Source organism: Leptolyngbya sp. GGD, from assembly GCF_026735145.1.
Lineage (GTDB): Bacteria > Cyanobacteriota > Cyanobacteriia > Leptolyngbyales > Leptolyngbyaceae > Leptolyngbya > Leptolyngbya boryana.
The window spans coordinates 1-115343 of sequence record NZ_JAPQKE010000007.1; the positions used below are offsets into that span (position 1 = coordinate 1).

106 protein-coding genes and 6 pseudogenes (1 of these 112 running past the window's edge) are annotated in these 115343 nt (G+C 46.8%); 53 read left to right on the forward strand and 59 right to left on the reverse strand.

Translation table 11 applies throughout. From position 1 onward, the window contains the following. On the forward strand, positions 1 to 571 hold a 571-nt coding region (locus tag OU814_RS24570), incomplete at its 5' end, for an MOSC domain-containing protein (protein ID WP_326498328.1). Between the two features lie 438 nt (positions 572 to 1009). Here OU814_RS24570 and OU814_RS24575 read toward each other — a convergent pair. From OU814_RS24575 to OU814_RS24585, 3 genes and pseudogenes are all read right to left on the reverse strand, one after another. Further along, positions 1010 to 1786 carry an amino acid ABC transporter ATP-binding protein gene (locus OU814_RS24575; protein ID WP_326498329.1) on the reverse strand — a complete coding sequence of 259 codons (777 nt, stop codon included), beginning with the start codon at positions 1784 to 1786 and terminating at the stop codon, positions 1010 to 1012. After that, the gene (locus OU814_RS24580; protein WP_268242368.1) at positions 1779 to 3275 is read right to left on the reverse strand and encodes an ABC transporter substrate-binding protein/permease; all 1497 of its coding nucleotides are present in this window, start codon (positions 3273 to 3275) and stop codon (positions 1779 to 1781) included. The genes OU814_RS24575 and OU814_RS24580 overlap by 8 nt, the downstream gene beginning before the upstream one ends. 6 nt (positions 3276 to 3281) lie before the next feature. Continuing rightward, a pseudogene (locus tag OU814_RS24585) lies at positions 3282 to 3392 on the reverse strand (carbohydrate porin); the annotation flags it as partial. A 562-nt stretch (positions 3393 to 3954) separates the two neighbouring features. On the opposite strand from OU814_RS24585, the gene OU814_RS24590 reads away from it, so the two are divergent. The 17 genes from OU814_RS24590 (at position 3955) to OU814_RS24670 (ending at position 25186) form a co-directional block, all read left to right on the forward strand. Beyond that, positions 3955 to 5409 (forward strand): IS1182 family transposase, encoded by a 1455-nt coding sequence (locus OU814_RS24590; protein WP_268242369.1) that lies wholly within the window; start codon positions 3955 to 3957, stop codon positions 5407 to 5409. A 912-nt stretch (positions 5410 to 6321) separates the two neighbouring features. Further along, the gene (locus tag OU814_RS24595; protein ID WP_268242370.1) at positions 6322 to 7923 is read left to right on the forward strand and encodes a DUF2586 family protein; all 1602 of its coding nucleotides are present in this window, start codon (positions 6322 to 6324) and stop codon (positions 7921 to 7923) included. Between the two features lie 12 nt (positions 7924 to 7935). Then, the gene (locus OU814_RS24600) at positions 7936 to 8460 is read left to right on the forward strand and encodes a phage tail protein (protein ID WP_268242371.1); all 525 of its coding nucleotides are present in this window, start codon (positions 7936 to 7938) and stop codon (positions 8458 to 8460) included. Positions 8461 to 8481: 21 nt separating this feature from the next. Further along, complete coding sequence (locus OU814_RS24605; protein ID WP_268242372.1) at positions 8482 to 9216, forward strand: T4 family baseplate hub assembly chaperone; 735 nt, start codon at positions 8482 to 8484, stop codon at positions 9214 to 9216. 51 nt (positions 9217 to 9267) lie between these two features. Further along, entirely contained in the window at positions 9268 to 10143 is an 876-nt protein-coding gene (locus tag OU814_RS24610; RefSeq protein WP_268242373.1) for a hypothetical protein, read from the forward strand. Between the two features lie 2 nt (positions 10144 to 10145). Next, positions 10146 to 10415: a hypothetical protein gene (locus tag OU814_RS24615; protein ID WP_268242374.1), complete on the forward strand. Its 270-nt coding sequence runs from the start codon at positions 10146 to 10148 to the stop codon at positions 10413 to 10415. Positions 10416 to 10559: 144 nt separating this feature from the next. Then, positions 10560 to 11219 carry a hypothetical protein gene (locus OU814_RS24620; RefSeq protein ID WP_268242375.1) on the forward strand — a complete coding sequence of 220 codons (660 nt, stop codon included), beginning with the start codon at positions 10560 to 10562 and terminating at the stop codon, positions 11217 to 11219. Positions 11220 to 11431: 212 nt separating this feature from the next. Continuing rightward, positions 11432 to 11722, forward strand: a complete 291-nt coding sequence (locus OU814_RS24625; protein WP_268242376.1) for a LysM domain-containing protein — start codon at positions 11432 to 11434, stop codon at positions 11720 to 11722. A gap of 12 nt (positions 11723 to 11734) precedes the next feature. Beyond that, the gene (locus OU814_RS24630; protein WP_268242377.1) at positions 11735 to 12874 is read left to right on the forward strand and encodes a hypothetical protein; all 1140 of its coding nucleotides are present in this window, start codon (positions 11735 to 11737) and stop codon (positions 12872 to 12874) included. Next, entirely contained in the window at positions 12871 to 13515 is a 645-nt protein-coding gene (locus OU814_RS24635; RefSeq protein ID WP_268242378.1) for a phage baseplate assembly protein V, read from the forward strand. The genes OU814_RS24630 and OU814_RS24635 overlap by 4 nt, the downstream gene beginning before the upstream one ends. After that, a complete protein-coding gene (locus tag OU814_RS24640; RefSeq protein WP_268242379.1) occupies positions 13515 to 13832 on the forward strand; it encodes a hypothetical protein in 318 nt (105 codons plus the stop codon). Before OU814_RS24635 ends, OU814_RS24640 begins: the two co-directional genes overlap by 1 nt. 1 nt (position 13833) lies before the next feature. Then, positions 13834 to 14199 (forward strand): GPW/gp25 family protein, encoded by a 366-nt coding sequence (locus tag OU814_RS24645; protein ID WP_268242380.1) that lies wholly within the window; start codon positions 13834 to 13836, stop codon positions 14197 to 14199. Further along, positions 14196 to 16649 (forward strand): putative baseplate assembly protein, encoded by a 2454-nt coding sequence (locus OU814_RS24650; protein ID WP_268242381.1) that lies wholly within the window; start codon positions 14196 to 14198, stop codon positions 16647 to 16649. The genes OU814_RS24645 and OU814_RS24650 overlap by 4 nt, the downstream gene beginning before the upstream one ends. Next, the gene (locus OU814_RS24655; protein WP_268242382.1) at positions 16646 to 19432 is read left to right on the forward strand and encodes a putative baseplate assembly protein; all 2787 of its coding nucleotides are present in this window, start codon (positions 16646 to 16648) and stop codon (positions 19430 to 19432) included. The genes OU814_RS24650 and OU814_RS24655 overlap by 4 nt, the downstream gene beginning before the upstream one ends. Further along, the gene (locus OU814_RS24660) at positions 19429 to 21480 is read left to right on the forward strand and encodes a phage tail protein (RefSeq protein ID WP_268242383.1); all 2052 of its coding nucleotides are present in this window, start codon (positions 19429 to 19431) and stop codon (positions 21478 to 21480) included. Before OU814_RS24655 ends, OU814_RS24660 begins: the two co-directional genes overlap by 4 nt. A gap of 26 nt (positions 21481 to 21506) precedes the next feature. Further along, positions 21507 to 24884, forward strand: a complete 3378-nt coding sequence (locus OU814_RS24665) for a DUF6519 domain-containing protein (RefSeq protein ID WP_268242384.1) — start codon at positions 21507 to 21509, stop codon at positions 24882 to 24884. 50 nt (positions 24885 to 24934) lie between these two features. After that, a complete protein-coding gene (locus OU814_RS24670) occupies positions 24935 to 25186 on the forward strand; it encodes a hypothetical protein (protein WP_268242385.1) in 252 nt (83 codons plus the stop codon). A gap of 95 nt (positions 25187 to 25281) precedes the next feature. Here OU814_RS24670 and OU814_RS24675 read toward each other — a convergent pair whose 3' ends face one another. The 11 genes and pseudogenes from OU814_RS24675 to OU814_RS24725 form a co-directional block, all read right to left on the reverse strand. After that, positions 25282 to 26673 carry an eCIS core domain-containing protein gene (locus OU814_RS24675; protein WP_268242386.1) on the reverse strand — a complete coding sequence of 464 codons (1392 nt, stop codon included), beginning with the start codon at positions 26671 to 26673 and terminating at the stop codon, positions 25282 to 25284. Positions 26674 to 26959: 286 nt separating this feature from the next. Continuing rightward, the gene (locus tag OU814_RS24680; protein WP_268242387.1) at positions 26960 to 28390 is read right to left on the reverse strand and encodes an eCIS core domain-containing protein; all 1431 of its coding nucleotides are present in this window, start codon (positions 28388 to 28390) and stop codon (positions 26960 to 26962) included. A 488-nt stretch (positions 28391 to 28878) separates the two neighbouring features. Beyond that, positions 28879 to 30177, reverse strand: coding sequence for a hypothetical protein (locus OU814_RS24685; RefSeq protein WP_268242388.1), 1299 nt, complete (start codon positions 30175 to 30177; stop codon positions 28879 to 28881). Between the two features lie 46 nt (positions 30178 to 30223). Continuing rightward, positions 30224 to 32194: an ATP-binding protein gene (locus tag OU814_RS24690; RefSeq protein ID WP_268242389.1), complete on the reverse strand. Its 1971-nt coding sequence runs from the start codon at positions 32192 to 32194 to the stop codon at positions 30224 to 30226. Next, positions 32191 to 33468, reverse strand: a complete 1278-nt coding sequence (locus OU814_RS24695) for a Pvc16 family protein (protein ID WP_268242390.1) — start codon at positions 33466 to 33468, stop codon at positions 32191 to 32193. Before OU814_RS24695 ends, OU814_RS24690 begins: the two co-directional genes overlap by 4 nt. A gap of 704 nt (positions 33469 to 34172) precedes the next feature. Continuing rightward, a pseudogene (locus OU814_RS24700) lies at positions 34173 to 34831 on the reverse strand (IS1 family transposase). Between the two features lie 107 nt (positions 34832 to 34938). Continuing rightward, a complete protein-coding gene (locus OU814_RS24705) occupies positions 34939 to 35259 on the reverse strand; it encodes a hypothetical protein (RefSeq protein ID WP_268242391.1) in 321 nt (106 codons plus the stop codon). 371 nt (positions 35260 to 35630) lie between these two features. Then, the gene (locus tag OU814_RS24710) at positions 35631 to 35852 is read right to left on the reverse strand and encodes a hypothetical protein (RefSeq protein WP_268242392.1); all 222 of its coding nucleotides are present in this window, start codon (positions 35850 to 35852) and stop codon (positions 35631 to 35633) included. Between the two features lie 79 nt (positions 35853 to 35931). Next, complete coding sequence (locus OU814_RS24715; RefSeq protein ID WP_268242393.1) at positions 35932 to 37017, reverse strand: hypothetical protein; 1086 nt, start codon at positions 37015 to 37017, stop codon at positions 35932 to 35934. 132 nt (positions 37018 to 37149) lie between these two features. Further along, positions 37150 to 38739 carry a MobF family relaxase gene (gene mobF / locus OU814_RS24720; protein WP_268242394.1) on the reverse strand — a complete coding sequence of 530 codons (1590 nt, stop codon included), beginning with the start codon at positions 38737 to 38739 and terminating at the stop codon, positions 37150 to 37152. A 2-nt stretch (positions 38740 to 38741) separates the two neighbouring features. Beyond that, on the reverse strand, positions 38742 to 39296 hold the full coding sequence (locus OU814_RS24725) for a hypothetical protein (protein WP_268242395.1): 555 nt from the start codon (positions 39294 to 39296) through the stop codon (positions 38742 to 38744). Positions 39297 to 39909: 613 nt separating this feature from the next. Here OU814_RS24725 and OU814_RS24730 point away from each other — a divergent pair. From OU814_RS24730 to darG, 4 genes are all read left to right on the forward strand, one after another. Continuing rightward, positions 39910 to 41076: a ParM/StbA family protein gene (locus OU814_RS24730; protein ID WP_268242396.1), complete on the forward strand. Its 1167-nt coding sequence runs from the start codon at positions 39910 to 39912 to the stop codon at positions 41074 to 41076. Between the two features lie 10 nt (positions 41077 to 41086). Beyond that, positions 41087 to 41611, forward strand: a complete 525-nt coding sequence (locus OU814_RS24735; protein WP_268242397.1) for a hypothetical protein — start codon at positions 41087 to 41089, stop codon at positions 41609 to 41611. Between the two features lie 127 nt (positions 41612 to 41738). Then, positions 41739 to 42368 (forward strand): type II toxin-antitoxin system toxin DNA ADP-ribosyl transferase DarT, encoded by a 630-nt coding sequence (gene darT / locus OU814_RS24740; RefSeq protein ID WP_268242398.1) that lies wholly within the window; start codon positions 41739 to 41741, stop codon positions 42366 to 42368. 49 nt (positions 42369 to 42417) lie between these two features. Continuing rightward, a complete protein-coding gene (gene darG, locus OU814_RS24745) occupies positions 42418 to 43467 on the forward strand; it encodes a type II toxin-antitoxin system antitoxin DNA ADP-ribosyl glycohydrolase DarG (RefSeq protein ID WP_268242399.1) in 1050 nt (349 codons plus the stop codon). A gap of 24 nt (positions 43468 to 43491) precedes the next feature. Here the strand turns inward: darG and OU814_RS24750 are convergent, their stop codons facing one another. The 4 genes from OU814_RS24750 to OU814_RS24765 form a co-directional block, all read right to left on the reverse strand. Further along, on the reverse strand, positions 43492 to 44238 hold the full coding sequence (locus OU814_RS24750) for a Uma2 family endonuclease (RefSeq protein ID WP_268242400.1): 747 nt from the start codon (positions 44236 to 44238) through the stop codon (positions 43492 to 43494). Positions 44239 to 44333: 95 nt separating this feature from the next. Next, the gene (locus tag OU814_RS24755; RefSeq protein ID WP_268242401.1) at positions 44334 to 44558 is read right to left on the reverse strand and encodes a hypothetical protein; all 225 of its coding nucleotides are present in this window, start codon (positions 44556 to 44558) and stop codon (positions 44334 to 44336) included. A gap of 49 nt (positions 44559 to 44607) precedes the next feature. Then, positions 44608 to 45108: a hypothetical protein gene (locus OU814_RS24760; protein WP_268242402.1), complete on the reverse strand. Its 501-nt coding sequence runs from the start codon at positions 45106 to 45108 to the stop codon at positions 44608 to 44610. Positions 45109 to 45154: 46 nt separating this feature from the next. Further along, entirely contained in the window at positions 45155 to 45484 is a 330-nt protein-coding gene (locus tag OU814_RS24765; RefSeq protein ID WP_268242403.1) for a hypothetical protein, read from the reverse strand. Positions 45485 to 45731: 247 nt separating this feature from the next. On the opposite strand from OU814_RS24765, the gene OU814_RS24770 reads away from it, so the two are divergent. After that, complete coding sequence (locus OU814_RS24770) at positions 45732 to 45959, forward strand: hypothetical protein (RefSeq protein WP_268242404.1); 228 nt, start codon at positions 45732 to 45734, stop codon at positions 45957 to 45959. 81 nt (positions 45960 to 46040) lie between these two features. Here the strand turns inward: OU814_RS24770 and OU814_RS24775 are convergent, their stop codons facing one another. The 4 genes from OU814_RS24775 to OU814_RS24790 are packed head-to-tail and all read right to left on the reverse strand — an operon-like array spanning position 46041 to position 48042. Beyond that, positions 46041 to 46517 carry a hypothetical protein gene (locus OU814_RS24775; RefSeq protein ID WP_268242405.1) on the reverse strand — a complete coding sequence of 159 codons (477 nt, stop codon included), beginning with the start codon at positions 46515 to 46517 and terminating at the stop codon, positions 46041 to 46043. Positions 46518 to 46530: 13 nt separating this feature from the next. Then, positions 46531 to 46995 carry a hypothetical protein gene (locus OU814_RS24780; RefSeq protein WP_268242406.1) on the reverse strand — a complete coding sequence of 155 codons (465 nt, stop codon included), beginning with the start codon at positions 46993 to 46995 and terminating at the stop codon, positions 46531 to 46533. 7 nt (positions 46996 to 47002) lie between these two features. Further along, positions 47003 to 47437, reverse strand: a complete 435-nt coding sequence (locus tag OU814_RS24785) for a hypothetical protein (RefSeq protein WP_268242407.1) — start codon at positions 47435 to 47437, stop codon at positions 47003 to 47005. Further along, entirely contained in the window at positions 47434 to 48042 is a 609-nt protein-coding gene (locus OU814_RS24790; RefSeq protein WP_268242408.1) for a hypothetical protein, read from the reverse strand. Before OU814_RS24790 ends, OU814_RS24785 begins: the two co-directional genes overlap by 4 nt. A 90-nt stretch (positions 48043 to 48132) precedes the next feature. Between OU814_RS24790 and OU814_RS24795 the strand changes: the two genes are divergently transcribed. Further along, complete coding sequence (locus tag OU814_RS24795; protein WP_268242409.1) at positions 48133 to 48936, forward strand: helix-turn-helix domain-containing protein; 804 nt, start codon at positions 48133 to 48135, stop codon at positions 48934 to 48936. Between the two features lie 155 nt (positions 48937 to 49091). Here the strand turns inward: OU814_RS24795 and OU814_RS24800 are convergent, their stop codons facing one another. Then, a complete protein-coding gene (locus OU814_RS24800; RefSeq protein ID WP_268242410.1) occupies positions 49092 to 49340 on the reverse strand; it encodes a hypothetical protein in 249 nt (82 codons plus the stop codon). A 319-nt stretch (positions 49341 to 49659) separates the two neighbouring features. Between OU814_RS24800 and OU814_RS24805 the strand changes: the two genes are divergently transcribed. The 13 genes from OU814_RS24805 to dpdD all read left to right on the forward strand — a co-directional run bounded on the left by OU814_RS24805 (position 49660) and on the right by dpdD (position 71808). Then, positions 49660 to 50049, forward strand: a complete 390-nt coding sequence (locus OU814_RS24805) for a 6-pyruvoyl trahydropterin synthase family protein (protein ID WP_268242411.1) — start codon at positions 49660 to 49662, stop codon at positions 50047 to 50049. 11 nt (positions 50050 to 50060) lie between these two features. After that, positions 50061 to 50699, forward strand: coding sequence for a 7-carboxy-7-deazaguanine synthase QueE (locus OU814_RS24810; protein WP_268242412.1), 639 nt, complete (start codon positions 50061 to 50063; stop codon positions 50697 to 50699). Between the two features lie 11 nt (positions 50700 to 50710). Next, positions 50711 to 50869, forward strand: coding sequence for a hypothetical protein (locus OU814_RS24815; protein WP_268242413.1), 159 nt, complete (start codon positions 50711 to 50713; stop codon positions 50867 to 50869). Between the two features lie 87 nt (positions 50870 to 50956). Beyond that, on the forward strand, positions 50957 to 51679 hold the full coding sequence (gene queC / locus OU814_RS24820; RefSeq protein WP_268242414.1) for a 7-cyano-7-deazaguanine synthase QueC: 723 nt from the start codon (positions 50957 to 50959) through the stop codon (positions 51677 to 51679). Beyond that, positions 51658 to 53730 carry a tRNA-guanine transglycosylase DpdA gene (gene dpdA / locus OU814_RS24825; protein WP_268242415.1) on the forward strand — a complete coding sequence of 691 codons (2073 nt, stop codon included), beginning with the start codon at positions 51658 to 51660 and terminating at the stop codon, positions 53728 to 53730. The genes queC and dpdA overlap by 22 nt, the downstream gene beginning before the upstream one ends. 174 nt (positions 53731 to 53904) lie before the next feature. Beyond that, positions 53905 to 57207, forward strand: a complete 3303-nt coding sequence (gene dpdE, locus OU814_RS24830; RefSeq protein WP_268242416.1) for a protein DpdE — start codon at positions 53905 to 53907, stop codon at positions 57205 to 57207. Then, entirely contained in the window at positions 57204 to 59729 is a 2526-nt protein-coding gene (dpdF, locus tag OU814_RS24835; RefSeq protein WP_268242417.1) for a protein DpdF, read from the forward strand. Before dpdE ends, dpdF begins: the two co-directional genes overlap by 4 nt. Beyond that, entirely contained in the window at positions 59726 to 60625 is a 900-nt protein-coding gene (gene dpdG / locus OU814_RS24840) for a protein DpdG (RefSeq protein ID WP_268242418.1), read from the forward strand. The genes dpdF and dpdG overlap by 4 nt, the downstream gene beginning before the upstream one ends. Positions 60626 to 60637: 12 nt before the next feature. Next, a complete protein-coding gene (gene dpdH / locus OU814_RS24845; protein ID WP_268242419.1) occupies positions 60638 to 63721 on the forward strand; it encodes a protein DpdH in 3084 nt (1027 codons plus the stop codon). Beyond that, positions 63712 to 64413: a hypothetical protein gene (locus tag OU814_RS24850; protein ID WP_268242420.1), complete on the forward strand. Its 702-nt coding sequence runs from the start codon at positions 63712 to 63714 to the stop codon at positions 64411 to 64413. The genes dpdH and OU814_RS24850 overlap by 10 nt, the downstream gene beginning before the upstream one ends. A gap of 20 nt (positions 64414 to 64433) precedes the next feature. Next, complete coding sequence (gene dpdJ / locus OU814_RS24855) at positions 64434 to 69014, forward strand: protein DpdJ (protein ID WP_268242421.1); 4581 nt, start codon at positions 64434 to 64436, stop codon at positions 69012 to 69014. After that, complete coding sequence (dpdK, locus tag OU814_RS24860; protein WP_268242422.1) at positions 69011 to 69523, forward strand: phospholipase D-like domain-containing protein DpdK; 513 nt, start codon at positions 69011 to 69013, stop codon at positions 69521 to 69523. Before dpdJ ends, dpdK begins: the two co-directional genes overlap by 4 nt. Then, positions 69520 to 71808: a protein DpdD gene (dpdD, locus tag OU814_RS24865; protein ID WP_268242423.1), complete on the forward strand. Its 2289-nt coding sequence runs from the start codon at positions 69520 to 69522 to the stop codon at positions 71806 to 71808. The genes dpdK and dpdD overlap by 4 nt, the downstream gene beginning before the upstream one ends. 59 nt (positions 71809 to 71867) lie before the next feature. Here the strand turns inward: dpdD and OU814_RS24870 are convergent, their stop codons facing one another. Continuing rightward, positions 71868 to 73037, reverse strand: a complete 1170-nt coding sequence (locus OU814_RS24870; protein ID WP_268242424.1) for a PD-(D/E)XK nuclease family protein — start codon at positions 73035 to 73037, stop codon at positions 71868 to 71870. 3 nt (positions 73038 to 73040) lie between these two features. Then, positions 73041 to 75419: a UvrD-helicase domain-containing protein gene (locus OU814_RS24875; RefSeq protein ID WP_268242425.1), complete on the reverse strand. Its 2379-nt coding sequence runs from the start codon at positions 75417 to 75419 to the stop codon at positions 73041 to 73043. 264 nt (positions 75420 to 75683) lie between these two features. Here OU814_RS24875 and OU814_RS24880 point away from each other — a divergent pair, with 264 nt between their 5' ends. Next, positions 75684 to 76553 (forward strand): hypothetical protein, encoded by an 870-nt coding sequence (locus OU814_RS24880; protein ID WP_268242426.1) that lies wholly within the window; start codon positions 75684 to 75686, stop codon positions 76551 to 76553. Here OU814_RS24880 and OU814_RS24885 read toward each other — a convergent pair. Beyond that, positions 76509 to 77600, reverse strand: a complete 1092-nt coding sequence (locus OU814_RS24885; protein ID WP_268242427.1) for a DNA sulfur modification protein DndB — start codon at positions 77598 to 77600, stop codon at positions 76509 to 76511. The genes OU814_RS24880 and OU814_RS24885 overlap by 45 nt on opposite strands. Before the next feature lie 255 nt (positions 77601 to 77855). Between OU814_RS24885 and OU814_RS24890 the strand changes: the two genes are divergently transcribed. Next, positions 77856 to 78119 (forward strand): CopG family transcriptional regulator, encoded by a 264-nt coding sequence (locus OU814_RS24890; protein ID WP_268242428.1) that lies wholly within the window; start codon positions 77856 to 77858, stop codon positions 78117 to 78119. A gap of 133 nt (positions 78120 to 78252) precedes the next feature. Here the strand turns inward: OU814_RS24890 and OU814_RS24895 are convergent, their stop codons facing one another. Beyond that, the gene (locus tag OU814_RS24895; RefSeq protein ID WP_268242429.1) at positions 78253 to 78585 is read right to left on the reverse strand and encodes a transposase; all 333 of its coding nucleotides are present in this window, start codon (positions 78583 to 78585) and stop codon (positions 78253 to 78255) included. Positions 78586 to 78885: 300 nt separating this feature from the next. Between OU814_RS24895 and OU814_RS24900 the strand changes: the two genes are divergently transcribed. Then, the gene (locus OU814_RS24900; protein WP_268242430.1) at positions 78886 to 79638 is read left to right on the forward strand and encodes a hypothetical protein; all 753 of its coding nucleotides are present in this window, start codon (positions 78886 to 78888) and stop codon (positions 79636 to 79638) included. A gap of 127 nt (positions 79639 to 79765) precedes the next feature. Here OU814_RS24900 and OU814_RS24905 read toward each other — a convergent pair whose 3' ends face one another. Further along, positions 79766 to 80128 (reverse strand): hypothetical protein, encoded by a 363-nt coding sequence (locus tag OU814_RS24905; protein ID WP_268242431.1) that lies wholly within the window; start codon positions 80126 to 80128, stop codon positions 79766 to 79768. Positions 80129 to 80694: 566 nt separating this feature from the next. Here OU814_RS24905 and OU814_RS24910 point away from each other — a divergent pair. After that, positions 80695 to 80889: pseudogene (locus tag OU814_RS24910) on the forward strand (ISKra4 family transposase); the annotation flags it as partial. Here OU814_RS24910 and OU814_RS24915 read toward each other — a convergent pair. Then, complete coding sequence (locus OU814_RS24915; protein WP_268242432.1) at positions 80845 to 81099, reverse strand: hypothetical protein; 255 nt, start codon at positions 81097 to 81099, stop codon at positions 80845 to 80847. The pseudogene OU814_RS24910 and the gene OU814_RS24915 sit on opposite strands and share 45 nt — an antisense overlap. Positions 81100 to 81466: 367 nt before the next feature. Here OU814_RS24915 and OU814_RS24920 point away from each other — a divergent pair, with 367 nt between their 5' ends. Together OU814_RS24920 and OU814_RS24925 are read left to right on the forward strand one after the other, a co-directional pair. Then, positions 81467 to 82042 carry a helix-turn-helix domain-containing protein gene (locus OU814_RS24920; RefSeq protein WP_268242433.1) on the forward strand — a complete coding sequence of 192 codons (576 nt, stop codon included), beginning with the start codon at positions 81467 to 81469 and terminating at the stop codon, positions 82040 to 82042. Positions 82043 to 82201: 159 nt separating this feature from the next. Further along, positions 82202 to 82774, forward strand: coding sequence for a dihydrofolate reductase family protein (locus OU814_RS24925; RefSeq protein ID WP_268242434.1), 573 nt, complete (start codon positions 82202 to 82204; stop codon positions 82772 to 82774). 43 nt (positions 82775 to 82817) lie between these two features. Here the strand turns inward: OU814_RS24925 and OU814_RS24930 are convergent, their stop codons facing one another. After that, positions 82818 to 83000, reverse strand: coding sequence for a hypothetical protein (locus OU814_RS24930; RefSeq protein WP_268242435.1), 183 nt, complete (start codon positions 82998 to 83000; stop codon positions 82818 to 82820). Between the two features lie 161 nt (positions 83001 to 83161). Between OU814_RS24930 and OU814_RS24935 the strand changes: the two genes are divergently transcribed. The 4 genes from OU814_RS24935 to OU814_RS24950 all read left to right on the forward strand — a co-directional run bounded on the left by OU814_RS24935 (position 83162) and on the right by OU814_RS24950 (position 85349). Beyond that, positions 83162 to 83518, forward strand: a complete 357-nt coding sequence (locus tag OU814_RS24935) for a YciI family protein (RefSeq protein ID WP_268242436.1) — start codon at positions 83162 to 83164, stop codon at positions 83516 to 83518. Positions 83519 to 83601: 83 nt separating this feature from the next. Next, positions 83602 to 84012 carry a VOC family protein gene (locus OU814_RS24940; RefSeq protein ID WP_268242437.1) on the forward strand — a complete coding sequence of 137 codons (411 nt, stop codon included), beginning with the start codon at positions 83602 to 83604 and terminating at the stop codon, positions 84010 to 84012. 27 nt (positions 84013 to 84039) lie between these two features. Further along, positions 84040 to 84768, forward strand: coding sequence for a DUF899 domain-containing protein (locus OU814_RS24945; protein WP_268242438.1), 729 nt, complete (start codon positions 84040 to 84042; stop codon positions 84766 to 84768). Positions 84769 to 84833: 65 nt separating this feature from the next. Then, positions 84834 to 85349: a DUF1579 domain-containing protein gene (locus OU814_RS24950; RefSeq protein WP_190650615.1), complete on the forward strand. Its 516-nt coding sequence runs from the start codon at positions 84834 to 84836 to the stop codon at positions 85347 to 85349. Positions 85350 to 85560: 211 nt separating this feature from the next. Here OU814_RS24950 and OU814_RS24955 read toward each other — a convergent pair whose 3' ends face one another. The 9 genes from OU814_RS24955 to OU814_RS24995 form a co-directional block, all read right to left on the reverse strand. After that, positions 85561 to 85833 carry a hypothetical protein gene (locus OU814_RS24955; RefSeq protein WP_268242439.1) on the reverse strand — a complete coding sequence of 91 codons (273 nt, stop codon included), beginning with the start codon at positions 85831 to 85833 and terminating at the stop codon, positions 85561 to 85563. 74 nt (positions 85834 to 85907) lie between these two features. After that, on the reverse strand, positions 85908 to 87389 hold the full coding sequence (locus OU814_RS24960; RefSeq protein ID WP_268242440.1) for a serine hydrolase domain-containing protein: 1482 nt from the start codon (positions 87387 to 87389) through the stop codon (positions 85908 to 85910). Between the two features lie 87 nt (positions 87390 to 87476). Next, entirely contained in the window at positions 87477 to 88091 is a 615-nt protein-coding gene (locus OU814_RS24965; protein ID WP_017291493.1) for a type 1 glutamine amidotransferase family protein, read from the reverse strand. 105 nt (positions 88092 to 88196) lie between these two features. Further along, positions 88197 to 88763, reverse strand: coding sequence for a GNAT family N-acetyltransferase (locus tag OU814_RS24970; protein WP_268242441.1), 567 nt, complete (start codon positions 88761 to 88763; stop codon positions 88197 to 88199). Positions 88764 to 88784: 21 nt separating this feature from the next. Then, positions 88785 to 89189: a VOC family protein gene (locus OU814_RS24975; RefSeq protein ID WP_017291495.1), complete on the reverse strand. Its 405-nt coding sequence runs from the start codon at positions 89187 to 89189 to the stop codon at positions 88785 to 88787. Positions 89190 to 89380: 191 nt separating this feature from the next. After that, a complete protein-coding gene (locus OU814_RS24980) occupies positions 89381 to 89665 on the reverse strand; it encodes a hypothetical protein (RefSeq protein WP_268242442.1) in 285 nt (94 codons plus the stop codon). An 88-nt stretch (positions 89666 to 89753) separates the two neighbouring features. Continuing rightward, positions 89754 to 90314 carry a putative glycolipid-binding domain-containing protein gene (locus OU814_RS24985; RefSeq protein WP_268242443.1) on the reverse strand — a complete coding sequence of 187 codons (561 nt, stop codon included), beginning with the start codon at positions 90312 to 90314 and terminating at the stop codon, positions 89754 to 89756. Between the two features lie 6 nt (positions 90315 to 90320). Then, entirely contained in the window at positions 90321 to 90818 is a 498-nt protein-coding gene (locus OU814_RS24990; RefSeq protein WP_026149050.1) for an anthrone oxygenase family protein, read from the reverse strand. A gap of 15 nt (positions 90819 to 90833) precedes the next feature. After that, entirely contained in the window at positions 90834 to 91466 is a 633-nt protein-coding gene (locus OU814_RS24995; RefSeq protein WP_268242444.1) for an FMN-dependent NADH-azoreductase, read from the reverse strand. 215 nt (positions 91467 to 91681) lie between these two features. On the opposite strand from OU814_RS24995, the gene OU814_RS25000 reads away from it, so the two are divergent. Further along, the gene (locus OU814_RS25000) at positions 91682 to 92254 is read left to right on the forward strand and encodes a dihydrofolate reductase family protein (protein ID WP_268242445.1); all 573 of its coding nucleotides are present in this window, start codon (positions 91682 to 91684) and stop codon (positions 92252 to 92254) included. Here OU814_RS25000 and OU814_RS25005 read toward each other — a convergent pair. Continuing rightward, the gene (locus tag OU814_RS25005; protein WP_190650627.1) at positions 92251 to 93222 is read right to left on the reverse strand and encodes a helix-turn-helix transcriptional regulator; all 972 of its coding nucleotides are present in this window, start codon (positions 93220 to 93222) and stop codon (positions 92251 to 92253) included. The genes OU814_RS25000 and OU814_RS25005 overlap by 4 nt on opposite strands. A 108-nt stretch (positions 93223 to 93330) precedes the next feature. On the opposite strand from OU814_RS25005, the gene OU814_RS25010 reads away from it, so the two are divergent. Further along, positions 93331 to 93765, forward strand: a complete 435-nt coding sequence (locus OU814_RS25010) for an ester cyclase (protein WP_268242446.1) — start codon at positions 93331 to 93333, stop codon at positions 93763 to 93765. Between the two features lie 65 nt (positions 93766 to 93830). Then, positions 93831 to 94739 (forward strand): SDR family oxidoreductase, encoded by a 909-nt coding sequence (locus OU814_RS25015; protein ID WP_268242447.1) that lies wholly within the window; start codon positions 93831 to 93833, stop codon positions 94737 to 94739. A 22-nt stretch (positions 94740 to 94761) separates the two neighbouring features. Here OU814_RS25015 and OU814_RS25020 read toward each other — a convergent pair whose 3' ends face one another. The 14 genes from OU814_RS25020 to OU814_RS25085 form a co-directional block, all read right to left on the reverse strand. Beyond that, positions 94762 to 94911: a hypothetical protein gene (locus tag OU814_RS25020; protein ID WP_268242448.1), complete on the reverse strand. Its 150-nt coding sequence runs from the start codon at positions 94909 to 94911 to the stop codon at positions 94762 to 94764. A gap of 66 nt (positions 94912 to 94977) precedes the next feature. Then, positions 94978 to 95379 (reverse strand): RidA family protein, encoded by a 402-nt coding sequence (locus OU814_RS25025; protein WP_268242449.1) that lies wholly within the window; start codon positions 95377 to 95379, stop codon positions 94978 to 94980. Between the two features lie 227 nt (positions 95380 to 95606). Continuing rightward, complete coding sequence (locus tag OU814_RS25030) at positions 95607 to 95915, reverse strand: hypothetical protein (protein ID WP_017285487.1); 309 nt, start codon at positions 95913 to 95915, stop codon at positions 95607 to 95609. A gap of 107 nt (positions 95916 to 96022) precedes the next feature. Continuing rightward, complete coding sequence (locus OU814_RS25035; RefSeq protein WP_268242450.1) at positions 96023 to 96718, reverse strand: stage II sporulation protein M; 696 nt, start codon at positions 96716 to 96718, stop codon at positions 96023 to 96025. 53 nt (positions 96719 to 96771) lie between these two features. After that, entirely contained in the window at positions 96772 to 97563 is a 792-nt protein-coding gene (locus OU814_RS25040) for a CPBP family intramembrane glutamic endopeptidase (protein WP_268242451.1), read from the reverse strand. 28 nt (positions 97564 to 97591) lie between these two features. Then, positions 97592 to 98314: a CPBP family intramembrane glutamic endopeptidase gene (locus OU814_RS25045; RefSeq protein ID WP_268242452.1), complete on the reverse strand. Its 723-nt coding sequence runs from the start codon at positions 98312 to 98314 to the stop codon at positions 97592 to 97594. Positions 98315 to 98349: 35 nt separating this feature from the next. Continuing rightward, positions 98350 to 99312, reverse strand: coding sequence for a CPBP family intramembrane glutamic endopeptidase (locus OU814_RS25050; protein ID WP_268242453.1), 963 nt, complete (start codon positions 99310 to 99312; stop codon positions 98350 to 98352). Positions 99313 to 99363: 51 nt separating this feature from the next. Beyond that, complete coding sequence (locus OU814_RS25055) at positions 99364 to 99651, reverse strand: hypothetical protein (RefSeq protein ID WP_026148303.1); 288 nt, start codon at positions 99649 to 99651, stop codon at positions 99364 to 99366. 47 nt (positions 99652 to 99698) lie between these two features. Beyond that, positions 99699 to 100154, reverse strand: coding sequence for a peptidoglycan-binding domain-containing protein (locus OU814_RS25060; protein WP_268242454.1), 456 nt, complete (start codon positions 100152 to 100154; stop codon positions 99699 to 99701). Between the two features lie 68 nt (positions 100155 to 100222). Continuing rightward, positions 100223 to 100780 carry a DsbA family protein gene (locus tag OU814_RS25065; protein WP_268242455.1) on the reverse strand — a complete coding sequence of 186 codons (558 nt, stop codon included), beginning with the start codon at positions 100778 to 100780 and terminating at the stop codon, positions 100223 to 100225. A 102-nt stretch (positions 100781 to 100882) separates the two neighbouring features. After that, on the reverse strand, positions 100883 to 101563 hold the full coding sequence (locus tag OU814_RS25070; protein WP_268242456.1) for a GOLPH3/VPS74 family protein: 681 nt from the start codon (positions 101561 to 101563) through the stop codon (positions 100883 to 100885). Positions 101564 to 101894: 331 nt separating this feature from the next. After that, positions 101895 to 102332, reverse strand: coding sequence for an RDD family protein (locus OU814_RS25075; protein WP_190653393.1), 438 nt, complete (start codon positions 102330 to 102332; stop codon positions 101895 to 101897). A 463-nt stretch (positions 102333 to 102795) separates the two neighbouring features. Beyond that, on the reverse strand, positions 102796 to 103455 hold the full coding sequence (locus OU814_RS25080) for a response regulator (RefSeq protein ID WP_268242457.1): 660 nt from the start codon (positions 103453 to 103455) through the stop codon (positions 102796 to 102798). After that, complete coding sequence (locus OU814_RS25085; protein WP_268242458.1) at positions 103452 to 105743, reverse strand: PAS domain S-box protein; 2292 nt, start codon at positions 105741 to 105743, stop codon at positions 103452 to 103454. The genes OU814_RS25080 and OU814_RS25085 overlap by 4 nt, the downstream gene beginning before the upstream one ends. A 542-nt stretch (positions 105744 to 106285) precedes the next feature. Between OU814_RS25085 and OU814_RS25090 the strand changes: the two genes are divergently transcribed. Beyond that, the gene (locus tag OU814_RS25090; RefSeq protein ID WP_154660816.1) at positions 106286 to 106444 is read left to right on the forward strand and encodes a hypothetical protein; all 159 of its coding nucleotides are present in this window, start codon (positions 106286 to 106288) and stop codon (positions 106442 to 106444) included. Between the two features lie 163 nt (positions 106445 to 106607). Here OU814_RS25090 and OU814_RS25095 read toward each other — a convergent pair whose 3' ends face one another. The 3 genes and pseudogenes from OU814_RS25095 to OU814_RS25105 form a co-directional block, all read right to left on the reverse strand. Next, positions 106608 to 107348, reverse strand: coding sequence for a MerR family transcriptional regulator (locus OU814_RS25095; RefSeq protein WP_268242459.1), 741 nt, complete (start codon positions 107346 to 107348; stop codon positions 106608 to 106610). A 60-nt stretch (positions 107349 to 107408) separates the two neighbouring features. After that, positions 107409 to 107852, reverse strand: a complete 444-nt coding sequence (locus tag OU814_RS25100; protein WP_326498331.1) for a nucleotidyltransferase domain-containing protein — start codon at positions 107850 to 107852, stop codon at positions 107409 to 107411. A gap of 113 nt (positions 107853 to 107965) precedes the next feature. Next, positions 107966 to 108112, reverse strand: a pseudogene (locus tag OU814_RS25105) (transposase); the annotation flags it as partial. 176 nt (positions 108113 to 108288) lie between these two features. Here OU814_RS25105 and OU814_RS25110 point away from each other — a divergent pair. Then, positions 108289 to 108474, forward strand: coding sequence for a hypothetical protein (locus OU814_RS25110; protein ID WP_268242460.1), 186 nt, complete (start codon positions 108289 to 108291; stop codon positions 108472 to 108474). 24 nt (positions 108475 to 108498) lie between these two features. Here OU814_RS25110 and OU814_RS25115 read toward each other — a convergent pair. Further along, positions 108499 to 108642, reverse strand: a pseudogene (locus OU814_RS25115) (IS3-like element ISAcma13 family transposase); the annotation flags it as partial. Positions 108643 to 108800: 158 nt separating this feature from the next. Here OU814_RS25115 and OU814_RS25120 point away from each other — a divergent pair. Further along, positions 108801 to 109473: pseudogene (locus tag OU814_RS25120) on the forward strand (IS6 family transposase). A gap of 80 nt (positions 109474 to 109553) precedes the next feature. Here OU814_RS25120 and OU814_RS25125 read toward each other — a convergent pair. Continuing rightward, a protein-coding gene (locus OU814_RS25125; protein ID WP_268242461.1) for an Ig-like domain-containing protein crosses the window boundary here: on the reverse strand, positions 109554 to 115343 show its end. It continues 12558 nt past the right edge of the window; 5790 of the gene's 18348 nt are visible here — the last part of the coding sequence; its start codon lies beyond the right edge, outside the window; it ends in the stop codon at positions 109554 to 109556.

Sequence of the window (115343 nt, forward strand, 5' to 3'; positions counted from 1 at the left end):
CATTTTTAAGCAGCCAGTGTCAGATCGGATAGCGATGCGATCGCTGAATCTCGATGGCGATCGACAAGCCGACCTGACGGTTCATGGCGGTGTAGAAAAGGCGATCTACGCTTATCCTGCTAAGCATTATGCCTATTGGCGACAGGAACTACCGGATGAAGAGTTCCCTTGGGGAGCATTCGGCGAAAATTTGACGACAGAAGGTTTATCGGAAACGAGCGTGAATATTGGCGATCGCTTTCGGATTGGTACTGCCGAAGTCATGGTGACACAACCCCGCTTCCCTTGCTTCAAACTCAATCTCAAGTTTGGACGCGATGATATGGTCAAACGGTTCTTGAACAGCCATTTAAGCGGGATTTACTTTTCGGTGATGCAAGAAGGTGAAATTGGAGCAGGCGATGCGATCGAACTGGTGAAGCGAGACGAACACAACATTACGGTTGCTGACATCGTCCAAATCTACGTGCGTCAAGCGGATGACGATTTGATTCGTCGTGCCATTCAGGTACCAGCTTTAGCAACCGACTTGAAGACTTACTTTCAGCAGCAAATTGAACAGCGCCATTAAGCTGGGCTTTTGAGATAAACATTAGACGTTTATGGCATTGATGATTATCTCAAGCTTTTAAGTGCTCTTCGGAGATTAGAGCCACAAGCGTTACTGTTTGAAGGATTGAGGGAGAAGCTAGAAAAAATAGGAGATAGTGTACAACTCTCATTTCTTTCCGCTGTTCCTGTAGCTTGCAAAGATGGCTAAAATGTTAAGGCTATTGCGAGATAGCACGGCAAAACAATATAGTTGAAGCGAACGGGTAAAGCCTCTTTGTCTATCGTTTAATTTGGTTGATCCCGCTCAACTCAAACGTTAGCTTGGTTTCCTACACCTCCGAGCAGCGGTACGTTGACGGTAATAGCCTTGCAGGAATAAGTCAGGCCTGGCTAAATGGGTGATGGTTGAAGAAGGCATGATTTTTGAAGCTGACTTCAAAGTCTATCCGATCAATTCCTAGAGCATCTTTTCCAAGAATTGCTTGGCACGATCGCAGCGAGGATTATTAAAAAACTCGCGAGGCGGAGCATCTTCAGCAATATAGCCCTCATTCAGGAACAAAACGCGATTTGCCACCTCTCGCGCAAATCCCATTTCATGAGTCACGACTGCCATCGTAATGCCTGTAAATGCGAGTTCTCGAATTACTTCTAACACCTCTTTCACCATCTCCGGATCAAGCGCAGAAGTCGGTTCATCGAACAAGATGACTTCCGGTTCCATCGCGAGGGCGCGGGCGATCGCAACCCGTTGCTTTTGCCCACCCGAAAGCTGAGAGGGGTAAACATCGGCTTTTTGACCTAGCCCAACTTTTTCTAGCAGCGATCGACCGAGTTCATCCGCTCTTGACTTCGAGATTTTCTTCACTTTGAGTGGCGCATAGGTGACATTCTTTAAAACAGTCATGTGCGGAAAGAGATGGAACAGTTGGAACACCATCGCCATCTTCTGACGCACTTCTAAAACGTTGGTTTTGGGCGCAGTAATATCTTGGTTTTTGAAATAAACTCGACCATCGGTCGGACGCTCTAGCAGATTTAGACAGCGCAGAAACGTCGATTTCCCGCAGCCTGAGGGACCGAGAATCGCAACGACTTCGCCTCGACGAATCTCAGTCGAAATCCCCCGTAACACCTGCACATTACCAAACGACTTCACTAAAGATTCTGTGCGAACGATCGGATCGCTATTGGTTTGTAAATTTGTTTCAGAACTCACATTGGGCTTAGTCACTTTTTCTTAATCTCCGTTCTAGGTTAGATGCTGCAACCGTAAGAGCCATCACCAATACGTAGTAAATCAAGCCTGCAAATAGCAAAGGCTCAAAGTAGATATATTTATTCGCGCCAACGATTTGAGCACTGCGAAGCAGTTCTACCACACCTATTGTTGATACTAGCGAAGAATCCTTAAGCAGTGAGATTGTTTCATTCACCAAAGCTGGAAGAATATTTCGCAAAGCTTGCGGAAAAATTACATCGATCAACATCGTCCAGTAAGGCACACCTAAAGACATCGCTGCTTCTCGCTGTCCTTTGTCCACCGCTAAAATGCCGCCTCGAATCGTTTCAGACATATACGCGCCAGAGTTAAGTGTGAAGGTCAAAATACCCGCCAACAACGCTGGAATATTGTAGCCGATTAACTGAGGCGTTGCGAAGTATACCAAGGACAACTGTAACAATAAGGGTGTCCCTCGGAAAATAGAAGTATAGGCATCTGCCACTGCTGCAAGTGGTTTGACACCAGAAATTTTGAGTAGGGATAAAATTGTTCCCCAAATCAGACCGAAGAAGACGGAACTAATAGTAAACAGCAAGGTTAAGGGAATGCCTTGAAGAACAAAAGGCAAATCAGGAAGAATTCGCCCGAAGTCGAGATTCAGTCCACCTTTAGGCGCGGCGGGTGCTTGAGCGCCTGCTGCTGCTGCGGATGTGCTTGCTGAAAACCACTTCGAGGCGAGGCGCTCGATTTCACCCTTGTCTTTCATCTGCTGAAGGACACGGCTAAAAGGTTCAACCATCGGTGAGCCTTTTGGAAATGCGATAGCTGATCCCGATGGTCCTTCCGGCGGGATTGGGGTGAACTGGAGTTCTGGATTCGCTGAGATAAATCCTTTCGCGATCGTGTCTTCAATGATTGCTGCATCAATCCGTTTGGCTTTGAGTTCCTGGATAAGCTCTGGGACTCGATTCAGTTGTTTTAGCTGAATTCCACTGACTTTTTCCGCAATCTTTTTCGCATTGGTTTCCTGGATTGTCCCCAATTGCACCCCCACTCGCTTACCGCTCAAGTCCGTCGCCTTCTTGATATTGCTGCCTTTGGGCGCGACGATCGTATCTTGTGCTTGATAGTAGATAATTGAGAAATCCACATTTTTTTGACGCTCTGGGGTTGGAGTCATTCCTGCCATGACAAAATCCACGCGATTCGCTTGGAGTGCAGGAATTAAGCCATTAAAGTCGGATTCTGTAACCTTGAGCTTAAACCGCAATTCTTTCGCAATATAGTTCGCAATATCAACATCAAACCCCACAATTTGCCGATTCCCGTCTTTCGTTTCATAGAATTCATAGGGCGGATAGTCGGGAGAGGTCAGCATTGTGAGTTCTTCTTTGCCAACCAGCGATTGAGCACTCGATGGCAAGTAAGAAATGACGATTGTGCTGCTTGCCATTGTGATGGCAAGCAGCACGGTAAATACCCAAGAGTTTCGTTTCATAGCAAATTAAAATGTAAACGTTGTCCGAACCACGCCTAAAACCACATCTGGGTTTCGAGCATCATAATTCGGTGCTGTCAGCCAGATTACACCAGGAGTAATGGAAAAATTGTCGTTAAGTTGATAGCGATGTTCCGTTTGGTAGAGAAACGATCGCCTCTGTCATGTCGTTTTGAGCCAACTAAGTATGGCTGACCACAACTTTTGCCTGCGTCGGACGCAAAAGCATCGCTATCACTCCTTCTGCCTGACTTTACCAAGGTTCATTCAAGACCAACCCCGCTAATTTCACGCACAGAACTTACCGATGTGATGTCCGATTTCGGGAGGCAAGATTCGCTGGTAGCCACCCCAGTCGTCACTGTTGAGGTGCTTGCAGTTTGTTTTTCCTTTGGTGTTCATCACTAACTCCTCAATCAGTTCATCGCTATGTTTGCCCACGCGTGCAGCTAAAAGTAATCCGCTGCTGTTCGCCAAGCTCAGTCCAATCTAGCAATCTCCGGCTTCTCGCTCTTGGCTCAAGCATTGCTTCTGTTTTTTGAGACAAATGACCGCAGTTCATCAGCACTCACCTCAGTTGTTTCAACCGCTTGAACTTCTGCATTATCAGACTGTGTGAAAACTCTAGAAAAAGTACAAATGAGCTACCTTAGAACAGTGGTTTCGACGAGCCAACCCGATGCCTCATATTCAAGGGCAAAATCGGCACAACGAAGTGCAGTTTCCGCCCATGTTAGATGACTACATCGATGCTGAAAATCCCGTGCGCTTTCTCGATGCGTTCGTGGATCAACTGGACTTAGCCGCATTAGGATTTGAACGAGTCACAGCAGCAGTGGAAGGACGACCTGGTTATCATCCTGGCGATCTGCTGAAGCTCTACCTGTATGGCTACCTCAATCGCATTCGCTCCAGTCGAGCCTTGGAGCGAGAAACGCATCGGAACGTGGAACTGATGTGGTTACTCAAGCAATTGCGCCCCGACCACAAGACGATTGCCGATTTTCGCAAGGTTCACAGTGATGCTCTACGAGGAGTGTGTCGGGAGTTCACGCGCCTGTGCAAAGAATTGGAATTGTTCGGGGGTGAGTTGATTGCAATTGATGGCAGCAAGTTTGTGGCAGTCAACAGTCGAGATCGCAACTTCGGGATGGCAAAGCTTCAAGCCATTCTCAAGGGCGTGGATGAAGAGATTGAGCGCTACTTGAAAGACCTGGAGCAACAGGATGCCGAAATGGCAGCTGTACAGCCTGAAAAAACGGAGCGACTCCACCGCAAACTCGAGCGACTCAGAAAACGCAAAGCGACGCACGAAGCGATTCAAGCCGAGATGATGGCTCAAGGCGCGACCCAGATCTCGCTCACCGACCCGGACAGTCGCTACATGGTCGGAGGAACGGGTGCAGTGGTCGGATATAACGTGCAGACCGTCGTGGATGCAAAGCACAAGCTGATTGTGGCGCATGAGGTGACGAATGATGCGACGGATCAATTGTGCCTTGCACCTATGGCATTGCAAGCTCAGGCAGCGATGGATGTTGAGCAGATCGAAGCCGTCGCAGATCGAGGTTACTATGATGCTCAGAACATAAAGCAATGCGTTGATGCTGGAGTAACTCCCTATGTTGCCAAGCCTCCGACCTCGAAGAACGGACCGCTGGGGCGTTTTACCAAAGAAGCTTTTATCTATGATGCTCAAGCAGACGAATATGAATGTCCCGCAGGCGAACGATTGACCTTTCGGTATGAGTCGGTCGAAAAAGGGCGACTGAAGCGACACTACAAGCGGTCGGCTTCAGTGTGTCGAGCCTGTGACCTGAGAGAACACTGCACCGCGAACTTAGCAGGACGCAAGATTTCGCGTTGGGTAGATGAACATTTACTGGAGGAGATGCGGGAGCGATTGAAAGCGAATCCACAACTCATGCGACAGCGACGGGAGATGAGTGAACATCCGTTTGGAACGCTGAAACGAGGAATGAATCAAGGCTACTTCTTGTGTCGTGGGCTAACCAAGGTCAGGGGCGAGATGAGTTTATCAATTTTGAGCTACAACTTGAAACGAGTGTTCAACATTTTAGGAGTTGAAGCGATGCTTGCCGGGTTAGCAGCAAAAAGAACGGTAAATGAGTAGGATTCGTAATGGAAGATCCCTGATCTCAGACCGCTAGGAATAATTGGTGATGCTAGGAAAATGTCATCGGGTTTCACCAAGAAAAGAAAAATTCCGATTGGCGAAGCTTTCTGAGTTTTCACACAGTCTGTTATGGACCAGTTGCGCTCGTTGACTCGCGGCTTGGACAATGCTAGCGACGGTGTTGTAAGCTAACCCAATGATCCGGCTCACTCCATGTAAACGACTGCTTTCACTATGCGCCTGCAGCACTTTGCAAAGACAGGCTTGGAGGGGCAGATTATCGCGTAATGCACTATGCTCAGAGGTGGTGGGAGATCGTCAGTAGTGCCTATCTGATGGTGAGCTTACAGTTCGATGGACTGAATTCGCAGTCTGTTTTTCCTGAAGAACCGTTGCTTGATAAATTTCGCGCTCATATCTGTTGGTACTCATCGAATTGTTGGACGAGTCGCTTTCACAACTTACAACTGCTCATTCAGTTTTACATTTATTTCTGCGTACTCAAGCCTTAGTTATCAGTGTGTGCTGCTCCATCACTGGAGCAGTTTTTTTGTAGTTGATTTGGTTGCTCAATCGATTTCCTGGTTGGCAGTATCGTAGTGATCCGAGCATGAGTTCTTCCTTTTCATCTGCCTAGAGTGATAGAAAAGGATGTCATCTTTCTTAAGGACGAAATTGTTGATAAGGCTCGAATACTTATATTAATTAATGTAAAACATGCCCCTGAATCAGAAATATCTAATGTGAGGTTTGGGCTAAAGCAATAAAGTGTACTCAGTGCATCATGTTCCTCTTTCAAAGTCTCGAAAAGCTAATTTAAGCTAAATTCATGCGCTCAAGTTCCCTCCACTCGTTAGTCATAGTGGTTCATAAAGCACTGGTAAAAAATCAATAGGGAGACCCTTGATAATGCCCATTACCCCTACCTATCCAGGCGTTTATATTGAAGAGATCCCCAGTGGTGTGCGCACTATTACAGGTGTCGCAACATCAATTACTGCCTTTATTGGTCGCGCCTTGCGAGGACCGGTCAATCAGGTAGTTACCATTAATAGCTTTGCAGATTTTGAACGTACGTTTGGCGGCTTGTGGGCTGAGAGTAGCTTGGGTTACGCAGTGCGTGATTTCTACCTAAATGGTGGTAGCCAAGCAGTGATTGTGCGACTTTTACACTCAAAAAATGAAGCCAAGCAAACAAAAAAACAAGGGTCAGGTGGAAGTAATTCTGAACCTACCGAGGAAAATCCAGTCGTGTCTCCAGCAAAAGCGAGATTACGGATTGGTCCTACTGCTTCTACTTTCATCTTAGCCGCTTCTAATGAGGGAGTTTGGGGAAATAGTCTACAAATCAGTATTGATCATAATGTGCCCACCGCTAGTGAGCTGCCTCAAAGCTATAAAGCTTTAGGGTTAGAGTCAGAAGATTTATTTAATTTGGTCGTCAAGGATATGAGCACTGGGGTGACAGAAGTCTTCCGTAATGTCACAGTGAAGCCTAGTCCTCGACGAATTGATAATGTACTCAGTAATGAGTCGAGCTTAGTGCGAGTTGATTCTTTGCCGACCCAGCGCCCTGATGCAACAACTGAATCTACAGTAATCACTCAAGGGTCTGATGGTTCTCAATTAGAGGCTACAGATTTTACAGGAGTAGGAACTGAGAGCAAGAAGCAAGGATTATACGCCTTGGAGCAAGTCGATTTATTTAATTTGCTCTGTCTGCCGTTATATTCTGAGAATATCAGTGGCGATAGCTTGCTAGAAGCTGCTAAAAGCTATTGCGAAAAACGTCGTGCCTTTCTCTTGATCGATCCGCCTAAAAATGTCCGCACAATTGTGGATTTAGATTTAGGAGTACGCAGCAAAAATGCAGCGATTTTCTACCCCAGTCTGCGGCAACCCAATCCATTAAAAGATAACCAGATAGAAGAGTTTGCACCCTGTGGCGCGATCGCAGGTGTAATTGCTCGAACAGATGCCCAGCGAGGAGTTTGGAAAGCGCCAGCCGGATTGGAGGCATCTCTGGTTGGTGTTTCTCAATTGAGCGTATCTTTAACGGATGCTGAAAACGGACAATTGAATCAGCTTGGGATTAACTGCATTCGGACAATGCCAGGGGCCGGACAGGTGCTGTGGGGGGCACGTACATTGCAAGGGAACGATCGGCTGGCATCAGAGTGGAAATATATTCCTGTGCGTCGTTTGGCTTTGCACATTCAAGAAAGTCTGTATCGAGGGACTCAATGGGTTGTATTTGAGCCAAATGATGAGTCATTGTGGGCACAAATTCGATTGAATTTGGGTGCATTTATGCACAATCTATTTCGGCAGGGTGCGTTTCAAGGTAAGTCTCCGCGAGAGGCGTATTTTGTTAAATGTGACAGCGAAACTACGACTCAGAGTGATATCAATCTAGGGATCGTTAACATCAGAGTGGGGTTTGCACCATTGAAACCGGCAGAGTTTGTAATTCTTCAATTACAACAAATGGCTGGGCAAATTCAAGCTTAGAGGAGAGCGGAAATGGCACAATTTAGCGTTAATGCACAGCGATTTGACCCCTACAAAAACTTCAAGTTTCGAGTTAAGTGGGATGGTCGGTATGTTGCTGGGGTCAGTAAGGTCAGTGCTTTAAGGCGAACGACGGAGGTCGTGAAGCATCGAGAAGGGGGAGATCCAAGCAGCGATCGTCTCTCTCCAGGACGCAGCACCTTCGAGGCGATTACCTTAGAACGAGGAGTCACTCATGATACGGAGTTCGAGAAGTGGGCAAATAAAGTCTGGAACTATGGGGCTGGATTGGGGGCAGAAGTGTCCTTGAGGGATTTCCGCAAAGATCTGATCATCGAAGTCTATAACGAAGCCGGACAATTAGCGATCGCTTACAAGGTCTATCGTACTTGGGTTTCTGAGTACCAAGCGTTGCCTGAGCTGGATGCAAATGCAAATGCGATTGCAATCCAAACCCTCAAACTGGAGAACGAAGGGTGGGAGCGGGATTACGAAGTTACTGAACCGAGTGAACCCAGTTTCGTTGAACCCGCTTGATCCGTGCAGAAGGACTAAACTATGCGCCCCTTAAGTGCCAGTGACGTGATTACGGTTTGGGAATTAGGCCAACGGTTACACCCCTGGGAGCGGGCAATATCGCTGTTGTCTGTTGCCTGCCCAAATCAGTCTCAGCAGCAATTAGCAATGCTGAGTGTAGGGCAGCGGGATCGCCATTTGTTAACACTGCGGCAAATGACGATCGGTTCTCAACTGAATTGCATAACAACTTGTCCTAAATGCGGCGATCGCCTTGAATTTGCATTGAATCTCTCTGATATCTGTGTTGCTGAATTAACAGATACTCCCAATGAGTCTCAAATTGTGCAAATTGAGGATTTTGAATGCCAATTTCGGTTACCCAATAGTTACGATTTAACCTTGTTGACAGCCGCTCGAACGGTTGAAGAAGCCTACTACTCTTTAGTAGAATGTTGTGTTTTACGAGTGAGTCAGGCTGACACTCTTGTTTCCTGGAAGGCTCTACCAGTTGAAGTAATGAATCGATTAATTCAGCATATCAGCGACTTTGATCCTCAAGCAGAAATCTTGCTAGATCTCGATTGCCCAAACTGTCAGCATCAGTGGCAATCAATGTTTGATATTGTTTCTTTTTTTTGGACAGAATTAGATGCCTTGGCACGACGCTTACTGCAAGAGGTTCATATACTGGCTAAAGCATATGGTTGGCACGAGGTCGATATCTTATCGATGACTGCTGCACGGCGGCAGTTTTATCTAGACATGGTGATTTAAATGGCAAATTTCTTCTCCCGATTAGTTGATCGTAGCCTAGGCTTAAACTCGGTGGTGCAACCGGCGCTCTCATCTAGATTCAGTCCCGCATCAGAGATCGTGGAAGGAGTCGATTTGCACTGGGATCGTGAAGCTGAACACCCTTTCACGCCAGTAGATACTAATCAATCCCTTGAGATGTCGGCTCCCCAGTCCATGAAACCTGTTCAACAGCTATTCTCTGCACCAGAATCTGACACAGCCTTCAATCCAATTCAAAGACAGACCCAGCAAGAGTCTCTGATTACATCACCATCTAACCAGGTGATACAACCCTCTTCCACTCTGCCTCAACCTAATTTAAAACAGGTCATGTCCCCTACTGCTAATTCGAGATCGACTAGTCAATTCACCATTGAAGAACCCAATCAAACAGCTTCTCTACAACCGTTGCAAGTTTTGCAGCCGAGTCACCTTGTTCCACTCATCAGTCATCTTTCATCATCTACTGGGCAACCGAACCCCGGATCGTCAAACACCTCCAAAAATGAGGCTAACACTTTACTCGATCAACCTCTCTCTGCGCAAAACCATCACGATCGTTCGGTAGCAAGTAAACAACCTGAAACCCTTGATCACACCTTATTTCCCCAACCTATTACGCCACAAGATTACAACGATCGCTCAAATAGGCGTGATCACTCAATAGCAAATGACTCAAATTCACTGGCTCAACTCGCTGCTCCAAAAAACTCGAAGTTAGCCCTGAGAGATTCATACCCGCAAAGTTTAGCTGAATCAGTAGTAGCACCTCCCACGATTCGTGTTGTCATCGGCCGAGTTGAAGTCCGGGCAATGATGCCAGCTCAACCTACTCCCAAAGCAACTCCAGTGCGTTCTCGTCCTGCCGTATCGCTAGATGCTTATTTGAAGCAACGGAGGAGTTAGGTATGAATCATGATCTGGAAATGAAGGTTGAGTTGCACATTAAAGAGCTAGTACTACATGGGTTTGCCCAAAGAGATGGGGCACGAATTCAAAAAGCAATTGAACAAGAATTAACTCGTTTATTCATAAAGCATGGTGTTCCCACTGCATTTTCAGGCAGTTACGAAATCCCAGAATTAAAGGGAGATTCGTTGACTGTGAGAGCAGAAATGGAAGTAGAGGCGATCGGTGCTCAGGTCGCCCAGGTAATTTATGGAGGACTGGAGAAATGAGAATAAATGTTTTGCAAATACAAAAGAATTTACATCATGCCCAAAAATATAAAATTGGTGAATTACATGAGGTGTTAGAGCACTAAAGAGTGGAAATTATTCCTATAGTTCTGAAATTTTTGAAACCTCATCACAGTTAATCAGATGACAAGTTTTCCTGGTTCTCCTCGCTTATTCAAAGGTGCGATTGTTGGCTTTGATCTTACCAATCCCCTGCCTAAGGTGATTTCATTTCAATATAATCCTGAAACATTAACTCGCACCTTAGAACCGCAGATGCAAGGGAATGAGCAATCAGGTTCTAGCGTGGGGTTAAGACTCAGTGGGGCAGCGGCAGAAAGCATCAATATTGAGATTGAGCTAGACGCTACAGATCAGTTAGAAAAAAGTAAGGATATTGCCATCAATATGGGTATTTATCCTCAACTTTCAGCATTGGAAATGTTAGTTTATCCTGCTAGCTCAATGGTGATTGCCAATACGATGCTGCTGGCAGTAGGAACGATTGAAATTATGCCGCCACCACCCAGGTTAACTCTGTTTATTTGGGGACAGCGTCGTATTCTACCCGTAAATATTACCAACTTCAGCATCACAGAAGAAGCTCATGATACAAACCTCAATCCGATTCGAGCCAAAGTATCTCTGGGAATGCGCGTCCTTACCTATTCTGATCTCCCTGTGACCCATCCTGGTTATCATCTATTTTTGGCGCATCAAGTGGTTAAAGAGACGATGGCAGCGTTGGGTACAGGGACTAGCTTGAATAACTTGTTAGGCACAAATATTAAGTTATTAAGCTAATTCCTTTGGAATTTAACTCTATCTTTTATTTTTTAATCAGCACCAGGCTTTTAAAAAGATGATGATAGGAAAAAAACAATTAAAGAATTCACTTTTAGTCAGATTAGTATATGAATCAGCTAACGCTGAATTTTCGCCAAGAGAATAGTATTTAATCGGAATTTGGTCTATTCAAACCTAATCTGAAGGTCTTTTTTGGAGAGGTGTTAATCATGTTTGATCACACTAGTCGTTACTACGAGTTAGACACCATCACTCTGCATACTCCAGGAGGGCGACATCTCTCCTATAAACGTCGGCGCTTTTTGCCTCAAGCAGAAACCCTATCCAGAGTGCTAGAAGTACGGGTAAAAGAAGGCGATCGCCTCGATACCTTAGCCGCAAATTTCTTAGGCGATCCAGAGCAGTACTGGCAAATTTGTGATGCAAACAATGCTATGAATCCCTTTGAACTAACGACGGAAATTGGGCGTACGTTGTACATTGCTCAGACCCAGTGTTAGGGAGATGGTGCTATGTTTTTCCAGGGTGTTCGACTCTCTCTTCTAATTGGCCCCACCGTACCGCTTCCGGCTCCTCCTAGCCTGATCCAATCTGTAGATAGCATCGAAATTACCGAAACTGATTCAGGTCGATCAGGCTTTCAACTGTCCTTCAAAGCTGATCGTAGTGGACTCTTTGCCACGATCGACTATCCCATTCTTAAACTACCCCTACTGCGTCCCTTCAATCGGGTGATTGTGGTCGTTACCATTAACATGATCCCTTACGTGTTAATGGATGGCATCATCACCCATCAACAGTTGTCGCCCTCTACGAATAACTCTGCTTTACTCACAGTCACAGGTGAAGATGTCAGTGTCATGATGGACATGGAGGAAAAGAGCGTACAGCATCCTGCTCAACCGGATATTGCGATCGTTTCTAAAATCATTGCTACTTATGCCCAATACGGATTGATTCCCTTGGTCATTCCCCCTCTCTCCCTCGATGTTCCCAATCCTGTGGAGCGAGTTCCATCACAAGTGGGCACCGATTTGGAATATCTGGAAGACCTGGCAGAGCGTTACGCTTATGTCTTTTACGTTTCTCCGGGTCCTGTCCCTGGTACCAACACTGCCTATTGGGGTCCCCCAACCCGTACAGGTATTCCCCAAGGGGCTCTCTCCGTCAATTTGGGAACTTCTACCAACGTGAATTCTATTAATATTCAGCACAAAGCTCTGACTCCTACTTTTGTCTCCGGGAAAGGAGAAGATAGCCTGACAGGGCGTAGTCTGCCCATCAAAACCTTCTCTAGCCCGCGACTCCCCCTGGCAACCCAATCTGCCATGTTGAAAACGGCTAAAGCCCGTAAAGTGCTGCCTAAACAGGGTGCAGGTTTAACCTACACTCAGATGCTCTCCCGTGCCCAGGCGATTACTGATGCCTCTATGGATCAGGTGGTGGAAGCCACTGGAGAACTTGATGCGGTACGTTACAACGGAGTCTTGAAAGCCCGGAGAATAGTCGGTTTGCGGGGCGTAGGCAGCACTTACGACGGCTTGTATTACGTCAAAAGCGTCACCCATCAATTGCGATTGGGTGAATATAAACAAAGCTTCACCCTCACCCGTGAGGGGGTCGGTACAACAACACCAGTGGTGATTCCATGAGACGCTTTTATGGCAAGTATCGGGGCAAAGTAACTAACAATATCGACCCACTCTATTTGGGTCGAGTGCAAGTTTCTGTCCCTTACATTCTGGGTGAAGGTCGGCTCAGTTGGGCAATGCCTTGCGTACCCTATGCCGGAAAGGGCGTTGGGTTCTACGCGATTCCCAAACTTAACAGCAATATTTGGGTTGAGTTTGAAGCCGGTGACACCGATTACCCCATCTGGACGGGTTGCTTTTGGGGTAAAGGGGATCTGCCACTGCCACCTCCGGCAGCGCCCACAACAAAGATGTTTAAAACTGACACCATGACCCTCACCTTTGAGGATGCACCAGGAGCCGGGGGCATAACAGTTGAGATCAAGCCGCCAGCCGTGCAGGTGCCGATCAAACTGGTGCTGAATTCACAAGGGGTCGTGGTGACATGCAATCCCGCTGCTCTTAAGCTCACCCCAAAGGGCGTTGAAATTGGACTCACCCCTGCTACCGTTAAACTTTCCCCTGAAGCGCTTGAGCTGGCTTTAGCTCAAGCGCTGGTGAAACTAACTCAAGCCAGTCTCGACATCCAGCATGGAGGTGCTACGGTTAAGCTCGCGAATATCAATGTCAACGTCAACAATGGCGCACTGGAGGTGACTTGATGCCTGGTTATCTCATCTGTCTGGGCGATCCAGTCCTCTGTATGCACGGCGGTATTGGTCAAACCATCCCTACTAATCTGAGAGTTAAGGTGAATGGTAAGCCTATTGTGTTGCAAAACAATGTTTATGCGATCGCTGGGTGCTCTTTATTGACCTCAGGTGGACCGTTTTGTGCTACTGCTCAATGGACAAGGACAGCTACAAGGGTTAAATCCAATGGAGTTCCGGTGATATTACAAGACTCTCAAGCGGAATGTCAGACCACGAAAAATGGGGTGTTGTTGCAGCCAACCCAGTTGCGAATCAAGGGGATTTAGCATGACCAATATTGCTTATCCATTTCAAATCGATCGCCACCATCGCGTTGCGCAATCCAATCCTGATGATCATATTCATCAGCTGATTGAACAACTTCTGTTCACAATGCCGGGTGAGCGAGTGAATCGTCCCGCTTTTGGCACTGGATTGATGCAGCTTGTCTTTGCGCCTAATAGTGATGAGCTAGCTGCGGCGGCGCAGTTTTTAGTGCAGGGAGCCTTACAGCAGTGGTTAGGTGATTTGATTTTGGTAGAAGCAATCCAGGTGGAAAGCAAAGGCTCTACAGTGAGGGTAATGGTGCAGTACATTGTGCGCCGCAATCAAGAGCGACAGGTTGCCCAGTTTGAACGGAGCCAGGTGGGATGAATGAGTTTCAACTGGATGAAACATCGCGTAAACAGCGGCGCACTGCCATCAGTCAACACACCAAGCTGACTGGGCTGGATTTTATTGAAGTTGACTTCAATCTGTCACAACTCTTGTTGCACTTTATTCCTGCAGCTCAGGGCATTGAAAAAACAGTTGTCCCTGCTAACATCAAGCCTGAAAATATCAGAATCACGTCGGGCATCAGCACAACTCTCTTAGATTTTAACCTATCTGATGCTGAGCTTCAGGTCAGTGGCAATGTACTTAGGATTAATCTAACCAATCCATCGTCCCGCGATCTCAATGTGGCAGATAGCTCCTCGCTGTATACACTGGAACTGATTAATGTTCCCAACCTCGATCGCTTTTTTGCCCAGGCGACATTTTCTCTGGGCACCGATCGCATCAGCGAATTTGACTCTGTTGCGCTACCTCGCCGATTACCCAAGCCGCCGCTGGAACTCGAAATTGATTACTTGGCGCGAGACTATGGTAGTTTCCGGCAACTGATGCTTGATCGGCTATCGGTGTTGATGCCGGATTGGAGAGAACACCATCCAGCCGATTTAGGTACCGCTCTAGTGGAAGTATTAGCCTATGCAGGCGATCGCCTCAGCTACTACCAGGATGCCGTTGCTACCGAAGCCTATTTAGGCACTGCCCGACAACGCATTTCGGTCAAACGTCACGCTCAATTGATCGATTACCGCATGCACGAAGGGTGCAATGCCCGCGCCTGGGTGCAAATTCAGATTCGGGGTGATCAGAAAGCTTCCTTACCCCCCGGAGTGCTCCTAGCGACTAAAACGGAGTCGACTGAACCAACTCTTCCACGGTCAGTCTATCAGGCGCTCAAACCTCAATTACAAATGTTTGAGACGTTGCACGCGATCGATCTAGTGCAAACTCATAACCAGATGCTTTTTTATGATTGGGGGTTAGAAGAATTTTATTTGCCCAAAGGGACTATCAGCGCAGTCTTACAGAATGGTTTTTCAAATTTGAAAGTGGGCGATGTATTGATTTTAGAGGAAGTACTCAGCCCTACCACAGGCCAAGCTGAAGATGCCAATATCAACTATCGTCATCCCATTCGCCTGACCAATGTTGCTGTTGACGATGAGGATAGAATTGATCCTCTGCGATCTCCCGGACAATTAACTCAGATTGAGTGGAGTACAGCGGATGCGCTTCCCTTTCCCCTCTTCATTTCGCGACGGCAAGGCAATCAGATACTGAGAGCCATCAGTGTTGCCCGTGGAAATATTGTCCTGACTGAACATGGACGGCGAATTGTAGAGGAGCCACTGCCTCCTGTCCCCGAGCGTCAACGGTATCGTCCACGCCTTCAGCAAGCCGAGTTGACTCATGCGGTGCCCTATGACCACGCCCAGGCTCAAACTCAACCCGCTAGCAGTGCGCTGGTACAAGATCCACGGAATGCCATCCCCATGATTAACCTTTACGAAAATGAGGAAACCTGGTGGGCACGGCGCGATCTTTTGAGTAGTGATCGCTTTGCTTGTGACTTTGTGGTAGAAACCGAAAGTGATGGATTTGCCTACCTCCGGTTCGGTGATGGAGTACGGGGTAAGCAACCCAAACAAACTGCTCATTTATCTGCAACCTACCGAGTGGGTAATGGTACGCGTGGAAATGTGGGGCAGGACGCGATCACGCATCTGATTCCAGTCGATGCCGATTCCCTCAACATCCACAAACAAATTATCCAGGTACGAAATCCACTACCCGCACAAGGCGGCACCGACCCAGAGAATATCGAACAGGTGCGCCTTTATGCACCACAGGTCTTTCGCACTGAGCAACAACGTTGCATCACCGCCGATGACTACAAATCGATGGCGGAGCGTCATCCGCAGGTACAACAAGCGTCTGCTGTCCTGCGTTGGACGGGGAGCTGGTATACGGCATTTGTGGCAGTGAAACGACGAGGCAATCAACCGATCGATCCGGCATTTCAACAAACCTTACTGAATTACCTAGAACGCTATCGATTGGCGGGCTATGACTTGAAAATTGTTGCGCCTCAATATGTACCCATTGATATTGCTTTAACGGTAAAAGTGGCAGTCGGATACTTTGCGAGTACCGTTAAACAATCTTTGTTGGAAGCGTTTAGTAACGCCGATTTACCAAATGGTCAGCAGGGCTTTTTCCATCCTGATCGCTTTACCTTTGGTCAATCGGTTTACTTTAGTCAGGTTGTGCAAGCTGCCATGCAAGTTCCGGGAGTTGCGGGAGTTTATCTTCCAAGGCAGGGAGACCCGTCCGTATCACTTAAATTTCAGCGGTGGGGCTCTGCGTCTCAAGGTGAACTTGAAAATGGCAAAATTCCCATCAATTCACTCGAAATTGCCCGTTTAGATAATACGGCAAGTGCACCAAACAATGGCAGAATTACATTTCACTTACAGGGGGGCTTATGATCACCGACCCTCCAGAGTTTAGTTCGGCTGAAGTCCCCGAAGTTCATAACAACGCTCCTGGGAAAAGCGCGATCGCCTATCGCTATGGAACTCATGCCACGATATTGCAGCGTTTACTTTCTCGCCTGCATCAGCAAGAAATTCCGGGATCTGAAACGACTCCTCCAACTCGTCCTCTGCAGGCTCTATTTATTCACGATCGCGATGATCCTGCGATTGCACTACTGGATAGCTGGGCAGTAGTTGCCGATGTGCTGAGTTTTTATCAGGAACGGATTGCGAATGAGGGTTATCTGCGCACGGCGATCGAGGATCGTTCGATCTTGGAATTGTCAAAGGCGATCGGTTATGAACTGCGACCAGGAGTTGCCGCCAGCACTCCACTTGTTTTCACTGTAGAAGATTCCCCCGGAGCAGAACCGGCTATTTTAGTCCCTCAAGGAACGCAGGTACAAAGTATCCCAACCCAACCTGGAGAACAACCTCAGACCTTTGAAACTGTAAGCGATTTCGAGGCGCGAGCAGAGTGGAACTGCCTCATTCCCTATCTACACCAGAAGGAGCCTGCTAAGACAACCATTAAACAAGATACATCTCAGCTAAAGCTACAGGGGACAAATACACTGCTTCAGCCAGGTGACGTCATTCTGATTGTTGGAGATGAACGGAGGAAAACTGCAGCGAACAATAACTGGTATGTGGGGGCAGTCACAGAAGTTGAACCAGATTTGCAAGCCAACTACACGCAAATTACCTGGAATTTGGACTCCCTAACTCCTTCTACTAATCTTCAGGCAGATCCTCCTGCTAATCCTGAAGTGTTTGTATTGCGCCAGAGAGCTTCTCTATTTGGCTACAATGCACCTCAATCAAGTTACATAATGATTCCCGGTGAAGGTACGATTTCCAGTGGAACAGGTTCAGCAGGACGGGGCACCGTTACTGGAAACAATACCCAGTTTAAAGCCCAGCTTAAGGAAGGTGACATTGTTTTTACTGAAAACAATCAAGCGAGAAGAATTGTTGCAGTGAATGATGCAGACCTGATTGTTGACGCTCCCTTTAATCCTGCCTTAGACAAAAAAAAATTTAGTCTCATTCGACCGGAGGATATTAGAACTAATCCCCATGTTGAAGGGACGAAAATCAATCTGAATGCTGTTTATCCAAGAGTTTTATCAGAAAGTTGGCTCCTTCTAAGTCAACCTGAGTTGTCAAATAATACTGATGAGAATTCACCCAGTGATACTACTAAACCTCAATTTAGAACTAAACTTTGTAAAGTCCTTAATAGCTCTATTATTTTTCATTCTGAATTTGGTTTGGAAAGTCAAGTCACTAGACTTGAAGTTGATTCAAGCGTTCAGGAACAAGAGTTTAAAGTGCGCCAAACGACTGTTTTTATACAAAGTGAGAAGTTAGAGCTTTTTCAAGAAGTTGAACTTGAACATCGAATTGAGGAAAAGGACGGAAAAACAACGATCGCGCTTGATCGTGCTAGTCCTCCTCTCAAGCTGGGGCAATTAATTATTATCAGTGGTAGTAATGACTCTGGCATCAAGAATAAAGTTGCAACTGTTGAAGATCTGTATAAAGATACTGATGGTCATACGGTGCTCATTTTGAAAGAACCTCTAGAAGCGGCTGAATATGAGCCTTCCGCCCTAAAAATCTATGCCAATGTTGTTTTTGCAACACATGGAGAAACGATCGCAGATGAAGTGCTCGGGAGTGGTGATGGAACTAAAGCAAACCAGCAGTTTAGATTGAAAAAGCCACCATTGACCTACATTTCGTCTACAACAGGGACAGGAATTCAAAGTACGCTCAAGGTCTACGTCAATCAGGTACTCTGGCAACAAGTTCAATCTCTGCATAATCAGGATGCCCGCAGCCAGTGTTATATCATGCAGACTGATGAGCAAGGACAAACTCAGATCATTTTTGGAGATGGGATTCGGGGTGCCCGCTTACCTAGTGGTCAGGAGAATGTGCGTGCTACCTATCGCAGTGGCATTGGTCATGTAGGTGAAGTCAAAGCTGGATCGCTCATCTTGCTTCAGAATCGTCCTTTAGGCATTCGAGACGTGACAAATCCACTTTCTGCTGGAGGAGCCGCCGATCGCGATTCCTTTGATATGGTTCGCAAGAACGCGCCCCGTACGGTTCTTACCCTGAATCATGTCGTGTCTCTACGCGATTTTGAAAACTTCGCGCGGAGTTTTGCAGGAATTGGTAAAGCTCAGGCTTCCCTAATTTGGACAGGGGAGATGCGACAAATTTACATCACAGTTGCAGATGAGAATGGCAAAGCTGCTCCTGAGGATTTGTGCAATCACTTGCGAGATGCGATCGTGGCTGCGGGTAACGCCCTCCAGTCAGTGCAAGTAACCTCTTACGATCCAGACGACGGAAAGTTTCACTTAAAAGCTAAGGTATTGGTCGGCGATCGCTATCGATTTGAGACTGTAAAGCCTCAAATTCAACAAGCATTAAGTCATGCGTTTAGCTTTCGCCAGCGGGAATTCGGTCAGGGCGTAGCAGCGTCCCAAGTCATTCAAATCATTCAAGCTGTAGAAGGAGTTGTGGCTGTAGATTTGGATGCCCTCTATCTGAGTCCTCCTAATCGAACTAATCAGACGACACAGGCTAGTCAGTCTAATTCACTCGAATCATTCCTTGTAGCCGGGTTAGGGCGTTGGGAAGATGGAAAAGCAAAGCCTGCTCAAATCTTGTTGTTAAACTCCACTGAACAAGGAACTGTGTTGGAGGAGTGGACATGAATCAGCCAAGTGCAGAACGCCTTTATCACCTTCTACCTGCTATTTATCGTCAGCGAGATGCGGCTGAAGGAGAGCCACTGCGCGCGCTGCTTGCGGTGATGGAAACTGAACTGCAAGCGATCGAAGCCGATATTGAAGGACTTTACGAAAATTGGTTTATCGAAACCTGTGAGGAGTGGGTTGTTCCGTACATTGCTGATTTGTTAGGTGTTAGCAATCTCAGTGATCAGGAAAGCACTCGCTTAAGTCATCGATCCTATGTGGCAAATACGATCGCCTATCGTCGCCGTAAGGGAACACCTGCGATTTTAGAGAACATTACGATGGATGTCGCGAATTGGCGCTCTAAAGTTGTGGAAGGGTTTGAAGGCGTGAGTGTGACTCAGCCAGTCAATCATGTTCGCGCTGACAAAGGTAGAACATTGGATATTCGTAACAAATCGGTATTAGACCAGTTAAATTCACCGTTTGATGCTGCATCTCATACAGTTGATGTCCGCCGTATTACCTCGCAATACTCAATTCAAGGTCAGTCGAACGTTTTGAATTTAGGACTGTTTGTTTGGCGACTGCAAAGCTATCCAATTAGAAACAGTCCTGCCGCCTATGTGAGTGAGGGGTGCTACACCGTTCATCCTTTGAAAAGGGATATGCCCCTATTCAACCGTCCCCAAACTAAGACCGATATCACTCAACGAACTGAGGTCATTCATTTGCCCTGTCCCCTTAGCGTTGAAACACTCGCAGCAGACTTAAAGGAGTACACCGCGCGATACAAAGAACTGAACCAACAACCGCCCAACAGCAACTTTTATGGTCCCGATCGCAGTTTCAATATCACTAGAAATGGACGAGCGGTGTTACCTAACCAGTTAGTTAGCTTGCGCTTAGAAGACTGGCAACGACCGGCACTTGAAGCTGGGCAAGTGGCGATCGATGTTGAACGGGGACGTTTAGTGCTTCCAGACTCTGATCAAGACACTGCGCTATCCGTGAGCTACTGCTATGGGTTTAGTAGTGATCTGGGGGGAGGTCCCTATGATCGCCAGCAAACTCTGGCAAACCTGGCTGACTCAGACTGGTTGCAGACAGTCGCAGTGAACAACAGTCTTGAGCGTGTTTTGGCAGACTGGCGAACTTCAGCAAAATCCAAGGGTGTTATTCAGATTTTAGATAACGGTGTTTATGGCAGTAGGACGATAACGCTGCCTGCATCCAGTCAACTGACTCTAGAATCCGCCGATGGAAATCGTCCTGCGATCCAATCCCCTCAGATTGTGATTGAAGCTGCGGAGGCGGGGGCAAGCCTGATCTTGAATGGTTTTTTGCTAAAGGGTAGCCTTATCATTCGCGGGAACCTGAACCTAACCCTAATTCATTGCACAGTGCTTGGAGGCATTGAGGCGGATCAAAATGTCAACTTACAAGCGACCATTGCCTACAGCATTGTGGGACCTTTGCGCTTGCCCGATCAACGAGCTATTCTGACCATTCAAGACAGCATTGTGGATAGCCGTCCTGATGCCACGACGATCGCTGAAAAAGCCAATACTTTTGCTATTGCAGCCGATGAAGCTGGTACTTCGGGACCAGTGACTACATTAGAACGAACAACGGTCTTTGGGCAGGTGAATCTGGGTGAATTGCCGCTCGCCTCAAACGTCATTTTTACAGCCCCTGTCACTGTACAACGCCAATATTCCGGAGGAATTCGCTTCAGTTATATTCCCAGTGATTCTGCTACTCCCCCTCGCTATCGCTGTCAGCCTGATCTGTGGCTGCATCAACCAGCCCAAGAAACCTCGAGCAATGATCGCGATCGCCTCTTACAACCTATTCCCCGCTTTACTTCTGTCACTTATGGAGAACCGGGTTATGCTCAACTCAGCCAGCATTGCGCTCAGGAAATTTCTACGGGAGCCGATGATGGCTCTGAAATGGGTGTTTTTCATCTGCTGCATCAGCCGCAGCGTCGAGCTTATTTACAGCTCAACTTAGAAGAGTATGTTCCGTCTGGTTTAGATATTGGCATTTTTTATATCACTTGATTCACGACTTGCAGCTTGAGGTAATTATGAAAGGCGACTTTTCCCGGTTTACGTTCGACTCTAAAAATCGTTATAGCCGCGTCTTAATGCAGCAGGGGCGGGTACAACTTGATGCTGATTGGAACGAGCAACTCGATATTTCAGCCTATCGCACTGAAACAGAAATTACTGATTTTATCGGGCAAAGCGGTGCCCCCGAAGACAATGCGGGATTTGCAATTTCAGTCATTGATAAAGGGACGAATTTGAAGATTGGTCAAGGCCGCTTCTATATTGAGGGAATGCTGTTTGAGAATCATTCAGCAGAGGTCGATGTTACCTTTACAAACCAACCAGATTTCCCCAATGCCAAAATTGAGGACTTCTTATCTAAAGAAGAAGCAGATGGAAAATACTTAGTTTATTTAGATGTATGGCAACATCACATCACATCTTTGGAAGCCCCTACTATACGAGATATTGCACTGGGAGGAGCAGATACGACCACACGAGTCAAGAATGTTTGGCAGGTTAAATTTTGTAAGTTAGAAGATAAAAATACAAATACAAATAAAAATAAAGATAAAGACACTTTCAACAGAAGTGATTATGTGAGTTCTGATTGCCAACCCGAGGGAGAAGCCGCGATAAGTGAGGGAAAATTAACCGTCAAAGCGACTTCTGGAGCGGTTACAGAAAACCAGCTTTACCGCGTCGAAATTCATCAGGGTAACGAAGGTAGTAAAACTAAATCGACCGCTAAAGTGAGCTTTAAATGGTCACGGGATAATGGGGCGATCGCAGCCCAGGTAGAAGCAAGTACTGACCGAGACTTCATCATTAAGAATGCTGGACGTGACGCTGAGTTAGCGTTTCCATTGGGTGCGTTAGTTGAGTTTAGTAATGCAGATTTGCCGTTGAATGGAAAGCCCGGAATCCTGGCAACAGTAGAGCGAGTGCAGGGCAATCGCTTAACCGTTGGCTGGAAGACTCCTGATACTCAACCTCCTGAAAACTGGAGTGATCTCACGATCGTCCGTCGCTGGGATTGCAGTCAGGAAATCGGAATCGATGAGAGTTTTAATAAACCCTATGAACTAGAACAAAGCATCACTGTCCAGTTTGAATCAGGCAAACTCTATAAAACAGGGGATTATTGGTTGATTCCATCTCGTGCTCTAACAGAAAGCATTGAATGGTCACCTGAAGCCCAATGTGCCCACGGCGTCCAACACTACTACTGTAGTCTGGCATTGTTGGAGCGAAAAGACGGAAAGTTCTCGGTCTTAGCTGATTGGCGATCGCTCTTCAAACCCATCACTTCTGGGCTGCTCAACAAAGCAGGCGACACCATGACTGGGGATTTAACGATCGATCAAAGTCTTTACGTCGCACGTAAGGTTGAAATCGGAGGAACGGCTCCAGAGCAGAAAGTTGTAATGACTAACGGTAAAGTGGCGATCGGTTATAACGACCCTAGTCCAACCGCTGCTTTAACAATCAATGGCAGTGTAGGTATTGGGGAAATTGCTCCCGAACAGAAACTCGTCGTGACTGGTGGTAAAGCGGCGATCGGGTATAACGACAAAGATCAAACTGCTGCTCTAGCAGTAAATGGCGATATAGGTGTTGGACTAACAAAACCAAGTGCAAAGCTCGATGTGAACGGTGTTTTACAAGTTAGAGGTTCCAATTTCAGGACTGCAATGGAGTTTACTGGAACAGCTAATTCTTATATCAGGCTAGATGTAAAGAGTATTCCTACAGGAAATGAAATCACCATTTGCTTTTGGGCCAAAAGTAATAATCCATCAAACAGCCAAGTTACAGTCATTTATGCGCTAAACGCTTCTAGTCAAAGAGTTTTAAACATTCACCTGCCTTATGAGGGTCAAGTCTATTTTGACTGTGGTGTCGGCAGCAATGATTTTGACCGACTAAACTACCCGTATCCATCCGACTGTCGAGGGAAGTGGACTCACTGGGCATTTACTAAACATGCTAAAAATGGAACAATGAAAATCTATAGAGATGGGACCCCTTTAATTTCCTCAGCCACTGGAAATAACAATCCTTTATCAGAGGTTGCAGCGGTAATGCTCGGAGGTAGTTTTGCCTCAGCCTCCTCATTTACGCCTTTGGGTCTCTACGTAGGATTACTAGCCAATTTACGTATCTGGAAAATAGAGTTGAGCGATGCTCAAGTTCGAGCAGAGATGAATGGGATGTTGCCAAATTCTCCTGACTTAGTAGCTTCTTATCTTGATGTAAATAAAGACCGTATTGTTAAGGACTACTCAGGTAATAATCACGATGGCACAGCTCAATCAGAAGTATCAACGTTGCTGAATGAATTAAATCAAGTGATGTTTGGCGCGGGTGATACAGGAATGTGGCGTCATTTAGTTCGAACTCGGCATAGCAGAAAAGATAACACTGAGAATGCACTTGATTTTTACATTTGGAATACAACTCAAGAATCCCAGGATTTGGGCAGACAGCATACTCTAACCTTAAATGGTGATGGTAATGTTGGTATTGGTACAACAAATCCGAAAAGTAGGTTATCAGTGGGGGGGGGAGTGGCGATCGGTGCTGATTATGCCTCCGGCAACGCTTCTCCTACTGATGGGCTGATTGTTAAGGGCAATGTTGGAGTTGGCACAAATACCCCTCAAGCAAAACTAGAAGTGCAAGGTGGGGGGGGGCAAAACATTGATTTGCTTGTCAATGGTCGCTTGCAGTCGGGCAATAATGATGGTGGTCTTATGGTTGGTTCTGATCGATTTGTTGGAGGTCACAGCACCAATAAAATTGGCTTCTATGCTAACAAGGATTGGCGATTAACGGTTCAAAGTGATGGCAATGTCGGTATTGGCACAGCAAATCCACAAGCAAAATTGGATGTTGTAGGAATTATCAAAGCCCAAGGATATGCAACTCAGATTTACACCGAAGCCGGGATTAAAGCAAAAGAAACGAGACTGCGTAATGTACCATCAGATTTTCCAATAAGGCAAGTAACACTCCAATCCGAGCAAGATAAAATTAATGGACGTGGCATCTGGCAGTTATTCCCTGATTTAGAAAAGAATCTTGTTTTATCTGCAGATGCTGCTATTGTTGTCTTTTATCAAATAAGTATGCCTGGGGGAGGAAAGTACATCGTTACCCGACTTAAGGTTAATGATGATGAGGTTTCAAGGACTATATGTGGAGATACCAACTATTGGGGAGTTTCTGATCTTTGGTTTGGTCAACTTACTAAGGGAAGCCATAGAGTCAGAGTGGAATTTCGAACGAGTTTACCTGAAATTGTTAATAATCCTGCATTGGATGATCCTTATGGTGCCGTAGGCGAGTATGCTCCCCAGCAGGGTAACTATCATAATCGACGTTTACAGGTTCTAGTTTTCGGAGCCTAATTGTTTCTAATTATCCATACCGCTTTTTGGTAAAAGAGCTAAAAGACAAGATGCAAGAAAAGCTTCAACATCGACTTCAATTACTCAAATCCGAATTTGAGGAAGGACAAAAGATATTGGCGGAGTTAGAGACCAAACAAACTAATTTACGTCAAACCTTGCTGCGTATTAGTGGGGCAATTCAGGTGTTAGAAGAAGTGTTGAGCGAAACTTCCGAGGGCAATGGGCTTTCGTCGGATATGCCTGCTTCCAATTTGGAGGCGATGTCACCGCAAAACTCTTCAGAGCCACTAGCTTTATAGGTAGCTAATCCCAACGGCATCATCTCTACCCATTGCAAGTTGGATGAGCGGTAGAGCAGGTGTTGATGATGGGTTTTTGCCGATCGCGCGATCGCTCATCTGTTCATTCCCCAAAACTGCCAGTTCTCTCGTAATTCTCCTTCTAAAGCCCCAAATAGGGCATTAATATAATCGACGTATTTCAGATAAGTCTGCCACTCGACTTGAGTAACGTTTTTTGTACGGTGTGCTCGCTCCCATGCGTTAAACAATTGCTGTTCCGTAAATGGGCCACTGCTTAAGTCTGCGCCTAATTGCCCAGTTGCGATAATCTGATCTAACCACTCCTGTAGTTTCCGCAATTCCTTGAGCCGAGTGGGTGTATCTAAGTTTGGTAGTTTCACATTCAAATCTTCAACCGGATGACCAAAATGTGAACCCCTTTGCTGTATGTTTCCATCGTCATCCATATCACAGTCAAACACGGTCATTTTTTCAGCCGGGCTCCACTTTGCCCAGAATGCTTCTGGAATCGGCAGCCATGTGTCGTGGGTCAAACTGAAGTATTGGAATTGGATGTCATTCCCAACCTTTTCACCTATAACCGTTCTCTTGCTGAAGTAGCGGTTAAATCCTACCGCTGCTTCATAACTTCTGAAATACATGAACGTTCTCTTGCCGCTGTGAAACACTTGGCTGGGTAGTCGATACTTGTTGATTGGGGCATACCTTGTATATCCGTGTGGGTCTATCAAATACTCGGAATTGGCGATATTCGGGTCTCCATTATCGGTTCTAAACTTCGCTTCTTCATTGGGAAATGGCGCTCTTTGAATGACTGCTGTGAATGGATTTCCGCTTTTTTGCACCACATGGGTTAGCTCATGCGCAATCAACTCCTGGCCGCTGCGGTTCCCTGGTTGATATTCTCCCTGGCGAAAGAAGATGTCCTGTTGGGTTGTAAAGGCTCTAGCGTGAATTGATCGATTCAACTGATCCGCTCTGGCATCGGTGTGGACTTTCACTCGACTAAAATCTGCCTCAAAAGCCTGTTCCATTGGTTTACGAATCGTTTCAGTCAGAGGCATTCCACCACCCCGCGATCGCCCAATTCCTGCTGCCAACTCCGGTGTTGCGGGTATGCCTGCGGATGGGCTTTGGAATAAAGGCTTCATTTGCAACCTGTCGTCGTCGTCCTCATCGGTGGGTCGGCGTTGAATGGTTTCCCCAGGTTGAGACGCTTGAGGGGCATTGATGTGATTAACGACTTGCGCTGCCACGCGATCGGCTTCTTGCTCATACTTATCTCCCACTGCACCAATCATTAGCTTCGGCTGAATTAACAGATGATGGGTAGAAGGAACCGACAAGTTGAGTGCCTCATGCAATATTGGCGGTCGATCAAAAGCGGTACCGTGTCGAGGTGTTACTCGATGCTGAAGCGATCGGCTTGAAGTGGCAGTCAAGGTGGATTGAGGAGTCGTTTGAGATTTCAAGCGCGATCGCATACTCACCACCTCAATAGTGTTATCTGGATATTAATTCAATTTTCCATTGATTTTCGCTAACGAGGGTGGGGGTGGAGAACAAGACAGTGGAACAGGTGTCGCGGCTTTATGAGCAGAATGTGGACGATGTCCGTGTTGAGACATACCTAAACCATTGGTGGCGGTGGGTGAGAACGGGTGTGGAGGGTGTTTTGAAGGTAGACGCTCGCTTTAATTAGGGGCTGTTCGGCACGTTTCGCTGTCTCTAACACATTCAACAAGAACGAACTGCTTCACTACAGTCGTTTTATTCGTATTCTTCCTCCCTCTCATTTGCGTGAAGCGCGTCCTTGTAAATCTTCAGGAATTTCGCTCTTTTCACACTATCCCATGCCTGGTCAAATGTATACTCACTCACTTTTTTCCCATACTTTTGAATCAGCGCTTCGATTCCGTCGTTGAAGTCGACGTCACTCTTGCCTCTCGCTGCCGCCCTGTATGCTTGAAAAACTGCCATCTCCTCTTTGCTCGCTGCCGACGACCTCATGGGTCCCGTCCCCGTCCCTCCGTAAACCACTCCACTGTGCGTTATGTCAGCTGCACGCCAGTCTGGCCCTGCCGCAACTTGGCTATCATACAGCTTTTTGGTGATGTGATCTCCCCCTGAGCCTGCTTCCTTAGGAGTGGTGAGGTCAACGAATATTATGTCGCTTCCCGGCAAATAGGCCGTATAATCCGGGCGGGATTTTCCTAACGGCACCTGTTTAGACCACTGGTGGCCAACCAAGCTATCCAGTTGTTCCTCGATACAATAGCCCCATTCTTTTGCCCCAGTTTTTCCAGCCTCGGCCTTCGCTTTGAAATTAAACTGGTGGGCTGTCGGCTTTTGTTTACCTTGATAATACAACTGCATACTAATCCTTGCCAAATTCTCTGCCTTCGGTACCAGGCTATGCAATTGGGTCACCAGGGTCTGTGCTGTCGAACTCAATGGCCAGGTAGCACTCTCCACAAGTTTCCTCTGCACCCGCTTGCTTCCCGTCCCCGATACCCGATGTTTGGTTCTCGGTTCACCCAAAAGCTCCCCCCCTCCTCTCTGCTGTACCACATGGGTTAACTCATGCGCTAGCAACTTCAACCCACCCTGTCTCCCCGGCTCATAGGCTCCCTGGCGGAAGAAGACATCCTGCCCAGTAGTAAAGGCACTCGATTGGATAGATGTATTTAACCTGTTTGATTTTGAATCGGTATGGACTCTGACTCCGCTAAAGTCTGCGCCAAAGGCTTGCTCCATTGGTCTCCGAATACTTTCAGCAAGAGGCTGTCCACTTCCACGGATGTGCTCAATCTCTGCTTCTAATTCCAGGGTTGCAGGAATGCCTTCTAATGGGCTGTGCAACAAAGGTTTCATTTGCAACTTGTCATCTTCGTTATTTTCCTGACGCTGAATGGCTTCACCTCGCTGCAAAGATTGAGGTGCGTTAATTTGATTAACTACTTGCGCTGCAATACGATCTGCTTCCTGCTCATACTTGTCGTTAACAGCACCGATCGTCAATTTCGGTTGAATGATTAGATTATTTGTCGATCGAACAGCTAAGCTTAACGCCTCATGCAAAACTGGAGGAGCATCAATGGCTATATTGTGTTGGTGAGTTCCAAGATTCTGGAGCAGTCGATTTTCAGTAGATATAAAAGAAGATTGAGGAGCGGTTTGGGATTTCAGGCGCGATCGCATACTTGCCACCTTACAGTGCTAACCTGATATTATTATCTCCTTGCCTGCCCGGCAATTGGTGTCAATAGCTTTGTTACCTTCATCGCTGAACTACAGTTGAAAGAAATACAGTCATGAGGGCGCTGAGTAATGGCTCAGGAAGTTGATGACTTTAGAAGAGTTTCTGCACTGGTATTCGGATGGTTATGGTCGCTACGCATTATAGAATGAGGCAGCTATTGAAATGCAACCAACGGAACTTCAGGAATAGGTAAGCAGTTTTTCAGAGATGAGCGGTTTTTTGAGATTAGGCGATTACAATTACCCTATCCCATCCCTCGACAGACGACCATCAAACCTATTAAACATAACAAATCAGGCTATAACCCGGATTTGATCATTTTGGACCAAGTTGAGCTAGAGGATGAGCTACTGTGGAAGAAGTGATATTTTTGAGATGAAAGAGATCGTAGCCACTTACCTATAAATTTCTCGCTACTAAATCTATTCTAAAATTCCATATCCTCATGCATATCCTCATCGTCATGAACGAGATCATAGGGATTCAGCTCTTCTCTCCCATCTGCATCATTATCATCATCATGTATAAAATCAGCGAAAGCTAAGTTTCCACTCGTCGCCTCTGACATAATATTTGTTAATACTGCGGTTGCAACATTCCAGATTTTTTCTATCACTGGCTCACTTGTTACATCTCGACCGGGCTGAACGCTTCCAACCGCATAGTGATAACCATTCCATAGATCTAACCCGTATTGTGTTTTCCAGAAATCATTCCTGGCAACTGTATTTCCATATAGTGCAGTATAATTATTTATGACACATAATTGTGCTTTATTCCATTCATCATTCTCCTTCTTGTAATTGCGTCCTAGTGTCCCGTAACGGTCATTATGTGCTTCTTGGATATACCAATTTAATCCTGAAGTTCCTCTCCGTTTACCTTCAACAACCTCCTGAGCGTACTTTTTCTTCCCAGCTTCCCGAAGCTCCAAGAACTTACTTGAATCATTAGCGACACTGAAGGACACTATGACTTTTTCATGTAACCTTAGATTTAAGAAATTGTTGCAGTTGCCAGCAAGACGTCCTTTTCGTGATAAATCTGCATTTGCTTCATTACAAGGCGCTCGCTCCGTATACAACTCGACAATACGCAACTGACCCTGTGCATCCGGTGGGGTCTTTAAATTTAGCGAAGGGTACTTTTTAAGAGCTATCTCGACTAGCTTCTCCTCCGTATGGTGTTGTTTATAATTGCTTTCGGCATGAATGATATCTTCACTACCATCAGATAGCACAATTTTGATCCATCCTTTGTTTACTTCACCAAATCCGGTTCTTCCGTCTTCTGCCTGATCAGCGCGGGCAGCATAAGTTCGTGGTTCCAAGTTTCCTTGCAGATCTTTAGGGACAAAACGTTGAATGGTTGGGGTTCCATTATCGCTAGTATGTTGAGCGATCCTTATGGAAGACTTGTTCATCTCCATTTGATAGGCAGATGTCGGTGTCTGAAGTTGTTGTACAACTTGGTCTGCCACTCTATCTGCCTCTTGCTCATATCTGTCTCCTGTTCGCCCGATCATCAACTTAGGCTGAATCATGAGACGACTGGTTGCGTGAATTGGTAAATTCAGTGCCTCATGTAAGATTAGGGTTGCTGCAGCAAGTTCAGATTGTTGAGGCAGATCGCGATCGCCCCAACTATTTTGCAACAACCGAGATTGGATTGAAGTGGCAACTGGTTTTGATTCTGCCTTGGCTGAAGTTGGTTGTTGCCTGCTCATTCCCCCAATCCTCCATCAATTGATTGTGCGATCTGGTCTGTACTGCTCATACCCAACCTCCAGCTTCGGCATTGGTTAGGGTTTTTTCTAACTTGGTGTATTCACTCTGCGCGGCTCGGAGTAAATGTTTCATCTGTAACGGTTCGCGGCTATCGGCGGCTAAAAATGCCGCATTCAAAGCAATATTGCGAATATTGCCGCCTGCCACACTCAATTGAGCCAGTTTGCCATAATCCAGCCCCTCCGTGGGCAACTTCGCGGGAAACATCCGCTGCCAGATCTCCGCACGTTGCGCCACATCGGGAAACGGAAACTGCACCACAAAGCGAATCCGGCGGAGAAAGGCAGGGTCGATCGCACTTCTCAAATTCGTCGTCAAAATGGCTAATCCTCGATAGGCTTCCATTCTCTGTAATAGATAGCTCACTTCAATATTGGCATAGCGATCGTGGCTATCCTTCACCTCACTCCGCTTGCCAAACAGCGCATCCGCTTCATCAAACAGCAAAATTGCGCCACCCATTTCAGCCGCATCAAATACCCGACGCAGGTTTTTCTCCGTTTCGCCAATGTACTTGCTCACCACCTGGCTCAGGTCAATGCGATACAGGTCTAGCTTTAAATCTTGCGCCAGCACTTCGGCAGCCATAGTTTTCCCCGTTCCACTGGCACCAGCAAATAACGCGCTAATGCCTAACCCATTGGCACTTCGAGTCGCAAATTCCCAGGTCTCATAAACGGTCGTGCGTTGCCGAATTTGAGCTGCAATTTCCCGCAGTGTTTGCTTTTGTGATTCCGGCAACACCAGATCATCCCACCTTGCAGCAGGTGGAATTCGCTGGGCCAGATTGTCTAAACGGGTGCGGGCTTGAGTCCGGCAAACCTCCCAAAGCAGTTTGGAGCCGGGAGTTTTGTGGTTTGCAGTTTGCGTTTTGAACACTTCCGTCATGGATTGGATCGTCAGGGGGCTGAGACTGAAGTGAGAAACGATCGTGTCTAGCTGCCCATTGAGACTGGCAGATGAAGCACCCAGCGCGCCCTGCCAGAGTTCCCGTTGTTCCGCAGTGGTCGGTTTATGCACGTCTAATCGCACACACGAACGCTCTGGCAAGTCTAGCGGCTCATGTCCCGTGACGATCGCCATTCCTTGCAGCGATTCGAGAAAGGGGAGTGTGGCGCGTTGAATCGTCGCATCGAACTCGTGACAATCCACCAGCAGGGCACTCTGACTAAAAAAGGCTTCCCGTTCCCAGAGCCGCGCCAGGGCTTCCCGTTCCGCCGCTGCTGCCGGAATATCCACTGCCCGTATGCGGTGAAGCTGAAGGTCAAGCTGGTGGCAAGCCGAAACCGCGATCGTTGATTTGCCTGCCAGGTCTTCACCACAAAGCTGGATGATGGGCAGTCTGTCCAAGGCTTCAGACCATCCATCCACAATGCGTTCTGCCAACTGTTGATGCGATCGCGGGAGTTCAGCCGAGATCATTAATGGCTGCACCAACCCAGACAGGCGATCGTCCAAATAGGCAATGCCGTTCAGATAATGCAACACCCGCTCATCAATCCGTAAGCGGCTCTGAGTTAAACTTTCGCCATGATTGATATCGATTAACCGCCAGCGGCGCAGTGGACGGGCTGGCGTGAGAGCGCCCCAATTGGCATCTGGTAATGCAGTCAGTGCCAGGCTGAAGGTGGGGTAAGCGTGCTGAGTCCCGGTTGCCGTTCCACACAGTTGAGCAAAAGAAGCACTCAGCTCAACGCCTGCACATAGCACCAACACATCCCGCTCAAATGAAGTTAGCCCAAACGCGCTACATAAGCTCAATAGCGCAGGCGGTGGTGAGAGTTGGGCAGCGATGGCTTCCAGTTCTGCAAGGAAAGTCTTGTCGTCAATGTCTGTCAGTTCCTTGCCCTGCGATCGCGCCACATATTGTTGCAAAGCAACCCGAACTCTCTCCAACGCAGTTGCCAAATACTGCTGGTTCGCGAGTTGCCAATTCTGTGAGGTTGCCACAATCATGTGATTTCAATCTTAGGTCCACTGTATTGGTTAAATGTTGGGCTATTCGGATTTGTATCAACTTCCAGAGCACTTTCTGCCCCATCGACCCGTAAGCGCATGAGAAAAGTGCCTTTCGGGAAATCAATCGGAATGGAGAAACTGAGATCGCTTGTTGTTTCAGATCCGGTGGTGGAACGGGAGGGAATTGCAATGACGCGATCGCCAATCAGTAAAGCCACTTTTTGCTTACGACCAACCGGCGGATCGACTGCAAGTGTGAATGTACTGCCTTGGGAAGCTTGGAGAACAGTGGGGGATGACTCGGAGTTGGTGACAATTTTCGGTGCCAATACGAGCGCCACAATATTGGACTCAACGCCACGGTGAGGTTCAGAGGAGCTTCCCGTGCCAAAATCAAGCGGATGGACAATCTGAACCGTATTGACTCCGGCTCGTAGACCCGCCGGGAGTGGCACCTGAATCTGCGTATTGGTCACATTGGCTGGATTTGGTGTCGTCACGGCTTCCATGCCAAAACTCACTTGAACCTGTTCTGCTTTCAGGTTTTGTCCCTGAATCGTGAGGGATTCCCCTGCCAAAACGACCTGTGGAGAGACTGTTTCAATCACAGGCCGATTAAACGGCAACATAATGAGTTTGCGATCGCGGACTGGCAAAGCAGATTTAGTTGGGCGATGCCCTTCAATCAGCACAACCGATGCCTGATAAACCACCGTCGGACGATACTGAGACTGAAGGGCAGACCAAAGTTTAGAAATTTCCTCTGTGTCCATACTATGTGGACTAATCTTAATCTGCTCAATTTGATCGGCAAGATCTGATGTCGCCAGTGCTTTTTCGGCAGCACTATCACTCGATGCCAAACTTTCTAACGCAGACCGAATTCCACCCCGCGTTAGCACTGGAAATTCATGCAATAGCTGCATCGCATAGCCCAGCATAATTTCAGCATGAAAGGCTTCCCGGCTGTAAGCAGTCAGTAAATAGTGCAGATCGAGTGCCAGTGGTGGACTCGTCATTTCTTCGCCTCGACTATCTCGTGACGGCAGTCCCATGTTTCGCCACCCTAAGTTGGGCGTCGTTTGATAGAGAAAAAGATTCAGCCGATTTTTTGCCAGCGAACCCGCATTTGCCCCGTCTAGCTCTGGTGCCAGCATTGTAATGGTCGGAGAGTCTCCTAAACTACTCGCAATGCCCCGCCGAATTAAACCATTTTCCAGCAAATTTTTGATAACTGCGCTGACCGCTGCGATCGCAAGGGCACTACTCATCGGTTGCCTCCACTGCGAGAGTCTAGATAGACGTGCAAGAAAAGCTTAGGCTCCTGCAGTGCTAAATGATAACGGGCTGGAAAAAATGGCATTACCGATCTCATCTCCATTAATCCGCTGGCATTAATCCGCTGGTGACTTGAATCAGGTGGTGAAGAGGCTCAAATCGGTAAAATTGAGTTTTGCTGCACCCCTTCTCTCACCAGCCTCAAACTATCTATTTATTTCGAAGTCGAACACTATAGGCGATTTAGAATCTTATGGCATCAAATAAAATAACTCTAGGAGTGATGATAAATTGTTGGCTGAACTGAAATAATTTGTAATCTTCCTGCGCAGAATCGCTCCGCTCATTCATTCGAAGAGTTGATTAGGATTTGGTTTAACCTGAGATGGCATTGTCAGCTTAACCCGAATGTAGAATAATCGTACTGGTTCAGCGTTGAGCTTGCCTGCTTGCCCATATACTCCCGTCATCGATTTCCTGGCGAAATTATCAGCTACTGCATCTAGCTGTATTACACTTTTCCCTTGAGCTACCGGGACATTAAGAAGAAGATGCTCTATCGTGGCATTGAAGTCACTTACGAAACAGTTCGGAAATGGTGTCAGAAGTTCGGACAGCAATATGCGAATCAGTTGCAGCGGGCATTGCTAAATAGAGAGATGAATTAGGTTGGAATGGGTACATCCCAGAATTTGAGTTAGTGCAGTAGCAATCGAATCGAATGCCTCAGCATTTCCTCGGATTTTGAGTAGTCCAAGGTCTTGCGATGCAATCGCGCTAGATAGTGTCTCAGTCACGTGTTCTCAGATTCAACGCGCGTCATGTAAGTCTTGCTAACAATCTGATCGCCGTCTGGAATGAAGCTTGGATAGACCCTTCAACCATCTGTGACATAGAAATAACATTGCCATTGAGCAACAATTGCCCCATTGTGGGCAATTGTTGCCGTGCTATGGTCACCCAGCATCCACCCTAAAATCCCGGACGTGAAATGGTCTACTGCTGTCCAGATCCAGATTTTGTTTTTTTAGCTCCGATAAACGTTTCGAGTTCATCGAGTTCGCCGACTTCTGGGGCTTTGTCTGGATCATAGGCATCTGGAAGATTCTGCCCGACTTGCTTCACCCAATGAATCACCGTTGTATGATGCACACCTTTGACTCGTTCGATAGCTCGAAATCCCATACCATTGGTGTACATTAATAAGCATTCGCGTTTGACTGCATCCGAGTAGCCTTTAGCAGGGTCATAGCAGTCAATGAACTGGCGTTTGCAATTGACACAGATGTGATTCTGCTTACCTTTCCTTTTTCCATTTTTACGGATATGAGTAGACTGGCATTCAGAGCACTGCATGGAAAATGACCTCAATTCATCTCTCCATTATGCAACGCCAGAATTTCTTGCAACGGAGTCCTATTTGGTAAGGTTACGATTGCTCCTGTAACGCCGCTTTGAGACATCTACATATGACTTACTATCACTTTTGGCTGTGTTGTCTGCATCAGCATTGTCATGATTCCTTCTGCCTGGTTTTGCCAAGGTGTATTTAGATCTAATCCTGCTAACTTCACCCGCAGCATTTCTCCGGCAGGAGTTTTGATCAACAGTATGCCATTGTGAATGGATTCAACCTTACTAAGAGAAGGATTCTGAGACTGCAATTGCTTCAACCATCCGGCTCGTTCTACTTGATGGAGCAATGTCGGAATACCCAATTTTAACCCCAGAGGAATGCAAATCACGATCGCGAATAAAGCAACGTGCTGAGGCTGCAGGATCAATGTACTAGATTCCAAAGTATTGATGAAATCGGATTGTGCGGATCAGTGTGGTTATCGATCGTTTCCATCGATGAAGGGACTGTGGGCGGAGGTTCTGTTCTAGGGCTTGGCATAAATCACCGACTCCGATCGTCCGTGCTGTTAGCTGCGGATTCCACATGGCGTAGGGCGTTCAGGGCGTGTTGTGTGATAGGGCGCATTGATAGCACTTCGACAACACCACTCGCACTCTCAGCATGATTACCCAAGGCTTGAACCAACGTAGAATCGGATTGTTCATCAAGCGGTCCGTCTGTCGATTGTGTCGATTGCTCACTTGGAAAAACGCCCTAGCTCAGACAGAAAAGCATCTACTTCTGCTGACAAACTCTCTATGTCGGAAGAGGTTGAGCAGTTGATTCATTGGGAGATTGAGGATCTGTATGGAGTTCTGCTTGCACATCTCCAGCTAGAGTTTGAACCATTGTGCGAAGTGTGGCTTTGTCGGCTTCTGTCAGATCTTGAGCGGTTCCTTCGGAGTTGCGCTTCGTGCTAAACGCTGCCTCACCAAGCACAACATTCAGTAAATCCTCGATTGAGGGAGAATGAGTCATATTTGTTTCCCGTTAGGGTTGACAGGGTTAGTGTAAATTCCAGATCTGACATTCGTATGGCGGGGGCATATATTCTTTGTTAGCGATCAAGGTCGTAATTTGCTGACTTCTGGTTGGAATGAAGTGGCTGCTCTTGGGATACATGATGCGTGGGTTGCTGCAATTTCTCTCGGTCTAAATCGTTTTGCATCATTAGCCAAGTCCGCCATTCTCCCAATCGCCGTACATCCTCCTGAGCGATGTTGCCCAGGTCGTGTAATTCGGTCAGATGCCATTGCGATTGAGATCGTCCATGCTCCCGATGTTGCTGATAATGAGCAGCGGAAACCAGCCGCTCATCATTTCGTTCCAACCAGAACACATCGGATAGAGGACTGTAACCAATGGTGTAGTTCTCGATCTCAGTCTTGTAACACTGGCGCACTGGATCGTACTCGACTCTACCTATTTGTTCTTGGGAAGTGAACAAGGCTTGAGCATCCAGTAAGACTTCATTTGCTTGAATGGTTTGCTGTTCCCAGTAAGGGGCGGCAGCATGAGGGACTTGCTGTGGGGGTTGTCCTGCTATCTGCTTGAGCCAGATCTCAATCTGCTGCCAACACTGCACATCCGCCGCGCTCAAAGCAGTTCCATCTTCGCGTTGAAGCGAGTAGAGTCCACTCTCATCATCCCGACTGATCAGATAAATCTCATCCTCAATTTGCACTCGGTAGAAGTGTTCGGTACTGCTGGGTGAGAACTTGAAAGCAGCATCTCCTTGACTGGCATAGTATTCAAACAATTCTGCCGCGTTAGAGAGCAGTGTTTCTGCCTGCGATTGAGATAATTCGGTCTGAGGTTTTTGCGATTGCTCATCTTGAGCTTCGAGCCACTTTGCGAGTTCGTGAAATTGAGTTAGTTGCTCATCGGTAATGCGAGTCTCAGCCGATCGGACAAACAAGCCTTCGTGCCAATCCAGTTGCCAAGAGCTATCGTTTGCCACGATCGACAACTGCTCGGATTCAGGATCATAAATCAAAGTCTGGTCATTCCCCCAGTAGCACCAACCCTGATTTGTTTGCTGGAGCAGATTCTGCGTTTGCGCGATCGCTAACGTTTGTTCCAAGATGGGAAGAATTTCTGCGGCGCGGCGTTCCTGTTCCTGCCAGTATTCAACGTCCTGCATTATTATTTCCCTCCAGCCAACTGTTCCAACCGAGAAATTCGAGTTAGTAGCTTGTCAACTTTTGCATTCAGTGGCATTAGACCGATCTGAATGAATCCAACGGTCAAAGCCACAGTTAATAGAACTGAGCCGCTACTGATAGAGATCGCGCTCCAATTCAAATCTTTCCGCTTCTTGATTGGGCTGTTCCATTCCATCTTCAGTGGTGTGGTCAACTTCTCCTGATATAGTGCGGTCAGATTGCTGACCACCATGTTCACATGGCTGATCGATTGCTGTTGGTTTTCCAGCAATTGCTTTAGTTGAATCAGCGTAACTGGAAGTGGTTTCAGCCACTGTTGCAGGCGTTCCAGTTGTTCCGTTGTCGCTGGAATCGAATGGTTCCACCCCCGCCAATCGGTTTCGTTCAGTAGAGAGACTTGGGCAGGTGGCGGCAAGGGCGCGGAGGTCTTGACGGAATTGTTCGAGGGCGCGGAAGTCGTTGATGGCTTCGGCTGACTGGGAATCGTCTGAGCATAGCCCTGGAGACGAGTGGGTGCAATCTTGCTCGGTAAGTCCCCAAATATCATGCGAGGTTGAGTCATGAGTGATTCCTGTAGGGTGATAAGTACATAACTGTTGTCCTTTCTCGTTCAGACAGAAGGTTAAATTTGGATGTTCGTTGATCGCGATTTGCAACGCGGTAAAGCTGATTTGCCCAATTTGCATCAATGCAACGCGCTCGATTTCCTCTCGTCGAAAAACGGTAGAGTGTTGGGCTAAGTAGTCAATCGTGGCATTGGCGATTGTCTGAGTCAGCTTAAGTCTGACGGTTTCTCTAGGTTCTTGGATCATCGCTGGCTGCAAATCGATCACAGTAGCGTCTTGTATCCATCTTGCCTCTAGTTCCTCTCTCGGTATCTGCTGTTTTTCGTTGCGTCCTGATGAAATGGCAATCCAAGCTTTGCGTTCGCTGCTGGCGTCGTCTCCAGCCTGTTGCTGAATCTGCTGGCTCCGTTTACTGAAGGCTTTGATTTGATCGCTGGAGTAGCCTTTCAATTCCCATAATCCCAAACGATGGTTCGTGACCTGAATCTCATAACCAAGCCCCTGGACTTCTTGCGCTAATTCATTCCGGTAAATTTGCCCTAACAGCATCTTTGCATGATAAATTTCCGCATTATCCAAACTGCGCCATTTTCCGTCCGGGAGTTGTTGCAGGTTCAGGATAATGTTGTGGGTGTGGAGTTGCGGATCGAATTCGCGGCTGGTGTCGTGGTGAAATTGTGCGATCGCGCATTTTCCAGTCAGTACCTTCTGTCGTTTGCCCTGCTGCATTTGCCGAGTGATGGCATAGCGTTCCTCTAAAAAATCCAGCATTCGGACAGTGGCAACTTGATGAGCGATTTCTAGTCTACGATCGCCAAAGACTAAAGCCTGGATCGAGACAGATTTGGGCGCACTGGTTGTCAGGTCAATTCCTGCGCGTTCTTTGATTTTTTTGCTCCCATCATTAGATGTTTGAGAATGCAGTCGTGACTTGTCGATCAGCGTCTCCCCATTGGGAGATCGCCCTCGTAACAGGCAAGCTAGGGGCTGAGATTCTACAGATTCAGTCAGATTCAAAACCTTGGCTAATCTGCCGTACCAATTTGAGCAATCGTCCAGGTTCAGGTAATTTCCCTCTTTCGTGTAGTAATACATTCCGTGTGTTGGAGAAATGTTTTTAATTGAGACAACCATTGTTATTTGTGAATTTCCAGGTGCTGTTCTAATCGCTGTTGCAGTTCTTTGATCCAGGCTTGACGACCTTGCTGAACCTCTTCTGGCTGATGATCCATGAGAAGTGGTTGCAAGATGACGTACACGGCTTCCAGCCAACCTTCGAGGCGTAATTGGTGTTTGATGATTTGCTGCACAACTTGTTGCACTAGATTGCCGATGACTCCGACTTGAGTTTCCACCTGTTGCAAGCGCGTATGAACAGGCTGGAGTGCTGCACGAATCTGTGGATCAGGCTGAGTGGAATTGGGGCGCTCACTTAACTGAGCCACAACTTGTTGAACCTGATGCAATTGCTCGGTTAACTGTTGCAATTGAGTGGTGAACGCTGTGAGGTCAGGGTGTGGCGTGGGAAGTACAGGTTCGCTCGGTTGCTCAGATGAAGGCTGCCATGTCATCAGGCGTTCTCGAATGATTTGTGCCGCAGGTACGCCTCGTTCCGTCGCGATCGTTTCAATCTCGTTCCCCTGTGCAAGTGGAAGCGTAATGTGGAATTTCTTAGAACCATTGCTAGGCATAGCGTTTCAGTCTCAGAAGTAGAGAATGTGAGCAATTGATTATTGGTGTGGCGCGTGTGGAAACCACACCTGGCGTTAGGTGTGACGCGGGAAGCTGTGGCAATCCGAGCAAGTGGGGAACAAGGAACCCGTGGCTGTGTTTAGACGAAGAAGACTCTGCCGGATACGGCGTTCTACAAAGCCTCCTCTGCTTGAGTGTCTGCACCCTACCTCTAGGATTTGACAGAGGTGTGGCGCAGCAGGCGTGAATTGTGGCATTACGGCAGACCAAGACTGTCATAAGCGATCAGAACTTTGCCATATTGTCGTCAGATGGAGTCCCTATGCTGCCTAGCCAGTAGACAGAGCAATCGTTTTAGCGATTTAGCTCCTATCACTCTGACCTGACAGTACTTCTCTTTGGTCTTCCACTACCTACTTTTTGCCTTCAATGACCACCCGAATACCTTTGAACGTGCAATCCAGACGTTGTGGAATCATGGAACCTCAGCGATCTCGCTCCTACATAGGCATCCGTTACCTCCGCTTTACCTTCTAAGGAGCAACATTTAACTTCAAATGCTCAACAAGAAGGCTTGCATCGAATCAACCGTTCACCCAAAGGAAAATACAAATGACTGCTTCAATGCCAGATGTGATTTTGACGATCGATACTGGAACGTCTCAAAGCAAAGTGTTTTGGAAATGCTGGTCGCAAGGCAACACAGAGCTTTTATTAATGGGGTCAGAATTTCTCGAAATCTCGCCCCATGATTTGATCGATACTGGGCTTGCAGGCGGTAGACCGGAGAATGATGCCTTTATCGAACTTGCCAATGGGAAAGTTTACGTTCTGGGCATGAAAGCACAACAAATGCGTGGGAAGCCCCCAACTGGATTGAGCAAGTATGAGTTCGCGGCGTACAAGGCGTTAGCAATTATTGGCGCGATCGCAGAAACGGCGAATTTACCCGAACAATTTACGATCGCACTGGCAGCGTTACTGCCCTACAAGGAGTATCAGGATCGCAAAGCCTTTCATGATCTACTGAGTCAGAATTTGGTCAGCTTTAATTTCCGGGGTCGGCGCTATTCGATTTCTCCGTTGGTGCTAGACGTGAAACCTGAAGGTGCGGGACTCGCTCAGAGTCGGCGGAACGATGCGCCGCAGTCGTTCAATCACAGAAATATTCTTGTCATCATGATTGGGCAACGGGATGCCTCCTTACTACCGTTCAAGCAAGGAACCCCGCAGAGCGGACACGGGACTCGATTGGGATTCGAGCAACTGATTGAGGAGATCGCCAACCGCGCCTCGCTCAATCTCGATACTAAAGATTCAGGACGATTGACCGAGTACATTTTCCAAGCTCAACAGAATCCGATTTTGTTGGAGCGCATTGCTCGTATGGTGGTCACGGAAGCTGAAATCGGGCGCAAGGTGGAACAACTGCAAGACGCGATCTCACAATCATGCAGCCGCTATCTCCGTGACCTCTTCGATTGGATCAATTCCAGCTTGGGGCAAGACCTTTATGAATTTGATGAAGCGATTATTTCGGGTGGCACATCGCTTTACCTGAAAACGGAATTGGAAGACTTCTTCGCGCAATATGCTTTAGAACCATCATGGGCAATGAATCTACAAGACCAAATCTATCGATCGTTGGCGAACCCGATTGATCCAGTCCTAGCTTGCCGAGTTTCGGATGCGTTTGGCGTATTCAAATTGTTAGGCGGCAAAGTCAGTCGATTAGAAGGCGTTGCGAACGCTTCATGGGGCGTTACGATCGCACGTTGAGGAGGGCTGAATGTCTACGAAGAAGTTTGATTACCGCATCAGAATTCAGGTGGCGGCAGACAGCCCGGATGGAATTTTGTTGGACTGCCTCAAAAACGAACGGCATCAATCGTACTCTCACAAAGAAATGCTGCTGTGGGCACTGCGGGCATATTGGATGCCGATCGCGTATCAGCTTCAGCAGGAGCAAGGGCAGCGATCGGTTTCTGAATCACAAATGAAGCGAATGGCTCAAGATGCCATTCATCAATTACGACAGCAGATTGCTTACTTGCAATCAACGTTCGGCGTTGAACAAACATTATCGGCTGAGGGAGTAATCACATTGCATCCCTCTGATCAACTACTTCCTCTCCTCGCCGCCCATCGAATGCCCGGCGCAGCCAGCTCAGCTCAATATGCTGAACAGACATCAGCATTAACGACTGACTCAAGCAATCTGCAACCAGAATCAACTTTGACAACGGAGCCAATAGCTGACAACCAGAAGGATTTGTGGTACGACAGTGAAGATTTGTTTGATTCCCAGATTTAGGTCTTCTCGAATGAATTGTGCCTTTCTAGCCCACCTACGCTTGATTGCTGCTGTATGGCTGAATTGTTTTGACTTTCTTCAGTAGAATAGTGCAAATCTACTTGTCTGATTGCGACGCTCGCGCCTCATGCCAACCCGGATTTTTCACATCACCCATATCAATAATCTTCCACTGATTCTGGAATCGGGTGGTTTAATTGCCAAAAGCCAACTTCTGAAAAGCAGCGCGAGGCATCTTGACATTTCCTATGAAAGTGTTCAGGGTTGGCGTTCTAGAAAAGCTGTTCCTTGTGGTGCTAGAGGAGTGGTACATGATTATGTCCCGTTTTACTTTGCGCCGCGTTCCCCAATGCTCTACACCATTCACAAAGGAAATGTCGCCAACTATCAAGGTGGACAACGCCCGATCCTTCACCTTGTCACCACCATCGAAGAAATCCACGCTCAAGAATTGTCGTTCGTCTTTACAGACGGACACGCCATTATGGACTATTCCGATTTCTACGACGATTTAGGACTGCTCGACGAAGTGATTGATTGGCAGGTGATGAAATCCCAGTACTGGTATGACACCGATGAAGACCCGAATCGAAAATGTAAGCGCCAGGCTGAGTTTTTGGTACATCAGTTTTTTCCGTGGCATCTCATCACCGAAATTGGTGCAATTGATCCAGCAATTCAGACTCAAGTCAACGTAATATTACAAAGTTCGCAATGCGAAACGCCCGTCCGGGTTTACCGTAATTGGTATTACTGATCATGATATGATTAGTAAATCTGAACTATATGGCTAAATGCTTGATCCCATGCTGCAGCTTAAGCAAGGTAACTTACTAGAGGAGAAAACCGAAGCCCTTGTTAACACGGTCAATTGTGTCGGTGTCATGGGTAAGGGGATTGCTTTGCAGTTCAAACAAGCGTTTCCAGAAAATTTTAAACAATACAAAAAAGCCTGTGATGCTAAAGAAGTCAGACCAGGAGAAATGTTTATCGTTCATACAGGCAATTTGCTCAATCCTAAGTACATTATCAACTTCCCAACAAAGCGCCATTGGAAAGGGAAATCAAGGTTAGAGGATATTGAGTCTGGTCTTCAGGCGCTCATTGCTGAAATTCAACGCATCAACATTCAATCGATCTCAATTCCGCCGCTAGGTTGTGGCAATGGTGGACTCGATTGGGCAGTGGTTAAACCTCTGATTATTGCTGCTTTTGAAGCATTACCGGATGTTCAAGTTCTCTTATTTGAACCTGCTGGCGCACCTGCTGTGGATCAGATGCCAGTTGCGACTGAGACTCCTCAGATGACTCGTGCGCGTGCCCTATTTATCGAACTCATGGATCGCTACGGCATTCCAGGATATCGCTTGTCGAAAATTGAAGTGCAAAAGCTGGCTTATTTCCTTCAAGTTGCGGGTGAGCCACTCCGGTTAAATTACACCAAACATCACCAGGGTCCGTATGCTCATAATCTGAATCATGTTCTTCAGCGCATTGAAGGACACTTCATTCGAGGCTATGGCGATGGCAACCAAGAGTCTGCGCTCTACGTTTTAGATCAAGGGAAGCAATCTGCTCGATCGGTTCTAGAAACGGATCTAGAAGCCAAAGAGCGATTGAGTAAAGTGAGCCGTTTGATTGCTGGTTTTGAAACACCGTATGGGATGGAAATGCTGGCAACAATTCATTGGGTGGCAACTCAGGAAGATCCAGAGGCTGCGATCGATCCAGATCGGGCGATCGCAAAGGTTTACGAATGGAGCGATCGTAAGCGCAATCTGTTCAAGCCCAACCATCTTCGCAAAGCGTGGCAGCGTCTCTCTGATCAGGGTTGGCTACTATCTTCTCTTGCATAGGTTACTGTTCTTGAACTCGTAAACTCAAACTTCATTGGGGTCAATCCCCATCGCTCGGAGCCGCTCTGCCAGTCGCTCTGCCCGTTGGCGCTCCAACTCCCTGCCTTCGGCTCCGGTCAGAATAATTTGTCTATCACGATCACACCAACGCAACCAGGTTCCCATTACCCCTTCAAACGCTCCTTCCCACAGCATCAACCCCACTCCAACCGTTCTCAACCAATAGGGTGACGGCAACTCTTCATACTCCCCCTCGACTAATGCCCACACTCGCAGCAACGATCCATTCATCTCGTCTGGCTTCTGAAGCCGCTGTAAGGGGTCAAACACTGCGTAGTAGGGCACACCAATCCGAGCATAAATTTCCTTCTTCGTCGCGGTTTTGCCTTTCTGCTGCGATTTGCGGCTCAGGGTTAATTCGTCGCCTTCTCGATTGGAGACAATTTCGATGCAAACTTCCGGTACTTTGCCAAATTCCCAGACGAAGTATGATCGGCTCTGCTTCTGGCTCCAGTCTGTCGGCATCTCCAGCCCTAAACTCAGCATCGCGTCGGGTACGATCGACTCTTGTTTGAGCGCATAGAATAAACCCACGTTGGCAGCTGCGATGAAGGGGACTCCAGGCGACCAAGAGCTATAAAGTGGTTCCACAAGGAGCCGTTGCTGTTTCTCCGATTGAAAATTGTCCACAGGAGTCTCGTCCTCAGTGACGAGATGGCTAATGTCCAACTCGGTCACGCTGGCTTCGTCATTTAACAGATTTTGAGTCATGGGCAGGTCCAAACCCGATGCCTCATTATTGCTCAGATTTCAAATCAAGTCATTTTAGGTCGCGCTCTGGTGGGGGTGAGCGCTGTGACAACCCCTCACACTCCGTACCGCAGGTCATCCAAAATTTCTTGCAGCACTTGATCTAAGTGAGGATGCTGCCAAATTAAGCGTTGGATCAGGCAATTGACCACGGCTGGAATCTCATCAGGTTGAATCAGCGATCGCTCGGAGTCGATCGTGTTCTGTCCAATGTAAGTGAGCAGTCGATTAATCTCGATCGCTGGGCAAGAAGACTTATAGATATGTGTTTGCTGTGTCATGCCTGTTCTCCTGATTGGGTTTAGTCCGGTAGTTTCGTGGAATGTGGATTTAAGGATTCAACTCGCTGTCAGTTTGCTGTCGTAGGATTTGCAAGTACAACGTGGTTGCTAGTGCTCGAAAATCTCGTTGATCTGCCAGACCTGCAAACTTCTCGTGAGCGACTTCTAAGCAGAATCTCATCAAGTCAGCATGATCACAAATTTGTGCGGATAAGGCTAACTTCTGCTCATCACTCCAAGTTGCCGGAACACGATCTGGACGATGAACCGTTTGTTTAGCCGTAGGAGAAGAATTTGTATCGATTCGCAAAATGTTGTGCTTGTCCTTACCATTTCGATCCTTGCCTGCGGGCACAAGTTGGACGATCGCGCCTTGAGTCAAATCCTTTGCTTCTTCCTCAGAAAGCGATTTCCAGATCTTTGCCGCTTCGCTCCCTGGCGGTTGGGCTTGATCCAAAAACAGCACAGAGCGGTACTTTTCATAATTGCCATTTTTGAGTTTACCGATCGCTTCAACTTTTGCGGTGATCGCTTGAACAACTTTCGCCATGTCAGATTCTCCTACTGTTTGGGGCTAGGGTGAGGGCTGAGACTTTTCAGCCCCCAGACGTGCAATCGTTAGAAATCGTCCTTCCAGCCGTCCCAAGCAGAGTCAGCGGCACGTTCGTAAAGATGGCATTGCGATCGCTGGTACAAGGCGAGGAGTATTTGGCTTCGGGGTAGACTGCCTGATCGCCTTCAAAGTGAACTCGTTTCTGAAGTTCATCAAGCCAGCCTTTCAGATAATTGGGGTCTTTTGGATAACGCGGCATTTTACCAAAGGCAAAATCGGCTGCGCCTTCGTGGTAGTCCACTGCAACACGCTCGGCTACGATCGCAGCTTGCGTGTCCAATTCGGATCGAGCAGAATCAGCAAGAAATGACATGATTAGAGGACTCCTATTTTTAGGGGTGAGTTGGGAGAGTGCCTGAGCCTCAGAAACTTGGGGCGCTCTCCCGCTTTTACATTTGGAGAAGAAAGGCTAGAGTTGTTTCTTCTCCTCTTTATTATATCCCGGTTATTATAGAAGTCAACTATATCCCAAATATTTTTGAAGTGTTATGATCAGTCCAGTCACTTCTTGCGATCGCAAGATGTAGTGATAACCCGTTGTTTTATGCCTAGTTGCAACCGTGCCTAAGAAAAGCCAGTACAAACCCGGTGAACACCCAAACTCTCGTGAAAACCTGACATATCACGAGGGGCGACCCACGGTGTATGAAGAGCGCAAGAAACGGCGTGAAGTGCTGGTGACAGAAGCAGGCTGGGAAGGATTTAAGCAAGCGGCTCAAGCGGCAGGTTGTTCAGCTTCTGAATTCGTGGAGCGCATTGGCAGAGGAATTTTTAAAGTTTCTGAGTAACGATTCTAGTCAATGTATCTCTGCAATCAACCTGTGAGCGCTACAGCGTTTCTTCTTCCAGTCGTTATCTTCGATTGATTTCTACTTTTTACTAGCATTAAACTTCAAGACCGTTTGTGCTTCGATAATGCGCTGAATCCGTGGATCGCTTTTCTCGACCCAACGCTCAGCAATGCCAAAGTAACTGCCAAACATCACGATCGGCATATTGGCAACCTCCACAAACAAGGGGTAAACCATCTCTTCGTCGTCGGAACGATCGTCAACCGAAAGTTCTCCGGTAAGTTCCGCGTACAGTTCCCAGTTCACCCATACACACTCGATACATTGCCCATGCAGCGCATCGAGCATCATCCACTGATCTGGGCGTAACTGCTGACGGTCAACGAGCCAGAAAACATCGCCACTCTTGTCTCGCTTGAATCGGGCTGGATAAATTCTGCCTGTGGTCTGATCCGCCAACATCAATGCTGGAAATCCATCAGGAAATCGCTCTAGCATTGACTCAAAGGGCGAGTGTTGTTCTTCGATTACTTGGATGAAAAAGCCTTCTTCCATCGCTGCCTCGCGTTTAACTGCCTTTCAAGATTTGTTCAAGCATGGATTTGCTTGGCTCGACAAATGCCCAGGTGCCGTTTTGCTGCTTTTGGAAAGTTGCGAACACCAGGAGATTTGCCCTTCCGATCGTCTGTCCTTTTCGTAGCGCACCGAGCTTTGGGGCGTTGATGCCACAGAATCGAAATAGATAAGCGGGTAGCTCGGTGCCAGCAAACAGGACACATCCCGATGGATCGGGCTTCGCTTCTCCGCTCATTGGGGCATAAATGGGTTTGCCTGCCAGATCGATCGTTAGCTCACCCAGCCCACTCACGATGGTTTGATCGTTGATGCGATCGCCCCGTTGAAGTTCCCATTTCTGATAAACCTGAATACTGGTCGGCTTGGTAGGGGTTATGGACTGTATTTTTTCTATCTGACAAGCGGTGAGGCTCACAATCAGCAAGGCTGTGAGCCAATAGGTGTGAATCCTGTTCATACGATGGCTAAAGTAAAGAACTGGAACATTGCTGAGTTTGCGGCACTAATCGAACGCCCACATAGGTATCGTCTTCATAGAGAACGATGACCCAAATCTTGGGGTCAAACTCAAGCGGATATACTTCTCGTTCTGCCGTGGCTCCGGCTCGGACGGTGATCGGCTTCAATCGGCAATAGGGGGCTTTGAGGATGCTTCGGACTCTTGTTTTGGCGGTTCCTTCTGCGATCGTCATCAGTTTCAGAATCCGTTCTCGACTTAGCACAGCATCAGGAGTGATAATTTCTGCACACTGGAGTTCCTCAGTTGAGGTGAAGGATGAGAGTCTCAACAGATTCGGATTGACCTGCCAGAGGAGTTTGGCTGAAGCAGCGATAGTTGCACCCAGTACCAATAGCACCAGGGGAATTCTCAAATATTGATGCATCTGATTCTGTCTCATAGCATTAGCACTGCAAGCAGCAGTCCTCCGAATAGACAACCCAGATTCCAGAGCAGTTTCTGCTTCCAAGGAGTAAAGACGACAACAATCAGAACACTGATGCCGCTGAGTGCGATCGCAACTCCAGAAAGGAGAGCGGCAAACGGCTGAAGGTAGAAAATCAGGATGCAGCGAATCAGCATACCTAGCAAGAACGCAAAGCATCGAATGATGACGATAGCAATCGGGCTTGCAGGTCGAGAAACACCTTTGGAATCATAGGGAGCATTGCTGGGCTGCTCCTGCTGCAATTCCGCTTCTCCTGATTGTGTGACGGGTTGTTCGATCGGGCGAACTGGAGTTGCTGTGTTGGGGGAAATGAAACGAGTCGTTTCGTGCAGTTCCGCAGGACTGTGAAAGTCTGGACGAGGCATGGGATGAGACGGATTTCGAGCAGGTGACTTATCTGAATCTTCGGCTTGATCAGCTAGGTAGAGTGTGACGAGATCAAGCGACAATACTTTTAGGAGCGAGGCTTTGATCGAGCGGCTTCGACGGGCAAGAATAATTTGTCGCTCAGTTGTTGGCTTGCGGTGAGTCGAGGATTGCCGTTTTGGATGAGGCATGAGCAGAATCTCCAGTCGGCTTCAAACGAGAATTTAGCTTAGGACAAGTGTATCACTATTAAGATCTAAAGATTCTAAATCTTAGAATTTATGAGTTTTAGCACTTCTAAAAATGAATCCTTTTGGTTCGGTGCTAGTGTTGGGATGTTCAGTTACTGCCACAAAAATCAGGTGTTACAGGAAAACGATCGCTCTCAACGATTGGCGCGACTTGTCCGGCGCTTACGTCGAGATGCCAGCACATATACTTTTGGCGCTCAACTAGGTGTGACTCACAGTACAATTCGCCGCTGGGAAAGCGGTCGAGGGGGTATTAATGAAGAAGCGATCGAGAAATTAAGCACAGGCACTGGAATTTCGGCAGATACCATCCGAGCTTATTTGAGAGGCGGTATCAGCCTTAGAGCCTGTTTAGGTCTGGAGGAGCCACTTGAATCTCAATCACAGATCGTGATCGAACAGTTACCTAAGCTATCGACGCAAGAATTACTCACTGTTCTGGAAACGACGATCGCACATCTTCTCAGTCGACTGCCTAACATTCGACCGGAGGTGGCACAGATTCTACAGAGTGCGATCAGTCTTCTCAGCATTCCGAGGTCGTCAAGTCGATCAAACATCTCCGAAACACCAGAATCAATTGCAGAACAATTTTTACCGCAAACGCTGCAAGATGCCATCCTGGATGAGATTGAAGCTCGCTATGGAAGTGTGAATTCGATGACGATCACACGATTTGCTGAAGACGTTGGGATTCAGCCGAGCGAGGCGATTGCTCGGCTTCTACAGGGAGAAAGCCCAAAACGACAAGACCTCGATCAATTACAAGGACACCTGTGCAAGTTCCTCTCACAGCCTTGGACGATTGAAGAACTTCTTAACCTTGCTCAATAGAGGCGTTCTCCTACTCGCTTGATTTATGGGAGTGACGGCTACGCAGCCTTTTTGGGGACAACAAATGAACCTGGTGCGTTTGCTTTACAATCAAGTATCTCCAACGAAGAACGAGTTTCTCTAAAATTTAAGGAGTTGCCCGAAAATCTCTAGCCCTACTTCATGGTAAGAAGGTTGGCGATGAACTTGATGGCAATTGTTGACGAACTTCCTGCCATGAGTGCTGTAGCCTGTGCTGAATTGGTAAGTTCTGTACCAGTGCTAAGTAGACTTTTGCAAAGTTCCGTTAGGATACCAGGATTGTTATCTACAGGTTCCTCATCCTCAATAATTCCAGTCAAATCATCAGCAGGTTCTAGAAGCACGTTTTGGTTTTTGCAGACTGCTTGAATGAGTTTCACCATTTCGCTATTCAACTCAGATGGTTGCGATTGAGTTTAAAGGCGAGGAACAAGGGCAAGACTTTTCGGGAGAGACAAAGGCTGTATCATCTCGATTTTTCTAAATTTCAAGCAGAAAAAATCGTAGTTCAAATAAACTAACGTGTAAGAGCCGCTCTCCTATTCGTCAAGCAAATCAGCATTAAGGAAACTTAAGGACACATCTAAAACTCTAATTAATACTGATTCCACATTTAGCGTAAGATGTTATAAGATTTGAGCGATTCTACTATATGTAGAGTTAATTCAAAAATTCCGATTTCACACGCTCGGATGATTCCTCATGCCAACCTGGAAGCTGACTACTGAGTTTACCTTTGATGCCGCCCATTATATCCAGGGCTATGACGGTCCTTGTGGGCGTATGCATGGTCATACATATCGAGTTCGTATGGAGGCGACCTCAAGGCAGCTTCATGCTTCCGAGTATTGCCCTCATCCTGTCATGGTCGCAGACTTCCGCACGCTTCGTTGGGCAAAGCAAGACCTGCTCAAAGGCGGACTTGATCACTCTGTCCTGAACGAAGTTCTTCCTGAGGGTTATGAAACGACTGCTGAGATGATTGCTCAGTACATCTACGACAAGACAAAAAAACAGTTGCCTCCAAATGTGAAACTGAAGGTCGCTGTATCTGAAACGCCCAATTCTTGGGCGGAGTATGAGGATGACTAGGAGCAATTGTCATGACAAGTCTGATCCCTGCTGCCTCAATTTCTAAAACAGCCTCAATGGTTTTGCCATTGGTGGAAACCTTCCACTCAATTCAGGGGGAGGGAGTTTGGACAGGAACGAATGCCTTTTTTATTCGCCTGGCAGGATGTGATGTCGGTTGCTCCTGGTGTGATACCAAACATTCCTGGAACACTCACCGTCATCCACAACGCCAAATTGATAGTTTGATGACCGAAGCTAAAGAAGCAAATCCAGCAATTGTTATCATTACTGGTGGTGAACCTTTAATGCACGACCTCTTTTCTCTTACCGATGGACTGAAAGCCGCAGGTCTCCAGGTGCATCTGGAGACCTCTGGGGCGCATCCTTTTAGTGGTAACTTTGACTGGGTTACGTTCTCTCCCAAGCGTTCTAAACCACCTCACGAAAGCATTTATGCCCATGTAAGTGAACTGAAGATTGTGGTTGCCAATCAGTTTGATCTCTTGTGGGCAGAGGAGCATATCACAAAAATCCCACTTGGTGCAGTCAAACTTCTCCAACCGGAATGGAGCACTCCTGATAGCTATTCGCTCATTTTCGAGTACGTTCTAAGACACCCAGAGTGGCGGGTTAGCTTACAAACTCATAAATTTACTAATATTCAATGAGTGATAAAACTATGTCTCAGGTTGAATTAGCCTCCCGTGAACTGTCCATCAGCTTAGCGTTACTGGAATATTGGTTTGATAACCACGACGACGATTCTTATGACCAGAGAGGACATAGGGCAGGAAACCTTGAAGCAGTCGGACGACCTCGCGGCAATGAAATTAGATAGCTTTGCCGCAAACTCTATCAGCATGAAAGTGCCACACAACCCGCCTGACGATCGCCAAACTAATTACCCTTTACCGTGAGGTGACCTATGAGTGCTTCCAAAGCCATTGTTTTATTATCGGGTGGTCTTGATTCATCGACCTCTGCTGCTCAAGCGATCGCCGATGGATACGAGTTGATTGCTCTTTCTCTCGATTATGGTCAGAGGCATGACCGTGAATTGATTGCTGCCAAGCGAATAGCTGATTACTTGGGGATCAAGGAACACTTTGTAGTGAATGTGAATTTGGCGCAGTGGGGTGGTTCTGCCCTCACTGACCAATCTGTCACTGTACCCACAGATGGCGTTAAACCTGATGTCATTCCCATTACCTACGTGCCAGGACGGAATACGGTCTTTCTAGCGATCGCGCTTTCCTTGGCAGAAGCTAAAGGTGCTGAAGCCATTTACTTGGGGATTAATGCAGTAGATTACTCTGGCTACCCTGACTGCCGACCTGAGTATCTAGAGGCGGTTCAACACCTTGCGACTCTCTCCTCTAAAGCCGGACTAGAAGGAAATACACCAAAGCTAGTTGCTCCACTAGTAATGGATTCCAAGGTAGACATTGTGAATCGGGCGTTGCGACTGGGAGTGCCTATCCATCTCACATGGTCTTGCTACCAGGGAGAAGATGAAGCTTGTGGACTGTGTGATTCTTGTCGGATTCGTGATCGTGCCCTAATTGACGCAGGGAGATCCGATCTGGCAACGTTGGTAGGACAAGATCTATACGATCAGGAGAATCGATGCGCCATCCTCGTGTCTTAATCATTACATCCTGTACTGGAGAGAAGCGTTTTAAGCCAGAGAGCCAACTCGCTCAGGGGGACTTTGTACAGGTTGCTCGACTTCGGAAACGAGAAAAGCAACTCTCCGAATTTATGTCTCCAGCAGGAGAAATGTACACAGGAATGCAGCATATCCAATTAATGGAGGGTGTGCGGACTTTACGTAAAGCTTCAGAGAAGCCTGCAATTGACGTTGTGATCATCTCAGCAGGCTATGGGTTGATTGCTGAAGATCGTGCGATCGTGCCTTACGAGGTCACCTTTAACACGATGAAAGGGCATGAGATAGATGCCTGGGCGAAGCAGTTAAAGATACATCAATCAATCGAAAAAATCATTCCTGACTATGATTTGATTTTTGTTCTGCTAGGAGAGAAATATCTAAGGGCAATTTCATTACCCCTAACGCTTCACGAAAACCAAACTTGGATTTTTTTAGCTCCAGGAAGTTGCTCCAACTTAATCCAGGCATCAAATTCTCAAGCCTTTGTCCTGTCGCTCTCGAATGCCGAGGCAAAGAAGTATGGCTTTGGTTCAGTAGGGTTGAAGGGTTTTTTATTCAAACAATTTTCTTTAGTTGCGGCAGAACAGCCTGAATTGTTTGAACAAATCCATCAAAATCCTCGCCGCTTTCTGGAGATCATTGATACGAATACTCAGCTTGAACTTAATTTGGGTCTGCCTAAGTTAGCAACAAAGAGCAAACCCAAACAAGTTACACCCAAAAAGAGCAGGGATGAATTCGTTCCCATTCCTGATTTGCCACCCGCTCCAAATACCCACTTGGGTATGCAATATTTCATTCCTGAATGGGATGACCGAGTTGACCCGCAGTACAACTTTTTAACGGATTCCTTCAGTCCTGATCGACATGATTCTTATGCGGATGACGTTTATGCCCACGAAATATTCTCTCCGACTCCTAATTATGATGGTGTTTTAGTCTCTAAAGCTGTCATAGATGAGAGCCAGACAAAGAGAAACAGAGTTGAGGAACTGGGCATTCATAAGTTCGTCCGATTTGCTGGAAAAATCATGGGAGATTGTGGGGCATTCAGCTATATCAAGGAGGATGTTCCACCGTATAACACAGATGAAATTTTAGATTACTACGAACGCCTGAACTTCGATTTTGGTGTGAGTATTGACCATCTCATCGTAGGACCCTTTGCGACTGTGGGTGTTCGAGATTGGCGGTATGAATTAACACTAAAAAATGCGGCAGAATTTTTGACAAAACATCGGGAGCGAGGTTACCAGTTTACGCCAATTGGCGTTGCTCAAGGTTGGAGTCCTGAATCTTATGCTTCAGCAGTACAAGAATTAATTAAGATGGGCTACGACTACATTGCTTTGGGTGGTTTAGCTCGTGCCCAAAATCACGAAATTTTACCGATACTGAAAGCAATTCATCCTCACCTAATTCCAACTGTGCGAATGCATTTATTTGGAGTAGCACGGGTAAATGCTGTTTCTGCTTTTCGACATTTAGGTGTAACGAGCTGTGACTCTGCTAGTCCACTACGTCAGGCATGGCTCGGAGCGACTGCTAATTACTACACAGCATCAGACAAAAGATATGCTGCAATTCGAGTTCCACCTGTCGATAACAAAGGTGGTTTACGAGTCAAACGACTGTTAGAAGCTGAGGTGGCAAATGAGAAAACTCTAAAGCGACTCGAAAAAGATGCATTGCGATCGCTACGAGAGTTTGATTCGGGCAAGCTAGATTTGGAGTCGACCTTGCAAGCAGTTCTTGCTTACGATGAACTACTGGAACTGCCAAAAGATGGCAAGGCTGACCTGGAAGCTCAGGCAAAACGCCGGAAGAAACATGAAGTTTTATACCGAGAAGTCTTGGAAACTCAACCTTGGAAGGCTTGCAATTGTCCTATATGTCAAGAGATTGGCATTGAGGTCATTATCTTCCGCAATAACAATCGCAATCGACGACGCGGGTTTCACAACACTTACGTTTTCTACAAAAGGTTCAAGGAATTGTTAGGCGAATCTAAGGAGTTGTCAGTATAAATATGCAGCCAGAACATTTGAATTATGAAAGAATGGCAAAGCTTTTTATTCGCCTATGAAGTATGTGCGAATGATTGACTTTAACTCCCGCCTTAGCGTGTTGAATTGCCGTTCAGTGGGGCAAACTGTAAGAAAGGACGCTGGTCGCCTAGCATACCCTCTGTCAGGCAAATTATGCAATATTCTAGCCCTCAAGTTCATCAGAACCACATTCAATGTGGTTCTTTAGTTCGCTCTTGCCTCAATAATCTGGGGGTTGGAAAAGTTCTGTCTATTTCTGAGTCCAGAGCTGTTGTCGAATATTTTGTTTCGCTCGGAAATCAAATTCAGAAGACGCTATCTCTCAACTCCCTAGAGAAGTCTGTTCTTCAACGGCATACTCGTTGTTATCTCCACTCAGAGGAGCAAGAGTTTTGGCAGATTGGCAGAGTTGCAGCTTGGCATGATGACGATCAGCGCTACGAAGTTCATCTGCCGGATAAGGGACTCCGTTACGCTACAGAGACAGAAGTCTATGTTCGCTGCGATTGCGCCATCGAAGATCCCACCGAAGTCTTGATTATGAAGGGGCAGGAAACACCCTTCTTCCATACTCACCGTTCCGCCTTGGTTCGCTGCCTGATTGAGCAACGCGCTGTCAGTCATGGAATGCCTGGGCTTTTTTCAGCCAATATTGATTTTTACCCTCACCAAGTCGAAGTCGTGCGGCGAGTTTTAGAAGACCCTATTCAGAGGTATCTCTTGGCAGATGAGGTTGGATTGGGCAAAACGATCGAAGCAGGCGTAATTCTACGGCAGTACTTGCTAGATGAACCCGATGGGCAGGGGTTAGTGGTTGTTCCCCGTCCTTTGCTTAAGCAGTGGCAGCAGGAGTTAGAAACAAAGTTTCATCTGCTTGATGAAGTGAAGCTTCTTACCGTTGAAGATCTTGCTACTTATCGCTGTGATACCCTACCTGGAATTTTGATTTTAGATGAAGCCCAGCACATTGCGGCTATGGCAGAGTCTACCGATCCAAAACAGCAAGAGTGCTTTGCTATCTGCCAGAAACTAGCGCACCGAGTTGATCGTCTCTTGCTTCTGTCTGCCACACCCGCACTTAATCACGAGCAAACTTTTCTGGCAATGTTGCATCTCCTTGATCCAGTCACTTATCACTTAGAAGATGTTACAGGATTTAAAGAGCGGATTCGCCTGCGGCAGGAAATCGGTCGAATTCTGCTGTCCTTTAAGGAAAACGCTTCGTCTTTTGTTTTGAAGATGAGTCTGGGGAAGCTACGAAGCCTTTTTGCCCAAGATCTGCGGTTGTTAGCTTTGACTGAGCAACTTGAATCTCTTTTAAAGCTGCCAGAGGCAGATTCCACTAAGCGGGAACAATTGATTCGTGCCATTCGCACCCACATTAGTGATACCTATCGCCTGCATCGTCGGATGTTGCGGAACCGCCGCGATGCAGTCGAAGACATCTTGCTAAGTCAATCTGAGGCAACCCTTCAAGTAGAGTACGATCTGGATGAACGATCGCCCACCGTCCAGGAGTATCTAGATGAATGGCGCATTCGTGCAATTGGAGCGGCTAGCGAAGGTGATCCTTACTACCAGCAACTTCACCAGGTGTTCTTACTCTTATTTAGCGCTAGCGGAACTTGGCTAACCATTTTAGAGTGGATTATTCTGGCTCGACTTAACCACGATGCTCCACCTGTTCTACTGCGTGAATTTGGGGCAGAAGCAGTGGATTTGTTACTGTCAACTCCTCAATTTCCTGGCGAAGTCGAAATCTTGCAAGCTCTGCTCGACACACTTCAACAACCCTCTCAAGAAGGCGATCGTATTGATCATCTTCAGATGGTTCTGGAGAGATGCATTAAAAGTGCTGGTCAAAAATTCTCTAAAGTTGTGGTCTTCACAAGCTCTACTTTTGCCTGTCGAGAAATTGTGCGGCGATTAGTTTCTGCTTTTGGGAAAGGGGCGATCGCGACCTACCAAAATGGGCAATCGATCGATTCAGTGGAAGAAAACACGAGTCAGTTTAGGGATGACCCCCGATGTTGCATCTTGGTATGTGACACTTCAGGTGAAGAAGGGCACAATCTGCAATTTGCCGATTGGATCATCCATTTTGATCTGCCTTTATCACCTAATCGACTAGAACAGCGAAATGGTCGATTGAACCGAATTGGACGGAACCGTTTGCTCCGGTTTGTCATTTTTGCTGGCGCGGATACGAATGATAGCATTCAAGGTGCCTGGTTTGAAGTTCTCAATGACGGCTTCAAAATTTTCCAGGAATCGATCGCTAGCCTCCAGTTCTTCGTCGATAGAAAGTTACCTGAACTAGAAGCCGCCCTATTTCAGTCAGGAGCTTATGGGCTGACTCAGGCAGTGCAATTGATTGGCGATGAAATCACAGTTGAAAAAGTTAGCATTGATGAGCAAAATGCACTCGATGAAATTGATGCCCTAGAAGAAAACGCGGCTCAGTACTTTCAAGCATTGGATGAATATGATGCTCGCCATCAGGACATTCAGCGATCGGTAGAGGGATGGATTTGTCAAACCTTAAAATTCAGAATTGATCAGCATGATGATGTCCCAGAAATTGTTAGCTACAAGCGATCTTCTGAAACGCTAGTACCAGCGAATGACTTGATTAGGTACTTCAGAGGCTATATCAATCAACCCGGAACCTATCAGCGCCGTAAAGCCTTGCAGCACCCAGGAACTACTCTTTACCGCATTGGTACTGGTTTGATTGAGACGCTAAACGAGTACATTCACTGGGACGATCGGGGGCAAGCGTTTGCGCTGTGGCGACACGATGAAACCTGGTCACCCGTAGAAGGTGCAGAATGGGTGGGCTTCCGCTTTGATTATGTAATTGAAACTAATTTATCCCTTGTTGATGAGGTGTTTCAGCGGTACGGTTGGGAGCGTGCAAACCGTTTAGCTTTACGACGGCGGATGGACGCAATTTTTCCGCCTATGGTAGAAACTATTTTTCTCGATGTTCGCATGAATAGTGTGAACGATCAGAATCTTCTAGAGATTCTGCAACGCCCATACTCGAAAAAGCGAAGACCAACCCATGATTACAGCTTGAGCAAGGGCAGGTTGCACATACTGGATGAGTTTGTGAGTCGGGATGACTGGGCAAATCTCTGCCGAGAGGCGCGCAAGCAGTCTGCGACCCTGCTGCGGCAGCACCCTGACTTTTACGATCGCTGCCAACATTATGCAGCGCAAGCAGAGCGTCAGTTAGGTGATCGACTGGATCAGCTTCAACTTCGCTTAGAGCGACAGTCTCAAATAGGCAACAACCTCTCCCTGGCTCAAGAAGTTGAGATTGAACGAGCATTGAAGCAGATTTTAGTGGATGGAATTCAGCAACCTCATATCCGCCTTGACTCGGTCGGATTTTACATTGTCTCTGGACGACCGCTTTCTCAAGAAGCTGAGGAGGAAAATGCATTATGAGTTTTCAGCAAGTTTATGACTATCTCAGCCAAACTTCCAACCTGAATCTGGAAGATTTAACAGATCTTGAGCCTTGTCAAAAGCGTTTGCTTGATGCTCTACAAAACTCTAGCATCGGAATAGGTGCTGGAGATATTGCTGCATTGATTAGACACGTACTAAGGCATCAAGCAGAGTTGCAAGGGGATGTTTCTCCAATAATCAGGGTGCCTCGAACGCCCCCCTTTCCAGCAGATCGAAAAGTCTGGGAACTCAGCAGCATGGATATTTTGACTGAAAAACCTGATTTCTTTCTACTCAGTGCCCGCCCCTGGACTCCGGAGTGGCTTCCAGATTCAGAAACAATTTCTCCTGAACCTCCTCTTTCAAAGCACAAAGCAAAACGCCGCAATTATCCCCCTGTACTGGGTGATCCATTTTTATCGATATTAGGTCACGAAACTTACCAAAGTGTAGGGCAACGCGAAGCCGTTCGAGCACTTTTGGCAGCTCCTCCAAGATCTACCCTAGTTGTCAATTTACCAACTGGTTCTGGAAAAAGTCTTTGTGCCCATCTACCAGCCCAATTAAAGTCAGATCCCGTAGGAGTGACGATCGTGGTTGTTCCAACTGTGGCACTAGCTATTGACCAAGAGCGGGCGTTTCAGGAGAAAACCGGGGTCAATTATGCCACTGCTTACTACAGCGATAATTCCGCAGATGGGCAGGAACGCCGTGACGAAATTCGCGATCGCATTCGTCAAGGAACCCAGTCGATCGTCTTCACCTCACCAGAAGGGCTAATTGAGTCGTTGTCGCACAGCGTTTATCAAGCAGCCCAACAAGGATTCCTCAGATATTTCATTATTGATGAGGCTCACATTGTTGAGCAGTGGGGAGATGAGTTCCGTCCTGAATTTCAGGAACTTGCAGGTCTTCGCAGAGACTTATTGAGGCTAGCATCATTTCCAACGCTGCTATTAACTGCAACAGTTACTGAGTCCTGTTTGGATACATTGGAGACACTATTTGGACAACCAGGACCTTTTCAAGTTGTTTCTTCAGTACAACTGCGACCAGAGCCTTCCTACTGGTTCGCCTGGTGTTCTGGGTGGAAAGAAAGACGGCAGCGTTTGACCGAGGCTTTGCACAACTTACCGCGTCCACTTATCATTTACGGCAGCAAAGTAGCAGATGTGAAACAGTGGCATAGTGAGCTTCAACGTGCAGGCTTTAAACGCATTGCCGAAATAACTGGCAAGTCAAGTCAGCAAGACCGCCAAAGGCTGCTTGAAGCTTGGAGAAAGCGGCAGATTGATGTTGTTGTAGCAACTTCAGCATTTGGATTAGGGGTAGATTTACCGGATATTCGTGCTGTAATCCATGTATGTATTCCTGAAACCATCGATCGCTTCTATCAGGAAGTGGGGCGAGGTGGTCGCGATGGAAAAGCAACGCTTTCCCTAACGCTGTACACGCAAGAAGACTATGAAATCGCTTACAGTTTGAATCAAATTACTTACATCTCGATCGAGCATGGGCGAAGCCGATGGGGAGAAATGTTCTCCCGACATTTTCAATTATCGGATGGTCGATTTCGAGTGCCAGTGAATGTAACACCGCCCTACAATCTCAATCTCGATGCAACCGAACGCAATCGAGATTGGAATATTCGCACGCTGACCCTGATGAGTCGAGCTAACCTGTTGGAGATTGACGCAGAACCGCCTCCCCAGCGAAAGGACTTTGACGAAGTAGGGTTTAAGAAAGTGCTGGAAGACTATCACAACATGCGTACAGTTCGTATCTTGAATGATTCCCATTTAGATGAGAAAACCTGGCATGACTTGGTAGAGCCTACTCGCACTCAACGTCAATACTGGGCAGAACACAGTCTCAAGTTAATGCGAGAGGCGCTGCAACCGAAACGCTGCATTTCTGAGATTCTTGCTGAAGCGTATCGGATTCCATCTCGTCAATTCCCTGCTAGAAATCGAGTGCATGTAGAACGATCGTGCGGCGGTTGTCCAGTTTGTCGAAAACAGGGAATGAAACCCTTTTCAGGAGTAGTACCACAGCCCGCACCTGTTTGGGATACACCCTTTTTTTCGGTAGGGGAAGCACTTCAAACGCATTTAGATGGGGAATCGCTGTTGTTGGTATTTTATAACTCTTTTGAAGATGAAGAGGCAGATTACGCTCGCGCTCGTCTTTTCAAGTGGTTTATCAATCAAGGAATTGCAAACATTGTTGCACCTGTAGAATTACATGAAACTTTTGCCAGACAAGCAGACAAGCTTCCTATTTTTCTATTTGAGGAGTTTCGCCCTCTCCAAATGCTCAACATTCCAACCCTAATTTCCCATTCTCAAGATAAAGATTTACCGCTACGCTATCTTTTGCCACCAAAAAATGCAGTGCCCCGTGTAGTTTTTCTACCAGAAGATACACTCGATCCTGCATCTCAACATCGGCAGCTTAAAAACGTTTTTAATGGACGTAGTTTTCATTTTGATTTTCTTTGTGGAGAACTCGGACTATGAGTGTACTAAAAGAAGGCACCTATACGGTTCCTAGCCGAGTCATTGGAGTCTGCAAATACTTGCTGCAGGTTAGAAATCAGCGTGAGAATCGAGATAAACTTTATCAAATATTATCGCCTGAAACATTGCTTGCAAGAAGAGACAAAACTGCTTCATCTGCGTCTTCCTCAAAACGGGAAGACGCAACTAAAACTTCGCGTCAGATGATTAAGACGGTTGTTCGAGAGTGCATTAATATGGGTCTGCTAGTTGAAGATGGCGAAGATGTTGCAATTAATCCAATTCTGAACTTGAAGAGCATAAAGCAACTACCGACAGTAATCTCAAATCTCTACCTGTCTTCAGAAAACGCCGAGAATCACGACTTCGCCAAAGTTTTAGCTTGGTATCTTGCCCAGGATTTTTATAATGCACCAGGAAACTGGCAATCAGCAGAACCATTACTTCGTCAACAAGTTGGCTCTGATTTATTAGAACTTAACGATATTCGCTATGGACAGTTTGATGATTGGATCTGCTATCTGGGTTTTGGTTGGCAATTTGCACTGTCAAAAAATTCATCTATTACTGTTCCTGACCCAACGACTTATCTGAGAGAAAACTTGAAATATGTCTTCGCTGGTAAAGCAAATGAGCAAATTTCAGTTGCTGACTTTATCGATCGTCTGGGAGAGTATTGTCCAGTTTTCGAGACGGGCTACTTTCGAGATCAGATCGAGCAGCAAATTCCACGGGATCAAAACGTTCTTTCAACAATAACTTCAATGGCGCTCTGTCGCTTGGTTGACGAAGGCGTGTTGAAATTTGAAAGGCTCTCGGATTCTTCTGTTCCATTATTTATTTTATTGGACGGAACAGAAGAAATTCGAGTCACTCACGTCAACTGGATATTATAAAGGGTAAGAGAAATGGTATTCAATCGATATATTTGCTGGAATCCAAACATGATTCGTAGAGTCATGGATGTAGAAGCAACTCATCCAGAAGATCATCTTTTTCTAGCAACTCATCATCCTGCAAAGATGTATCGCCAGAGTTTAAGCGAGACTCAATCACGCATCTCTTATGATGAAGAAAGTTTTCTTGCAGACTTTCTAGGAACACCAGACTTTGCTTTCGTGCCGGTGCTAGGAACTTCCGGTACTGGAAAGTCTCACCTAATTCGTTGGTTATATACCAGAATCAAGTCCATTAAAAACCCAGTTCAATGCCGGGTTCTGCTGATTCCAAAAGTTGGCACAAACCTGCGCGATATTATTGAAAAAATATTAGAAGGGTTAGATGGATCAGAATTTGATAGTTATCGAAGTCGCCTAAAACAGGCAACAAGCAGCCTAACAGAAGGTGAAGTTCGTGAACAGCTTTTAGCGAATTTAGCGATCGCTGTTGGTTTAAGCGGTAAACAAAACGTTGCTGCTTTAACAGAAATTGAGTATGAAATTGCCAGAGGTCTTCCAGATTTACTGCGCGATCCGTTCTTTATTGAAGAATTTTGGCTAAAATCTGGAGGGATCATTGATCGCCTGGTTGTTCACATTTTGGGAAACCAAGGCACTGTCGAAGATGTCGAAGAACGGCGCGGATTTTCAATCGAAGATTTACCAGAAGGCGCTCGACATATATCCAAGGCGAGCGAAAAGGCGCGTGAATTTTACACAACACTCACTAATGACTTCATTCCAAGAGAAAAGGTTGTCGAGTGGCTCAACAAGCATTTGGATGAAGCAATTGCAAAGGTTCTGAATTTAGGTCAGGAGGATTTGCAACGTTTAATGCTAGATGTCCGTCGGGCACTGGCAAAACGTAATATAGAACTGATTCTATTGATTGAAGATTTTGCGAAGTTGCAGGGAATCGATCGCGAGGTTCTAGAGGCAGTTTTGGCACGCCCCCAACAAGGAGCAGGCGAACCTCGTTTATGTGCGATGCGAACGGCTTTAGCCTGCACAACCGGCTATTTTCAAGGCTTAATTGATACTGTTCGTACTCGTGTAGAGTTTAGTGTCAATCTCGATGTTGAGACTGTGGGTGAACAATCTCTAGTGACTCAATTGGATGTGCAGCAGCTAGCCGCTCGTTATCTCAACGCTGTTCGCTTGCAGGATCAAGAAATTCGAGACTGGATGCAAGATGCTGATGAAAAGACTAGACAACCTCACAATCCTGTTCCAATTGCTTGCGAAAGCTGCGAGTATCAAACTGAGTGTCATGCAGGCTTCGGTGAGGTAGATAGTATCGGACTGTACCCCTTTAACGCTATTGCGATTGAACGGATGCGCGATCGTGTCAATCGGGGAGTATTTAACCCTCGAATTCTAATCAAAGAAGTTTTGCGCCATGTCTTGGAGTATCACCGTTCTGACATCGAGAAAGGTCAATTCCCGTCGCGTCTACTTCTCGATCAATTCAGTGGTTATGTTCTTGACCCCATGATATTAAATGAAATCAAAAGTAGGGACACCCTGGAAGATGCCGATCGACGAGAGACTTTACTGAAACTTTGGACAGACAGCAAGCAACTCTGTGATTTGCCTACTCCAGTGCATACCGCTTTTGATCTACCACCTCTAGGCGTTCAGGTTCAACGAAATTCTAGTCCAACTGCCGCTACTGTTGTTCGAGAGCGAACTGCAAGCTTTAGTAGTACGTTTTTCGTTCCACTAAGTCCTTCCGATCAACAGTCCGAAGACATTCCTATATCGCTTGCTGAAAGATTGCAGGCGATCGATCAGTGGAGCAACGGCGAGCAGTTGGATTCAAAAGCACCCGCCGATGATCTAAGATCGCTTATCTTTGCAGCAATTGATGCCAGGATTGACTGGAACTCAGAATTACTACTGCGTAATCATTTCATGGACAGAATCTTCAAATCTAGAAATATTAACTTCAAAAGATCAGCGACTTACTCTCGCATCAAAGATGTTGAATTACTTCTTCCTCTGAAAGAGGATTTTGGAGATACAGCGATCGCCCTAAAAGCAATTCTTCTTTACAAACACTATCAACATTGGAAATTTCCTAACGGTGCAAGCTATTTTCGTATCTATGCCAAGTGTCTAGAAGAATGGAGCCATTTTGTACTTCAAGAGTTCACTAGATGCACAACAAGATCTGGTAGCCCAGGTGATCCTATTCCCGCCACTGTTGAGCTTTTAGCGATCGCGGGACGAATGGCAGGTCGTCGCACTGATTCAATAGAAGATAGAGTCAATGCGGTGTTTACAGATCTGGAGAAGGTTGAGGTCGATAGCCGTGCCTCTAGTTGGCAAAAACTATTCAATGCACTAAAGAAAAATCAGCCTAAGCTTGAGGAAATACTAAAGGCTCGACTGGCTTGTACTAAGGGAAATGCTAGTCAACTACAAATGGTTGATGCTGCTCAATTGGTGGCTCCTCTTAGTGCCGTTGCTAAAGATTGGCAGCCTAAAACTGATGTTTCTGATATCAGTTCAGACCCACCTTTCAACGCTATTCTTAATGCTCGCACCAATGTTGATCTTCTTCTAGAACAAGCAATTCGAGAGGAACGCGATCGTCAACTAGAAATTTATCAGACTGTTTTGGATGAACTGGGTGATGATTTCTCTCAGAAAGAAGTTGTCGAAGCCTTGACTCAGGCAATCAGCAAAGTCAAAAGCGCAGGCATTTCAGGCTCTACTTCGGCTGATCTAGAAGCTGCGATTCAGGATTTTAAGAATGCTCGTCTTGCAGGATATCTAAGTTCCATGCGAAGTATTCAAGGAGAGCAAGATAATGGGAGACTGTTGCAGCAGTTGAGCACGTTATCTCAACGCCCGATTGGAGTTCTCTCTAATTTTTTAAAGCATTCTAGGAATGCTATTAACCGAATGAATGAGTCTGCTCAAAAGAACATTGATGATTTAAAAACTTCTGGGGGGAATGAATTAGAAACTAGCTACACAGGGATTGAGAAGTCTTTAGTAGAACTTCAAGATTTAGCCAAAGAGATTGGAGAAGAACCATGCTTGTAGAAGACTGCAATCAACTGAACCAACTTGCTCAAACTGCCACTGATCTTAGAAAGTATGCTTCTGATCTTGGCAAGTTTCGCGATCGTCAAGCCAAAATTGAAGAGTTGGTTTCGAGCCTAAAGCCGCTTGTCATTGCCTTGCGAGCATTTCGAGATCGAAAACTAGTAAGTAATGATTTTAGTCAACAAGCAAATGTTCTGTTAGCGGAAGTCGGAATTATCTTAGATGAGTTTCAAAAGGATCGTGGATGGTTAATTGAGAAACCTCGATTAAACTCTCTGCAATCAAAAATAAATGAGTGCAAAAGTAAATTAGAGAGTCAATTACGTCGTGCTTGGGGTGAATATAAGAATCGCCGTTTTCCTAACACGAACGATGACTTATTAGGACTATTGGCAAAAATTCAGACCTTTAAGCCAACCGTTCATAGAGTTCGCGCTCTTCTGGCTCAGCTTGCTACAGTTGATTATCCCAGGGACGCAGCTCACTTTCAGGAGATTGAGCAAGCGATCGAGAACCTGACCGAAGCCTGGAACAGCCTCAAGTCTGATGAAGTTCCGCCAGTCGTATTAGAATTTCTAAGAGCCGCTGCTACTCATGGAGCCTCAATCGATCGTCTTACCCCAGAGGTCACTGCCTGGCTGAATGAGCAAGGCATCAGCCGATTTTTCTATATTCGCCTTTCTGACTAGATCTCCTATGTTTTGCCATCATGGATAATTCGCTGCATCTACTCGTTCGTGAATTTCTCAATCGACTGGAAAGTGATGAAGTCAAGTTATTGGTTTGGGGAGTAGTTGACAGTGGCTTTAGCAAAACTGAAATTGAAGAACTCGCCGAAGCAGTCATTCAAGATCAAAATAGCGATGTTAACGCATCACGCCTGATCGCTGCTATGCGGGCGCAAAACCTTTTATTTGACTTTAATTTGAAAGGAAGACGAGTATACCGAACTCGCATGGCTGAGACGGTACGACTGTTTGCACGGCTGCGGCAACTCTTTCCCCAATGTGACTGGCAAACTTCCCCAACGCTAGTAGCTGATTACCGTTTCTCTTTGCGTCAACGAGTCTATCCAGCACGCACGACCAAGCCAGAGACAGTAATTCAACAACTCGAAGCCGATAAGTTATTGACTCCAATTCGACGTGCTGCGCTCGAAGTCATGTTGAAATCGCCGGATCGCACCTTGGATCTATCAGATTTTCAGCATCGCGCGACTGCTCGAATGCTGCGCGACCTAAATAGCAAAAAAAGTCGCGGTATGATTGTTTGTGCTGGAACCGGAACTGGGAAAACCTTGGCATTTTATCTGCCTGCCCTAGCTCACATCGCCGGGCTTGTGAAGAAAACATCATTCTGGACGAAAGCACTCGCAATTTATCCACGTAATGAACTTCTAAAAGATCAATTTTCTGAAACCTATATCGAGGCGCGCCGTTTGGACGCAGTCTTGACCGAGCAAGGGCAACGCAAATTGTTAATTGGAGCCTTCTTTGGTGCAACTCCACGGCAAGCTAATTTAGATGATTATAGGCTAAAGAACAACTGGAAATCAGAAAGACAAGGGTTCACTTGTCCTTATCTACGCTGTCCTCACTGCGATGGAGCTTTAAGTTGGAGGCGAGAAGATCTTGCCAAGCGCAAAGAGCAATTAATTTGTCTGGACGATAAATGTGGTGCTGTGATTCGTGAGGATGAAATCGTTTTGACTCGCGATCGCATGGTTAAAACACCTCCTGATTTACTGTTCACCACAACTGAAATGCTCAATCGCTCGATGGGCGATTCTCAGTACGGTCACATTTTTGGCATCGGAACTGCCAAGCCGCCTCAAATTGTTTTGCTTGATGAAGTTCACACCTACACGGGCATTCATGGGGCGCAGGTAGCATACTTGCTACGACGATGGCAAAAGATGATTGGCGGACGAGTTCAATTCACAGGGCTATCTGCAACCCTGCGAAGCGCAGCAGATTTTTTCACGCACCTCGTTGGTTTGGAACCCGGTTCGGTTGAAGAGATTTCTCCGGGCGATAATGTGAAGCCAGAAGGAATGGAATACTTGCTGGCTTTACGAGGCGATCCGGTTTCTGGGACTAGTCTGCTCTCTACCAGTATTCAAACCGCAATGCTGTTAAGACGGGTGCTTGATCCATCGAACAATGCTATCAGCAACGGTGCCTATGGTTCTCGCGTCTTTGCTTTTACCGATGATCTAGATGTTACCAACCGCCTTTTTCACAACCTGTTGGATGCTGAAGGACGGAACAGTCTGGGTCGCCCTAAGAATGGGCAGCAACCCTTGGCGGCGATACGAAGCCACGATAAAGCTGATTCAGTACAGCGATTAGTGGCAGGACAGTCTTGGCTCTTGTGTGAAGAAATTGGGCATCGCCTTCAAAATCCATTAGAAATCGCTCGCACGAGTTCTCAGGATACCGGGGTGGATGCCGCCGCAGATGTGATTGTCGCGACCGCTGCACTAGAGGTTGGATTCAACGACCCAGAGGTGGGTGCAGTCATCCAGCACAAAGCGCCTAGAGATATGGCATCCTTTCTACAACGTAAAGGGCGAGCTGGACGAAGTCGAGCGATGCGTCCCTGGACGGTCGTGGTGTTGTCTGACTACGGGCGCGATCGCATTGCCTATCAAAACTATGACTTGCTGTTTGATCCCATTCTGGAAGAACGGTTGTTGCCGATCTCCAATCGCTATGTCATTCGCATCCAAGCTGCGTTTGCCTGTATGGACTGGGTTGCCCAACAGCTTCAGCTTACTCAGTTACCAAAAGGCAGTGTATGGAAAGATTTCACAAAACCATTCTTCAGATTTAGAAAAGATGAATCTTCATCAGTTCAGCAGCGTCAGGAAGAAGAAAAACGAATTCTTCAGTCAGTCTTAGAACAGCAGGAACAGCAACAATCTCTAGAAGCGTATCTTCAAGCCGCCATGCAGCTTTCTCCTGAGGAGACGCGAGCGATTCTATGGGAGCCACCTAGAGCATTAATGACCGCTGTATTGCCCACTCTACTGCGTCGATTGGAATCAAAGTGGCATCGCTTACAACTGCCCAGAGAACCAGAACTTGACTATTACACCAGTGATCCTTTACCTGATTTCGTACCTGGAAGTTTATTTAGCGACTTGCTACTTCCAGAAGTTCGCATTGTCACACCGCCGCCAAATCAGCAATCCCCAGAAGGGGAGAACTTTTTACCAATTCTTCAGGCGCTTAAAACTTTCGCTCCTGGACGAGTTTCGCGTCGCTTCGGCGTACAGCGCAGTCAAATTAGTCATTGGATCGCACCGCCCAATCTTGAAAGTGGACACCAGACGCTGCCGGTAGAACAATATTGCAGTGAATTTGAAGAAGCTGGTACATTTCAAATTTGGCAAAACGAAGCAGTTGCCGACATACGCTGCATTCGTCCTTGGACATTGAGAGTAGCTCAAATTCCACCTGAAGTCGTTGACAAGTCCAACGCTCAATTAAAGTGGCGGACGCAAATTGTTCCACCCTCAAACGGCAATCGATTAGATTTACCGCAAGAATCGATTTGGGTGAATATTGTTTCCGACCTTTTTAGCTTTACACACAATCAGCAAAATCCTTTGCAAGTGCGGCGATTTGCACTGGAATCAGAGGCTAACCTACGAATTTCTCAGAATCGAGAAGTTCGGGAATTAGAAACAACGATTCAATTTGTTGAGCAAGTCAGCGGGAACCCAGCAGGGGTTGGATTTGCTCAGAGCGTGGATGGATTGGTGTGCTGTTACCAAATTCCAGAAGATTTCACGGTTAGTGACTACGATGCCAACCGCAATAAAGTTCGTTCGTTCCGCAGTTCCTACTTCAAACACTGTATTCTGAGCGATTTGCGTTTAGACGGGATCGCTAATATTTTTCAACGGGACTGGCTACATCAGATCTATCTATCTATGCTGGTTGCGCGTGCGTTAGAAGATCAATCTAATTTGCTTGAAGCTTTCGAGGCGATCCGTAAACAAGGAATTGGGCAGGCAATGGCTGCCGCTCTAGATGAAATCTTTCAGACTTCGGATGTCGAGGAGGTAGATGAAGATTCTACCAATGAGCTTGCAGACTATCGGGATCAGCAGACACCAAATATGCCGCCTGGTCGTCAGCCCACGCATGCAAAACTGCGAGAACTTTGTAACTCGCCTGTCGTCCAAGAAGTTTTGAATGATTTGGCTCAGATTTTGTGGGGCTCACCAGATGCAGGTTGGCATGAGTGGGCAAAACAGCGCTTCAAAGCAACATTGGGTGGTGCTCTATTGGAGGCTTGTCGTCAACTTTGCCCACAGTTTGACTCTGATGATTTGCTACTTGATCTCGATCCGGGACCACGATCGCCCGATAGTCCTGCTGCACCGGAAGGACTGGAGGAAATATGGTTAACGGAAGCGAGTCCAGGCGGCAGCGGGGTGATTGAAGAGATTTTGCAGCGCTATGCGGCAGATCCGCTAGGCTTCTTTCGCCTCGTGGAGAGTGCTTTGGAACCGTCGGACTTTGAGATTGTAGACTCAGAACTCACAAAGCTGCTGGAGTTAACCGCGACAGAATCCTCTACGAATCGGGCTTTGGCACAAGTGCGAAACGCAAAATCCTATCAGGAATTGTTGAGCGCGAACGAGCAGCTTCGCCGAGTTTTGACCCAGCAAGGCATCTTGGTCACGCCTGCTGTGATGACGGCGATTCACGCCCGCGTTCTCGCGCCCGGTAGCACTGTTGAAACTGATCGCCAACTGCTTGAATTAATTCGCACCTGGCAAACAGAAGAAACTCGTTTGGGTGTTGAAATTGATGCGCGAGTGTTCGCTTATGTTGCTAGCACCCAGGATAGATTTACTGCTGCACTGCCGCTGCAGACAAGACGCAATGGTTGCTGCTTTCAAGTACTCTATGGTCGATTATGGCTGCGGGGCGGATTGATTCGCAATCGAGCGATCTCTTTCTACAACCCGTTTGCGATCGTGCCAGAAGCCGATCGAGAAATTTTATTGGACGTGCTGCAACCCGCTGAAAACGTAGTGAAATTAGAAGAATCGAATTGGCGCGAACAGGTCGAACAGGCGTTGAGAACAAAGGGTGCCGTTTCATTAACGGCTCAACTAACCGCTCGACAAGCCTTAAAGCAAGCAGCACTGCAATTGATGACTGAACCGATCTCGGTTGGTTTCCTCAATGTCTATCCCGTTGTTGAAGGCTTTCGCAGAACGACGCAAGGATACACTATCAGACTACGCATTCGAGAGGCTGTGCAATGACCCGCTATCTTCACTCCCGCCTGACTTCTCGACAGCTACCGGATTTGCTTCAAACGATCCTAGTAGCAGAACTCATCGCTCCTAGCCAATGCTTATGGCTCGTTTCACCCTGGATTTCAGATATTCCAATAATTGACAATACAGCTAACACCTTTCTCTCCTTAGAGCCTGCGTGGTACCGTTCTAAGATTCGATTTTCTCAGGTTCTAGCTACACTCACTCAACAGGGAACTACAGTTTGCATTGCCACTCGGTATGATTTGCACAACAACAGCTTTCTAGAAACTTTGAAGGCTAAGGCAGACTCTAACTATCTAAACTTACATCGGGCGGAAGAACTGCACACAAAAGGAATCTTGTCAGACTCCTTTTTCCTGTCAGGCTCGATGAATTTTACCTTTAATGGCATTACGGTTAATCAAGAAATGCTGAGCTACGAAACTGACCTTGCCACGATTGCAGAGCAAAAAATCAATTTTAGGGAACGTTGGGGAGGAGTTGTCTTATGAGGTTGGAAATTAGCTTGGAAACTCGCGAATTTCTAGAGCGCTTTTTTGGAAATGGCAATCGCTTTGAGCTGAAACAGATAGAAAGGCAACAGGGTATAGCGACTGCATTCCTAGTGCCTTGGATTATGCGATTGAACGATCGACTTCCTACTGTACTTCCTTATATTGGTGAAGCGGATACTAACTGGTATGGTCTTGCGTTTTCTGAACCGCAGCTTCGAGGATTACGAGAAGATTTGACTGCCTTTATTGGTCCTACTTGGTCAACCTTTCGCGGTCAACGAACTCGTTTAAATCTGAGCGACCCAATTGAGGCAGCTGTCTTTGACATTACTCAGGGAAACGCATTTAAGTTTCGAGGCAGCCCGACTGATAAAGGCAATCCGACGCAACTCCGTAATGCCCTGTCAAGAATGCTTCTAGTTCTTGATCGCAAGCCAATCAGCACGTATGAAGTGGCACGGGCAACTGGGCGAGTACTTCGAGATTTTCACATGGCTCTTCGAGCAGGCGAGCGCCCTGCTGCCGAAAAAGAACTGCAATACCTCCGTAGCCAGAATCGTCTTGACACCACTAACTTATTATTTCTCAGGGTGCAAATGCTGGCTGAGCTTCAAGCGTGGCAAGAGATCTTGCAACTGTATGATCTCGGAGAGCTATTGCAAATGCGTCGACCTCCGGCTGTCACCCAAGCCCTTATCCAAGCAGTTTATCAATGCGAATTAAGCAGATTTGAGAGATCCAACGCCGCCCGCAGTGCAGCAAGTTTCTTTCACGAAGCCGTCCTGCCTGAATATGGAGATTTATATGCTAACCGCGCTGGCAGTCGACTTCCGGAGGTCGTCAAATCTTTTATGCTTTTGGCTGTAGGAGGCGAAAAACCAAACCCGACCTTACGTGATGAATTACTGACTATCCCTGGGCTACCAGAAGCAGACCAACTCTACCTCCAAAATTTGGCACGACTGCTACCTCCTACAGTTCCAGACAAACCTTCTGTGGTGGTCGATCCGTTAGAAGCAGCAATTGAAGCACAACAAATTGGAGATTACGATCGCGTAATTGCACTTCTGACCAATTATTCTCCGTCCCCACAATCTGTACGCTTGTTGTTAATGGCAGCCTACGAACTGCAAACTTTAGAAACAGAGCGAATAGCCTTGCAAGCGCTCGATCAACTCACTCTTCAGGAACGCGAGCTTATTCTTGCTAGCCGCAGCAACCAAACGTTTCTTAATTCACTGATTAGCAAGCGAACGATTCCGATTGAAACAACAGCAGATCTTGTGCCAACTAATTGGTTAGACTGGCTTTCGATTCTAGAGCAAAATCCCAACTGGGATCGAGCGCTATACTCAGCAGCGCAAGGAGCACAAGAGTGGAGTGTTGCTGACTTACTAAGTGCATCAGGAGCAATAGATCGATTCGTGTCTTTACAGACTGACGTTGCTTCTAAAGCACCCGAAACACTGCAAAATGCCTTTCCTCACTTTCTAAGTTCTTTTCAAAAAGATCCTGATTTTCCACGTCGTGAATTTCTGCCAATCTACACGGCTCTTTTGGAAAATCTTACGATTGGTATTCTCTTAAGGGGTGCTAGCGAGGCACATTTGGCAATTTTCAACGAGTTGATCACTCTTCTGTTAAAGCTTGGGGTTAGTGCTCGGCAGTACACGGACATGGTTAGTCATGCTCTGGATTTATGGGAAACGAATCAAGCACCAAGCACGATTGATTGGGGGTTAGATTTAATCAACATTTTTGTGGTTTATCCTTGTTCTAATCAAGATAAGCGATCACAACTACTATTCAAGATTGCCGAAACCTTGCGAGGAATCGCCAGTCGAGTTGATGAAGCGCAATGGAGTATTTTTCACTCGCTTGCCAAAGATTTGGGATTAGAAGCTTCGTTCTCAGACCTGCTCATTAAACAAGACTTAGGGCAAGCATCAGCGCAAGGTGAACAAAATATCTTTCAAAAACTTAGAAATAAGGCGATTTTAATCTATACCTTAACGGAACCAGTTGCTCAAAGAGTTAAGAGTTTTCTCGAAGAAGCTTGCGAAGGAATTACTGTTCATCTAAGCCACGACAAAGGGGGCAGCGATCGATTGTGCCAGTGGTCGAGAAACGACGACTTGATTGTGATGGTCACTGCTAGTGCAAAACACGCTGCCACTGGTTTTATTGAGGAGCATTGTCCTCAGGAGCGACTGCTACGAGTAAACAGCAAAGGAAGCGCTAGTCTGTTGCGAGAAATTCAACATCACCTCGAGTTGAGGTAGATACAAATTGTGCTTCATCACAACGATGAAATAGATAAAGTTCAGTCGCCTTAATAGAGCTATGGAGCAGAGGGAGTGTCTGGTTGATATCCTGCTGCCTTGCCAGCAGGTCGAGGACAAAAGTACCGAAAGTCACATGCTGCACAAGTGTCTTCGTCGTCACATTGGGGAAACCAAGCCTGCAAGATACCTCCAACATATGCTTCCTGTACAACGTCTTCCTCTGCTCGGCGAACGACATCATCAAATGAAGACAATGCTTCCTGAGTGCTGTGTTCGCTGATCTCAATAACGCGAATAGCACGTCGAAGCCGAAACTCAAGTGATAATTGCTCAGTAGAGTTACCTGGTCTCCACATTCTTACTAGTTGAGCGTCTGCTGAATCAGGTTCTGGCAAAACATCTGTATCGAAATTTGCAATGCCCCTTTTTAGGCTCTGCATTTCTCTGTCGCCAGGTGTAAGTTCATTGATATAGATCAAAATACCCGCTGCGACGGGTAGAGCATCCGGTTGACGACTTCTAAGCCAAGCATAGGTTTGAACCTGCCAATCGCCTTGCTCCCAGTATGGTTCTGAAAGGTTAGGACGCTTTGATCCCTTATAGTCAACAATGACTTCATATTGACCAGAAATACCCAAGCATGCATCTCTTACGTACTCGCGGATTAAATTGGTATCAGGGGCTTCCCCGAGCGTAACGTGAGTCAAAACATCAATAACACCATGAACCTCATAATTCGAGCATCTTAATGGAACCGTTGAGGGCGGGACTGCTCTTGTGCCTATAACCTTTCTTTCTGCTGAAGCAATTAAAGGAAATAAATGCGGTCCTAATAGGTTTACAGCCATTGCAACACGACGATAGCCAGAGTCGCGGGCATCCTCACTTCGTGCCTCTTTACCTTGTTGTTGTAAGGCAGCTTCAACAGTATTCGCAAAATTACCGATGTCGTTCGGTTCCCAATTCGGTGGGTCAGATCTCCACTCCCGCTTAGTACAAGGCCAAGGGAATGGATAATCAGCGTGGTTGTCCTGCCAAAACCTAAAAGCTAGTTCGAGAGTTCCATGAAGAAACTCCCCAAACCATTGCTGGACGGGACGGGACGGGGGAAGCGCACTTCCATTATGGTATCGATATTGCAATCGGCATCGGAGGTACGAGAGCAAGTCACCCGTCATCGAATAGCTTGGCACAATGTGATCTGGTCGCTTAACTTCTAGTTCCATAGTTCAGATTAATAACAATGGAGACTCAACTCGTATAGGACGCTGTCTCCCTGTATAAGGTTGCCGCCAAGGCCAAGTTTCATCCCGATGCCAGCCAAGCGCGATATTAGGAATTGCCCCAGACAAATTTGCTCCGGTACCATATTTTAGACATGATTCACACCCAACTAGCATAAGCACAGATTGTGCGCGACTATACGCAACGTAATAGAGACGTACTAAGTCATCAAAGGAGCGATCGAGGGGTGTTCTGCTACCTCTAAGAGGAGCGGCTAAGTGTGGCTCAACATGGTCTTCCATAACTACAACATTTGCTGGACTTCGGGGAAATCTGCGAAAAGCCTGTTTGGGATGATTTCTAGTAAAATGACTACCTACATCAACAATTACAAGGGGAAATTCCAATCCTTTAGCTTGGTGAATAGTCATTAATTGCAAGTGATTGCGTGGAACGCTGGGCATAATGTCTTCATCGACCTCTACCTCATCTTCAGCGATGGGCAAAAGCGCATCTCGAATAAGGCTCTGGCGACTTAAATTACAGTGTAGGCTATTTTGCAAAATCTTCATACCATAAGGTGAAGCTATGCCAGCGCTAGAAACCGTTCTTGTAATTGCTTCAAGCCAGACCTGATGTTCTGGATCATTCTGAAAATTGGGCATCCATGCGATTAATTTAAAGATCAGTTCCAATACGGGCCAATCTGGAGGAAAAGCGATATCGTAATTTCCGCGCGATACATTCTGCCATCGCGCAACAAAGTGACGAAGTCCACCCATGTCTGATGGTTGTGGGTTTTGATTGATTAACCTATTAGCCACTATTCTCCATTCGTCCAGGAAGAATCGAGCCTCATTCGTGGGAAATACTTGGTCAACTAGAGTTCCATCCGGATCGAGACATAGTAGTAGAAGTCCGAGCAGTTGTTGAACACTCATAATTGTTCTAAGTGCCCTACCACGAGGGTTGAAAACTTGAAGATTGTGCTGGTGCATTGCACTTCTAAAATGACCAGTAAACCTTGCTTCGGTGTCACCAACTCTCTGTTGTCTGTTGTACTTATACTTAATCTCTTCAACGCTGTGAGCTAGCAAGACACAATCACCCAAATCCCCTGCAGTTGGTACATTAAGTTCATAACTTTCTCCACCGTTACTTAGAATGAGACTTCGATTTGCAAATAACTGCTCTAGCCAAGAAGCCAATGAAACTGCCAAGTCGGTTGGGCTTGGGCGAAATAACCCAAGAACTGGCATTCCTACTAGACTTCTTTGAGAGTCAACTTCTGGTTTAGGGGGTAAAATGCGTGCAGAATTAAAACCTGGATCTCCACTAATATGACTATTGTAGAATCCAACTATTTCGCCGGATGAGCGGTAGTTAGCAATCATATCAATTCGTTGAGTCTGCCGACCTGTTGCAACTCTGCATCTTTCTCCAAACTGAGTGAAGAGTTCCACAGAACCGCCACGAAATCGATACATCGACTGATCGTCGTCACCAACAACTGTTACTAATGGAGATGATCCTGAGATGATTTCAAAGTAGATAGCTTCTTGTAAAGGGTTTGTATCTTGATACTCATCAATTAGAAGAGCAGAGATGCCATTACTCCATTCGTGCAACGTTCTATCCCTAAGCCTCTCTAAAAGCTGAAGTTCCAAAAGGGCAAAATCAAACAGGTTGGTCTCTCGGAGACGGTCGCGATATGTTGTGAGAATATCAACCACATATTGATGAGCAGAACTAACACTGCCAAAGCTCTCCAGGTCAACAAGATCCTGTATGAGCCGCTCGCATATAGTTTTTGCAACAGACAAAGCCTCACCACGATTGCGTGGTGGGTCACCTTCAAAAGTGTATGCAGCGAAAAGTTGATCTAACTCAGCCTGGTGAGCACTATAAACTGTACTGAACGATATTCGCTTTAATAGCAGTTTGGATGCTGCCCCCTCTGCTAAAACTGGTGCAAGTTGTCCAGGAAGTCGGTTTTCTGTAAGGGCTTGTTGTGAAATGCTATCCAAGGTATCAATACGACATCGATTTAGATCAATCTGATTGATTAATTCTTGAAAATCAGGAACGGTAGATAGGTTATTCAGAAGAGTTGTACCCCAATCGAGCCAACGAGTCCGAAGCTCCTTGGCAGCTTTTTTGGTAAATGTAGTAATGAGTATCTGTTCAGGCAGAATGCCATCTACTAGAACGTGGCGTAGTGCACGTAATACGAGAACAGTAGTCTTCCCCGATCCTGGTCCAGATGCTAACATAAGAACATCGTTGCCTTCATGGCTGATTCCATCGCGCTGCGCTGGATTTTGATCTAGATCACGTTTAAGAACCTCACGGACAAGATTTTTGTAAGCTTCAACAGTGATCACAACCAACCTTCCAAATCTCTGTAACCTGCATAAATATAAGTTGAATGAACATCACAATAAAGCCATTCAAATAACTTACCCCACGGGCTTTTAACACTATCCTGATTTCTGCCTAAAAGAGGCTACTCAAGAGAAAAGTTAGTGAAACTTAAATATCCTTAAGCTTAATTTGAGGTGCTAAATCTTTTAATGAGCAGCCTTATCCGAGTGAATTAAAATAATGAAGTGGGTTTGAAAAGTTTCACGACAATCGAGAACTAAGTCATGCTCAAACAGTTTTTACCTGTGTTTGCTGTTAATCGACTTAACCTTCTGAAGAAATTGCAGAGAATTGAGGGCGATTTCGGCGTACTAGCAACTTTCGTTGAGTCGGATAACTTTCTTACATTACTTCGCTCACAAGGCAAGCCATACTTCATCGACAGTGGTGTGTTCGAGGACAAAGGCAAGCCCTGGTATTGCCAAATTGAGTGTACGTTTGTGAATGATCGATGGGTACGAGAACTTAAGCTAGCCGATCGCCAACAACTTCAACATAAGCTCAAAACTTTCTTCGATCGCTGTGATAGATTCAGCCCAGATTATGTTTTTGCCCCTGATGTATTTGGTGAACCCTTGATCTCTTTGCATTTAGCACAAATTGCATGGGAAGAGTATTCATCTAAACCCAGACCTTATTGTCTAATCGGTGTTGTGCAGATGGGGGAAGCGCTGTACAACTGGCAGAATCCTTCCAGTCCCCAAGTAAGTACTGTTCTTCCTCATTACCATTTGCCCAAAAGTTTTCTAACGGCGTTGATAAGTGAATATCGCAATATCGGTTTTCAACGAATTGCGCTCGGAGGACTGTTAAAACCAGAAAGTACTATGCCAATGGGACTGAAGTTTGGGTTGTCAAGTCAAGAGTTAGACGATCTCTTAACTTGGAGCAGACCAGATTTTGTTTTAGGGGGTTTGGCATTGACGCGCTTAGAAGTTCTTAGGAAGCATCAAGTTTGGGCAGATTCTACTAATTGGCTCTGGTGGGATGCACGATACGATCGCCAGAGATTTGGCGATCGTGATGCCTTGCAAGAAATATTTACACCACTAAACAGTGCAAACTTCAGAAATAATTCCTACGAACTCACGTAAAACTCGGTGACAAGCATCAACAGTTGTACGCGTGTTTTGAACAATAGGGGTGCCCTTTGCACCCATCTGTGTCACACTACGTTCTCGCCATATTGGTTCATCTCGTCTCCAGTTAATGTCTTTCAACCTAGAGAGCCGCTTGAGCAAATTCTCACCGGGTACACCCTCAATGTACAAATCGCGCGCCACCAAGCCTAAAGCTTGTATAGCTACGCCTGTTACAATTAGATCTTCTTGTCGTTGACGCTCACGTTCTTGTTTACTCACCATCCTCCAGGGATCATCCGGCAAAGCACAAGCAGCAGCAATCCAAAAAGCCGTAGCCCAGTCGCTTCGAGCCTCTAAGTCTTTTTTCGATCGTAGATTCGGATACATATGCTGTGTCGCTGAGACCAGAGTTGAAAACGTCATCAACTTAGGATTGTGTCTACCGAGTCCATTTTCAACCATCTCAACATTGTCCCGAAATTGTGGAACTTGATCGAGAAGGTTTTTAGCAATCAAGACTAATGGGGAGCGTTGATCAAATGTGTGTGCTAGGGACACGCTAGGACGCTGCACTAGCAAGTTTTGATCTCGGAAAGCCTGCCGCTCTTGCTCTAGGGATAATCCGGCGTAAACCAACGCACCTAGTTCGAGTTGAGCTAAAGCAGCAGCTTTGATTGGATCATTCTCAACTTCCTTGAGTGCTTGACGAATGCCGAAGCATCTGTGCTGTCCATCAGTCAGACGTAGACTAACAGAGGAATATGGAAGAATAATGCTACCGTCTCGGTAGACGGGTCGGGGTTGAACGTTGACACAGATTGCTGGAAAGAAGGTACTTCCATTTTCATAAGTTTCTAGGATGTACTGAGCGATCGATTTAACCCTGACTGGGTTAGGTTTGCGTTGAGCAAAGTCAGGTAATACTGGATCGTTGGGTACATAAAGACAATCTACATCCAGGAGTCGAGCTATGTCGCCAAACAGCAGGCTCGCGACGTAACTTTGATGCTCGCTTAGTAATCCGCGATGCACAGGTACTGCTCGAAGAACGAGTTCCATAAGCAAATTTCTCCAAATGGGAGGACCAAGGATTTGGGCATTCGCTGAATGCTCATCTGCAACTTTCTAAGGCTCTAACAAGAAAATCTCAATTAAATTAAGGCAAATTTAGCTAATACGTATTAGCTAAATTGCAATATATCACAGCCCCATAGCTAATACGTATTAGCTATGGATAAATACATTTGTTTCAATAGAGACAATTAGGAAACAGAGGTAGGATTGAAATAATAGACGAGGAGTAGAAAACCACTCATGCCCACTAAAGGAAAGAAAAATCAGAAGGGACAACCAGAAAAGTACGGTGAAATGAAAAAGCGGACGAATTTTACGCTTACGCCTACTGGTACTGCACAATTGGAAAATTTGGCAGCCCGAAGGGAACTTTCAAAATCAGAGTTTATTGAGCAAGTTGCTAGAGGCGAAATTCCAATTTATCCAGATGCCCTGACTTCTATGGAGAAAGAAGTCGTAAAAAAGCACTCCAGCAGATTATTGCTCTTTCCTATGATGAACTAGCTGGGCAAGGGTTATTCATTAATCAAGAAGCGACGAGCGATCGTCATATTGAACTGCGCCAACAAATCGAGCAATACCAGGCTGTTTTATCAAAACTCAACGGGTCATCTTAGTACAATACATCTACATAACGTCAGTTCCAGTTAAGCAGCAGGGAGTAAACTGCTGTTGAAACCGAAGTTTTACCTCGTGCTGACAAGTTTTCAAACACCCGATGCTGCTTGGTGCGGCAATTGTGACAAACTCTGAGACTAGTGAAGTCAATAAAGCTGTTACCATTACACATACCAAAACGCGAACGCAAATATGCACACGAGGGTAACAAGACCAACGGCATCCAACTGAGAAAGCGCTGATAACTGATTAACCCTGGAAATACTGCTCTCCAGTAGCAACAGACGTACTTGAGATAGTAGTCCTTGAACGTGCGGTAGCCTTGTTGCTGAAACGCAATTAGAATCGTCATGATTTCACTCAGGCACAACTGTCGCAACCGTTGACGAGTTTGCAGTGATGGGTCGAAAGTTCCTGTCACCAACCGGGTTCAAACGCTTGGCAGAAGGTATCGACGTGATAAAAGAGTTCTTCTAAGCTGAACCTAGGACGGGTGATGCTGAATGATTTTGGTAATTCTCAGCGTACTTTCGCCGCCCTTTCTTATCCAGAACTCAGGTTAGTTAGATAGGCGCTGGAGTATTGTCGCGCCATACACAGCAATACAAGCGTTTCCTTCAGGTTAAGCTGTCCATCTTCAGCGAGGATCGTGGTGGTTTTGCTTCTCGTCGCGATCGCAGAAAATAGAAGGGAACATTTGGGGACAAAAGAATCAATGGTTTGGCGAACCAGTTTAGGACTACGATCGCTCCAAAGCACTGAGGCAGAACTTTATCTGACCGCCATGCAAGGTGCAATTGACTACATCGAAGTCATGGGTGACGACCTAGATGTCAAAACGGGCGATCGCATCTTCGATTCTGCAAATCTCCAGCAAAAAGTCATCATTCTTCATCATTGTCTCTCTGCCCTCTTGAAGCCAGAAGTCGAAGCCCCAGAATTGACGAATGTTCTCGAAGCTGGCGCTTACTTCCCTTTCGCTTACCTAAAAATGCGATTGGAGGAAGAGATTTCAGAAGAGGATGAATGGTCAGAGGATGAGGAAGATTTGAAATATGCTTATCGTCGATCGCTCTGGAATGCCTTTGAAGAATTTGTGCGCCCTCGTTGGGAGTCTGCGGTTGAGGAATACGGAGAGCGCGAGGAAGAAGCCGGCTTTAGCGATCGCTCCACTGACCTCGATTTATGGGAAGAAATTGTCGAAGATCTCGCAGACCGAATTTTTTGGGATCGAGATTGGCAAGTCAGTTCGATCGCACCGCAACTTCTCGATGGCATTGAAGAAGATTTTAGCCAACTTACAGGCTTAGATGAAGATTACATTACAAATCGGCTGCCCAGCGTGACAGAAGAGGAGGTTGCAATCGCGTTATCCGAAATCCGAAACTGGGTGATTAATTCTTAGAATTCAGGCAGATGGTATCACGCTAGGATCGAGTAACTTCTTACCGTTAATACATTAGGAGCATTGTTTAGCTGGAGTGTTGCGATCGTGACAACCTCAACAGGAGTATAAAGACAGTTCATATTGCTTATCTCAGGGCAGGGCGCAAATCTCGCTCCACCGCAACCTTCCAAGCCTCCGCTTTTCGCACTAATCCACGGCGATAGCGCTGTAACAACTGATTAAGCTGCTGCATTTCATCTTCATGTAACTGATTCTCACGCTGTCTGCCTAAAAGGTCGCTGAGTTGCGTTTGCTCCTGCGAGGATAATTCTGAATCACAAAGCGCCAACACTTGATCATCGGTCAGAGAGGAGATTTCAGGCTCCGCACTGCCACGGGTTAGCCACTCTAACAGCACTTCCTCCAAGGGGCGTTGGGTCAAGGTTGCAACTTCACGCACCTGCTGCGCTAGGAAATCTGGAAGCGTGATCGTGACTTGCTCTGCCATGATGCGGTTTTCAGATTGACGATTCCCCCTATTTTATGACGATTTCCACTGATGCTCTATTCCCAAGTCCAAGTCGCTTAGTGATTGCTAGGCAGATAATCGCAATCCGATACAGAGGGTTAGTGCCCTAAAAATTGTCAAAAATCCCTAACAATACCCAAAAAAGTAAGAATTGGGGGAAAATTGGGGGAAAAGTCAAAACTGAAAGCTGAAACCCTTGCAGGACGGGCATTGAATCGAGGACTGAAAATCCTCGTGTCACGAGTTCAAGTCTCGTTCCTGGCATAGGTTCTAGGGGTTGGCAAAAAGTAGTCCCCAAAGTTTCCCCAAAAATTGGCTGTTTAACCAGATATCTCTACCCGGGATATTGGTCGATGTCTGGACAGCATTAGATTCTGTTAAAAGCCACAAATACTGAGCTAGGCTTGCCATTTTTAGGTACTTGTCTACTTTTGGTGAAGCGACGTTGCGATCGCGAATTTTCATGACGTGAATATTGACTTTGAAGCAGTTTGAAAATCTGGATCACCAAAAGTGGACAAGTGCCCAATTACATAGTCCAGACTCACCGCAACCGATTGATTGACTATCAGCAGTTTCAAGCTGACCAACTCTGCTCGATTGGTTCAGGTGCGGTAGAGTCGGCAGTCAAACAGATTGACCGTCGATTGAAGCTTTCTGGCGCTCAGTGGAAGCGAGAAAATGTTAATCAGATGTTAAAACTTCGTTGTGCTTATCTCAATCAAACCCTCGCTGCCTAGTACTTTTGCACATTTGGGATGCTCCCGCCCGTCGAAGGGAGGTCCTACCCAAAATTCAGGATACTGTTTGCCGTAGGCGACTGCTCCCGAATGCTCCATCAGTCGCTTACAGCCCAGCGTCTGCAACACAGCGTCATAGAATGCGATCGCTCGTGCAAAATCATTGGTGCCAATCGAAACATGCGAGAGAATGCTGGGATTATTATCCATATCTGAATCCCCTATCAGTTGAGTTGGACGTGGATGTGCAGAAAGTCGATCGGTGCTTTGATGTACCCTAACAAAACTGATGAAACGATTGGATTATGTCAGTATTTATGTACTAAACTAACTTGTCTTTTCTTGCCTTTTGTTTAAGTTTCAAGTTCACCCGATGAGAGGATCTTTCATTTCCTGTTCAACGGCATCATGGATGCTTGACGCTTCAACCTAAACCTGGCACCCAAGAAGCAGAAGCATGATCTTTATCTTTGAGGAAAGACCATCCGAATCATCTTTTGTAGAAACAATCTGGCGGACGCAAAGTGAGAATGCGGATTCTTTTATCTCTCGTGCTGTAAGCCACTGGGAAATCGTCGTGACGAGACAGGATGGTAAGACGGCGCTAACGCTACGAGGACCAGAGACACAGGCAACACTTGCTCCCTGCCCTGCAAATGCCGAGTTTTTTGGTATCCAATTTAAACTGGGCACCTTTATGCCTTATTTGCCTGTCAGTAGCCTGGTAGATAACGCGACAACCCTACCAGCAGCAACGAGTCAATCTTTCTGGCTGAATCACTCGGCGTGGCAATTTCCTAATTTTGATGATGCCGATATCTTTGTGGATAAGCTCGTGCGCGAGGGGCTACTGGTGCGGGAGGCAGTTGTGGATGCCGTCTTACGTGGACAACGGCAAGGGCGATTAGCGCAGAGTACACCTCCGAAGGAATCGCTTCGCTCCATTCAGCGTCATTTTATTCAAGCTACCGGGTTAACGCATCGCACTATCCAGCAAATTGAACGGGCGCAACAGGCAGCAGATTTGCTGGAACAGGGCGTATCGATCCTCGATACGGTTGACCAGATAGGCTATGCAGATCAGTCGCATCTGACGCGATCTCTGAAACGCTTTATCGGACAGACTCCGGCTCAAATTAGTCGTAAACGATAAATTTTGAGCCTCTGTCGCTTTTGTTCAAGACAGTTTCCTGTGGGTGACGGTAGGGTTGGGGAGATGTCAGGCAGTTCCGCTAAAGCAGATCAGTAGAAGTAACAAACTCTCATCACAAAGGCATTCATCGCAAAAGTTATAACAGAGGCAAATATGACCATGAGGAAATTAAAACTACAAGTCCAAATGACCGTTGATGGATACATTGCAGGTCCGAATGGTGAGATGGATTTTATGGTGTGGAATTGGGATGATGCGTTGAAACAGTATGTTGAAACGATCACTGCTCCGGTTGACTGCATTGTGTTGGGACGAAAACTTGCCGAAGGGTTTATTCCTCACTGGGCGGGTGTCGCTGCAAATCCCGATGATGAAGATTTTACTGCCGGAAAGAAATTCACAGACACGCACAAAGTTGTTTTTACCAAAACGCTGAACCAGTCAGAGTGGAACAATACGGTGCTAGCCAAGGGTGAGCTTGCGGACGAAATTACTCAACTTAAAAACCAGGAGGGGAACGACATCATCGCGTATGGTGGTGCGACCTTTGTCTCGGCTCTTATCCGCCATCAACTGATTGATGAGTTTCATTTGTTCATCAATCCAGTTGCAATTGGTGACGGAATGCCCATTTTCAAAGAACTCGACAGCAAACAAGATTTGGCGCTAGTAAAATCAACATCCTTTGAATGCGGTGTTGTTGTTTTGAATTACAAGCCGAAACAGAATTAAGACCGCCGTAATATAAACAGCTTTCGCATCACGCTTGCTCAAGCTAAACGGTTGCAAACCCCCACTGATTGGCGGCGGCAAACGCCTCTTGTGCGGCTTCTTCAGCCAGATCAAAGTCTCCTACCAACCGAATTAGGGTGGCGACAATGCATCCCCATTCAGTGCGATAAACCGAGGCAATTGCCTGAGCAACGTCGGATTTTGGAGTTGAAGCCGTACCTGTCATAAAACGACACAAAAAAGTTTGGGCAAAATGTCGATTTGGGTGATTCCCGTTCGACTGACTAACAAAGAGAGCTAAAGTTCAATTGTACTAAACAAAATTTTTGCTGTCAGGTGTCGATTTGGGCAATTCCCATTCGACTAAATCACAAAGGAGACAACCCAATGAGATATTTGCTGCTGATCTATATGGACGAAAACGCCATGAGTGATACTGAGCGCGAGCATTGCTACGTGGAGTCTGCCCAGGTCGCCCAGGATCTCCATGCAAAGGGACAATTTGTGGCATCTGCTCCCCTTCATCCTGTTGCAACGGCTACCAGTGTTCGCGTCCGTGAGGGCAAATCGCTTGTAACCGATGGACCCTTTGCCGAAACCCGTGAGCAATTGGGCGGGTTCTATCTGGTCAATGCTCAGGATCTGGATGAAGCGATCGCGATCGCCAATCGAATTCCAGGGGCGCGAGTCGGTACGGTCGAAATTCGCCCTGTTCTTGAAATTGCAGGACTTCCACAATCTTGACGTTGAGACTCAATCCATCAGCAATTTGAAGTTCAAACCAAAGGAAAAAAACGCAATCCTTTGAAGGAACCCCAGAAGTAGTCATGAAAATCAATTCTTATCTCATGTTCGACGGAAACTGTGAGGCAGCGTTCAAGTTCTACGAGCAATGTCTGGGTGGCAAAATCACCATGATGATGACTCACAAGGAAGCACCCTCCGCAGAAAATGTTCCAGCTGAATTGCACGACAAAATCATGCACGCCTGCCTTGAACTGGAAGATCGCTTGTTGATGGGATCTGATTGCCCACCGGGATATTTTGAACCCCCTCAAGGCTTCTACGTCCAGGTGAGCGTTCCCGAACCAGACGAGGCAGAAAGAATTTTTCACGCTCTGGCAGAAAACGGCAAAGTAAAAATGGCGATCGCGCAAACGTTCTGGTCCGTTCGCTTCGGCATGTTAGTTGATCAGTTTGGCACACCGTGGATGGTCAACTGCGATCAGGTCGCTTGAGCTTTTTATTATTCATGGAGATTCACAATGGTTCAGAATACAATTTCACATCCAAAAGTTGTTGGAAAAGATGAGTGGTTGACTGCTCGGAAAACATTGCTTGAACACGAAAAAGAGTTGACTAAGCAGCGCGATCGTATCAACGCAGAACGACGTAGGCTACCAATGGTCAAACTTGACAAGGAATACGCTTTTGAAGGATCAAACGGTTCTACCAAACTCGTTGATTTGTTTGAGGGACGAACTCAACTGATCATCTACCACTTCATGTTTGCACCAGAGTGGGAGAAGGGCTGTATGGGTTGCACAGGCTTTGTTCATTCGCTGGGCGATTTATCTATGCTGAATGAACGGGATACGACCTTTGCGTTAGTCGCGCGCGCCCCGTTCCCCAAGTTGGAAGCCTACAAGACGCTGAAGGGATGGACGCTTCCCTGGTATTCGTCCTTTGGTAGTGATTTCAACTACGATTTCCATGTCACGCTGGATGAAACTATTGCACCCACCGAATACAACTATCGAGACAAGGCGGAGTTAGAGCGATTAAACGGACCCAATGTAATACAAGGCGAGAGCCACGGACTCAGCGTTTTCTTCCGTCTAGGCGACGATGTTTTCCACACCTACTCGACCTACGCCCGTGGCGTTGAATCCCTCACTGACTCCTACAGCCTGCTGGATATGACCCCCTACGGACGGCAGGAAGACTTTGAAGACTCACCCCCTGGATATCCGCAAAAGCCGACCTATGGATAGAAACGCGGCACTTCTACGTTAAATCTACTGCGATCTCACTTCTCATTCATCACAAGGAGAACAAAATGGAAACGATTCAAACTGAACAAACTCCATCTATGCCTGCTCAACCGCAGAAAGAACATCAGTGGCTCCAGAAACTCGTTGGTGAGTGGACGTATGAAATCGAAGCGATGATGGAACCTGATCAACCTCCCGTCAAATCAATGGGAACAGAAACGGTGCGCTCTCTGGGTGGACTCTGGATATTGGCAGAAGGACAGGGTGAGATGGGTGGCTGTGGTTCTGCAACAACTCTGATGACCCTTGGCTACGATCCACAGAAACAGCGCTATGTGGGCACCTGGATTGGCTCAATGATGACGTATCTCTGGATATATGACGGTGAACTAGATGCTTCTGAAACTGCACTAACACTCAACTCTGATGGACCTGTCATGACGGGTGAGGAGAAGCTAGGCAAGTACAAAGATGTGATCGAGTTCAAGAGTGACGATCACCGGGTATTAACCTCACATATGTTGAGCGATGATGGGCAGTGGCAGCAGTTCATGACCGCCCATTATCGACGCAAGCAATAAGCCGTATTGTTCCATTGACGAAACCAAGTCCTGCAAAAAAGCTTATTCTCCATGCGATACCCAATAGGGTTTGCCATTTGGGTATCGCATGAATCTTTCATTTCCACGATAGTCATCTGAATGCTGGGTAATCAGGGAGAGAAGGCGTACCTCTCCAACGCTGCTGCAACAGATCCAACAACCGACTAGCAGTGCCGCGTAAACCAGGAAGTTAATTGAATTCTTGCGTTGTTGTAATGAATGCTTCTAAGCGAGCCAAAATCCGTTGGCGGGTAGTAGAAATTCCCCAATTCAGATCTTTTCGTAAAGCAGATTCAAAATGTCGCGTTAATGTATCCAACATCCAGTAGCCACAAGCTCTGACTAAAGCTGTTTCAAAGATGGAATCACTCTCTACAATTGGACGCTGCTTGGTTAGGATCGTGCGATAGGTATTTTCCATCTGTTGCACCCAGCGGATCGACTCTTCTAGGTACCTGGGCATAGACAAAGTTAATTAATTGAAGCGGCAAAGCTTTTAATGGGAACTGAAAAACTTTCGTACCACATTAGGCTTGCTCATCTTCCGCTTTCCTTCGACTGCCTATCATTAGCACAAGCGATCAGACGGATCGTTCCGTTGATGGAACCCAACCCTGCACACAGACCCAGCCAAAGCATAACATCGGGCATCGCTCGGAAGAGTTGTTGGTAGTTGAAAATGCGATCGCTCATCATCCCTACTAGCCAAGGCATCGCTAGTGTGACAACTAACGGGAAAAACATCCATGCAATACCCAATAGAATTTGCCATCTAGATGTTGCGCGGGTCTTTCGTTTCCACTGAGGAAAATACAGTAGACTACGAATCGCTAATGCTACACCAATAGTTGTCAAGATTGCGAGACTGATACCCCAGAGATTAATGTTAAAACTATCTGGAGGAAGCATTCCATCTGTCAGTAATTGAATTAATCCCGCTTTAATTTGCGGTAGTGCAAACGCAATGAGCGACGTTGCACTAATGGTGTAGAGCAGAGCAATACCGTACTTTTCGTCCGGTGATACCGCAACATCGGTGTAGAACGTAGACAAAATACCATTATGTTGGAGAATCTTTCTGCCATTTTCCGTTGTGACAAACCATCCCATTGCATAAGGACTTTTAATTTGCGGTGGTGGCGTATGCATGAGAGCCATGCTGTCTAAAGTTAGAAATTGCTTGTCTTCAAACCGTCCCTCATTCGTGTGCAAAATCAGATACTTCGCCATATCCTCTGCCGTAGAAATAACGCCAGCATTGCCGCCCAGATAGCCCGATAGTTCTTGAGCCGCAAACGGGATTGCGAACGCCATTAGATGTCCCGTTGCCATATGATCACCGCGCTGAAGTGCCTCAGCCATTGTTGTGGCATGAAATGTCTGGGACATCTGAAGCGGGATGAAAATGTGCGATCGCAAATACTCTCCAAAAGATTGACCGCTGACCACTTCCACAACTTGTGCCAAGACATCATAGTTAGGATTGAAATAGTGAAATTGGGTTCCAGGAACCGCAACAGGACGAGCTTTTTGCAAACTCTGTATTCGCTCTGCATGTGTAGTGGGTTGGGGTAGAAATGCTTCTGAAAAGCTCAGGTCAGATAACCCACTGGTGTGATTCAGTAAGTGACGAATCGTGATTAGATCAGCCGTTTTAGTATCAGCCAGAGTGAAGTTTGGCAGGTGTTGTTTCACAGGGGCATCCAAATCAATTTTCCCAGCTTCTACTAATTGCAGCACAGCGATCGCTGTAAAGGATTTGCTCAGTGAGGCGATCGGAAATGGGGTTTGTGGCGTGACAGGTTGCTGAGCGATCGCTTTACCATAGCCTTTGACATACATCACCTGATTTTCGTGGGTAATTGCTAAAGCTAGACCAGGAATGTGTTGAGTGGTCATCTGGTGAGTAATGAAGCGATCGATTTTCATCTCAAGGCTTGGCTGAACCGCGTTTGCTCTGAGTTGGAACACCAGCACAATCAACGTCCCTAGCAGAAGTAATCTGTAGCGCAACCTCATTCTGTCTTTCATCATCGCTAGTCAACTTACGCGATCGCGTCTCTTTTTCCAGAATAGATCGTTTAGATCGCCTCACTTGAAAATAGGTCAAGTGGTTAGCTGTTCCAGCGTGAAGTAGTACGAGGCATCCCCCGTTTTGAATAGCCTATACCAGGCTTCTAAGACGGGAGGCTCGTAAAGGTCGAGTTTCTTGAAGATGTGGTAGGCAAACTCAAGGGGTGCAGTGGAGTTCGCTGTAATGACATTACCGGAAGTAACAACGGGCTGATTTTGATACAGGGCTGCCCCTCGATAATTTGTTACTTGCAGATACTCTGGGGCATTGCTGGTGTGAGGAATATCATCCAGAATGCCAGCACGTGCCAATCCTGCGGTTGCACCACAGATAGCAGCAACCGGAATATTCGCTGCCAACAATGCTTTCGTAGACTCCAGAATTTTCGAGTTTTCACCTCTATCCCAAGCTTCACCACCTGGCAAAATCAGCATAGCTCCCGGTTCCAATTCATCGAGGGTGATATCAGGAAGAATTGTGAGTCCGCCGATTGTGGCGACAGGTTCAGCGTCTAAACCAACCGTTTGGATCTGATACTGTCCCGGCTGTTTTTGCATATCTGGATTATTGATTCCAGCGACAGCATATCCTGTTTCCCAGTCAGCAAGCGTGTTAAATACAAACAGATGAACAATTTGTTTTTCCATAAAACATCTCCTAATCTCTAAACCTGCACGTGGGGAGGAAATAGCCCAAAACCAATCATCCGAGGTAGAATATCTTGAATTACGTTGCTTCCTCTTCCAACAAGCTCAATTAACCGAACGGGGCAAAGGAAATAAATGCTCCCATGATTCTCTGGTAAGCTGCCACTTAATCTGGCTCCACCCCTGCATCTGCATCCAGTCAGAACCCGGTTGTGCATCGAGCACCTGGAATCCGTAACGTTCTGCTAGCCGGGATACTCTCAGGTTAGCACTCACAGAAATACCGATAATTTCCTCCAGTCCCAAATTGCGGAACCCAAAATCAATCAGTGCTTTCCCGATTTCGATCGCATAGGCATAACGCCCCCAGTACAGAGGTGCTAGCTCAATGCCAAGTTCTGCCTGCCCAGTAGCATCATTATCCTGCCGCAATCCACCACAGCCAATTAATTCCAGATTGCGGCGATCGATGACTGCTAACTGGTAATTGCATCGCGGAACGTCGGTTGCCCACTGCACAAACCGTTGAAACAGTTGATCAGTAAAGTCAGGTGTCACTTCTTCCGGTGAACAGAACTCGGCATAACGAGGGTCAGCATGATAGGCAAGGAATGCAGGCTCATCCTCCTGAACAAAATCACGTAGAAGAAATCGTTTGGTGATAATCTCCACAGCTTCCTACCCAATGAACAGCTATCTATTGGTCAAATCAAAATGAGGGTTCCAAGCGACTTCCCACAGGTAACCATCTGGATCGGCGAAGTAGCCAGAATATCCACCCCAATCAGTATCTTGTGCAGGTTTGAGCATGGTAGCTCCTGCCGCTCTTGCTTGTTCAAGGACGGCATCGACCGCTTCCTTCGACTTCACATTGTGTGCCAGAGTAAACCCTGAAAAACCACTTCCTGCTGCTGAAATGTGAGCATCGGCTGCAAGTGCCTCACGCGCATAAAGAGCCAACCAGGTTCCTCTAAGATTCAAAAAAGTCACACCCTCAAACTCTTCTTTCGCAGGTAAACCCAACCCCTGCTTGTAAAAGGCAGTGGAGCGAACAAGGTCAGAAACTCCGAGCGTAATCAAGCTGATGTAGGGTTCCATAAGTTAGATGGTTCGTCATGTACTCCTTAAGTTCTATCGCTTTCCTGTTGGTTTGTGAGAGAGGCGGGCTGGGGAAGCGTGAATTGATTTACGTGCTGAAATAAACAGGAAGAGAGGAATTCTCATACGTCGCTCATATTCCTCCTGGCTTGAGAAATTTTGAGCTTGCGGGCGTGATTCTCGGATATGTTCTAGCGATTGGGTTGTTTGAATAGTCCGGCAGCTAGCAAAACAATACCCGTTAAGAGGAGATAAGCGTTTTGAAGAAGATAACTGTCAGCAATGATTTTTCTTAAGGCAATGATCTCTGGACTATCCGTTAAGACGCTACCGCGTTGATTAACCAGTGACGAGATTAATAGATTAAGACGAAGGCTAACAAGTGACGGTAGAAAAAATAGAATAATGAAGGCGATCGCAATCATTTTGATGCCGATCAGGACTAAGTTGGAACTGGAAGAAAAACGTCGCAACATGGTTGAGTTATCGGAGAATGAGAATCTGCGAGAGTCATCCTTGATTGGTCATCCTGTCCCTTTATCTTCTGCTAAGCGAGTTTGATGTTCATATCTCCTGCGCCCAAAGTTGAGGATAACGAGTGATTGCCCCATAATCATCTACTTCTAAAACATTGGCATAGCCTGCATCGGGCGATGTGTACTTGTAGCTATCGTGGGATAATCGGTGGTAGTGTTGTTCCAATCGTTTCAGCATGAAGTCTGGAAAATCTAGCCATGCAGCAGGGGCTGGCGATCGCGCTCCAACCGCCAACGCCAACCGACGAATGGCAATCAAATTAGTGGCTGGAGTAAATCCTAGATCTAAATCAATGCAGTCTGCTGCGTTCTGTAATTCTTTGTCATTGATACTCCAACGATTATTTGGAGTACGAGCAATTGTCAGAGCAATGATTGATTTACCGATATAACCTGAAATGTTTGCGGTGCGGGTTTCCCAGTTGCTATCAGTATTCACTTCATAGGATAAAAGACAAGGCTGTTGCTCAAACAAGAAGATGGCTGTTCCAGATAATTGCCAACCATCACCAGACTTCCAGAGACAACAACTATCGTGTCCAGGACAATCTAATCTGCGCCAAAGAATCGTATATTCCAGTGAATTCATCGGACTCTACGGTTTTGGTGAAGCATTGAGTGCCATTGTGAATAAGGCGGCTGCGATGAATGCGGCGATCGCCCGCACATGATTCCAAAACGTCCAATTCGTCAGGTATCTAGCCCAGAGATTTGCACCTTCTGGACTGTTGGGATTGGCAGCAGCTAACGCATCATTCAGCGGAACGTTAAACACCATTGTCACTCCAAAACAACCGATCAGGTAGAACAAAGCACTGACCAGCAAATAAGCAGTACCGGGTTGTTGCCATCGGAGGAGTGAAAAGGCAATTAAAATCAGACAAACAAGACTCGTCCCCAGAAAGGCAGCCATAAACCAGGGATTAATCACCGTAATGTTGATGGATTGCATCGTGGCAATTCCCTGAGCGGGAGGTTGTTGAGCCAGAGCGTTCATAACAAAGGTTGAGAAGGCGAAGAATACTCCAGCGATCACCCCACACCCAAGGGCTGCAAATAGTTTCAGAATATACAGATATGTAATTCCTACCATAACCAGCATTTACTCCTATGCAGCAACTAGCTCAGCGATTTTGTGACGAGCATTGGCAATTGATTCTGCTAACGTTTGTCCACCAGACTCATCATTTTCGACGTGAACAGAGGTAATATCTGTGATACCCATAAACCCGAAAACGGTTGCGAGGTAAGGGGCATGATGGTTCATGGCTTCGTAGCGTCCACCTGGTTGAAAGCCAGAATCCCCCCGTGCTTCAATGATACACATTTTCTTGTCGAGGACGAGCGGTGTATACACATTACCAGACTCATTGGATTCAATATCAACGGTGCGCCCGATGCGAACAATTTGGTCGATATACGCCTTGAATCCGCTGGGAACGCTAAAGTTATACATGGGAACACCGATGACATAAATATCTGCTGCCAGAAATTCGTCTACCAGTTGATCACTGAGGCGAATCGCTTCCTGGAGTCGGGGGGGGTATTGTTCGGGCGATGAAAAAGCTGCTGCAATCCAGGCTTCATAGACATGGGGAATGGGATTGCGACCCACATCTCGATAAGCGATCGCATCATTGGAATGGCTCTGTTGCCACTGTTGGACAAACTCACGAGTCATACGACGAGAATGAGAACGCTCTCCACGGGGACTTGCATCAATGTGTAGCAACTGTGCCATTTGTTTCTCCTAATTCACAGATTGATTTCTTCAGACCCTTTATAAATTAGGAAAATGCTCTATCGTCTCGCTATCTTATTCTTGCAGCACTATCACCTTCCTGAGATGAGTTGCTGAACAAGCAGTGATCAACGATCTATCCAAAGACAGATAAATTTTGCTCTCACCTGGTTGGGTGAAGTGAGTTAAGACGGTGATTTGAGAGGGTACTGTGTATGTCTAAACTCATTTATCTAATTTCTTGTACGGTCGATCGCTTTATTGCCCGTAAAGATGGTTCGTTTGATTTCTTTCTAATGGAGGGAGAACACGTTGCGGATTTGCTTTCTACTTTTCCTGAAACGATTCCAGATCATTTGCGAGGAATGTTAGGCATTACGGTTGAGAATCAGCACTTTGATAGCGTTTTGATGGGACGCAGAACTTACGAAGTTGGCGTTAAAGAGGGAATTACAAATCCCTACCCGCACATGAAGCAGTATCTTTTTTCCCGTACTCTTCAGCAAAGCCCCGATCCTGCCGTTGAACTGGTTTCATCTGATCCAGCTACCTTTGTTCAAGCACTCAAGCAGCGATCGGGTAAAGATATTTGGTTGTGTGGGGGTGGAGATTTAGCCACTGTTCTGTTTCCAGCGATCGATGAGGTGGTTTTGAAAGTACATCCCTTTCTCCTTGGTTCAGGGATTCCACTCTTCTCTGGAAAGATTCCACTCACTTCTCTGGAATTCACCGACAGCAAAATTTATAAGAACGGTTTCATGTTGTTGCACTATCAAGTGAATCATTAAGCCATGCCTTTGGTATAAAGTGAGATCGCCTCCTTTGCCGCTTGCAACACGCGATCGCGTAACTCTAGGGGTTCAATTACTTCCATCTGTCCACCAAACCCCAATACATAGGCGCAAGCTGCTTTCTCAATATCAAACCGAAGTGAGATATGAACCCACCTATCAGCATCGGGGGCATCAATCATCTGTTCGATACGAGCAAAGTACCCCGCATAACGTAGCCAGGGCATTGCCTCGGGAGCAACTCGCACCGTTACGCCATAGTAAGGGAGATTTGCTTTGAACTCCATCATCGATCGCTGCCAATAGTTAGCTAAATTGAACCCAACTGGACGAATACAATGAGAATCCAGCAGCACGGCATTCTGCACTCGTGAAATGCGGTAAGAGCGCACGTCTTCATCCACTGCCGCGACCAGATACCAGACACTTCCTTTGGCAACTAATCCCAACGGGTTGACCAATCGTTCAATTCGCTGACCGTTTCCGCGTTCGTAGCTCAACAAAACTTGCCGTTCCTGCCAAATGGCGGCTTGCAAAACCGGAAATGCTGACATTTCTTCATCCCAGTGCTGCCATCCAGTTGGGTCAACGTGGATGCGCTGGCTCACTATTTCTGCTTGCTGACGATTGGCGGCGGGTAAGGCGGCTAGAAGCTTGAGTAACGCAGCTTCAAACGCCTGACCCCACCCTAAATCTGCAAGTAGATGAGGCGACTTTGGCACAAATAACGCCTGAATTTCTGCCAGGTTGAGTCCGGTCAGCGTGGTTTGATACTGCTCCAACAACCCCCATCCACCACCCTTACCCCGTTCTGCCACTACTGGAACTCCTGCACTGCTGAGAGCATCCATATCTCGATGAATGGTACGCTCAGACACTTCCAGTCGCTCTGCCAGTTCTCGTGTGGTTAAGCGAGTATGAACCTGCAACAGCATTAGGATAGAGAGGAGACGATCGGCACGCATAACGATTTCTGGAACCCTGGCAACTTCTTCTACACTAACGCCGAAATATGACAGGGGGTGTCATGAAGTCGCCCTTATGCTGTGAGCATGACCGTTGGGGGAAAGCTAATGACGACCAATGACACGCTTGAACGCAACAAAGCCATCTATCGACGTTATATCCAACAGGTATTTAACAAAGGGAGAGTGGATCTGTTGGATGAGCTTCTGTCTCCGTCTTATGTTTATCATGAAGCACCACCCGGAACGTTACCAGGGGCTGAGGGGATTAGGCAAGTCGTGTCTATGTTTCGTGCCGCGTTTCCTGACCTAGAGATTACGATCGACGACCAAATTGCTGAAGGCGATCAAGTTTGCTCACGCGCCACTACGTGCGGAACGCATCAGGGAGAAATCTTTGGGATACCTGCAACAGGCAACGTCGTAGCAATGACGGGGATGACGATCGTGCGAATTGTTGACGGTCGGATCACCGATAGCTGGGTAAAAAATGATGTGATGGGACTGATAAACCAACTCAATGCTGGCTCTGCATCTCGATAAGCAAATGAACTATCCCAAGAACAGTGAATTGAATTTACTTTTTAGAACAATTTTGAGAGGTCATTATGCAACCACTAAAAGATAAAGTAGCGATCGTGGCGGGAGGCACTCGTGGAGCAGGGCGAGGCATTGCAACCGAACTGGGTGCAGCCGGAGCGATCGTGTATGTGACAGGACGAAGCACCCATACCCAACGATCAGATTACGATCGCCCAGAAACCATCGAGGAAACCGCAGAGTTAGTGACTCAAGCTGGTGGAAAGGGCATTGCCGTTCAAGTGGATCATTTAGACCCAGAACAGGTGCGATCTCTTATCGTTCGTGTGGAGCAAGAGCAAGGGCGGTTAGATATTGTGGTAAATGATATTGGAGCAGAACATTTTGCCGAGTTTGATAAACCCATTTGGGAAGTTGATTTAGACCGGGGATTACGCCTGTTACGATCGGCGATTGAGACTCATCTCATTACCAGTCACTTTGCCCTGCCACTGCTGATCCAGAAGCCAGGAGGATTCGTCGTTGAACTCACCGATGGAACAGCAGATTACAACAATCAGCACTATCGGCAAGCCTTAATTTATGATGTCGCAAAGAATGCAATTATTCGGATGGCGTGGGCATTAGCGCAAGAGCTTCAACCGCATGGCTGCACAGCAGTGTGCCTGACTCCCGGTTGGTTGCGATCGGAAATGATGCTGGATAGTTTTGGTGTGAGTGAAGCGAACTGGCAGGATGCGGCAGTCAAGGAACCGCACTTCATCGTTTCCGAAACACCCCACTTTGTTGGACGTGCCGTTGCTCATCTGGCGGTTGATCCGGAGGTCGCCCGTTGGAATGGTCAATCGCTTTCCAGTGGTCAACTTGCTAAAGTGTATGGTTTTACTGATTTGGATGGTTCTCAACCGGATGCTTGGCGTTACATTCAGGAGGTAACAGAAATGGGCAAACCTGCTGATGCAACTGGATACCGATGAGATCAGCACTTACTCTGATTCTCTAAGGTGGGCGATCGCCCGAACACGGTTCCAGAACGTCTAGTGCATCAGGATCGTTGTCGTCGGTGCAGAACGACAAAAATCTTTCATAGTTGCTTTGGGCGATCGCCGCGTTTGCCGCTTCTAAGATGGCTTTACTGTTGTCTGACATCTAAATTTCTCCTCTGTTCAAGTGGATACTTTAACGGAGCCGCCTCTGCTGCCACTGATACGAAACTCATGGAACAATTGCAGTAACGCGGATTTCAATTCGCATCGTTGGAAGTCCAAGAGCCGCGACTCCTACCTGTGTCCAAATTGGGGCATGGTTGGGCATGTAATGGCGATATAGTCTGACCATCACATCGTTAACCTCTGGGGGCAACCCGCCAACATGGTAAGAATTGACGTGGACAACGTGCTCCCAACCCGCCCCGGCAGTTGCCAGGGTTTGCTCCACGTTCCGAAACGCCTGAGCAATCTCGTCCGCGAGCGATTCAGGAATTTGTAGGTTGTCATTCCAGCCACCTTGACCGGATGTCTCTACGCGATCGCCAATCTTTACCGCTTGCGAGTAATGCAAGTTATGCATCATGTATTCCCCATAGCCGGAGGTAACAAAAAACTCGGGCTTATTCATGGTGTTCCTTGTTCTGATTTAGATACTAATGTTCAGGATTCACTTGCCATGTAATCACAATGATTTCTGCAAGTATTAAGACGGCTAATAGCCACGAAAACGCTTGTAACATGGCTTCCATCGTCCAGTTCTGACTCTCAAGCGCGATCGCCGTCAGGCAAACTCCGAGCGCTAGATACAGGTAAAGTAAACCAGGTAGATCATTTCATTACTTTCTCCGATGAAGCTTATTCTCTGTACCAGACACGCACACATTGAAAGCAATTGATTGCAAGACCCTGGCTGATCATCACTGGGTGGAAAGCATTACTGGTCGTCACTCCGTAGACATCATCACTGGTGCCTTCGATGCGATCGGGTAAAACAACGGTTTCAACATTGATTACCTGTATCGTTGTACTTTCGATCCACTGATTTACAGTACTAACAACATCAGAGAAGGATTCATAATCGGAAGCTCCGCCGAAGGGTCCCCGTTCAGTAATTCGAGGCGCAAAATCTTTGTACTTAATCAAAGCCACTTCATCTTGTCTCATTCTGCTTCTCCTGTTTTAATCAAGACCGACTTTCAGCCCAAAATCAAACTGCGAACAGTCTGTAAAACCCTTCACAGTAAAGTTTTGTGGGCAGTATCACCTACTGGCTACAACAACCATTGGGTCAGCGGAGGAACCAGGTAGCGCAGCGAGAACGCCTCCCAGATCGCACCGACGATGAACAGTGGGAGCGTGGATAGACTTAGCCAACCGAACTGTTGCAGCCCACGGACGTAACCCTGACGATGGTTCCGAGTGCCGATGGTGGTGGGGCGAACCCAAGACTGACCAAGGATGTATGCGCCAAACATCAGGAGGGCGTAAGCTTGGAATTCGATGAGTATTGTCAGCGAGTGCGGGATCAGTGCCACCGCCATAATCTTGGTAGTCGGAGCCATCGCTAAACCCAGAGTGAACGTCTTATACGCAAACATGGCGATACCAGCAAAGGGAACGATCAGCGAAGGGAGCACGATCCACAGCGCGCCGGTCGTGAGGTTGACTCCCAGGATAGTCAGCGAGAACAGCCAGGGGTTATTGAATAGCGATCGGACAAGAGCCGCCGTTCCGTTGTCTTCCAGGATGGCTGCCTGAGTTGCGCTCAGGTTGGGGAAGACCATCGCCACTACCAACCCGATGATGACTAAGCCATACACAATGGCGTTGATAGTGAGGTAGGCGCGAAAATTAGTGCCAATGATCTGAAAGGGTTTGCGAAGAAATCGCCGAAGCGGGTATTTGGCACTAGGAGTAAGCGATCGTTGTGGAGACTGGTCTTTGGTGGCGATCGTTTTGCGTGACATGTTTTAGCTCCAATATTGGGTGATGGCTACAGTGATGCTTGCCAGCAAAAAGCTTAGGCAGATCTTGCCAGCAAAAGGCTAAGAGCAAAGGAAAAGGCATGAAAGCTGACATGGGCTAACATCGCAGCCTCAAGCGAGTATTGCCAAAAGAGCCAACCAAACGCGATTCCCACAATCCCATTCAGTAACAGCGCCCGAATAATCACAACTGGAGTGAGGGGAGCGATCGCGGCAGTCGCTGGCAGGTGTAGCAGTCCAAATACCAACGCGGCTAGAACGATCGCACCTTGATAAATTCCTTGACTTGGCAGCGTAACGCCTTGTTTTAGACCTTTCCATGCGATCCAAACAAGCAGCGACATTAAACCCCAACGCATCAAAATTTCCTCAGTGATGCCGCCATAGAACATTGCTGTGAGCAAATTCAACCAACTTCGTTCTGTATTATTGGCTGCCCGTAGTGCTTCAGGTAGGGCAGGTTGCATCAACCGATCGAGCAAAAAGAGAACGAGCGCTGCCGCTGCGCCCACACCCAAACTCCACTTCATCTCAACAGCAAAAGATAGAGACTTAGTGGTATGAAACACCCAATGATCAACCAAATGGGAGCGTAATCCAACACGGTAGGCACAACCAATGCCGATCAGAATGCTGATTGCCAGTAGAACTGAATACTGTAGTCCTTGCAGAAGCATTAAAATCCACAATGGAGGCACTTTTTCCATTGTTTCTGGAGACAGTTTCGCTAACTGTTGCTCGATTAAAGGAATAGACGTGACCGTAAACATCACAATTCCCACACTGCCCAATACAAATAAAATCCCGAATTGTTTCAGAATTGCCATTGGTTTAATCTTCAGATGCTCTGTCCTATTAGCTCATGCCAGCAATTATCATCACCGGGATTGTAGGCAAATTGAAAACGACGTGAACAACGACAGCAGTCCAAATTGATCCGCTATGGCGGAAGATCTCGGCAGTAGCGAGACCAGCCACTATAGCTGCGGGAAAGACAATATTGATGCCATGAACGAGGGCAAAGATCAGGGTGCTACCCACAACCCCAATGAAAGGACCATAGCGCAGCAGCGCGTTGGTGACGACCCCCCGAAAGAGCAACTCCTCGCCGAGGGGCGTGACGATTCCAAGGAAAAATGTTGCTAAAACCAAAGATAGTACTCCGCCGCTACCGCCCTCTGCGTACACACTCTGGACACTGTTAGTGTTCCCGGTGATCTGAATCCAACCCAGAACAGCCAGCCCTTTGAGTACGAAGGCAACCAGTCCGACTCCGATCGCGATGAGGAACCAGCGCTTAGAGACCGGACGCAAACCAAAGGCGTTCAGGGAACGAATCCGCAGTAGCACTGCTGCTGCAAATCCGGCAATTCCAGCGATACCAGAGAGCGCGGTGAAGACCAGTCCGTAAACCACGGGGTTAAGACCGAGCCGCTTGAGTTGCGAGCCAACCCCGATTCCCACGATCGCGAAGACGACAAGACCGACGGCGATTTCAGACCAACCCGGACGGGAGGCACGGTTTGGTGCGATCGCGGCAGGGGTCTTTTGTGGGTGGTTAGAAGACACTTTGGACATGGTGATGAACTCCTTTGATCGAGTTGCTGATGGGTTCAGGAATCGACGGGTTCGGCTGCCTTGTCACGCTTGAACACCTTGTAAGCGATCGCCAGGAAGACGGGAATCAGCACGAGAGAGGTGATGTCGTAGAATCTTGCGTGGTACTCATTGATGCTGAATAGGGCTGGCGCGGAGAAGAAGCTTCCAGACCAGTTGAACAGGAGAAAATACGCGATGTTGTTGGCAAAGTGTGCGCCGATCGCAAGCTCGGTCGTGCCGTCGATCAATGAAACGATCGCATACAGCAGACCCGTGCCGACGAAGATTCCGACGAACATCCCGATCCAGCCACCCTCCTGTGACTCTGGGTTAGTGGCGTGCGGCAGGGTGAAGATCACGGCTGAGACGATCGCCAGAAACACACGGTTCGACCAGATTAGGCTTGCACCCTGCACAATGTACCCGCGAAAGAAAAGCTCCTCGGTGGTCGTCTGGATCGCAGTGAGGATTAGCGCGATCGGTACAAAGAGCGCGAACGTCTTGAGGTCGGAGTTGAAAGAGAAGCTATCGGGGTAGAGGAGGTACTGCCCCAACCCGCCGAGCAGTACCCAGGGCACAAATCCAGCCACGAAGCCGTGACCGACGCGCCGCCAACTGATCTGCTCCCGCGCCGTGATCAGCGTCCGGGGATGGCGCTGGTGGATGAGGGTGACGGCGATGAGAATTCCTGCGAGGAACGCCGGAAAACCTGCCATGGACACGACGAAGCCCCCCACAGGACCAAACGCCGCGAAATCCAGCCGACCAAACGCAGCGGCACCCTCTTTGCCGCCGAGCGCCAGCGCGACGATCGCACTGGCAAAGTTGGCGACGACCATCCATGCAAAGAGGATAATCATCAGCCCCAGAACATACCGCCACCACCGATACTTACCCCACCCAGCAGCCTCGACGTAAGTCGCGTCTTTCACTTCCGTTCCGATTCTCGGCGTTCCTTTGGTTGCTTTGAATCTCATCTTTGTCTCCTTAACTTTTGTGTGGATGTAGTGCCTGGATCTGACCGCTAGTTACGTGGGAGAACGCTTACACTGAATTGCTTTCACATTTCGTAGATAGCTCAACTCAGGCTCAAAATCCGTAGGACAGAAAGCATACACAATGTCCTGAGGTTGGCTAATGACTAAACGGTAAGCGGGTGGAATTCCTTCAGAACTTTCAATCACTTCAATTCTGGGAATCACCTGTGGACTAATTTGAGCCAGAGATGGGAAACTGAACAGCAACAATAGGCTGACCAGTATTGTTGCTGAAATAACTCGCGGGGATTGTTGAAGCCTGGACAGAATCTTATTCATTAGAAGTGTCCTTATGAGTTTTTTCGGAAGTTTTTCTGAATGATTAATTAGGATTTCCAGGGAAGCGGCGATCGATAGGGATTCTCCCGCATATCCAGCACTTCCCAAGTCATAGGGTTGACCTGTCCTGTGACGGAGATGTCGTAGCGTTGTTGTAAATCTCTCACCGCAGACTCTGTAATCGCACCAAATACACCATCAACAGCAGCACCATTGGGAGTTCCTAACCTGACTCCGGCAGCATGCAAAAAACCATTATCCGAGAGAATTTGCTGCAACATTTGTACCTCTCTACCGCGATCGCCCCGTCTTAGGGTTGGCAATGACAGATCCGTGTAGGCGGTTGCAACGAGAATAGGAGATTGTTGCGGTGGAGCGGTGGCGATCGCTGGGTGCGTTCGTGAACTCCCAATCACTCCTGTCACCGTGATGATTGATAGAGTAGTTTTAGCAAATATCGCAGTGATTCTAGAAGTTAATCGTCGTATTGTGGTTAATTGCATCATCTTTCTCCTATTTGTCGCTATGAATGATTTGCATCGTGTAAGCGAACCTGTTTTGAGGGTATTCCTTAATAACTTGCAGCAATCATAGCTGTCGTCAATTCTGTTATTTTCCAGCGTCTGGTATAGCGAATGTTGTTGATAAATAGGGCTGGAGCCGTTTTTACTCCACTGTGTATTCCACCTTCGATATCTTCATTGATGCGATCGATATGGACATGTTTAGACAAGTCTTTGAGAAACTGCGGAATATCAAGCTCCAAATCGTTGGCGTATTCTAGAAGGTAGCCGTTCTCTAACTTCTGTTGATGAACAAATAAAGTATCGTGCATTGACCAAAACTGTCCCTGGGCAGCGGCGGCTTCAGCAACTTCGGCGGCTCGTTGAGCATGAGGATGAATCTGTGTTTGCGGAAAATGACGGAAGACAAAGCATAAATAATCTTCTCCAAGAGAAGCACTATGCTCTTGTTTGAGCCGTTTAATCAGCTTGTAAGCGTCCGCACTTTTAGGGTCTTGATAGTCTCCATACATCACCAACACAACCTTTGCACTCAGCACACCTTGCATCCAATCTTGGGTTGAAGGAGGGACAAGTAAGGGACTGTGACTACTATCGTCGTTCATTTTTCTACGTTTGCATCAAGCAGAACACTCTGGACAAGTCTGACAGAAAAGCTTTCCTGTCAAATTTTCCCGGGCTATCGTTCTATAAAACTCCTAACGATTTCATCTGACATTGACTGCACCCAGAGTCGCGGCTGTTTGAACGGTGAAAATTGCTTTTGAAACTGCTTTGCCGACCAACTCCCCTTCTGCGATCGCCTTAATTCGCGATCGTGCTTCAGGACGTTCTTCAGGCGTGAACATCGCATCGGTCAGGTGAGAGGCTTGCATCAAACTAATCAATGCTGCCATTCGAGAATTCAGTCCAATGCCTTCTAATACGGCTGCACGAACTTGCTGGACAATCTCGCGTTGAATGGATTCATCGGTGAGAAAATATCGCTGCGTTGGGAACAGTCCAAGAATGCGTTGCTCTTGTCGTTCTAAAACACCTAAATCAACTAAGTTCTGCAACACAATCGTTTGAATGCCCAGGTATCTTCGTCTCCAGCGAGTCACCCAGAACCTTGCAGTTCGAGGACGAGACGATGCTAGAACCTCACTGAGGCGTTGGTCTAAGAATTCATTGCCTGTGTTGCCTGTGATTCCTGCGGAGTTGCGCAAAGCGCTAATCGCACCGATCACATGATTGTCGTTGTCGATCTCAAGTTTGCCTTGCAGTACTAAGTCTAGTAATAAAGAACCGACCAAGCCATAGTCGAGTGCAGAGTACCAAGAAAAGCGAGTTTTCCCAGTTTGGGGATTGAGTGCAAGAAGGATTAAGTCCTGTGAAAGATATTGCATGATGAATTCATGATTGAGGTGTGCTGCGGTTCCTTCGGAGTTGCGCCTCGGCACTAATCCCAAGTTGGATGCCGAAAGGTGAGGATCTTAAACGGCTTCTGTCTATATGCCTGTGCGATCAAAAAAGGAACATAGTCAGGGGCCGAGCATTGAAGCAGGGAACCTTGCTATAAAAGCTGGGAAAAACCTGATGATTTAGGACATGCCTAGCGTAAGCAACTTGAACATTAGCTGAATCACTTTGAGTCGGTGACTGATGCGTTAGCGTAACGCGAGGAACTTTTGTCAGCAGTCAGAGTTTAATACTCACCGTTATCTCCTGGTTCAACGTTTATCCTTTCAGCACGACCGTATTAAAAATCTTGTCGTGCCAAGTTTGCTGCTGTTCATCGACAAAGAACCAGAGGTAACCTAAACAAAAGATCAGACTACTCAGATAGTATCCGATCGAACCGCGCAAACCCGCTACTACAAAAGACAAAGAACTGTAATTAACTTTAACAACTCGGATATTCATCATTCCCATTCCAATAGATCGTTCTCGACGACTCCAAAAGTAACCAAAGTACAAAAAATGCCCAAGCCAGAGAACAAGCAAAAATCCGATCAAGCCCAGAGACAGTAATAAGTCGGGAATTTGTATCTGACTCCGGTTATAGACTCCAGCAGCTAATCCAATCGCAAACATCGCTAGCGAATAGAGAATTATAAGAATCGCTTGATCAATCAACCAAGCCAAAAAACGTTGCAAAAAGTTTGCCTGAGGCACCTTTATACTCCTATTTCAATAGTTCCCAAAGTCTATCTAAGGCGAGTTCGGGATAAGAAATCACTCAATACGCTTTGGCGAATTCCAACCGCCGAGCGCTCAGGAATTATCTCGAACTTACATTAGCGTAGGTTCTGCTAGCAGCGAGCAAATTCATCTAGCACTAAACGAGAGAGTTGCGATTGCAATCATTCAAACGCCCCTTCTTGATAGGAATAGTCCGACGGCTCGTAGTAGATGGCTACATCAGTCAGTTGAATTAGCGCATTGCCACTCCGGTCATAAATTTATTTTCTGACTGTATAACTGTTTGCATAAATTCAATATAGGAAATTGCCTTCAGTCCGTCGCCTACAGTGGGTTGAATTTTTTACAGTACAAATTGATAGAGTGCCCCTGCGATCGCAAAGTAGAAGACTGGTTATAACTTAAGTTAGAATCCGAATTCGATCGAAAGTACACTCTACAAACTGACAATGCCGCGTTTAACGGCAACAATCACAGCTTGAGTGCGATCGCCCACATCTAACTTATTCAAAATCCGATTCACATGAGATTTAACCGTACCTTCCCCAATACTCAAAGCAGTGGCAATCTCAGCATTACTCATTCCCTGGGACAGTGAGCGGAGTACTTCTAGTTCTCGTTCACTCAGTTCTGGATTGCTGAGGCGCTGTGCTAACTTTGCTCCCACATCTGGCGGAATATACTGCTGACCCCGATGGACGGTGCGAATCGCATTCAGAAGCTCGTCCGGTTCAGTTTCTTTCAACAGATACCCTTTGGCTCCTGCCTGCAATCCCCGATAAATATCTTCGTCACTATCATACGTGGTCAGCACAATAATCCGAGCCGATTTAGCGATCGCACAAATTGCAGCAATGGCGGCAACGCCTTCCACTTCCGGCATTCGCAGATCCATCAGCGTGACATCCGGTTGGTGTTCCTCAAATAGCGCGATCGCCTGTTCCCCATTTTCAGCTTGGGCAATCACGTTCATCTCTGGATCACGGTTAATAATCGTGGCTAATCCTTGCCGAAAAATAGCATGATCGTCTGCAATTAGAACTCGAATTGGGGGTATGGGGTGTGAGGTGTGGGGTGTGGGGTGTGGAGTAGTCACTGGTTATACACTCCAACTACCACAACAATCTCTGTTCCTTGTCCAGGCTGACTCCGAATCGTGAGTTGTGCGCTGATGCGCTCTGCTCGTTCGCTCATGCCGAGTAAGCCAAATCCCTCAGAAGATGGAATACTGCCCACTCCAAAGCCCTGTCCATTGTCTTTCACGCGCAAGCAAAATCGATCACGATCGTAAACTAGCTCCACTCGAATTTCGTTAGCATGGGCGTGTTTAATCGCATTGGTTAAGGCTTCCTGCCCAATCCGCAGTAGATTACTCTCAACTTCACTCGGTAGAGCATACACTGCACCCTCAATCTCATAATACAAAGTGGTATCTAGTGCGGCAGTTCTGAGTTGAGCGACGAGACGATGGAGCGCACTCTGTAGACTTCCTTCCTCTAAAAGCTGAGGACGGAGCGCGACGACCGATCGCCGTGCTTCAGTCAGTCCAGTTCGCGCCAATTCTTTGATCAGGTCTAGGTGCGCCTGGGTTGCTTCTACATCATCCGTTAGCACCTGGTTTGCCGCTCCGACTTGAGCCAGAATGCCTGTAAACGACTGAGCAAGGGTGTCGTGAATCTCGCGTGCCATACGGTTGCGTTCTTCCAGAATCGATGCGGCTTCTGCTTGCTTTTGCGGCGTAATATCTCGCGCCAACCAAATCACCTGCTCATGCCGAATCGGGGAAATGCGAGCCGAAAACCAGATTTCTCGTCCAGCTATCCACTGACTGTATTCAACTGTAAGTACTTGTTGAGTTCTCAACACCTGCTGAATATAACTCAGGAATTCATCGGCTTGTTCCCTGTCATAGAGTCGATGCAGGGTCTTACCAATATACTCCTCCCGATATAACTCTCCATAGGACGGATTCCCTTTGATTGCACAGATCAATTGCCCCTCACCATTGAAGATACACATTGGATCGGGAATGGCTGAAAAGAGCGATCGCAGTTCTGCTTCAGAGGCTTGCAACGCGACTTCTGCCTGTTTACGATCGCTAATATCCGCAATCACTCCTTCGATGTAGTCATCCCCTGTATTCAGATAAGAAGAGAAAAGCCCCCAAAAGACTGTCCCATCTCGTTTTCGCATCTGTGCTTCATAGCTTCGCACTTCCCCATCCCGCTTCATCACCTCGATGCCTTGTTGGCGATCTCTGAGATTGACCCAGTAGCCTGTAGTGTGTTCAATCCCAATCATCTCCTGGGGTGAATCAAAGCCAAACAGATCGGCAAAGCGTTGATTAGCATCGAGAATTAATCCATCACCGATACGAGTACGGTAGATACCAACCTGCGAGTTTGCAAAGATGTTGCGGAACTTGGCTTCACTGCGTTGTAATGCCTCTTCTGCTTGTCTACGCTGAGTGGTGTCATTGCCCACCGATAAGATTTCAACGACATCTCCCTGGTCATTAAAAATAGCTTGATTCGACCAGACCATCCAAATGCGCCGACCGTCTCGACACAGGTTTTCACCCTCGCCTTGCGGGTACGATTTGGGATTGCGAAGTAAATCATGGACAAAGGGTTTAACATCGCGTCCAGAGATTTCGATGTCTGGAATGATGGTTTCAAATAAGGTTCGCCCTAAAATCTGATGTTCTTCATAGCCCAGAAGTTTTATCCCATAATCATTGATGTAGCGAATCCGTCCTTGCGGATCGTAGCGAATGATGACTGAATTCGCAGTTTGTAGCAGGTTGCGATAATTTGCTTCACTTTGTCGTAATGCGTCTTCTGTTCGTTCGCGATCGATGATCTCCTGCTGTAGGGCTTGAGTTTGTTCTTCTAGTTTCCTTTCCAGTGTTTCGGCATAGTTTGCTAACCGTTCATACTGCCGAGTATTTTCTAGTGAAATTGTTGCCTGAGCTATCAACAGTTCAAGGATTTGTAAGCGATCGCGGGTAAACACTCCGGTACTGAGATTGTTCTCTAGATAAAGGATGCCGATCAGCTGACGTTGCTGAAGAATTGGCATACACAGGAGAGATCGCGTCTGGTGGTGTTGGATGTAAGGAGCAGTTGAAAAAGACAATTCGGTGACTGCATCATCAAGCACTAAAGTTTCTTGAGTGCGTTCTACCGAGTGAATGACGGAGACAGGAATCGTTGCACAATCAGCAACAGCAAGCTTTTCCAGGTCACACTGTCTATTTCCGCTGCATTGAGCGACTACAATGAGTTGATCCTCTTCCAAGAGAATCAGAGCGCCCCTTTCGGCTCCTGCATATTCGATCACCCCCTGCATCAATGTGGCTGTTAATTGCTCAAGATGGATCATTAAATGCTCCTCCGACGAAGGACTGTCAGCCACCTCCCAAAGTATATCGCTTGACAAAATCCAGAAAATTAAGCTTCTGGACGAATTTTTTGAAGGTTTTCCAATGGTTGCATTAAAGCCTTGAATGATGAGATATAGTTTGTCAGATTCTTAAGCCATTAGCGAACCTACTTGGAGATTATCCCAGTGAGGCGTTTGAACTGTTGTGTCAGATGGCTTTAACTAAAGAAACCAACTTATAAGCCGATGCCTACGTCAACATCTCTCTAACAGGAGGAATTTTGCCAATCTGTAAGCAGATCATTCATCAAGGGCTGCTGTTGTCTCAATCTAACTGATGTTTTGAGAGAGACAAATGTGGTAACACCGATGTCAGCAAGCAGGGCATGAGTTTGCCAGAAACTTTATCCATTCTCACGCAGTTTCCGACGAGTTCGATACGATCGATAAAGCAGCAATTTTTAAGACTCAAGCGATCACTACCAGGATTTGAACTTCAGGACCACAATTAATCGACAACCTCAAATGCGGAGGAATCAGTGATGGGAAATTCACAACGTAGCATGGGTGCGAGTATTGCTTTGGGTTTATCGATTGGAGTTGCAATTGGATTAATCGTAGAAAATCTTGTTTTTGGAATCGGCATTGGTTTAGCTGTTGCGATCGCTCTTAATCTTGTGCTTGAGCAAAGTAAAAGATAAATCTCAACAGAGGCATAATATGTCTTTTGCCATTGGACTGAGCCTCATTACCCACCTGTTTTTTCCCGTTGCTGGTTTAGTTGGGCTGTGGCGAGGAAATGAACTCAGCGCTCTTAATGCCCTATAGTGGGCGATCGCAAGCAAATCAGACCGCCCACTTCTATCACTCGGATTGCTCCAGAGCAGATCTAGCTCTGGCCAAATATTCCATCATCGCTGCATCGACCATTCCTCGACTAACCACTTCAGGCTGCTCCTGTTGCCACATCCGGTTTAAGGCTTGTTCAACTCCAGGATCACCTCCTGTAAACGCTTGGATTAATTCAATTGATCGTCGCGCTAGAGCTTTAACGGGTTCGGCGGTTAGATCAGTCCCTTTCGCCATCTCTACCTGGACTTGATCAAATAAATCTTGCCAGTCAGCTTGAACTTGCTGAATCCGTTCTTCGCCTAATGATTCCTGACGTTGCCGAAGGGATTTCAATTGTTCAGGGGTGTAATATCGTTCCAACATATTCATTGCCTCAATGGTTTGGATGACTGCTTCCACAGATACGGTTTGCATCGAACCCACCGCTTGAGCGATCGCGTCCAGTCGATTGAGCAATTTTTGAGAAAGTTCAATTTGCTCACGCAGGCGGGCAGTATGGAGTTGAATAATGTGATCGAAGGAAAAACTGTGTTGCTCTAGGCACTCACGAATTTCTTCGAGGGAGAAGCCAATTTGCCGCAGCGATACGATTTGCTGCAAGCGAATGATGTCTTCCCTGTCATACAGTCGATAACCTGCTTCAGTGCGATGAGAGGGCGAAAGTAAGCCGATTTCGTCATAGTAATGTAACGTCCGTACCGAGACCCCAGTTTGTTTTGCGAGATCACCGACCTTGAGTGCAACTGATTGCATCTTCCCCTCCTGACCTAGTCCAGACAACCTTAAGCTGTGAATGCATCTATGGTAAGAACCTCACGCTCCGTCAGGGTCAAGGGGTGAAGCCAAAAAGTTTTTGAACTGCTCATGTAAGTTTTGTGTTGCAGTTTCACCAAACGATTCTCTGGCAAGCGCAAAACTCGAAAAATCTTTGGGTCGCCACTCGCTCTGTGGAACTTCTTCAATGTAGTAAAAATAATCCCAGAGAATGGCTGCCCAACTGGTGCAGCGTAGCATCCTACCTCCAAGACTTCCTGTGGGTTCGGATGGGCAGGTTCCCGGAGGTAAGCCTTCAAGCTCATAGCTCTCTTCAACGCGAATACAGGGTTCACAGTCCAGGAGAATGCCCTGCATTTCTGCCAGAAAACCGTAGGAGGTTTGTTCTGTAATGACACCACCAAGGGAGTGTAGTAACGCCAGAAACTCAGTAATGCGATCGCCTGGATACGCAATATCAATATCCTTATGCTCACGGGTGATGCGATTTAATTTGGCATCGGTGCCTTCTCACGCGAAGCGTGTTCGCCCAGCCACCCTGCAACCACAATGGCAGATTTATCTGATCTGCTGCCGAAAATATAGCCCGACCTAAGTACGTTAGGACTATCTCTAAAAGCGGCATCGACACAGTCGCGAAAGGTCTCAAATTCATCCCAGCGTTGCCGCATCCAATTCTTCAGCACAAACCACCATCGCTCGATTTTGTTCAAATCTGGTGAATAGGGCGTGTAATCAATATCGACACGAAAGCAATGCTGATCCCCTTCCACCTGCCCGCACAGAACTTCCGGTTGAAACTTCCATTCTTCCGATTCCACAGCGCCCTTTTACAAAAGTGGCAATTATTCCACCCGATTTAAGATCAGATTTACGAAATCAGAGTTCTGATTTTAGCGAGGAGCAAGGTTCAGTAACGATGCCTATTCAGCTTGATCTGGACTATTGGCTTCAGCAGATCGAAGCACTTCCAGATGAAACGCTGCAAGTCTTGGAGGAGAAACTTAAGCAAATTGCGGTTGCGATCGCTCGCCGTAAGCAAATCTCTCAATGTCAAGAATGTGAAATGCCCCCTTCAATTCAGACAGAAGCACAAACAATTTAAGCATAACGACTTTCTACCACATTTCTACTTCTGTTGTTCATTCCATTTCTGCTCGTATTCCTCAGGAGTTAAAGAACCCAATGGTGAATGTATTCTCTTCTTCATGTACACGTCCTCCAAAAATTGCTCGATCTGCCCATACGCTTCCGTGAAATTTTGGGTGGTGCTACAGAAGTAACGATTTGTTGTAGGCATGAACAAAGTACCAAATTGCACCAATATGGTTTTCTAAGGTTGTGTCGCAAAAATGGTAGGGTATGGAAGCTCAATTTTCTCTAGCTCTGCTCTCAATGATGGCCGATTCCTTGTTCAAATGACGGCACTTTTTGCCAGAAATCATCTTGCTAAATGTACTCTGATATTGTCGTTATGCCTTGAGCTAGTGAGATTTGGAGGAGATGATGCAAGAGCGTGGAGTCGCCGTGGATCATTCCACCCTCAATCGGCAGGTATTGAAATATGCTCCAGAAATAGACAAGCGAATTCGTCCATTCTTGAAGCCCACGAACGACCCGTGGAGAGTCGATGAAACCTATATCAAAATCCGAGGAAAGTGGAGATACCTGTACCGAGCGGTGGATTCGGAGGGCAACATGCTGGACTTCATGCTGAGTGCGAAGCGAGACGGGAAAGCTGCAGCGCGCTTCTTTCGCAAGGTGCTGGGAGCGAAACACACTCAAACGCCACGAGTGATTACGGTGGATAAAAATGCCGCTTATCCAGTTGCTGTAGAAGAATTGAAGCAAGACCAAATATTGAAAGCTCAAACCAAATTGCGGCAGAGCAAATATTTGAACAACGTGCTTGAGCAAGACCACCGGAACATCAAACGGATTGTCAAACCAATGATAGGATTTATCATTCAGCAGTGCAAGGAGAACACTGCGAGGGATCGAGGCAATGGCGATAATTCGCAAAGGACAGGTGAAAGGAATCATTCGTAGGGACAGGGTGTCTGAAGCAGAATTTATCAATGAACTCTTTGGAGTAATTGCTTAAGGCGATACAGATGAGATCCGTTCGTTTGTTACTTCATAATCTTTCACAACCCTTTAATTTGCCTTAAGCTTGAGCTAATTCTATTTGTTTTCCAAGTACTTGATAGTACCATCCTGCTGACCTACAATGGCATCAGAATCACCATCGCCATCAATATCGGCAAAGGTGATTGAACTATTTTCACTGATGCCCGTGATATTACTGAATGGATTAGCAGTTACGCTTTGAGCAGTAAAGCTACCATTGGCATTACGGTAGTAGGCAATGCTGGCTTTTCCATCTCCAATGAACATATCGAGATCTCCATCCTTATCGATGTCAGCAAAGCCATAGCGAGTGTTTACACCCACGCTCATTCCATTAAAGGGATTGGCGGTTCCCGTCACTTGGGCAAAGCTACCGTTGGTATTGCGATAGAATGTAATTGAGCCTGTTGTACTGGTCGAGCTACTTGCATTGGTGATGAAGGCATCTAAATCCCCGTCACCATCAATGTCTGCAAAAGTAGGAGCACCCGTTGCGAAAGTCAATCCAGAGAACGGATTCGTGTCAGAGGTAAAGGAACCATTATTGTTCCGGTAGAATCCAATGATACCCTTAGAGCCACCAATGAAGGCATCTAAATCGCCATCCCTATCAATATCTGCAAAGGAAATACTGCTGTTATCGCCCCAGTCGATTCCATTGAAGGGATTCGCTGTTCCCGTGACTTGAGCAAAGGTTCCACTGGTATTGCGATAGTACCGGATGGTGCCATCTGATGAACCCACGAAGGCATCTAAATCACCATCTTTGTCAATATCTGCAAATGCAGGAGTTGCTTTGTCACCAACATCTAATCCATTGAAGGGATTTGAGGTGCCAGTCCGTTCTCTAAAAGTCAATCCAGTGATAGACAGAGAGACCGCCGCAGTGCTGATACCACCTTTACCATCGCTAATTGTATAGGTAAAGCTATCACTTCCAGTTCCACCCATCTGAAGAGATGAGAACTTACCATTGGGATTGTAAGTAAACGTGCCGTTGCTATTGAAGGTCAATTTTGCTCCAGATGTGAGCGTAATCGTAGAGCCAGCTGTAATTGTGGTTCCATTGACTTGAGTGATACTCAAGGTATCGCTCGTATCAACGTCGGAGTCATTACTGAGAACAGTCACTGTAATTGCAGTGTCTTCATCAGTTGTAGTACTATCAGCTGTTGCCACAGGTCCATCATTCACGCCAGTAATGGTTAGTGTTGCTGTTGCAGTACTAGTGCCACCTTTACCATCGCTAATGGTGTAGGTGAAGCTATCTGTTGCTGACTTGCCCGTACCGAGATAATCAAATTTGCCATTGGGATTGTAGGTAAAGGTGCCTGTGCTATTAAGGGTCACTTTCGCTCCCGAAATCAAGGTAATTGTTGATCCAGAGGTGATACTGGTTCCATTGACATGAGTGACACTCAAAGTATCTCCCGTATCAACATCCGAATCGTTGCTCAATACAGTTAACGTGGCAGACGTATCTTCGTTAGTTGTACTACTATCAGCCAGCGCTATAGGTCCATCATTCACTCCAGTGATCGTCAAATTAACCGTCGCGGTACTGGTACCACCTTTACCATCGCTAATGGTGTAGGTGAAGCTATCTGTTGCTGACTTGCCCGTGCCGAGATAATCAAATTTGCCATTGGGATTGTAGGTAAAAGTGCCTGTGCTATTAAGAGTCACTTTTGCTCCTGAAGTCAAGGTGATGGTCGATCCAGCAGTAATGCTTGTTCCATTCACTTGAGTAATGTTAAGAGTATCCCCTGTATCAACATCCGAATCGTTGCTCAATACAGTTAACGTGGCAGACGTATCTTCGTTAGTTGTAGCACTATCAGCCATCGCTATAGGTCCATCATTCACGCCAGTAATGGTTAGTGTTGCCGTTGCGGTACTGATGCCACCTTTACCATCGCTGATGGTGTAGGTAAAGCTATCCGTTGCTGATTTCCCAACACCTAGATATTCAAATTTGCCGTTCGGGTTATATGTAAACGTTCCTGCCGTGTTTAGGGTCACTTTTGCACCAGAGGTCAGTGTGACAGTTGAGCCAGAAGCGATCGACGTTCCATTAACTCTCGTGATCGTCATTGTGTCAGCCGCATTGGCATCAGAGTCGTTGCTCAATGCGCTAATGGTTATTGTCGTATCTTCGTTCATCGTGACACTATCATTCACGGCGACGGGTGGCGTATTCGCGTTCTCGAAGTAATTGATGTTGCCATCGAATTCACCGATGAAGGCATCTAAATCACCATCGCCATTAATATCAACGAAGGAAACCGTGCTGTTCTGACCCACATCTACGCCATTGAAGGGATTGCTAGTTCCCGTGACGTTCACAAAGCTGCTATTGGTATTGCGGTAATAATTGATCGTGCCATCGGACTCCCCAATAAAGGCATCGGAATCGCCATCTTGGTCGATATCAGCGAAGGCGATCGTACTGCTATCTCCCACATCTACACCATTGAAAGGATTAGCAGTTCCAGTGACATTGGCAAAACTACCATTGGTATTGCGATAGAACTTAATCGTACCATCACTTTGTCCCGTGAAAGCATCCAAGTCGCCATCGTTATCAATATCGACAAAGCTTGGAGCTATAAAATCAGCAATGCCATTGCTCGTGTCAGTAATTTGAGTGAAACTGCCATTGGTGTTTTGGTAGTATTTCAGAACCATCTTGCCATCACCGATAAAGGCATCGAGATCACCATCTCGATCGATGTCAGCAAAGGAAATTGACGTATCCGAAAAACCCGATACACTATTCAAAGGATTAGCAGTTCCCGTCACTTGGGCAAAGCTGCCATTGGTATTGCGATAGTAGCGGATTGTTCCATCGGATGACCCCATAAAGGCATCTAAATCACCATCCTTATCAATGTCAGCAAACGCTACATTGCTAGAGTAGCCTACATCAATCCCATTCAATGAATTATTGCTGCCCGTGCGCTCATAGAAGGTTCCACCACTAATCTTCAGCGAGACGGTTGCCGTACTAGTTCCCCCTTTGCCATCACTGACCGTATAGGTGAAGCTATCGGTTCCGGTTTCGCCCATGCCCAATGTGACAAATTTGCCATTCGGGTTATAGGTAAAGGTGCCGTTTGCGTTCAAGGTCAGTTTGGCACCGGAAGTCAGGGTCATGGTTGAACCTGCTGTAATGACGGAGCCATTTACTTGAGTAATACTGAGAGTGTCTCCAGTATCAATATCGGAGTCATTGCTCAGGACACTAATCGTGGTAGACACATCTTCATTAGTAGTAGCGCTATCTGCTTTTACAGTTGGCGCATCATTGACCCCAGTAATAACCAGAGTAACGGTTGCAGTACTGGTGCCACCCTTGCCATCACTAATGGTGTAGGTGAAGCTATCCGTTGCAGCTTTTCCAGTTCCTAGGTATTCAAATTTACCATTGGGATCGTAAGTAAAAGTGCCATTAGCATTCAGGGTAACTTTTGCCTTGGAGCCAATCAGGACACTAGAGCCAGCCATTAGGGTCGTACCATTTACTTTCGTGATGCTGAGGATATCGCCCGTATCAACGTCGGTGTCATTGCTAAGGGCTGCGATCGTCACTGTGCTATTTTCCGTGGTGGTAGCGCTATTCGCACTAGCAACAGGGGTGTCATTGATCCCATTAATCGTCAAAGTAACAGTTGCAGTGCTCGTACCGCCTTTGCCATCGCTAATCGTGTAGGTGAAGTTATCGGTCGCCGTTTTGCCAATTCCCAAATATTCAAATCGACTATTGGGATTGTAGCTGAAGGTGCCATTGGTATTAAATGTCACTTGCGCACCGGAAGCTAGAACGCGAGTTGTGCCAGATGTGATAGCTGTGCCATTGAGATGGGTGATTGTGAGCGTATCGCCTGTATCAATATCAGAGTCATTGCTTAGGGCAGCGATCGTGACACTGGTCGCCTCATCAGTTTCGACGATATCTTTTGTTGCGATCGGCACATCATTGACCCCATTAATCGTGATACTGACGGTCGCAGTATCTACCCCACCCATGGCGTTTTTCACGCTGTAGGTGAAGCTATCGGTTGCAGTTTTGCCTGCACCTACAGCGTCAAATTTACCATTGGGATTGTAGGTGAAGGTATTGTTGGCATTGAAGGTCACTTGAGCACCGGAGTCTAAAGTGACAACGCTGCCTACGGTTGCGCTGCTGCCATTGACTGCACTGATACTAATCGGGCTGAAGCCATCCCAGTTGATGTCATTGCCTAGCACGGTAAAGGTCGTACTCGTCTCTTCGGTGGTACTAGCACTATCATTTCCAGCGATCGGGGTAATTTTCACCGTTTCGCTATTGCTGTAAGCGATCGTTCCCAAACCTCCACCGGTAATCGTGAGATTGCTGAAATTCCAACTCGCTCCTGAGCGGGTGGGTTTGACTAAGAGCGTATCATTGCCACCACCAGCATCTACAGTGATATTCAAGGTGGAATTGAGGCTGTCGGAACTGCTGAAGAGGGTGATAGTGTTGTTGCTGTTATCGCCGGTAATGGTCACAGCACCACCTGTTCTACCAGAGAAATCGATACTTAGATCATCAATGGTTCGCAGATAGGAATCCTGAGTTGTGTTTAGTTTTACTTCTGAATCATTCGTCATTTCCAAATCTAGTGGATTAGTGCGGGTTCCCACGGAAGTCGCACTCAGCATGAGGAAATCACTTTGGAGATTGGCTTCGGCGTTTTGATTGGCATCGACAATGGCACCCGTAGAAGACAAGCTGACGATATTTTCAGCATAGACTTGATCAACATTGAGGGTACCGATCGCGTTGGCAACATAGATATTTTCCTTGGCGCGAGCTGTTAAGCTACCACCGAGAGAACTAATTTCCACAATGCCGCGCATGGTTGCAGTTGAGGATGCATCATTCCATTGGCGATTGCTGCCATAGTTCATGGAGACGTAATCTTCATTACCGTTCCAATTATTGGGTTCGCCTGGTGCCCAGTTCCGGTAGGGGGTGGTTTCACCACTTGCCCAGGCAAAGGTGCCTTCCGTCACTTTGTCGGTTAAGCCAATCCAGAAGCTTTCAGTGGTGCTAAAGGTGTTGCGTAACCATTGCTCTTCAGCCGCATCGTTGATTGTCACCAGGTTGCCACCTACTGCTTGGGCTGCGGTTTGTGCGATTCCCCAGGTAGCGATGGGGTTGAGCAAATAGAAATGACCGTTGTATTCCTGAACGTTCAACTCAATGATGCCGCGCATCGTTGCAGTTGAGGACGCATCATTCCACTGGCGATTGTTGCCATAGTTCATGGAGGCGTAATCCTCATTGCCGTTCCAATTATTGGGTTCGCCTGGTGCCCAGTTCCGGTAAGTAGTAGTTTCACCATTTGCCCAGGCGAAGGTGCCTTCCGTCACTTTGTCGGTTAAGCCAATCCAGAAGCTTTCGGTAGTGCCAAAGGTCGTTCTGAGCCAAGCTTCTTCGGTTGCATCATTGATCGTTACGAGGTTGCCACCGAGACTTTGGGCATAGGTTTGGGCAGCTTCCCACGTTGCCGAGCTACTGAGCAGATAGAGCTTACCGTTGTGGTAATAGATGTTGTCCTTCAGGTCGATCGTAATCGGTGCGGTGCTGCTACCCACGCTGACACTTCCGGCTTCAAGGACTAGATCACCCCCGCTAGTGACGTTGACTGCTCCTGTTGTGGCAACGTTGATAATGCCTTGGGCAGCTTTAATCCGCACTTCACTACCTGCTTTAACTTGGTCGAGGTTGATGTCTTGTTCCGAACCGAGGAAGACATTTCCACCAGCCGTGAGGTTGATTTCGCCAGTCGCATCAATGTCTACATCTTGCTTCTG

Coding starts and splice junctions, on each gene's coding strand:
- OU814_RS24580 (WP_268242368.1), bottom strand. CDS start 3,275: ATGAAACGAAACTCTTGGGTATTTACCGTGCTGCTTGCCATCACAATG.
- OU814_RS24590 (WP_268242369.1), top strand. CDS start 3,955: ATGCCTCATATTCAAGGGCAAAATCGGCACAACGAAGTGCAGTTTCCG.
- OU814_RS24595 (WP_268242370.1), top strand. CDS start 6,322: ATGCCCATTACCCCTACCTATCCAGGCGTTTATATTGAAGAGATCCCC.
- OU814_RS24600 (WP_268242371.1), top strand. CDS start 7,936: ATGGCACAATTTAGCGTTAATGCACAGCGATTTGACCCCTACAAAAAC.
- OU814_RS24605 (WP_268242372.1), top strand. CDS start 8,482: ATGCGCCCCTTAAGTGCCAGTGACGTGATTACGGTTTGGGAATTAGGC.
- OU814_RS24615 (WP_268242374.1), top strand. CDS start 10,146: ATGAATCATGATCTGGAAATGAAGGTTGAGTTGCACATTAAAGAGCTA.
- OU814_RS24620 (WP_268242375.1), top strand. CDS start 10,560: ATGACAAGTTTTCCTGGTTCTCCTCGCTTATTCAAAGGTGCGATTGTT.
- OU814_RS24625 (WP_268242376.1), top strand. CDS start 11,432: ATGTTTGATCACACTAGTCGTTACTACGAGTTAGACACCATCACTCTG.
- OU814_RS24630 (WP_268242377.1), top strand. CDS start 11,735: ATGTTTTTCCAGGGTGTTCGACTCTCTCTTCTAATTGGCCCCACCGTA.
- OU814_RS24635 (WP_268242378.1), top strand. CDS start 12,871: ATGAGACGCTTTTATGGCAAGTATCGGGGCAAAGTAACTAACAATATC.
- OU814_RS24640 (WP_268242379.1), top strand. CDS start 13,515: ATGCCTGGTTATCTCATCTGTCTGGGCGATCCAGTCCTCTGTATGCAC.
- OU814_RS24645 (WP_268242380.1), top strand. CDS start 13,834: ATGACCAATATTGCTTATCCATTTCAAATCGATCGCCACCATCGCGTT.
- OU814_RS24650 (WP_268242381.1), top strand. CDS start 14,196: ATGAATGAGTTTCAACTGGATGAAACATCGCGTAAACAGCGGCGCACT.
- OU814_RS24655 (WP_268242382.1), top strand. CDS start 16,646: ATGATCACCGACCCTCCAGAGTTTAGTTCGGCTGAAGTCCCCGAAGTT.
- OU814_RS24660 (WP_268242383.1), top strand. CDS start 19,429: ATGAATCAGCCAAGTGCAGAACGCCTTTATCACCTTCTACCTGCTATT.
- OU814_RS24665 (WP_268242384.1), top strand. CDS start 21,507: ATGAAAGGCGACTTTTCCCGGTTTACGTTCGACTCTAAAAATCGTTAT.
- OU814_RS24670 (WP_268242385.1), top strand. CDS start 24,935: ATGCAAGAAAAGCTTCAACATCGACTTCAATTACTCAAATCCGAATTT.
- OU814_RS24675 (WP_268242386.1), bottom strand. CDS start 26,673: ATGCGATCGCGCTTGAAATCTCAAACGACTCCTCAATCCACCTTGACT.
- OU814_RS24680 (WP_268242387.1), bottom strand. CDS start 28,390: ATGCGATCGCGCCTGAAATCCCAAACCGCTCCTCAATCTTCTTTTATA.
- OU814_RS24685 (WP_268242388.1), bottom strand. CDS start 30,177: ATGAGCAGGCAACAACCAACTTCAGCCAAGGCAGAATCAAAACCAGTT.
- OU814_RS24690 (WP_268242389.1), bottom strand. CDS start 32,194: ATGATTGTGGCAACCTCACAGAATTGGCAACTCGCGAACCAGCAGTAT.
- OU814_RS24695 (WP_268242390.1), bottom strand. CDS start 33,468: ATGAGTAGTGCCCTTGCGATCGCAGCGGTCAGCGCAGTTATCAAAAAT.
- OU814_RS24710 (WP_268242392.1), bottom strand. CDS start 35,852: ATGACTCATTCTCCCTCAATCGAGGATTTACTGAATGTTGTGCTTGGT.
- OU814_RS24715 (WP_268242393.1), bottom strand. CDS start 37,017: ATGCAGGACGTTGAATACTGGCAGGAACAGGAACGCCGCGCCGCAGAA.
- mobF (WP_268242394.1), bottom strand. CDS start 38,739: ATGGTTGTCTCAATTAAAAACATTTCTCCAACACACGGAATGTATTAC.
- OU814_RS24725 (WP_268242395.1), bottom strand. CDS start 39,296: ATGCCTAGCAATGGTTCTAAGAAATTCCACATTACGCTTCCACTTGCA.
- OU814_RS24730 (WP_268242396.1), top strand. CDS start 39,910: ATGACTGCTTCAATGCCAGATGTGATTTTGACGATCGATACTGGAACG.
- OU814_RS24735 (WP_268242397.1), top strand. CDS start 41,087: ATGTCTACGAAGAAGTTTGATTACCGCATCAGAATTCAGGTGGCGGCA.
- darT (WP_268242398.1), top strand. CDS start 41,739: ATGCCAACCCGGATTTTTCACATCACCCATATCAATAATCTTCCACTG.
- darG (WP_268242399.1), top strand. CDS start 42,418: ATGCTGCAGCTTAAGCAAGGTAACTTACTAGAGGAGAAAACCGAAGCC.
- OU814_RS24750 (WP_268242400.1), bottom strand. CDS start 44,238: ATGACTCAAAATCTGTTAAATGACGAAGCCAGCGTGACCGAGTTGGAC.
- OU814_RS24755 (WP_268242401.1), bottom strand. CDS start 44,558: ATGACACAGCAAACACATATCTATAAGTCTTCTTGCCCAGCGATCGAG.
- OU814_RS24760 (WP_268242402.1), bottom strand. CDS start 45,108: ATGGCGAAAGTTGTTCAAGCGATCACCGCAAAAGTTGAAGCGATCGGT.
- OU814_RS24765 (WP_268242403.1), bottom strand. CDS start 45,484: ATGTCATTTCTTGCTGATTCTGCTCGATCCGAATTGGACACGCAAGCT.
- OU814_RS24775 (WP_268242405.1), bottom strand. CDS start 46,517: ATGGAAGAAGGCTTTTTCATCCAAGTAATCGAAGAACAACACTCGCCC.
- OU814_RS24780 (WP_268242406.1), bottom strand. CDS start 46,995: ATGAACAGGATTCACACCTATTGGCTCACAGCCTTGCTGATTGTGAGC.
- OU814_RS24785 (WP_268242407.1), bottom strand. CDS start 47,437: ATGAGACAGAATCAGATGCATCAATATTTGAGAATTCCCCTGGTGCTA.
- OU814_RS24790 (WP_268242408.1), bottom strand. CDS start 48,042: ATGCCTCATCCAAAACGGCAATCCTCGACTCACCGCAAGCCAACAACT.
- OU814_RS24795 (WP_268242409.1), top strand. CDS start 48,133: ATGAGTTTTAGCACTTCTAAAAATGAATCCTTTTGGTTCGGTGCTAGT.
- OU814_RS24800 (WP_268242410.1), bottom strand. CDS start 49,340: ATGGTGAAACTCATTCAAGCAGTCTGCAAAAACCAAAACGTGCTTCTA.
- OU814_RS24805 (WP_268242411.1), top strand. CDS start 49,660: ATGCCAACCTGGAAGCTGACTACTGAGTTTACCTTTGATGCCGCCCAT.
- OU814_RS24810 (WP_268242412.1), top strand. CDS start 50,061: ATGACAAGTCTGATCCCTGCTGCCTCAATTTCTAAAACAGCCTCAATG.
- OU814_RS24815 (WP_268242413.1), top strand. CDS start 50,711: ATGTCTCAGGTTGAATTAGCCTCCCGTGAACTGTCCATCAGCTTAGCG.
- queC (WP_268242414.1), top strand. CDS start 50,957: ATGAGTGCTTCCAAAGCCATTGTTTTATTATCGGGTGGTCTTGATTCA.
- dpdA (WP_268242415.1), top strand. CDS start 51,658: ATGCGCCATCCTCGTGTCTTAATCATTACATCCTGTACTGGAGAGAAG.
- dpdE (WP_268242416.1), top strand. CDS start 53,905: ATGCAATATTCTAGCCCTCAAGTTCATCAGAACCACATTCAATGTGGT.
- dpdF (WP_268242417.1), top strand. CDS start 57,204: ATGAGTTTTCAGCAAGTTTATGACTATCTCAGCCAAACTTCCAACCTG.
- dpdG (WP_268242418.1), top strand. CDS start 59,726: ATGAGTGTACTAAAAGAAGGCACCTATACGGTTCCTAGCCGAGTCATT.
- dpdH (WP_268242419.1), top strand. CDS start 60,638: ATGGTATTCAATCGATATATTTGCTGGAATCCAAACATGATTCGTAGA.
- OU814_RS24850 (WP_268242420.1), top strand. CDS start 63,712: ATGCTTGTAGAAGACTGCAATCAACTGAACCAACTTGCTCAAACTGCC.
- dpdJ (WP_268242421.1), top strand. CDS start 64,434: ATGGATAATTCGCTGCATCTACTCGTTCGTGAATTTCTCAATCGACTG.
- dpdK (WP_268242422.1), top strand. CDS start 69,011: ATGACCCGCTATCTTCACTCCCGCCTGACTTCTCGACAGCTACCGGAT.
- dpdD (WP_268242423.1), top strand. CDS start 69,520: ATGAGGTTGGAAATTAGCTTGGAAACTCGCGAATTTCTAGAGCGCTTT.
- OU814_RS24870 (WP_268242424.1), bottom strand. CDS start 73,037: ATGGAACTAGAAGTTAAGCGACCAGATCACATTGTGCCAAGCTATTCG.
- OU814_RS24880 (WP_268242426.1), top strand. CDS start 75,684: ATGCTCAAACAGTTTTTACCTGTGTTTGCTGTTAATCGACTTAACCTT.
- OU814_RS24885 (WP_268242427.1), bottom strand. CDS start 77,600: ATGGAACTCGTTCTTCGAGCAGTACCTGTGCATCGCGGATTACTAAGC.
- OU814_RS24890 (WP_268242428.1), top strand. CDS start 77,856: ATGCCCACTAAAGGAAAGAAAAATCAGAAGGGACAACCAGAAAAGTAC.
- OU814_RS24895 (WP_268242429.1), bottom strand. CDS start 78,585: ATGACGATTCTAATTGCGTTTCAGCAACAAGGCTACCGCACGTTCAAG.
- OU814_RS24905 (WP_268242431.1), bottom strand. CDS start 80,128: ATGGCAGAGCAAGTCACGATCACGCTTCCAGATTTCCTAGCGCAGCAG.
- OU814_RS24915 (WP_268242432.1), bottom strand. CDS start 81,099: ATGGATAATAATCCCAGCATTCTCTCGCATGTTTCGATTGGCACCAAT.
- OU814_RS24925 (WP_268242434.1), top strand. CDS start 82,202: ATGAGGAAATTAAAACTACAAGTCCAAATGACCGTTGATGGATACATT.
- OU814_RS24930 (WP_268242435.1), bottom strand. CDS start 83,000: ATGACAGGTACGGCTTCAACTCCAAAATCCGACGTTGCTCAGGCAATT.
- OU814_RS24935 (WP_268242436.1), top strand. CDS start 83,162: ATGAGATATTTGCTGCTGATCTATATGGACGAAAACGCCATGAGTGAT.
- OU814_RS24940 (WP_268242437.1), top strand. CDS start 83,602: ATGAAAATCAATTCTTATCTCATGTTCGACGGAAACTGTGAGGCAGCG.
- OU814_RS24945 (WP_268242438.1), top strand. CDS start 84,040: ATGGTTCAGAATACAATTTCACATCCAAAAGTTGTTGGAAAAGATGAG.
- OU814_RS24950 (WP_190650615.1), top strand. CDS start 84,834: ATGGAAACGATTCAAACTGAACAAACTCCATCTATGCCTGCTCAACCG.
- OU814_RS24955 (WP_268242439.1), bottom strand. CDS start 85,833: ATGCCCAGGTACCTAGAAGAGTCGATCCGCTGGGTGCAACAGATGGAA.
- OU814_RS24960 (WP_268242440.1), bottom strand. CDS start 87,389: ATGAGGTTGCGCTACAGATTACTTCTGCTAGGGACGTTGATTGTGCTG.
- OU814_RS24965 (WP_017291493.1), bottom strand. CDS start 88,091: ATGGAAAAACAAATTGTTCATCTGTTTGTATTTAACACGCTTGCTGAC.
- OU814_RS24975 (WP_017291495.1), bottom strand. CDS start 89,189: ATGGAACCCTACATCAGCTTGATTACGCTCGGAGTTTCTGACCTTGTT.
- OU814_RS24980 (WP_268242442.1), bottom strand. CDS start 89,665: ATGTTGCGACGTTTTTCTTCCAGTTCCAACTTAGTCCTGATCGGCATC.
- OU814_RS24985 (WP_268242443.1), bottom strand. CDS start 90,314: ATGAATTCACTGGAATATACGATTCTTTGGCGCAGATTAGATTGTCCT.
- OU814_RS24990 (WP_026149050.1), bottom strand. CDS start 90,818: ATGGTAGGAATTACATATCTGTATATTCTGAAACTATTTGCAGCCCTT.
- OU814_RS24995 (WP_268242444.1), bottom strand. CDS start 91,466: ATGGCACAGTTGCTACACATTGATGCAAGTCCCCGTGGAGAGCGTTCT.
- OU814_RS25000 (WP_268242445.1), top strand. CDS start 91,682: ATGTCTAAACTCATTTATCTAATTTCTTGTACGGTCGATCGCTTTATT.
- OU814_RS25005 (WP_190650627.1), bottom strand. CDS start 93,222: ATGCGTGCCGATCGTCTCCTCTCTATCCTAATGCTGTTGCAGGTTCAT.
- OU814_RS25010 (WP_268242446.1), top strand. CDS start 93,331: ATGACGACCAATGACACGCTTGAACGCAACAAAGCCATCTATCGACGT.
- OU814_RS25015 (WP_268242447.1), top strand. CDS start 93,831: ATGCAACCACTAAAAGATAAAGTAGCGATCGTGGCGGGAGGCACTCGT.
- OU814_RS25020 (WP_268242448.1), bottom strand. CDS start 94,911: ATGTCAGACAACAGTAAAGCCATCTTAGAAGCGGCAAACGCGGCGATC.
- OU814_RS25025 (WP_268242449.1), bottom strand. CDS start 95,379: ATGAATAAGCCCGAGTTTTTTGTTACCTCCGGCTATGGGGAATACATG.
- OU814_RS25030 (WP_017285487.1), bottom strand. CDS start 95,915: ATGAGACAAGATGAAGTGGCTTTGATTAAGTACAAAGATTTTGCGCCT.
- OU814_RS25035 (WP_268242450.1), bottom strand. CDS start 96,718: ATGTCACGCAAAACGATCGCCACCAAAGACCAGTCTCCACAACGATCG.
- OU814_RS25040 (WP_268242451.1), bottom strand. CDS start 97,563: ATGGCAATTCTGAAACAATTCGGGATTTTATTTGTATTGGGCAGTGTG.
- OU814_RS25045 (WP_268242452.1), bottom strand. CDS start 98,314: ATGTCCAAAGTGTCTTCTAACCACCCACAAAAGACCCCTGCCGCGATC.
- OU814_RS25050 (WP_268242453.1), bottom strand. CDS start 99,312: ATGAGATTCAAAGCAACCAAAGGAACGCCGAGAATCGGAACGGAAGTG.
- OU814_RS25055 (WP_026148303.1), bottom strand. CDS start 99,651: ATGAATAAGATTCTGTCCAGGCTTCAACAATCCCCGCGAGTTATTTCA.
- OU814_RS25060 (WP_268242454.1), bottom strand. CDS start 100,154: ATGCAATTAACCACAATACGACGATTAACTTCTAGAATCACTGCGATA.
- OU814_RS25065 (WP_268242455.1), bottom strand. CDS start 100,780: ATGAACGACGATAGTAGTCACAGTCCCTTACTTGTCCCTCCTTCAACC.
- OU814_RS25070 (WP_268242456.1), bottom strand. CDS start 101,563: ATGCAATATCTTTCACAGGACTTAATCCTTCTTGCACTCAATCCCCAA.
- OU814_RS25085 (WP_268242458.1), bottom strand. CDS start 105,743: ATGATCCATCTTGAGCAATTAACAGCCACATTGATGCAGGGGGTGATC.
- OU814_RS25090 (WP_154660816.1), top strand. CDS start 106,286: ATGGGAAATTCACAACGTAGCATGGGTGCGAGTATTGCTTTGGGTTTA.
- OU814_RS25095 (WP_268242459.1), bottom strand. CDS start 107,348: ATGCAATCAGTTGCACTCAAGGTCGGTGATCTCGCAAAACAAACTGGG.
- OU814_RS25110 (WP_268242460.1), top strand. CDS start 108,289: ATGCCTATTCAGCTTGATCTGGACTATTGGCTTCAGCAGATCGAAGCA.